This window comes from Pseudomonas sp. BIGb0164, from assembly GCF_024810135.1.
Taxonomy (GTDB): Bacteria; Pseudomonadota; Gammaproteobacteria; order Pseudomonadales; family Pseudomonadaceae; genus Aquipseudomonas.
Genome location: NZ_JANUEA010000006.1, coordinates 112,581 through 223,837, shown reverse-complemented (window position 1 = coordinate 223,837; position 111,257 = coordinate 112,581). Strand labels below are relative to the sequence as shown.

At 61.4% G+C, this 111,257-nt stretch carries 107 protein-coding genes (2 of these 107 cut by a window edge); 67 read left to right on the top strand and 40 right to left on the bottom strand.

Features of this window, described 5'->3' with window-relative positions; translation table 11 throughout:
• On the top strand, positions 1–1,205 hold the 3' portion of the coding sequence (locus M2394_RS17725; protein WP_259173302.1) for a winged helix-turn-helix domain-containing protein. It extends 28 nt beyond the left edge of the window; only the last 1,205 of its 1,233 coding nucleotides appear in the window; the start codon falls outside the window, past its left edge; it ends in the stop codon at positions 1,203–1,205.
• 113 nt (positions 1,206–1,318) lie between these two features.
• Here the strand turns inward: M2394_RS17725 and M2394_RS17720 are convergent, their stop codons facing one another.
• Entirely contained in the window at positions 1,319–2,665 is a 1,347-nt protein-coding gene (locus M2394_RS17720; protein ID WP_259173301.1) for a class II 3-deoxy-7-phosphoheptulonate synthase, read from the bottom strand.
• Between the two features lie 122 nt (positions 2,666–2,787).
• Here M2394_RS17720 and M2394_RS17715 point away from each other — a divergent pair, with 122 nt between their 5' ends.
• The gene (locus M2394_RS17715; RefSeq protein WP_178925008.1) at positions 2,788–3,543 is read left to right on the top strand and encodes a spermidine synthase; all 756 of its coding nucleotides are present in this window, start codon (positions 2,788–2,790) and stop codon (positions 3,541–3,543) included.
• Between the two features lie 119 nt (positions 3,544–3,662).
• Here the strand turns inward: M2394_RS17715 and M2394_RS17710 are convergent, their stop codons facing one another.
• Positions 3,663–4,454: a crotonase/enoyl-CoA hydratase family protein gene (locus M2394_RS17710; RefSeq protein ID WP_178925010.1), complete on the bottom strand. Its 792-nt coding sequence runs from the start codon at positions 4,452–4,454 to the stop codon at positions 3,663–3,665.
• 422 nt (positions 4,455–4,876) lie between these two features.
• Between M2394_RS17710 and M2394_RS17705 the strand changes: the two genes are divergently transcribed.
• Positions 4,877–6,550, top strand: a complete 1,674-nt coding sequence (locus M2394_RS17705) for a DEAD/DEAH box helicase (RefSeq protein ID WP_178925012.1) — start codon at positions 4,877–4,879, stop codon at positions 6,548–6,550.
• 225 nt (positions 6,551–6,775) lie between these two features.
• On the opposite strand, the gene M2394_RS17700 is transcribed toward M2394_RS17705, so the two are convergent.
• A complete protein-coding gene (locus M2394_RS17700) occupies positions 6,776–7,543 on the bottom strand; it encodes a class III extradiol ring-cleavage dioxygenase (RefSeq protein ID WP_259173300.1) in 768 nt (255 codons plus the stop codon).
• Positions 7,544–7,646: 103 nt separating this feature from the next.
• On the opposite strand from M2394_RS17700, the gene M2394_RS17695 reads away from it, so the two are divergent.
• The gene (locus tag M2394_RS17695; RefSeq protein ID WP_259173299.1) at positions 7,647–8,303 is read left to right on the top strand and encodes a thiopurine S-methyltransferase; all 657 of its coding nucleotides are present in this window, start codon (positions 7,647–7,649) and stop codon (positions 8,301–8,303) included.
• Between the two features lie 164 nt (positions 8,304–8,467).
• Here M2394_RS17695 and htpX read toward each other — a convergent pair whose 3' ends face one another.
• On the bottom strand, positions 8,468–9,355 hold the full coding sequence (htpX, locus tag M2394_RS17690) for a protease HtpX (protein ID WP_178925016.1): 888 nt from the start codon (positions 9,353–9,355) through the stop codon (positions 8,468–8,470).
• A gap of 304 nt (positions 9,356–9,659) precedes the next feature.
• Positions 9,660–10,871 carry a pyridoxal phosphate-dependent aminotransferase gene (locus M2394_RS17685; protein WP_016978462.1) on the bottom strand — a complete coding sequence of 404 codons (1,212 nt, stop codon included), beginning with the start codon at positions 10,869–10,871 and terminating at the stop codon, positions 9,660–9,662.
• A 202-nt stretch (positions 10,872–11,073) separates the two neighbouring features.
• On the opposite strand from M2394_RS17685, the gene msrB reads away from it, so the two are divergent.
• The 3 genes from msrB to M2394_RS17670 all read left to right on the top strand — a co-directional run bounded on the left by msrB (position 11,074) and on the right by M2394_RS17670 (position 12,597).
• On the top strand, positions 11,074–11,466 hold the full coding sequence (gene msrB, locus M2394_RS17680) for a peptide-methionine (R)-S-oxide reductase MsrB (protein ID WP_176998240.1): 393 nt from the start codon (positions 11,074–11,076) through the stop codon (positions 11,464–11,466).
• A gap of 184 nt (positions 11,467–11,650) precedes the next feature.
• On the top strand, positions 11,651–12,136 hold the full coding sequence (locus M2394_RS17675; protein WP_259173297.1) for a glutathione peroxidase: 486 nt from the start codon (positions 11,651–11,653) through the stop codon (positions 12,134–12,136).
• Positions 12,133–12,597, top strand: a complete 465-nt coding sequence (locus tag M2394_RS17670) for a MarR family winged helix-turn-helix transcriptional regulator (protein WP_259173296.1) — start codon at positions 12,133–12,135, stop codon at positions 12,595–12,597. Before M2394_RS17675 ends, M2394_RS17670 begins: the two co-directional genes overlap by 4 nt.
• Here the strand turns inward: M2394_RS17670 and M2394_RS17665 are convergent.
• Entirely contained in the window at positions 12,578–14,887 is a 2,310-nt protein-coding gene (locus M2394_RS17665; protein WP_259173295.1) for a response regulator, read from the bottom strand. The two genes, M2394_RS17670 and M2394_RS17665, sit on opposite strands and share 20 nt — an antisense overlap.
• Positions 14,888–15,051: 164 nt before the next feature.
• On the opposite strand from M2394_RS17665, the gene M2394_RS17660 reads away from it, so the two are divergent.
• Together M2394_RS17660 and M2394_RS17655 are read left to right on the top strand one after the other, a co-directional pair.
• Positions 15,052–15,942, top strand: a complete 891-nt coding sequence (locus M2394_RS17660) for an ATP-binding protein (RefSeq protein WP_178925022.1) — start codon at positions 15,052–15,054, stop codon at positions 15,940–15,942.
• The gene (locus M2394_RS17655; RefSeq protein WP_178925024.1) at positions 15,939–16,421 is read left to right on the top strand and encodes a GAF domain-containing protein; all 483 of its coding nucleotides are present in this window, start codon (positions 15,939–15,941) and stop codon (positions 16,419–16,421) included. Before M2394_RS17660 ends, M2394_RS17655 begins: the two co-directional genes overlap by 4 nt.
• Before the next feature lie 31 nt (positions 16,422–16,452).
• Here the strand turns inward: M2394_RS17655 and M2394_RS17650 are convergent, their stop codons facing one another.
• The 8 genes from M2394_RS17650 to M2394_RS17615 all read right to left on the bottom strand — a co-directional run bounded on the left by M2394_RS17650 (position 16,453) and on the right by M2394_RS17615 (position 25,244).
• Complete coding sequence (locus tag M2394_RS17650; protein WP_259173294.1) at positions 16,453–20,088, bottom strand: transporter substrate-binding domain-containing protein; 3,636 nt, start codon at positions 20,086–20,088, stop codon at positions 16,453–16,455.
• A gap of 8 nt (positions 20,089–20,096) precedes the next feature.
• Positions 20,097–20,723, bottom strand: a complete 627-nt coding sequence (locus M2394_RS17645; protein ID WP_178925028.1) for a response regulator transcription factor — start codon at positions 20,721–20,723, stop codon at positions 20,097–20,099.
• A gap of 249 nt (positions 20,724–20,972) precedes the next feature.
• On the bottom strand, positions 20,973–21,374 hold the full coding sequence (locus M2394_RS17640) for a response regulator (protein WP_178925071.1): 402 nt from the start codon (positions 21,372–21,374) through the stop codon (positions 20,973–20,975).
• A gap of 172 nt (positions 21,375–21,546) precedes the next feature.
• Positions 21,547–22,878: a deoxyguanosinetriphosphate triphosphohydrolase gene (locus M2394_RS17635; protein ID WP_178925030.1), complete on the bottom strand. Its 1,332-nt coding sequence runs from the start codon at positions 22,876–22,878 to the stop codon at positions 21,547–21,549.
• A gap of 72 nt (positions 22,879–22,950) precedes the next feature.
• Complete coding sequence (locus tag M2394_RS17630) at positions 22,951–24,114, bottom strand: EAL domain-containing protein (RefSeq protein WP_178925032.1); 1,164 nt, start codon at positions 24,112–24,114, stop codon at positions 22,951–22,953.
• 91 nt (positions 24,115–24,205) lie between these two features.
• Positions 24,206–24,547, bottom strand: a complete 342-nt coding sequence (locus M2394_RS17625) for a hypothetical protein (protein ID WP_178925034.1) — start codon at positions 24,545–24,547, stop codon at positions 24,206–24,208.
• Positions 24,544–24,927, bottom strand: a complete 384-nt coding sequence (locus M2394_RS17620; RefSeq protein WP_012723020.1) for a phage holin family protein — start codon at positions 24,925–24,927, stop codon at positions 24,544–24,546. Before M2394_RS17620 ends, M2394_RS17625 begins: the two co-directional genes overlap by 4 nt.
• A 2-nt stretch (positions 24,928–24,929) precedes the next feature.
• Positions 24,930–25,244 (bottom strand): YqjD family protein, encoded by a 315-nt coding sequence (locus M2394_RS17615; RefSeq protein WP_259173292.1) that lies wholly within the window; start codon positions 25,242–25,244, stop codon positions 24,930–24,932.
• A gap of 347 nt (positions 25,245–25,591) precedes the next feature.
• Between M2394_RS17615 and M2394_RS17610 the strand changes: the two genes are divergently transcribed.
• Positions 25,592–26,800, top strand: a complete 1,209-nt coding sequence (locus M2394_RS17610; RefSeq protein WP_178925037.1) for an ammonium transporter — start codon at positions 25,592–25,594, stop codon at positions 26,798–26,800.
• Here the strand turns inward: M2394_RS17610 and M2394_RS17605 are convergent.
• The gene (locus M2394_RS17605) at positions 26,787–28,511 is read right to left on the bottom strand and encodes a monovalent cation:proton antiporter-2 (CPA2) family protein (RefSeq protein WP_259173291.1); all 1,725 of its coding nucleotides are present in this window, start codon (positions 28,509–28,511) and stop codon (positions 26,787–26,789) included. The genes M2394_RS17610 and M2394_RS17605 overlap by 14 nt on opposite strands.
• A gap of 148 nt (positions 28,512–28,659) precedes the next feature.
• Here M2394_RS17605 and M2394_RS17600 point away from each other — a divergent pair, with 148 nt between their 5' ends.
• From M2394_RS17600 to M2394_RS17590, 3 genes are all read left to right on the top strand, one after another.
• Complete coding sequence (locus tag M2394_RS17600) at positions 28,660–28,896, top strand: glutaredoxin family protein (RefSeq protein WP_178925041.1); 237 nt, start codon at positions 28,660–28,662, stop codon at positions 28,894–28,896.
• A gap of 74 nt (positions 28,897–28,970) precedes the next feature.
• Positions 28,971–29,306, top strand: coding sequence for a transcriptional regulator (locus M2394_RS17595; RefSeq protein ID WP_178925044.1), 336 nt, complete (start codon positions 28,971–28,973; stop codon positions 29,304–29,306).
• A gap of 49 nt (positions 29,307–29,355) precedes the next feature.
• Positions 29,356–30,246, top strand: coding sequence for a pseudouridine synthase (locus M2394_RS17590; RefSeq protein WP_259173290.1), 891 nt, complete (start codon positions 29,356–29,358; stop codon positions 30,244–30,246).
• A gap of 55 nt (positions 30,247–30,301) precedes the next feature.
• Here M2394_RS17590 and M2394_RS17585 read toward each other — a convergent pair whose 3' ends face one another.
• Together M2394_RS17585 and mobA are read right to left on the bottom strand one after the other, a co-directional pair.
• The gene (locus tag M2394_RS17585) at positions 30,302–30,523 is read right to left on the bottom strand and encodes a YgdI/YgdR family lipoprotein (protein WP_016978480.1); all 222 of its coding nucleotides are present in this window, start codon (positions 30,521–30,523) and stop codon (positions 30,302–30,304) included.
• 80 nt (positions 30,524–30,603) lie between these two features.
• Positions 30,604–31,206, bottom strand: coding sequence for a molybdenum cofactor guanylyltransferase MobA (gene mobA, locus M2394_RS17580; protein ID WP_259173287.1), 603 nt, complete (start codon positions 31,204–31,206; stop codon positions 30,604–30,606).
• Positions 31,207–31,282: 76 nt separating this feature from the next.
• Between mobA and moaB the strand changes: the two genes are divergently transcribed.
• Together moaB and glp are read left to right on the top strand one after the other, a co-directional pair.
• Positions 31,283–31,822: a molybdenum cofactor biosynthesis protein B gene (moaB, locus tag M2394_RS17575; protein ID WP_025857889.1), complete on the top strand. Its 540-nt coding sequence runs from the start codon at positions 31,283–31,285 to the stop codon at positions 31,820–31,822.
• Positions 31,806–33,032 (top strand): gephyrin-like molybdotransferase Glp, encoded by a 1,227-nt coding sequence (gene glp / locus M2394_RS17570; RefSeq protein WP_259173286.1) that lies wholly within the window; start codon positions 31,806–31,808, stop codon positions 33,030–33,032. Before moaB ends, glp begins: the two co-directional genes overlap by 17 nt.
• Positions 33,033–33,176: 144 nt before the next feature.
• Here glp and M2394_RS17565 read toward each other — a convergent pair whose 3' ends face one another.
• Positions 33,177–33,506, bottom strand: coding sequence for an EscU/YscU/HrcU family type III secretion system export apparatus switch protein (locus M2394_RS17565; RefSeq protein WP_259173285.1), 330 nt, complete (start codon positions 33,504–33,506; stop codon positions 33,177–33,179).
• Entirely contained in the window at positions 33,503–35,080 is a 1,578-nt protein-coding gene (locus M2394_RS17560) for a flagellar hook-length control protein FliK (RefSeq protein ID WP_259173284.1), read from the bottom strand. Before M2394_RS17560 ends, M2394_RS17565 begins: the two co-directional genes overlap by 4 nt.
• A gap of 200 nt (positions 35,081–35,280) precedes the next feature.
• On the opposite strand from M2394_RS17560, the gene ccmA reads away from it, so the two are divergent.
• From ccmA to M2394_RS17510, 10 genes are all read left to right on the top strand, one after another.
• A complete protein-coding gene (ccmA, locus tag M2394_RS17555; RefSeq protein WP_259173283.1) occupies positions 35,281–35,916 on the top strand; it encodes a cytochrome c biogenesis heme-transporting ATPase CcmA in 636 nt (211 codons plus the stop codon).
• Positions 35,913–36,581, top strand: coding sequence for a heme exporter protein CcmB (gene ccmB / locus M2394_RS17550; protein ID WP_014717701.1), 669 nt, complete (start codon positions 35,913–35,915; stop codon positions 36,579–36,581). The genes ccmA and ccmB overlap by 4 nt, the downstream gene beginning before the upstream one ends.
• An 85-nt stretch (positions 36,582–36,666) precedes the next feature.
• Positions 36,667–37,422, top strand: a complete 756-nt coding sequence (locus M2394_RS17545; RefSeq protein WP_259173279.1) for a heme ABC transporter permease — start codon at positions 36,667–36,669, stop codon at positions 37,420–37,422.
• Positions 37,419–37,595: a heme exporter protein CcmD gene (ccmD, locus tag M2394_RS17540; RefSeq protein WP_003172771.1), complete on the top strand. Its 177-nt coding sequence runs from the start codon at positions 37,419–37,421 to the stop codon at positions 37,593–37,595. The genes M2394_RS17545 and ccmD overlap by 4 nt, the downstream gene beginning before the upstream one ends.
• A complete protein-coding gene (gene ccmE / locus M2394_RS17535) occupies positions 37,592–38,047 on the top strand; it encodes a cytochrome c maturation protein CcmE (protein WP_178925059.1) in 456 nt (151 codons plus the stop codon). Before ccmD ends, ccmE begins: the two co-directional genes overlap by 4 nt.
• Positions 38,048–38,050: 3 nt before the next feature.
• Positions 38,051–40,039, top strand: a complete 1,989-nt coding sequence (locus tag M2394_RS17530) for a heme lyase CcmF/NrfE family subunit (RefSeq protein ID WP_178925061.1) — start codon at positions 38,051–38,053, stop codon at positions 40,037–40,039.
• Positions 40,036–40,572: a DsbE family thiol:disulfide interchange protein gene (locus M2394_RS17525; protein WP_178925063.1), complete on the top strand. Its 537-nt coding sequence runs from the start codon at positions 40,036–40,038 to the stop codon at positions 40,570–40,572. Before M2394_RS17530 ends, M2394_RS17525 begins: the two co-directional genes overlap by 4 nt.
• Positions 40,569–41,042, top strand: a complete 474-nt coding sequence (locus M2394_RS17520; RefSeq protein WP_176998214.1) for a cytochrome c-type biogenesis protein — start codon at positions 40,569–40,571, stop codon at positions 41,040–41,042. Before M2394_RS17525 ends, M2394_RS17520 begins: the two co-directional genes overlap by 4 nt.
• On the top strand, positions 41,035–42,219 hold the full coding sequence (gene ccmI / locus M2394_RS17515) for a c-type cytochrome biogenesis protein CcmI (protein WP_176998213.1): 1,185 nt from the start codon (positions 41,035–41,037) through the stop codon (positions 42,217–42,219). The genes M2394_RS17520 and ccmI overlap by 8 nt, the downstream gene beginning before the upstream one ends.
• 16 nt (positions 42,220–42,235) lie before the next feature.
• Positions 42,236–42,628 (top strand): hypothetical protein, encoded by a 393-nt coding sequence (locus M2394_RS17510; protein ID WP_178925067.1) that lies wholly within the window; start codon positions 42,236–42,238, stop codon positions 42,626–42,628.
• Positions 42,629–42,723: 95 nt separating this feature from the next.
• Here the strand turns inward: M2394_RS17510 and M2394_RS17505 are convergent, their stop codons facing one another.
• Entirely contained in the window at positions 42,724–43,911 is a 1,188-nt protein-coding gene (locus tag M2394_RS17505; protein WP_259173278.1) for an MFS transporter, read from the bottom strand.
• Positions 43,912–44,021: 110 nt separating this feature from the next.
• Here M2394_RS17505 and M2394_RS17500 point away from each other — a divergent pair, with 110 nt between their 5' ends.
• From M2394_RS17500 to phnP, 14 genes are all read left to right on the top strand, one after another.
• The gene (locus M2394_RS17500; RefSeq protein ID WP_259173277.1) at positions 44,022–44,930 is read left to right on the top strand and encodes a LysR family transcriptional regulator; all 909 of its coding nucleotides are present in this window, start codon (positions 44,022–44,024) and stop codon (positions 44,928–44,930) included.
• 233 nt (positions 44,931–45,163) lie between these two features.
• Entirely contained in the window at positions 45,164–45,997 is an 834-nt protein-coding gene (phnC, locus tag M2394_RS17495; protein WP_176998209.1) for a phosphonate ABC transporter ATP-binding protein, read from the top strand.
• A 32-nt stretch (positions 45,998–46,029) separates the two neighbouring features.
• Positions 46,030–47,031, top strand: coding sequence for a phosphonate ABC transporter substrate-binding protein (gene phnD, locus M2394_RS17490; RefSeq protein ID WP_178925557.1), 1,002 nt, complete (start codon positions 46,030–46,032; stop codon positions 47,029–47,031).
• 147 nt (positions 47,032–47,178) lie between these two features.
• Positions 47,179–47,961, top strand: a complete 783-nt coding sequence (phnE, locus tag M2394_RS17485; protein WP_017136208.1) for a phosphonate ABC transporter, permease protein PhnE — start codon at positions 47,179–47,181, stop codon at positions 47,959–47,961.
• Between the two features lie 36 nt (positions 47,962–47,997).
• On the top strand, positions 47,998–48,702 hold the full coding sequence (gene phnF, locus M2394_RS17480; protein ID WP_176998207.1) for a phosphonate metabolism transcriptional regulator PhnF: 705 nt from the start codon (positions 47,998–48,000) through the stop codon (positions 48,700–48,702).
• Positions 48,703–48,714: 12 nt separating this feature from the next.
• Positions 48,715–49,152, top strand: coding sequence for a phosphonate C-P lyase system protein PhnG (gene phnG, locus M2394_RS17475; protein ID WP_259173276.1), 438 nt, complete (start codon positions 48,715–48,717; stop codon positions 49,150–49,152).
• On the top strand, positions 49,152–49,742 hold the full coding sequence (gene phnH / locus M2394_RS17470; RefSeq protein WP_259173275.1) for a phosphonate C-P lyase system protein PhnH: 591 nt from the start codon (positions 49,152–49,154) through the stop codon (positions 49,740–49,742). The genes phnG and phnH overlap by 1 nt, the downstream gene beginning before the upstream one ends.
• Positions 49,742–50,818: a carbon-phosphorus lyase complex subunit PhnI gene (locus M2394_RS17465; protein ID WP_259173274.1), complete on the top strand. Its 1,077-nt coding sequence runs from the start codon at positions 49,742–49,744 to the stop codon at positions 50,816–50,818. Before phnH ends, M2394_RS17465 begins: the two co-directional genes overlap by 1 nt.
• Positions 50,811–51,653, top strand: a complete 843-nt coding sequence (locus M2394_RS17460; protein WP_259173273.1) for an alpha-D-ribose 1-methylphosphonate 5-phosphate C-P-lyase PhnJ — start codon at positions 50,811–50,813, stop codon at positions 51,651–51,653. Before M2394_RS17465 ends, M2394_RS17460 begins: the two co-directional genes overlap by 8 nt.
• Positions 51,650–52,450 carry a phosphonate C-P lyase system protein PhnK gene (phnK, locus tag M2394_RS17455; protein ID WP_178925551.1) on the top strand — a complete coding sequence of 267 codons (801 nt, stop codon included), beginning with the start codon at positions 51,650–51,652 and terminating at the stop codon, positions 52,448–52,450. The genes M2394_RS17460 and phnK overlap by 4 nt, the downstream gene beginning before the upstream one ends.
• Positions 52,447–53,169 (top strand): phosphonate C-P lyase system protein PhnL, encoded by a 723-nt coding sequence (gene phnL / locus M2394_RS17450; RefSeq protein WP_259173272.1) that lies wholly within the window; start codon positions 52,447–52,449, stop codon positions 53,167–53,169. The genes phnK and phnL overlap by 4 nt, the downstream gene beginning before the upstream one ends.
• Positions 53,159–54,304, top strand: coding sequence for an alpha-D-ribose 1-methylphosphonate 5-triphosphate diphosphatase (locus M2394_RS17445; RefSeq protein WP_259173271.1), 1,146 nt, complete (start codon positions 53,159–53,161; stop codon positions 54,302–54,304). The genes phnL and M2394_RS17445 overlap by 11 nt, the downstream gene beginning before the upstream one ends.
• Positions 54,304–54,876, top strand: coding sequence for a phosphonate metabolism protein/1,5-bisphosphokinase (PRPP-forming) PhnN (gene phnN, locus M2394_RS17440; RefSeq protein WP_178925548.1), 573 nt, complete (start codon positions 54,304–54,306; stop codon positions 54,874–54,876). Before M2394_RS17445 ends, phnN begins: the two co-directional genes overlap by 1 nt.
• Positions 54,867–55,616 (top strand): phosphonate metabolism protein PhnP, encoded by a 750-nt coding sequence (gene phnP, locus M2394_RS17435; RefSeq protein WP_178925547.1) that lies wholly within the window; start codon positions 54,867–54,869, stop codon positions 55,614–55,616. The genes phnN and phnP overlap by 10 nt, the downstream gene beginning before the upstream one ends.
• Before the next feature lie 130 nt (positions 55,617–55,746).
• Here phnP and M2394_RS17430 read toward each other — a convergent pair whose 3' ends face one another.
• Both M2394_RS17430 and M2394_RS17425 read right to left on the bottom strand, forming a co-directional pair.
• Complete coding sequence (locus M2394_RS17430) at positions 55,747–56,634, bottom strand: LysR family transcriptional regulator (RefSeq protein WP_178925546.1); 888 nt, start codon at positions 56,632–56,634, stop codon at positions 55,747–55,749.
• 14 nt (positions 56,635–56,648) lie between these two features.
• The gene (locus M2394_RS17425; protein WP_178925545.1) at positions 56,649–57,305 is read right to left on the bottom strand and encodes a peroxiredoxin-like family protein; all 657 of its coding nucleotides are present in this window, start codon (positions 57,303–57,305) and stop codon (positions 56,649–56,651) included.
• Positions 57,306–57,532: 227 nt separating this feature from the next.
• Here M2394_RS17425 and M2394_RS17420 point away from each other — a divergent pair, with 227 nt between their 5' ends.
• Together M2394_RS17420 and M2394_RS17415 are read left to right on the top strand one after the other, a co-directional pair.
• Positions 57,533–57,721: a type II toxin-antitoxin system HicA family toxin gene (locus tag M2394_RS17420; RefSeq protein ID WP_178925544.1), complete on the top strand. Its 189-nt coding sequence runs from the start codon at positions 57,533–57,535 to the stop codon at positions 57,719–57,721.
• Between the two features lie 11 nt (positions 57,722–57,732).
• Positions 57,733–58,137, top strand: a complete 405-nt coding sequence (locus M2394_RS17415; RefSeq protein ID WP_259173269.1) for a type II toxin-antitoxin system HicB family antitoxin — start codon at positions 57,733–57,735, stop codon at positions 58,135–58,137.
• A gap of 89 nt (positions 58,138–58,226) precedes the next feature.
• Here the strand turns inward: M2394_RS17415 and M2394_RS17410 are convergent, their stop codons facing one another.
• Complete coding sequence (locus M2394_RS17410; RefSeq protein ID WP_178925542.1) at positions 58,227–59,423, bottom strand: MFS transporter; 1,197 nt, start codon at positions 59,421–59,423, stop codon at positions 58,227–58,229.
• A 178-nt stretch (positions 59,424–59,601) separates the two neighbouring features.
• Between M2394_RS17410 and M2394_RS17405 the strand changes: the two genes are divergently transcribed.
• Entirely contained in the window at positions 59,602–60,216 is a 615-nt protein-coding gene (locus M2394_RS17405; protein ID WP_178925541.1) for a DUF5666 domain-containing protein, read from the top strand.
• A gap of 131 nt (positions 60,217–60,347) precedes the next feature.
• Here the strand turns inward: M2394_RS17405 and M2394_RS17400 are convergent, their stop codons facing one another.
• The 8 genes from M2394_RS17400 to gcl form a co-directional block, all read right to left on the bottom strand.
• Positions 60,348–61,352 (bottom strand): sulfate ABC transporter substrate-binding protein, encoded by a 1,005-nt coding sequence (locus tag M2394_RS17400; protein WP_178925540.1) that lies wholly within the window; start codon positions 61,350–61,352, stop codon positions 60,348–60,350.
• A 105-nt stretch (positions 61,353–61,457) separates the two neighbouring features.
• Positions 61,458–62,282 (bottom strand): ion transporter, encoded by an 825-nt coding sequence (locus tag M2394_RS17395; RefSeq protein WP_178925539.1) that lies wholly within the window; start codon positions 62,280–62,282, stop codon positions 61,458–61,460.
• Positions 62,283–62,313: 31 nt separating this feature from the next.
• Positions 62,314–63,189, bottom strand: a complete 876-nt coding sequence (locus M2394_RS17390) for an urea transporter (RefSeq protein WP_259173268.1) — start codon at positions 63,187–63,189, stop codon at positions 62,314–62,316.
• A 119-nt stretch (positions 63,190–63,308) separates the two neighbouring features.
• Entirely contained in the window at positions 63,309–64,724 is a 1,416-nt protein-coding gene (pyk, locus tag M2394_RS17385; RefSeq protein WP_176998190.1) for a pyruvate kinase, read from the bottom strand.
• Positions 64,714–65,994 (bottom strand): glycerate kinase, encoded by a 1,281-nt coding sequence (locus tag M2394_RS17380; protein ID WP_178925536.1) that lies wholly within the window; start codon positions 65,992–65,994, stop codon positions 64,714–64,716. Before M2394_RS17380 ends, pyk begins: the two co-directional genes overlap by 11 nt.
• Before the next feature lie 171 nt (positions 65,995–66,165).
• Complete coding sequence (locus M2394_RS17375; protein ID WP_071496242.1) at positions 66,166–67,056, bottom strand: 2-hydroxy-3-oxopropionate reductase; 891 nt, start codon at positions 67,054–67,056, stop codon at positions 66,166–66,168.
• A gap of 165 nt (positions 67,057–67,221) precedes the next feature.
• Positions 67,222–68,004 carry a hydroxypyruvate isomerase gene (gene hyi / locus M2394_RS17370; RefSeq protein WP_259173265.1) on the bottom strand — a complete coding sequence of 261 codons (783 nt, stop codon included), beginning with the start codon at positions 68,002–68,004 and terminating at the stop codon, positions 67,222–67,224.
• Between the two features lie 10 nt (positions 68,005–68,014).
• Positions 68,015–69,790 carry a glyoxylate carboligase gene (gcl, locus tag M2394_RS17365; RefSeq protein ID WP_178925534.1) on the bottom strand — a complete coding sequence of 592 codons (1,776 nt, stop codon included), beginning with the start codon at positions 69,788–69,790 and terminating at the stop codon, positions 68,015–68,017.
• A gap of 256 nt (positions 69,791–70,046) precedes the next feature.
• Here gcl and M2394_RS17360 point away from each other — a divergent pair, with 256 nt between their 5' ends.
• Entirely contained in the window at positions 70,047–70,487 is a 441-nt protein-coding gene (locus M2394_RS17360) for a heme-binding protein (RefSeq protein WP_178925533.1), read from the top strand.
• Positions 70,488–70,606: 119 nt separating this feature from the next.
• Here M2394_RS17360 and M2394_RS17355 read toward each other — a convergent pair whose 3' ends face one another.
• Both M2394_RS17355 and M2394_RS17350 read right to left on the bottom strand, forming a co-directional pair.
• Complete coding sequence (locus tag M2394_RS17355) at positions 70,607–71,065, bottom strand: REP-associated tyrosine transposase (RefSeq protein ID WP_259173264.1); 459 nt, start codon at positions 71,063–71,065, stop codon at positions 70,607–70,609.
• Positions 71,066–71,271: 206 nt separating this feature from the next.
• Positions 71,272–71,877: a TetR/AcrR family transcriptional regulator gene (locus M2394_RS17350; RefSeq protein WP_178925719.1), complete on the bottom strand. Its 606-nt coding sequence runs from the start codon at positions 71,875–71,877 to the stop codon at positions 71,272–71,274.
• Positions 71,878–72,118: 241 nt separating this feature from the next.
• On the opposite strand from M2394_RS17350, the gene M2394_RS17345 reads away from it, so the two are divergent.
• The 5 genes from M2394_RS17345 to M2394_RS17325 all read left to right on the top strand — a co-directional run bounded on the left by M2394_RS17345 (position 72,119) and on the right by M2394_RS17325 (position 82,204).
• A complete protein-coding gene (locus M2394_RS17345) occupies positions 72,119–73,246 on the top strand; it encodes an efflux RND transporter periplasmic adaptor subunit (protein ID WP_259173263.1) in 1,128 nt (375 codons plus the stop codon).
• Positions 73,247–73,259: 13 nt separating this feature from the next.
• On the top strand, positions 73,260–76,322 hold the full coding sequence (locus tag M2394_RS17340; RefSeq protein WP_259173262.1) for an efflux RND transporter permease subunit: 3,063 nt from the start codon (positions 73,260–73,262) through the stop codon (positions 76,320–76,322).
• A 4-nt stretch (positions 76,323–76,326) separates the two neighbouring features.
• A complete protein-coding gene (locus M2394_RS17335) occupies positions 76,327–79,452 on the top strand; it encodes an efflux RND transporter permease subunit (protein ID WP_259173261.1) in 3,126 nt (1,041 codons plus the stop codon).
• Entirely contained in the window at positions 79,449–80,855 is a 1,407-nt protein-coding gene (locus M2394_RS17330; protein WP_259173260.1) for an efflux transporter outer membrane subunit, read from the top strand. The genes M2394_RS17335 and M2394_RS17330 overlap by 4 nt, the downstream gene beginning before the upstream one ends.
• Positions 80,856–81,289: 434 nt before the next feature.
• Positions 81,290–82,204 (top strand): DUF808 domain-containing protein, encoded by a 915-nt coding sequence (locus tag M2394_RS17325; protein WP_259173259.1) that lies wholly within the window; start codon positions 81,290–81,292, stop codon positions 82,202–82,204.
• 89 nt (positions 82,205–82,293) lie between these two features.
• Here M2394_RS17325 and M2394_RS17320 read toward each other — a convergent pair whose 3' ends face one another.
• Together M2394_RS17320 and M2394_RS17315 are read right to left on the bottom strand one after the other, a co-directional pair.
• On the bottom strand, positions 82,294–83,082 hold the full coding sequence (locus M2394_RS17320; protein WP_178921972.1) for a VacJ family lipoprotein: 789 nt from the start codon (positions 83,080–83,082) through the stop codon (positions 82,294–82,296).
• Entirely contained in the window at positions 83,075–84,373 is a 1,299-nt protein-coding gene (locus M2394_RS17315; protein ID WP_178921970.1) for a serine/threonine protein kinase, read from the bottom strand. Before M2394_RS17315 ends, M2394_RS17320 begins: the two co-directional genes overlap by 8 nt.
• Positions 84,374–84,609: 236 nt before the next feature.
• On the opposite strand from M2394_RS17315, the gene M2394_RS17310 reads away from it, so the two are divergent.
• Entirely contained in the window at positions 84,610–84,978 is a 369-nt protein-coding gene (locus M2394_RS17310) for a hypothetical protein (RefSeq protein ID WP_178921968.1), read from the top strand.
• 111 nt (positions 84,979–85,089) lie between these two features.
• Here M2394_RS17310 and M2394_RS17305 read toward each other — a convergent pair whose 3' ends face one another.
• On the bottom strand, positions 85,090–86,643 hold the full coding sequence (locus M2394_RS17305; protein ID WP_259173258.1) for a glycosyl hydrolase family 17 protein: 1,554 nt from the start codon (positions 86,641–86,643) through the stop codon (positions 85,090–85,092).
• Between the two features lie 333 nt (positions 86,644–86,976).
• Between M2394_RS17305 and M2394_RS17300 the strand changes: the two genes are divergently transcribed.
• The 3 genes from M2394_RS17300 to M2394_RS17290 all read left to right on the top strand — a co-directional run bounded on the left by M2394_RS17300 (position 86,977) and on the right by M2394_RS17290 (position 90,077).
• Positions 86,977–87,828: a glycine betaine ABC transporter substrate-binding protein gene (locus tag M2394_RS17300; protein ID WP_016972152.1), complete on the top strand. Its 852-nt coding sequence runs from the start codon at positions 86,977–86,979 to the stop codon at positions 87,826–87,828.
• A gap of 282 nt (positions 87,829–88,110) precedes the next feature.
• Complete coding sequence (locus M2394_RS17295; protein ID WP_176996499.1) at positions 88,111–88,422, top strand: DUF485 domain-containing protein; 312 nt, start codon at positions 88,111–88,113, stop codon at positions 88,420–88,422.
• Entirely contained in the window at positions 88,419–90,077 is a 1,659-nt protein-coding gene (locus M2394_RS17290; protein WP_259173257.1) for a cation acetate symporter, read from the top strand. Before M2394_RS17295 ends, M2394_RS17290 begins: the two co-directional genes overlap by 4 nt.
• A gap of 12 nt (positions 90,078–90,089) precedes the next feature.
• Here M2394_RS17290 and M2394_RS17285 read toward each other — a convergent pair whose 3' ends face one another.
• Positions 90,090–90,371, bottom strand: a complete 282-nt coding sequence (locus M2394_RS17285; RefSeq protein WP_178921964.1) for a hypothetical protein — start codon at positions 90,369–90,371, stop codon at positions 90,090–90,092.
• 12 nt (positions 90,372–90,383) lie between these two features.
• Positions 90,384–91,673: a citrate synthase gene (gltA, locus tag M2394_RS17280; RefSeq protein WP_176996496.1), complete on the bottom strand. Its 1,290-nt coding sequence runs from the start codon at positions 91,671–91,673 to the stop codon at positions 90,384–90,386.
• Between the two features lie 364 nt (positions 91,674–92,037).
• Here gltA and sdhC point away from each other — a divergent pair, with 364 nt between their 5' ends.
• The 11 genes from sdhC to M2394_RS17225 all read left to right on the top strand — a co-directional run bounded on the left by sdhC (position 92,038) and on the right by M2394_RS17225 (position 106,156).
• Complete coding sequence (sdhC, locus tag M2394_RS17275; protein ID WP_016979564.1) at positions 92,038–92,412, top strand: succinate dehydrogenase, cytochrome b556 subunit; 375 nt, start codon at positions 92,038–92,040, stop codon at positions 92,410–92,412.
• Complete coding sequence (gene sdhD, locus M2394_RS17270) at positions 92,406–92,774, top strand: succinate dehydrogenase, hydrophobic membrane anchor protein (protein WP_016974690.1); 369 nt, start codon at positions 92,406–92,408, stop codon at positions 92,772–92,774. The genes sdhC and sdhD overlap by 7 nt, the downstream gene beginning before the upstream one ends.
• A gap of 3 nt (positions 92,775–92,777) precedes the next feature.
• Positions 92,778–94,550, top strand: coding sequence for a succinate dehydrogenase flavoprotein subunit (gene sdhA / locus M2394_RS17265; protein ID WP_176996495.1), 1,773 nt, complete (start codon positions 92,778–92,780; stop codon positions 94,548–94,550).
• A gap of 11 nt (positions 94,551–94,561) precedes the next feature.
• On the top strand, positions 94,562–95,266 hold the full coding sequence (locus tag M2394_RS17260; RefSeq protein ID WP_003172807.1) for a succinate dehydrogenase iron-sulfur subunit: 705 nt from the start codon (positions 94,562–94,564) through the stop codon (positions 95,264–95,266).
• 261 nt (positions 95,267–95,527) lie between these two features.
• Positions 95,528–98,359, top strand: coding sequence for a 2-oxoglutarate dehydrogenase E1 component (locus tag M2394_RS17255; protein WP_178921962.1), 2,832 nt, complete (start codon positions 95,528–95,530; stop codon positions 98,357–98,359).
• Positions 98,360–98,403: 44 nt separating this feature from the next.
• Entirely contained in the window at positions 98,404–99,627 is a 1,224-nt protein-coding gene (gene odhB / locus M2394_RS17250; RefSeq protein ID WP_017255679.1) for a 2-oxoglutarate dehydrogenase complex dihydrolipoyllysine-residue succinyltransferase, read from the top strand.
• Between the two features lie 99 nt (positions 99,628–99,726).
• Positions 99,727–101,163, top strand: coding sequence for a dihydrolipoyl dehydrogenase (gene lpdA, locus M2394_RS17245; protein WP_178921960.1), 1,437 nt, complete (start codon positions 99,727–99,729; stop codon positions 101,161–101,163).
• Positions 101,164–101,367: 204 nt separating this feature from the next.
• Positions 101,368–102,534, top strand: a complete 1,167-nt coding sequence (gene sucC / locus M2394_RS17240) for an ADP-forming succinate--CoA ligase subunit beta (protein WP_003233235.1) — start codon at positions 101,368–101,370, stop codon at positions 102,532–102,534.
• On the top strand, positions 102,534–103,415 hold the full coding sequence (sucD, locus tag M2394_RS17235) for a succinate--CoA ligase subunit alpha (protein ID WP_003172813.1): 882 nt from the start codon (positions 102,534–102,536) through the stop codon (positions 103,413–103,415). Before sucC ends, sucD begins: the two co-directional genes overlap by 1 nt.
• A 433-nt stretch (positions 103,416–103,848) precedes the next feature.
• The gene (gene brnQ / locus M2394_RS17230) at positions 103,849–105,162 is read left to right on the top strand and encodes a branched-chain amino acid transport system II carrier protein (RefSeq protein WP_178921958.1); all 1,314 of its coding nucleotides are present in this window, start codon (positions 103,849–103,851) and stop codon (positions 105,160–105,162) included.
• Positions 105,163–105,418: 256 nt separating this feature from the next.
• A complete protein-coding gene (locus M2394_RS17225; protein ID WP_178921956.1) occupies positions 105,419–106,156 on the top strand; it encodes a DUF599 domain-containing protein in 738 nt (245 codons plus the stop codon).
• A 104-nt stretch (positions 106,157–106,260) separates the two neighbouring features.
• On the opposite strand, the gene M2394_RS17220 is transcribed toward M2394_RS17225, so the two are convergent.
• Positions 106,261–106,512, bottom strand: coding sequence for a hypothetical protein (locus tag M2394_RS17220; protein ID WP_010211724.1), 252 nt, complete (start codon positions 106,510–106,512; stop codon positions 106,261–106,263).
• Positions 106,513–106,669: 157 nt separating this feature from the next.
• Here M2394_RS17220 and M2394_RS17215 point away from each other — a divergent pair, with 157 nt between their 5' ends.
• The 4 genes from M2394_RS17215 to M2394_RS17200 all read left to right on the top strand — a co-directional run bounded on the left by M2394_RS17215 (position 106,670) and on the right by M2394_RS17200 (position 110,378).
• Positions 106,670–107,146: a PaaI family thioesterase gene (locus M2394_RS17215; protein ID WP_178921954.1), complete on the top strand. Its 477-nt coding sequence runs from the start codon at positions 106,670–106,672 to the stop codon at positions 107,144–107,146.
• Positions 107,143–107,595 carry a PaaI family thioesterase gene (locus M2394_RS17210; protein ID WP_259173252.1) on the top strand — a complete coding sequence of 151 codons (453 nt, stop codon included), beginning with the start codon at positions 107,143–107,145 and terminating at the stop codon, positions 107,593–107,595. Before M2394_RS17215 ends, M2394_RS17210 begins: the two co-directional genes overlap by 4 nt.
• Before the next feature lie 89 nt (positions 107,596–107,684).
• Positions 107,685–109,589: a molecular chaperone HtpG gene (gene htpG, locus M2394_RS17205; protein WP_259173251.1), complete on the top strand. Its 1,905-nt coding sequence runs from the start codon at positions 107,685–107,687 to the stop codon at positions 109,587–109,589.
• Between the two features lie 66 nt (positions 109,590–109,655).
• The gene (locus tag M2394_RS17200) at positions 109,656–110,378 is read left to right on the top strand and encodes a dienelactone hydrolase family protein (protein WP_178921947.1); all 723 of its coding nucleotides are present in this window, start codon (positions 109,656–109,658) and stop codon (positions 110,376–110,378) included.
• 111 nt (positions 110,379–110,489) lie between these two features.
• Here M2394_RS17200 and M2394_RS17195 read toward each other — a convergent pair whose 3' ends face one another.
• Positions 110,490–111,257: the 3' portion of a pirin family protein gene (locus M2394_RS17195; protein ID WP_259173250.1), read on the bottom strand. The gene runs 99 nt beyond the window's last position; only the last 768 of its 867 coding nucleotides appear in the window; its start codon lies beyond the right edge, outside the window; its stop codon occupies positions 110,490–110,492.

The window sequence follows — 111,257 nt, the reverse complement described above, 5'->3', positions numbered from 1 at the left end:
AGCAAGCTCGACGCATGGCGCTGGCGGCCCAGGGATTTTCCGGGCGCCAGGCACCTGCGCTGATCAAGGCCGCGCACCTGAACCGGATGATCGATCGGTTGGGGGTGTTGCAGATCGATTCGGTGAATGCCGTCGTGCGTTCCCATTACCTGCCGCTGTTTTCCCGTTTGGGCAACTACGCCCCCTTGATGCTTGAACAGGCGGCCTGGAGCCAGGGCCGGCGACGTTCGCTGTTCGAATATTGGGGGCATGAAGCCTCATTGCTGCCCATGGCGCTGTACCCGCTGATGCGCTGGCGCATGGAGCGAGCCAAGCAAGGGCAGGGCATCTATTCGCAGATGGCGCGTTTTGGTCGTGAACAACAGGCCACTATCCAGCGCGTGCTGCGCAGCGTTGAGCAGCAAGGCGCATTGGGTGCGGGCAGCCTGTCGACCCGTGAGGAGCGGGCCGGTCCGTGGTGGGACTGGAGTGATGAGAAACATGCGTTGGAATGGCTGTTCGCGGCCGGCTTGGTCACGGTTGCAGGACGGCGCGGTTTTGAACGGCTCTATGATTTGCCGGAGCGTGTCATCCCGGACGACATCCTTCAACACCCCGCCTTGAGCGAAGCCGAGGCCCACCACGGCTTGCTGCTGCACAGCGCCACTGCGCTGGGCGTGGGCACCGAGAAAGACCTGCGTGATTATTTCCGCCTGGATCCGGCCGACAGTCGCAGCGCTTTGGCGGAACTGGTCGAGGATGGCCAGTTGGTGACGTGCCAGGTCCAGGGTTGGAAGCCGCTTGCCTATTGTCTTCCCGAACCCCGAGTGCCGCGCAAGGTTCCGGCCAGCGCCCTGTTGTCACCCTTTGATTCACTGATCTGGGAGCGCAGCCGCACCGAGCGTCTGTTTGATTTCCGGTACCGGCTGGAGATCTACACACCACAGGACAAGCGGGTGTTCGGCTATTACGTGCTGCCGTTTTTGCACAACGAACGGATTGCCGCACGCGTCGACCTGCGCGCCGAACGCGCCAATGGGCGCTTGGCCGTGCATGCGGTGCATGAAGAAGAACCGGCTTTGGACGAAGAGGGCATGCAGGCGCTGGCTTTGAACCTGCTGCAAATGGCCAACTGGTTGGGGCTGGAGCAGGTGCAGCTCAATTGCCAGCGACCGAGTGCTGATAGGTTGCGGGTGGCAATGGCTAAAATGGATTGTGGTTTTTAGGGCCTCTTCGCGAGCAAGCCCGCTCCCACACTTGACCGTATTCCAGAGGAGGTACGCGTACAAATGTGGGAGCGGGCTTGCTCGCGAAGGCGACAGCCCAGACAACTAAAATCTCAGCGCTTAACTTGCTTTAACGTCTCCGCAATCAAAAACGCCAATTCCAATGACTGATCGGCATTCATCCGTGGGTCGCAATGAGTGTGGTAGCGGTCTGATAAACCGTCCTCAGTGATCGGCCGCGCGCCCCCGATGCATTCGGTGACGTTCTGCCCGGTCATTTCGATATGGATGCCGCCCGCATACGTGCCTTCGGCCTGGTGCACCTGGAAGAACGCCTTCACTTCGCTGAGGATCTGCGCAAAGTCACGGGTCTTGTAGCCACTGCTGGCCTTGATGGTGTTGCCGTGCATCGGGTCGGAGCTCCACAGCACCTGCTTGCCTTCGCGCTGGACGGCGCGAATCAGGTTTGGCAGGTGGTCGCCGACCTTGCCGGCACCCATGCGCGCGATCAGGTTGAGGCGGCCTGGGTCGTTGTCCGGGTTGAGGATGTCGATCAGGCGGATCAGGTCGTCGGGGTTCATGCTCGGGCCGACCTTGACCCCGATCGGGTTGTTCACGCCACGCAGGAACTCGACGTGGGCGCCGTCCAACTGGCGAGTGCGATCACCGATCCAGAGCATGTGGGCCGAGCAGTCGTAGTAGTCGTTGGTCAGGCTGTCGCGGCGCACGAACGCTTGTTCGTAGTTGAGCAGCAAGGCTTCGTGGGCGGTGAAAAAGCTGGTTTCGCGCAGTTGCGGCGAATCGTCCATGCCGCAGGCGCGCATGAAGGCCAGGGTTTCGTCGATGCGGTCGGCCAACTGGCTGTACTTTTCGGCCAGGGCGGAGTTGGCGATGAAGTCCAGGTTCCACTTGTGCACCTGGTGCAGGTCGGCAAAGCCGCCCTGGGCAAAGGCGCGCAACAGGTTCAGGGTGGCGGTGGACTGATGGTACGACTGCAGCAGGCGGTCCGGGTCTGGCACGCGGCTTTTTTCGTCGAAACCGATGCCGTTGACGATGTCGCCACGGTAGGCCGGCAGAGTGATGCCGTCGATGGTCTCATCGTTGGCCGAACGCGGCTTGGCGAACTGGCCGGCCATGCGCCCGACTTTCACCACCGGGCAACCGGCGGCGAAGGTCATCACGATGGCCATCTGCAGCAGCACCTTGAAGGTGTCGCGGATCTTGGCCGCTGAGAACTCGGCAAAACTCTCTGCGCAGTCACCGCCCTGCAACAGGAACGCGCGACCCTGGGTCACTTCGGCAAACTGACGGCGCAACTCGCGGGCTTCCCCGGCAAACACCAGCGGCGGGTAGCTGGCCAGGCTCTGCTCCACCTGCAGCAAATGTGCAGCGTCCGGGTACTGGGGTTGTTGCTGGATCGGCAGGGCGCGCCAGCTGTCGGGGCTCCAGGGTTGGCTCATCATGAACTCGATTGGGTGGTTGACGGTCGGGCGCCAATGTTATCAGCAATTAGTGCGTGACCTGTTGCCGCCGGTTGGCCGACAATCGCGCCTTTGCAGTGCCCAACCCGTTAGGAGTAGTGATGACCGAGGAGCGTGTCGAGCGCCTGCTGGCCGAAGTCCATGATGATTTCGGCATGATCCGTGTGCTCGAAGTGGCCGATTACCGTTTTCTCGAGTTTGGCGATGCCATCGAGCAAAGCTGCGTGTTTACCGCCGATCCGAGCTGGCTGGAATACGACTACACCCGCGCGATGCTGATTGGTGCGCTGTGCCATGAATTGCCGGAGAGTGCGCTGTTCCTGGGGCTCGGTGCCGGTACGCTGACCCAGGCGTGCCTCAAGTTCCTGCCGCTGGAGGATGTCGAGGCCATTGAGCTGCGCCCTGACGTACCGCGCCTGGCCATCGAGTACCTGGGGCTGGATGATGATCCGCGGTTGTACATTCGCATCGGCGACGCCCTGCAACTGCTGGAGACGGCCGAGTCGGCCGACCTGATTTTCGTCGACCTGTACACCGATGTCGGCCCCGGCGTCGGGCACCTGGCCTGGACCTTCCTGGAAAACTGCCAGAAGAAACTCAACCCGGGTGGTTGGTTGGTGATCAACCAATGGGCCACGGATGATGGCAAGCCGTTGGGCGCCGCGTTGCTGCGTGGGTTGTACCACCGGCATTATTGGGAACTGCCGGTGAAGGAGGGCAATGTGATCCTGCTGGTGCCGTCAGACCTGGACCAGCCGCTGGATATGCAGGCGCTGTCGGCCCGCGCCGAAGCCTTGGCGCCGCGGTTGGGGTATTCGTTGCAGTCGCTGATCAAGGCGATCCGGCCTGCGACTTAGTTGTCTGTACCGACGCCTTCGCGAGCAAGCCCGCTCCCACATTCGACCGCATTCCAAAGGATGTACATGTACAAAGGTGGGGGCGGGCTTGCCCGCGAAGAGGCCATCACTGCCGGCGACTAAATCCCCTTGAACACCCCCGGCCGCTTCTCGACCATCGCCCGCACACCCTCCTTGGCATCCTCACTGTTCAGCAACTTATCCACCATCGGCGGCAACGCCGCGGCCGCCACCGTTTCACCTTCCATGCGCGCCAATCGCGCCGACATCAAAGTGGCCTGCACACCCAGCGGCGCCTGGCGTGCAATGCGGTTGGCCAGCTCAAGGGCGCGCGGCAGCAGGTCTTCGCTGGCCATCACTTCCTGTACCAACCCCAGGCGCAGGGCCTCGTGGGCGTCAAACTCGTCGCCGGTGAGCAGCCAGCGCATCGCGTTGCCCCAGCCGGCGATCTGATGAAAGCGCAAGGTCGCGCCGCCAAACGGAAAGATCCCACGCTGCACTTCCATTTGCGCAAAGCGCGTATTGCTGGCGCACAGGTTGATATCGGCGGCCAGCATCAGCTCAATGCCAATGGTCAGGCAGTAACCCTGGGCGGCGACGATCACCGGTTTACTCACCCGTGGACCGGCGAATACGCCCCAGGGATCGCAGCCGCCCAACGGGGGCTGCCAGCCTCCGGCCATCACGCCGCTGACATTGGCCAGGTCCAGCCCGGCGGTGAAGTGATCGCCGTGGGCAAACACCACGGCCACCCGGGCCTCCTCGTTTCGATCAAATTCGCCATAGGCCAGACTCAATTCATTGAGCAGGTCCAGGTCAAAGGCATTGCGCTTGGCGACTCGGTCTAGGCCCAACAGCAGGACATGGCCCTGTAATTCACGGCTGACGCGACTGCTGCTGGCTTGATTCATCGGGTGTGCCCTCGGGCGCAGGGAAGGTTTCAGACCAAAGGGTCCAAAGGGTTAGGTGAACCGTTTAAGCGTTGTGGCCAACAGGGCCGGGCCTTTGAAAAATAGACCCTGGCGCGCTTATCTGCAAAGACTGTGACACAGCGCGGTTTATCGGTGCTTTGCGATAAAAAAAGCTCCCTTTTTCAGGTATTTCCGGTATAGTGCGCGCCGGCCTTTAACCGGGCCGCGTTTAGGTAGCGCAATTCCCCGAAGTCAGCTTCGGCTGCACGTCCGCACAGCGGACTCTTCCTTGACGAATCTTTTTCATTCATTCGTTTTCGCAAATCCCCGCCGACAAAGCAGCCAGGGCGACTCTTGAGTCTCAACACGGCATGCGCAGCTTTGGAGCATGGGTCTTTGCGGATGCACTTAGAGGCAGACCCATGACCCAGGAAACCGGCGGCTTCGCCGCTTTTAATCTGAACCCGAATATTCTTGCAGCCGTCGCAGCGACCGGCTACGAAGAGCCTTCGGCGATTCAGCAGCAATCGATCCCGATCATCATGGCCGGCAAGGACATGATTGGCCAGGCGCAAACCGGTACCGGCAAAACCGCCGCGTTCGCTTTGCCTATCCTGCAGTGCATCGACCCTGCCAAGCGCGAACCGCAAGCCCTGATCCTGGCGCCAACCCGTGAGTTGGCGCTGCAAGTAGCAACCGCTTTTGAAACCTACGCCAAGCAAATGCCAGGCGTCACCGTTGTGGCCGTTTACGGCGGCGCGCCGATGGGCCCACAACTCAAGGCAATCCGTAATGGCGCACAGATCGTTGTCGCCACCCCGGGCCGTCTGTGCGACCACCTGCGTCGTGACGAGAAAGTGCTGTCGACCGTGAACCACCTGGTTCTGGACGAAGCTGACGAAATGTTGAAGCTGGGCTTCATGGATGACCTGGAAGTCATCTTCAAGGCACTGCCTCCGACCCGTCAGACCGTGCTGTTCTCGGCCACCCTGCCACAGTCGATCCGTGCCATTGCCGAGCGTCACCTGCGTGACCCGGAGCACGTCAAGATCCAGACCAAGACCCAGACCGTTACCGCGATCGAACAGGCTCACCTGTTGGTTCACGCTGACCAGAAGACCTCGGCTGTCTTGAGCCTGCTGGAAGTCGAAGACTTCGACGCCCTGATCATGTTCGTGCGCACCAAGCAAGCGACCCTGGACCTGGCCAGTGCCCTGGAAGCCAAAGGCTACAAAGCCGCTGCGCTGAACGGTGACATCGCCCAGAACCAGCGTGAGCGCGTGATCGACTCCCTCAAGGATGGCCGCCTGGACATCGTTGTAGCGACCGACGTTGCTGCTCGTGGTCTCGACGTTCCACGTATCACCCACGTGTTCAACGTTGACATGCCGTACGATCCAGAGTCCTACGTTCACCGTATCGGCCGTACTGGCCGTGCAGGTCGCGAAGGTCGTGCACTGTTGCTGGTGACTCCACGTGAGCGCCGCATGCTGCAAGTGATCGAGCGTGTGACTGGCCAGAAAGTTGCCGAAGTCCGCCTGCCGGACGCCCAGGCTGTCCTGGACGCGCGCATCAAGAAACTGACCAACAGCCTGTCGCCGCTGGTGGCTGATGCTGAATCGACCCACGGCGACCTGCTGGACCGCCTGACTGCCGATATCGGTTGCACCCCGCGTGCCCTGGCTGCAGCCCTGCTGCGCAAAGCAACCAACGGTCAAGCCCTGACCCTGGCTGCCATCGAAAAAGAACGCCCACTGGTTCCGAACAGCGCGCCACGCGGTGATCGTCCAGAGCGTTCCGGCGACCGTCCAGACCGTGGTGATCGTGAGCGTCGTGCTCCGGTTCCATTGGCTGAAGGCCGTGCTCGTTGCCGTACCGCGCTGGGCGCGCGTGATGGTATCGCTGCCAAGAACCTGCTGGGCGCTATCCTCAACGAGGGTGGCCTGGCACGTGAAGCCATCGGTCGTATCCAGGTCCGTGACAGCTTTTCCCTGGTGGAGTTGCCGGAAGACGGTCTGGAAAAACTGCTGACCAAGCTGAAAGACACTCGCGTTGCCGGTAAGCAGCTCAAACTGCGTCGCTACCGCGAAGATTGATCCGCCCTTGGGCTGATTGATCGCACATAAAAAAATCCCCGACTGGTTCGGGGATTTTTTTTGCCTGGCATTTCACACGACCGTGCTTCAAAAGCCTGACGCTCACCTGCAGGAGCCGGTTTGTGTGGGAGCCGGGCTTGCCCGCGATGCAGACGCCTCGGTCTGTCAGGCAGACCAGGGTGAGCCTGTCGCAGGCAAGCCAGCTCCCACACAAGCCCGTTTCGGTCAGCCGAAGCGGTAGATGTCCATGCCCAGCGCGCCCAGGGTGAAGCCTTGGTGAGCGACACTGAAGTCACCCCCCGCACCCCGCGCAAAGTACAGCGGCAACAGGTGTTCATCGCTGGGATGGCTGCGCACGGCATGGGGCGCCTGGCGGCGGTAGTCATGCAGCGCGGTTTCATCGTTGGCGGCCAGCTTGTCCACCACCCAGTCACGGAAATCCCGCGCCCAGGGTTCAATGGTTTCCGGCCCGGCATGCCAGTTAAGCTCGCCCAGGTTGTGGGTGATGCTGCCGGAGCCAATCAGCAATACGCCTTGCTCGCGCAGGCTGGCGAGGGCATGCCCCACGCGCGTCTGCAGCGCTGGGCCCATACGACTCGGCAGTGACACCTGGACCACCGGAATATCGGCAGCCGGGTACATCAGCGACAGCGGTACCCAGGTGCCGTGGTCGAAGGGGCGCCGTTCATCGATGTGGGCATTCAAACCGTCGGCGTGCAGCAACGCCACAATTTCAGCGGCCAGCTGCGGATCGCCGGGTGCGGGGTACTGCACGGCAAACAATTCGCGGGGGAAGCCCCCGAAGTCGTGCCAGGTTTCCGGGGCCTGGCTGCCGCTGACGAGTAATTCCTGGCTTTCCCAATGTGCCGATACCACCACGATCGCTTTAGGACGGGGCAATTCGGCGGCCAGGCGCTGCAGGGCCGGGCCACTGGCGCCAGGTTGCAGGGCCAGCATGGGCGAGCCATGGGAGATAAACAGGCTGGGGAACATAAGTTGGGTCCTGAGCGTTAACATGGGACCATCTTCAATCAGATCATTGATCTAAATCTAATATAAGTTTTAGCGCCTTTTGATCGAATTTTCAGGGTGATTTATGGAGCCTAAGTTTTGGCAGGAGCGCTGGGCGCGCAATCAGATCGGCTTTCACTTGCCTGAGGTCAACCCGTACTTGCAGCGACACTGGCCGCGGCTTGCACTGGCTGAAGGCTCCAAGGTACTGGTGCCACTGTGTGGCAAGAGCCTGGATTTGATGTGGCTGGCCAGTCACGGGCACCGAGTGATGGGCGTGGAGCTGTCGGAGCAGGCGGTGGAGGCCTTCTTCACAGAGCAAGGGCTCACGCCTCGGATCAGCCAGCAGGGGGCCTTCACGGTGTACCAGGCTGATCAGGTGGAGCTGTGGTGCGGTGATTTTTTCGCGCTAGGCGCGGGGGACGTGGCCGATTGCACTGCGCTTTACGACCGCGCTGCACTGATTGCCTTGCCGCCCCTGATGCGGGCGCGTTACTGCGAGCACCTCAGCAACGTGCTGGCGCCTGGTTGCCAGGGCGTTTTGATCACGCTCGATTATGACCAGACCCAGAAAGCCGGCCCACCGTTTGCGGTCACCGATGAAGAGGTGAAGGTGTTGCTGGGGGAGCGCTGGGCGTTGGCAGAGCTGGAAGAGCAGGACATTTTGGCTGAGAGCTGGAAGTTCGTGCAGGACGGTGTTGATCGCCTTGAGGAGCGTGTCTACCAGTTGGCGAAGCGTTGACCGTGCAGCCGCTATCGCAGGCAAGCCAGCTCCTACATTTGGAATGCATACCCCTGTAGGAGCTGGCTTGCCAGCGATGACGACAGAAGCCTTGGCACAGAAATCACAGGCAATAAAAAAGGGGCGATCAAATCGCCCCTTTTTTGTGTGTAATCTACTGACCGTCAGCCGCGACGACGCAACGCGTCGATTCGCTCTTCCAGCGGCGGGTGGCTCATGAACAGGCGAGCCATGCCCTGCTTGATGCCGCCGTTGATACCAAATGCCGTCAGGCTGTCCGGCATATGCACCGGCAGGCCCTGCTCGGAGCGCAGGTGCTGCAGGGCTGCGATCATTGCCCCGGTGCCGGCCAGGCGTGCGCCGGCTTCGTCTGCACGGAATTCCCGTCTGCGCGAGAACCACATGGTGATGGCGCTGGCCAGGAAGCCCAGCACCACTTCGGCGAAGATGGTCGCCACGAAGTAGGCGATACCGCGGCCTTCTTCGTTCTTGAAGATCACCTTGTCGACAAAGTTGCCGATGATCCGCGCGAAGAACATCACGAAGGTGTTCACCACGCCCTGCACCAGTGCCAGGGTGACCATGTCACCGTTGGCCACGTGGCCGATCTCGTGGGCCAGTACCGCCTTCACTTCATCGTACGAGAAGCGTTCCAGCATGCCCTGGCTGACGGCAACGAGTGCGTCGTTCTTGTTCCAGCCGGTGGCAAAGGCGTTGGCCTCGTAGGCCGGGAAGATCCCGACTTCGGGCATCTTGATCCCGGCTTCGCGGGACAGTTGCTCGACGGTCTGCAGCAACCATTGCTCATGCCGGGTACGGGGTTGGGTGATCACCTGGGTGCTGGTGCTCATCTTCGCCATCCACTTGGAGATGAACAGCGAGAACAGCGAACCGGCAAAACCAAAGACCGCACAGAAGACCAGCAGCTGATTGAGGTTCAGATCAACCCCGTTGGCCGCCATGAACCCGTTGAAGCCGAAAAGGCTCAGGGTGATGCTGGCAATCAGCACGACCGCCAGGTTAGTGGCCAAGAACAGCAGGATGCGCATCATGGTTGTAGAGTTCTCCTCATGCTTAATATGTCGCGTACTGCGGGGTATATAAGGTGCGGCCTGGGGCTATTCAACCGAGCGACTATTTCAAACTGTGTCCTACAGCCTGAATGTAGAGCCTTGAAAGGTTTTTCCGATCTGGAAAGTCGCTTTTGATCACCACATTCATGCCTTGCCGTCCCGTAATTATAGGGGGCTGGCCGATCCGTGGCGTGCCGCGATGGGGGGGGCGGTCAGGCAGGGCAGAGAAGTGTTGCCAGATAATCGCTGTGCGACCGTATGACGATCGCACAGCGCCACTTCGTTATTGGCGATAGGACTTGAGGAAGTTGCCGATGCGACCAATGGCCATGTCCAAGTCATCCACACGCGGCAAGGTCACCACGCGGAAGTGATCCGGCCACGGCCAGTTGAACGCGGTGCCTTGCACCACCAGCAGCTTTTCCGACAGCAGCAGGTCGAGTACGAACTTCTCGTCATTGAGGATCGGGCAGACCTTCGGGTCTATGCGTGGGAAGGCATACAGCGCGCCCATGGGCTTTACGCAGCTTACGCCCGGGATGGCATTGAGCAGTTCCCAGGTACGGTTGCGCTGTTCCAGCAGACGGCCCTGGGGCAGGACCAGGTCATTGATGCTCTGGTAGCCGCCGAGGGCGGTCTGGATCGCGTGCTGGCTCGGCACGTTGGCGCACAGGCGCATGTTGGCCAGCATGTCGATGCCTTCGATGTAGCTCTGGGCGTTGTGCTTGGGGCCGGAGATGGCGATCCAGCCGGAGCGGAAACCCGCCACGCGGTAGGACTTGGACAGGCCGTTGAAGGTCAGGCACAGCAGGTCCGGCGCCAGGGAGGCGGTGCACACGTGCACGGCGTCATCGTAGAGGATCTTGTCGTAGATCTCGTCGGAGAACACCACCAGGTTGTGCTGGCGCGCCAGTTCGAGCATGCCCAGCAGCACCTCCTTGGAGTACACCGCGCCGGTGGGGTTGTTCGGGTTGATGATCACCAGGGCCTTGGTGTTCGGGGTGATCTTGGCTTTGATGTCGGCCAGGTCCGGGAACCAGTCGGCGCCTTCGTCACACAGATAGTGCACCGGGTGGCCGCCGGCCAGGGTCACGGCAGCGGTCCACAGCGGGTAGTCGGGGGCCGGCACCAGCACTTCGTCGCCATTGTTGAGCAGGGCCTGCATGGACATCACGATCAGCTCGGACACGCCGTTGCCCAAGTAGATGTCTTCGATGCCGACGCCTTCCACCTGCTTTTGCTGGTAGTACTGCATCACCGCCTTGCGCGCGCTGAACAGGCCCTTGGAGTCACTGTAGCCCTGGGCGGTCGGCAGGTTGCGGATTACGTCCTGGAGGATTTCGTCCGGCGCTTCGAAACCAAAAGGCGCCGGGTTGCCAATGTTCAGCTTGAGGATGCGATGGCCTTCCTCTTCCAGGCGTTTGGCGTGCTTGAGCACTGGGCCGCGAATGTCGTAGCAGACGTTGGCGAGCTTGTTCGATTTGCTGACCTGCATGGCGATGTGATCCTGAAAATGAACGATCCAGACGGTGTGGACACGACCGTACTGCGAATCCTGCGAGGCCTGCACCCATAAATACGTTTGAATGCCGGTAGCGCGGGTGCCAGACTGGCGTTTTGAAGAGGCGCAATCATACGTGCCGCCTGATCCATGGAAAAGACACAGATCAGGGTTTTTCAGTTGCCGAGGTGTACCGATGGAAAAGTTGGATAAAACGCTGGAGGAATGGCGGGAAATGCTCGACCCCGCTCAATATCAGGTCTGCCGGCTCAAAGGCACCGAGCGGCCGTTTTCCGGCAAGTACAACGCCACCACGACCGATGGTGTGTACCACTGCATTTGCTGCAATGAGCCACTGTTCGACTCCAAGACCAAGTTCGACGCCGGTTGCGGCTGGCCGAGCTTCTACGAGCCGATTGCCCAGAGTGCGATGATCGAGATCCGTGACGTCAGCCACGGCATGATCCGCACCGAAGTCACCTGCGCCAAATGCGATGCCCACTTGGGCCATGTATTCCCGGATGGCCCGCCGCCGACTGGCCTGCGTTACTGCATCAACTCGGTGTGCCTGGACCTCGTTCCGCGCTGATTCAACACCGTACCCGTAGGAGACCGACTTGCCGGCGATGGCGATCTCACGGACGCCATCGCCGGCAAGCCGGGCTCCTACGGGGATTGGTGGTGATGGTGGGGTATCAGTTTGGTCAATTAAATTGCACGCAATTCAATTGCCTACTATGTTTGTCCCACTTCTCCTTTATCGAGGCATTGCCATGAGCAACAACCTGCTGAGCATCCCGTGCACCACCATCAAGGGTGAACAAAAGACCTTGGCCGACTTTGCCGGCAAGGCCATCCTGGTGGTCAACACCGCCAGCAAGTGTGGCTTCACCCCGCAATACAAAGGCCTTGAGCAACTGTGGCAGCAATACAAGAATCAGGGCCTGGTGGTGCTGGGCTTCCCCTGCAACCAGTTCGGCAAGCAGGAGCCAGGTAACGAAGGGGCCATTTCCGAATTTTGCGAGCTGAACTTCGGCGTCAGCTTCCCGCTGTTCAAGAAGATCGACGTGAATGGCAGCGAGGCCCACCCACTGTTCGTACAGCTCAAGAAGCAGGCACCGGGGCTGCTGGGTTCCAAGGGCATCAAGTGGAACTTCACCAAGTTCCTCATCGGTCGCGACGGCCAGGTGGTCAAGCGCTTTGCCCCGACCACCAAGCCCCAGGACCTGACCCAAGAGATCGAAGCCCTGCTCAAATGACTGCCGCCCCGACCGTGTCCCTCGCCCTGGATGACCAGCTGTGCTTCAAGCTCTATGTCGCCTCACGGGCGGTGACCCGCGCCTACAAGCCGATGCTGGATGAGCTGGGCCTGACCTACCCGCAATACGTGGCGATGCTGGTGTTGTGGGAATGGCATTCAAAAAAGCCCGCGCAGCCCACAGTCAAGGCCCTGGGGGAGCGGCTGATGCTCGACTCCGGCACCCTGACGCCACTGCTCAAGCGCCTTGAGCAGTTGGGGCTGGTCAAGCGTCAGCGCAGTGCCATGGACGAGCGCGAAGTGCACTTGGGGTTGAGCGAGGCGGGCATCGGGTTGCACGACCAAGCCCACCGCCTCAAAACCCGCTTGCTCTGTGACAGCGGCGTCGACCTGAACCAGGCCGATGCCTTGCGCCAGGGCCTGGATCAGTTGCTGGCACAGATCAGAGGGTTGTCGTCTTAGGCACCCACAGGTCCAGCAGGGCGTTGAGTTCTTCGCGCCGGAATGGCTTGGCCAGGTAGTCATCCATTCCGGCGGCCCGGCAACGTTCGCGCTCTTCCGACAGGGCGTTGGCGGTCAGGGCGACGATGGGCAGGTCCGGCCAGCGCCCGCTGCGGCGGATTTGCCGGCTGGCCTCGTAGCCATCCATCACGGGCATGTTGCAATCCATCAACACCATGTCGAAGCGCTGCTCCTCAAGACGTTTGAGCGCCTCGCCGCCGTGGGCGGCCACGACCACTTCGCACCCAAGCTTGCCGAGCATGCCCTTGGCCACCAGTTGATTGACCGCGTTGTCCTCCACCAACAGGATGCGCGCCCGGTGCGCGAGCGGCGGGGACTCCATCTGGATGGGGTCGAGGATCAGCTGTGTGTCGCTGCGCAGGTTGCGTTGCAGTATCTGGTACAGCGCGTTGCGGCTCAGCGGGCGGGCCTGCTGTTGCAACGGCGCCAGGGCCGCTACTTCTTCGCTGGGCATGAAGTTGCCGTAGGCGGTGACCAGCAGGATCGGTGTGTTGCTGGTCGGGCGCAGGCGGAACAGGCATTCGGGGCAGTCCGTGATCAGCAGATCGGGGGTTTGCCCACTCAGGTCCTCATCGCGGGAATAGCAGCGAGGTGTCAGCCCCCAATGGGGCAGCAGGGTGGTGAGCAGCTCCGTGAGGCCACTGTCGGCACTGGTGATGGCAATTACCTCACCCGCCAGGGGGGCATAGCCAACCGCAGGCAGGTGGGTGGGCAATGGCAGGTCGGCACAGAACTGGCTGCCAAATCCCACTTCCGAGCTGATACTCAAGCGTCCCTTCATGGCTTCGCACAGGTTGTGGGTCAGCGCCAGGCCCAGGCCCGTGCCACCGAACTGGCGAGTGATGCCCGCGCCGGCCTGGGTGAAGGGTTGGAAGATTTTGACCTGCGCTTCCTGGGCAATGCCGATGCCGGTATCGCACACTTCAATCTTGACCTGGCCTTCATGGGCGCTCAGACGCACGTCAACGCGGCCGAAGCGCGTGAACTTCAAGGCGTTTGAAAGCAGGTTGCTGACGATCTGCCGCACACGTGTCGGGTCACCGATCACTTGGGCGGGGAATTGCGGGTCGATCAGGCACGTCAGCTCGACGCTCGGCGCCGCATTCTGCGAAAGCAGGTTGGCGGTGTCTTCCACCAGGGCGCCGAGATCGAACGGGATACGCTCAAGCTCCAGCTGCCCGGCGTCGAACTTGGACAGGTCGAGAATATCGTTGAGCAGTTCCACCAACACCTTGCCGGAGTCGTGGGCAATCGACAGTTGCTGGCGTTGCTCGGCATTCAACGGGCTGTCCAGGGACAGCGCGATCATGCCCAGCAAGCCGTTGAGGGGCGTGCGGATCTCATGGCTCATGTTGGCCAGGAACGCCGCCCGCGCCTGGGCCATGCCTAGGGCGGTCATCTTGGCCGCCTCCAGCTCGTCGTTGGACTGGCTCAAGCGTTGGTTGCTGGCCTTGAGTTCCAGGGTGCGCGCCGAGACGATGTCTTCCAGTTGCCCCAGGTACTCGGTGAGACGGTCCTCGGCATGACGGCGTTGCTGGATTTCAGTCTCCATGTTTTCGAATTGTTGGTTGGCGACATTGACCAGCACGCCGATTTCATCGTTCTCATGCCCGGGCGGGCAATCCAGGTGGGCCTGTTTGCTGGTGCTCAAGGCGCGAATGATGCGGACCAAGGGTTGGGTCAGCATCACGTAGAACAGGCCCAGCAAAATGCCCGTCAGCAGTAGGCTGCGGGCGAAGCCATTGAGCAGGGTGATTTCCGCGCGCCGCAGGAAACGGCTACCGAAGGCGTAGGTGTCCACATCCAGGCGCAGCACACCGAGGGAGTCGTTGGGCATGTGGCTGAGGAACAGGCGGTCTTCAAACTGGCGGCTGGCGCCAAACAGGAAATCGCTGATGGGACGGTAGGAGCTCTCCTTGCGTGGGCGATCAACGTCCGCCAGGACCACGCCATTGTTGTCGATCAATTGCGCGTGGGTGATCGCAGGCGAGTGCAGCAGACCCAGGGTCAGTTCCTGGGCCAGCTCGGCATCGATGTTGTAGGCAATGCGTGAGGCGGGGTTGTGGCTGATTTCGATCAGCGAACGAATTTCACGGTTGATGGATGCGTCTTCGCTGGCATAATCAATACCGATTTGGATCAGGCTGAGCAAGGTTCCCAAGACGAAACCGACCAGCACAGTCAATCTGGCTTGTTTATAAGACAAGCGGTGGGCGAACTTGATATCCATCGAGTGTTGAACCACTTCACGTTTCCCTTCGCCCGGCAAGCATAGCTGAACATCCACAGGCTCTGGCTTGGCCGGCATGAATCGTTTTTTTACGCAGCCTCGTGCGGTCTGCCGCAGGGTTGCCAATACGCCATCTTTTGCAAGAACTTGCCAGAGGAATAATCGTGGATTCTCGATTGAATGCCTTTCTTGAGCGGGCCGATGCGGTACTTGCTCGCCTGGAACCCTTGTTGCCTGCGCCACGCCAAGCCGTTGACTGGAACCAGTGCCTCGCCGCCCGTTGGCAGCGCGAAGGCCGCACCGGCTTCCTGCTGCCGCTGGACGTGAGCTTGGACATGCGCCTGTCCGACCTGATCGGCGTGGACAAACAACGCGAACAACTGGCCCGCAATACCCAACAATTCATCGACGGCCTGCCCGCCAACCACGCGCTGCTGTGGGGCTCGCGCGGTACCGGCAAATCGTCGATGGTGCGCGCCTTGCTGGCCCAGCACGCCAAGGCTGGCCTGCGCCTGATCGAAATCGAGCGCGACCACCTGGCCGACCTGCCACGGGTGGTGGAGCAACTGATCAAGCTGCCGCAGCGATTCATCCTGTTCTGCGACGACCTGTCGTTCGAGGCAGGCGAGGGCGACTACCGCGTACTCAAGAGTGTGCTGGACGGCTCCCTCGAACAGGCGCCGGAAAACGTATTGCTGTACGCCACGTCCAACCGGCGTCACCTGGTGCCGGAAAACCAGAGTGACAATGACAACTGGAAGCGGGTGGATGGTGAGTTGCACCCAAGCGAAGCGGTGGAAGACAAGATTGCCCTGTCCGACCGTTTTGGCCTGTGGCTGTCGTTCTACCCATTCACCCAGGAACACTTCCTGGACGTGGTCGAGCACTGGATCGGCGAGTTGGCGCGCAAGGCCGGTCTGCAATGGCAGCGTGACGAGGCGCTCGACATCCTTGCCGTGCGCTGGGCCACCGGCCGCGGCAACCGCAATGGCCGCTGTGCCTATCAATTCGCCCGTTATTGGGTGGGCCTCAAATTGCTGGAGCGTCAACCATGATCGACCTACAACACGCCGGCACGGGCCTGGATGGCTACGCCATGCTGTGCGCGCAGTTGGAATCGCTGCTGGCTGATGAGCGGGATTTCATTGCCAACAGCGCGCAGTTTTCCGCGTTCCTCTTCAATCAGTTGGAAGACCTGAACTGGGCCGGTTTCTACCTCAACCGCAATGAAGAACTGGTACTTGGCCCGTTCCAGGGCCAGATTGCCTGTGTGCGCATTCCGTTCGGCCGTGGCGTATGCGGCGCGGCGGCGGCGTCACGGCAAACCCAGCGAGTGGAGGACGTGCATGCGTTCCCGGGGCACATCGCCTGCGACAGCGCCTCGAACAGCGAACTGGTGGTGCCATTGGTCAAGGACGGTACGTTGATTGGTGTCCTTGACCTGGACAGCCCGTCGCTGGCGCGGTTTACCCTCCAGGACCAGGCGGGCATCGAGCAATTGGCGGCTATTTTCCTGCGTTTGACTGACTGCTGATCGGTGAGGCAGGGGCGGCAGCCCCTGCCTTTCATTGGCGGTTGAGCTCCTGAAGCTGCTGGTGCAGCATTCTTTCCAGATCCTGCATGAGTTTTTCCAGGGACTTTACCCCAGCGTCGATCAGTGAGCGGTCTTCGTCTTTGGCACAGGCTTGCTCCAGCGCTTCGCATTGCGCGGCCAGTGAGTAGGCCTGGACAATGCGTGCGGCGCCCTTGATCTTGTGGGCTTGTTCGATGATGTCCTGTGGCGGTGCCCCGCTAGCTCGTAGGGTTACCAGTTCCTGACGATCATGGCGACTGCTGCTCAACAGCTCCTCGAGTAAACGCCTGCTTAATTGCGGGTCACCATCGGTCAAGGCTTCCAAGCAGCCAAGGTCCAGCCGTTGGTTGTCGGGTTGCAGAACAATATGTGCCAGTTGCCGTTCAAGTGCCGTGAGGCTGATGGGCTTGAACAGGCAATCGTTCATGCCGGCCTCAATGCAGCGCAGTTTTTCTTCCGGCTGGGCATTGGCGGTAAAACCCAATATCACACACGGTGTCAGGTGCTCGCGTTGTTCGTATTCACGAATCGAGCGACTGAGTTCGTAGCCATTCATGATGGGCATATTGCAGTCGGCGATTATCAGGTCGAAACGGTGCTGCCGCCAGGCCTGGAAGCCAGCAGCACCGTTCTGGGCATCAGTGAACTGATGACCCAAGTAACCCAACTGCTGGCACATGAGCAATCGATTGGCCGGATGGTCGTCCACCACCAGCACGTTGAGCACCGGCGCTTTGGCACAGGGCTCGGGCTTGAGTTCATCAACTTTCACTGCTGGCTGCAAGAGAGGCATTTTCAAGGCCACATGAACCTGGGTGCCTACCATCGGCACGCTGCTCAGGCTCAACTCACCGCCCATCATCGAACACAGACTGCGACAGATCACCAGTCCCAGGCCAGCGCCGCTCCTTGCCAGGTGTCCGGAGTTGTCGGCTTGGGCAAAGGGGGCGAACAGTCGCAACTGGTCCTCACGGCTGATGCCTATGCCGGTGTCTTCGACCACCAGCTTCATCTCGATCTGCTGCGGCAATTCGGTTGCGTGCACCGTGACCTTGACTTTCACCTGGCCACACTCGGTGAACTTGATGGCATTGCTGATCAGGTTCGACAGCACCTGCTTGAAGCGCAATGGGTCGATCAGTACAGCGGTGTCATCGAGCGGCGGGATGAACTCCAACGAAAGACTGAGGGTTTTCTGTCGGGCCAGGCCGTCGAAGACCCGCACCACAGACTCGATCACCTCTCGCAAGTTGACCCGTTCTGGCGCGAGGCTCAAGCGCCCGGATTCGATACGTGCGATGTCGAGGATATCGCCGATCAGCTCCAACAGGTCCTTGGCCGAGTTGTACGCCACCTCGATGGCCGGGCGGTCGAGATGACCCTGGTCGGCCCGCTTGAGGGTCAGCTCCAGCATGCCAATCACCGCGTTCATCGGGGTGCGGATTTCGTGGCTCATGGTGGCGAGGAAGGTGCTCTTGGCGCGGTTGGCCTCGTCAGCCCGCTCCTTGGCAGCGCGTAACTCATCAAACAGCTGGCGCCGCTCGCTGATGTCGATCCAGCCGCCAATAATGCCCTGGACTTCGCCGACGGAGTCGCGATAGGGCAGGATCCAGTGATAGATCGTCAGTTTTTTGCCGTGGATATGCAGGGTGCGATCGAGGATCAACGGAGTACCCTCGGTCACCACTCGCTGGTAGTCGGCATGGTACTGCGCCGCTTCCGCCTCCTGGGCCATGTTCATCTGGATCACACTTTTGCCGATCACGTCCTCGCGATTGACCTCGAACACTTGCAAGTAGCTGTCGTTGCAGGTTTGCAGCAAGCCTTTGCGATCGCGTACGTAGATCGGATGGGGTGTTTCATTGACCAGGGCACGCATGAACTCGAACTGATCGTTGAGCGCTCGCTCGGCCATTTGTCGATGCTTGATCTGGCGGCGCATGTAGGCGTTCCAGGCCAGGGAGATCAATAGCAGCAGTCCGGTACCCACGATGATCTGGGCTATCAAGTGATGGTAGTTACGCCAGTAGCTGTCGGAGGCGGCGGTGTAGCCACGCCAGCGGCTGTTGATCACCCCCAGTTCGTCAGGGGCGATGCTCAGCAACGCCTTGTTCAGGATCGAGCTCAGCTCAACCGCATGGCGTGACGTTGCCAGGGCGAACGTGGCAGGAAGCGTGCCGATGCTGCTGCTGATCTGCAGTTTGTCCTGGAACACTTGGGAGGACAGGAAATAGTTGGCGATCACCAGCGAGTTCACGGCACCGTCAACGAGCCCTTGTGCGAGTAGCTCCGATGCCCGGAAGGTGTCACTGGCCTCTACCAGTTGTATCTGCGGGAAGTCGCGTTGCAGGCTTTTTGCCAGCGGGTTGCCCGTGGTGATCGCCAGGCGTTTGCCTGCCATCTGCTCCAGGTTCGAGGGGGCATTGGGCTCTTTGCGCGTCAGCAGCACATAGGAGTTTTCCAGGTAAGGGCGACTAAAATTGAGTTGAGCCTCCCGTTCAATACTCGGGACGATCGCGCCGATGATATCGGCTTTGCCAGTGCTCACCTCATCGATCATCGTGTTGATTTCACGGCTGCGCTGGATATGGAAACTCAACCCGGTACGCAGGCGAATCAGTTCCAGCAAGTCAGCGGTGATGCCACGAAAGTTGCCATCGGCGTCGAAGAATGTCAGTGGTGCAAACGTTTCGTTCACGATGACGTTGACGACCGGGTGGTCTTTCAACCAGCGCTCTTCGCGTGGTGTCAGCTGCAATTTCTTATCGGTCAGCAGGATGTCGCTGCCGGCACTCCAGCGTCTGGCGATGGTGTCCCGTTCATTGACAGGCACGGCAGCCAGCACCGAGTCGACGATGCCCAGGAGGATATGCTGGTCCTGGCGCAATGCGAAGCTGAAGCCGTAGGCCTCATGCTTGCCGAAATTGGCCATGTGGATGTTCTTCAGATAACCCTTGTTGATCATGTAGTGGGTGGAAATGGTATCGCCGAGAAAAACATCCGCCTGGTCAAAGGCCACTGCGTTCAGGGCGTTTTGATAGGACGGGTAGGTACGGATGTTGGCCTGCGGGTACAGCTTTTTGACTTCGCTGATCGGTAGATAGTGATAGACAAGGCTCAAGCGGAGCCCGCCCAGCCCATTGCTCAAGCTGCGAGTTTCCCCCTCCCGGGTCACCAGTACCGGTTGATCCACCGCGTACGGCTGCGACAGGGTGAGGTTCGGATTAGCGGCTTCAAAGCCATTCGAGGAGCCCAGCAAATCGATTTCGCCGGCCTCAAGGGCGCGGATCGACGCCTCCCGGTCAGGGTAGCGCAAGACCTTGACGGGCAAGGCCAAGGCCTTGGACAGCAGCCCTGCGTAGTCGGCGGTGAGGCCTTCGTAGTCGTGGCCGCTGGACGTCAGATCGAAAGGAGGGTAATCAGGTGCGGCGGTGCCGACCACCAGTTCGCGTTTGTTCTGCAACCACTGGCGCTGTGCCTTGTCCAGCTGAGTGTCGAGTTGAACGGCACCCGCGCGGCTCAACAGGGTGAAGTGTTCCGGGCCGGTTTGAGGGGCCGCGGGCACGGCGGTGCTGAAGCACAAGCCGGTACTCAATATAATGAGATAGTCCTTTATACGGCTGGGCATCCGTTTTCTCACACTAACGCGTTTCGTTTTGCCATCTCGATAAGTTCTACCAAAGATTTGGCTTTCAGTTTTTGCATAAGTCTCTTTTTGTAAGTGCTGACTGTCTTGTTGCTTAAAAACATACCTTTGGCAATTTCTTTGTTGGTTCTTCCCTGTGCAAAAAGTTGCAATACCATCAGTTCTCGATCGTTGACTGTTTTGAATAGTTCAAGTTCATAGGTGTCGGCGCCCTCAGCACCGTTGCCGCTCAATGCCTGGCTTGGGAAATAGTTGTAACCTGACAATACGGCACGGATGGCGCTCAGCAGTTCGCTCAAGTCGCCTTCTTTGCAGACATAGCCGTCAGCACCCGAGCGCATGCAGCGCGTTGCAAACAGTGTGGGGCACTGGGCTGTAAGGATCAGGGTTTTCATTGGCGTGTTCATTGCGTTGAATCGGCAGAGCACTTCGAGGCCGTCAAGCTTTGGAATACTGATATCCAAGATAATAAGGTCTGGCAGGCATTCCCTGACCATTTGTATCGCATCACACCCGTTGTCCGTTTCTCCTACGACTTTATAACCCTCATGTTCCAATAACATTCGGATGGCAAGCCGTATGACGGGGTGGTCATCGATAATAAAAACTGAGTTCATGGTCATATCCCAGGCAAGTGCAAATAAAGACGGCACATTAGCTCAGAAGCTCAGGGGGGAGCATGAGCCAGAGGGGGAGGGGATATAAAACAGGAAAAATCCTACGCAAAAAAAGGTGTTGACCTACTTGTTGGTAAGGCATTGTGAAGCGAAATGTAAATATTTGAGAAATATAAGGTGCGGTGAGTACGCTGGAGCGCGGGTGTAGATCGTGAGGCGACTTTTTGTGGTGTTGCTATGTTTAAGTTCCTACACGTTGGCGGTCGGCAATCGACTCACCAACTCGATAAGTTTCTCTTTACTCAGTGGCTTCGATAAATAACCCAGCAGCGGCAGGTTTCTTTGCCGAGCCTGGTCGCTAAGTTCGGATAACTCCGACACAGGCAACCCGCTGAGAAGGATGGCGGCAAGGATGAAGTGGCGGCGATTGGCGATGTCAATCAACTCAAGCCCGGGCAGATCCGGCAGGCACTGGTCGCACAGCATGAGATCGAAAGGCGTACCGGCCTGCGTCATCAGGAGGATCGCCTGTTCGGCATTTTCTGCAAGGGTCAGGTTGTCGAAGTCGAAACTTTTGAGCAGGCATTGGGTGGCCAGAAGTTGAAAGGGATGATCCTCCACTAACAGGATACGAAGGCGATGTCTGGGCATAGTGAGCATACGTAGGGGTCAGGCTTTGATAGCGTGACGTAGGAAATCATCGTCAGGTCCGCCAAAAGCGTGCGTGATTATTCTTCGGGTACGTGTGCGAATTCGATCAGGCTGCTCTGTTCCCTGTGTAGGCATATTCCTTTCAGGGAACAGGCAAGCTTGATCCATGGTGCTATTGAGGGCTGGAACGCCCCGTCATCTCCCGCGCCATTTCGGTGGCGTAGCTGTCGGTCATACCCGCGATGAAGTCGATCATGCGCAGGAATGACGCGTGCAACGGCCACGCCGGGTTTGGCGCGCTGTTGCCCAGCAAGTCGAGGATGCGGCGGTTCTTGAAGGAGGGCGTGCGCCCGCCATGTTGTTCCAATGCCGCCCCGCAAAAAGCGTTCAGCAGGATTTCCAGAGTGGTGTAGGCACCGATTTCGTGCAGTGTCTTGCGCTTGTCCTGGAAGATTTTCTTGCGGGCCATGTCCTTGGCGTCCAGCACGCAGCGTTTGGCGGGACCGTGCATGTGCTCCACCAGGTCACCCGGCAGCAGGCCTGCCAGCAAAGCGTCCTGCTGTTCGACAAACGCGCGTGCCGCCGCATTGGTCAGGTGTTCGATGGCCTTGCCCCGCAGGATCGCCAGCTTGCGCCGGCGCGAGTCCTGCGCGCCCAATTGCCGGTAGGTCTGGGGCAAGTCGTCGCCCACCAGATCGAGCAGCAAGGACTCGACCTCGGCGTATTCCAGCAACTCCATTTCCAGGCCGTCTTCAAGGTCGATCAACGCGTAGCAGATGTCGTCCGCCGCTTCCATCAGGTAGACCAGCGGGTGGCGGGCCCAACGCTGTTCTTCCAGCTGTGGCAGGCCGAGTTTGTGGGCGATCTGTTCAAGGATCGGCAGCTCGCTCTGATAGCAACCGAACTTATGTTTCTTGTAGCCCAGGGAGTCCGCATGGCGGGCGGTCCAGGGGTACTTCAGGTAAGTACCCAGGGTGGCATAGGTCAGCCGTGTGCCTCCATCGAACTGGTGATACTCAAGCTGGGTCAACACGCGAAAGCCCTGGGCGTTGCCTTCGAAGTTGAGGAAGTCATTGCGCTCGGCGCTGCTCATGTCATCCAGCCAGCCACGGCCGGCCGCCTGCTGGAACCAGTGACGGATGGCATCTTCGCCCGAATGCCCGAACGGTGGGTTGCCGATGTCGTGGGCCAGGCAGGCCGATTGCACCACCATGCCCAGGTCGCTCGGGTCGCACCAGTCGGGCAGGGCGCTGCGCAGGGTCTCGCCCACGCGCATGCCCAGGGAGCGGCCCACGCAACTGACTTCCAGGGAGTGGGTCAGCCGCGTGTGGATATGGTCATTGCTGGACACCGGGTGTACTTGGGTCTTGCGGCCCAGGCGGCGGAATGCGCCCGAGAAAATGATGCGGTCATGGTCCTTGTGAAACGGGCTGCGGCCCAGTTCTTCCGGGCTGTGCAACGGTTTTCCAAGGCGTTCGCGAGTCAGCAGGGTGGGCCAATCCAAGGCGGGTACTCTCCGTGCGGTGAATGACGTCCCCCAGCTTCCCGGTTCCGCCGTGGCGGGGCAAGCGAAAATCTACAGCCCGGCCGCGTCGATATCGATTAACAGCAAACGCTGACCGTTATCGAAGAATTGTCCTGCGGTCAGGCAGTAGCTATTAGTGGTGGCGTCGCGATAGGTCGACGACAGGGTCAGGCGCCGTTCCTCCCAGCCTTCCGCGAGCAGGTGATAGAAGTAGGGGCGCCACGACCAGTTGTGGCCCAGGTAGCGGCTGTCGGCCTGCCAGGCGTCCTGGCGCCATTCGAAGTTGGGCGTCAGCTGGGTGCCATGCCGGTCGCATTGGTAAAAGCGCAGCAGCCAGGGAAAGTTCGGCAATTGGGGCAGTTGAGCCAGGGGGGCCTGACCCTGTGCCCAGGCCTGCAGGATTTTCATCAGCTCGGCCAATTGCAGGCGCAACTGCATTACGCGTCCCCGCTCTGCGAGCTTCTGCTGGACGTAGGCCGTCCGTAATTGGGCAAAGCGCGGCACAAAGGCGTCTGTGGCGAACCAGTCCAGCTGCGCCTGGGCGAACAGGTAGCCCTGCACGTAGCGCGAGCCGCATTCCAAGGCGAAGCTCAACTGCGCCTCGGTTTCCACGCCTTCGGCAATGATCCAGCAGCCGGTTTTCTCGGCCATCTGCGCCAGGGCCCGTACCACTTCACTGCTCGGGCCGCCTCGGGCGGCTTCCTGGAACAGGCGCATGTCCAGCTTGAGAATGTCCGGCTGCAACGCCAGCACGCGGTCGAGTTGGGAGTAGCCGGCACCAAAGTCATCAATGGCGATGCGTGCGCCGGCCTCGCGATAGCGCGCTACCACCTCGGCCAGGCGCTGGATGTTACCCCCCAGCTCGGTGATCTCGTACACGATGCGCTGTGGATCGACGCCATGGGCTTGCACTTGCCTCAAGCTGGGCAGCGCCTGGCCGGGGCGCAGGCGGTTGATCCAGCGGGGCGAGATGTTCAGGCTCAGAAACCAGTCGTCGGGGGCCTCATGCAAGCGGCTCAGGGCATTGTCGCGAATCTGCCGGTCAAGGCGTCGCAAGGTGGCCCCCGGCGTGCGTGGGTCGGCGAACAAGGGGCCCACAGACTGCAAGCGGCCATCGGCCTGGCGCAGGCGGCCGAGGGCCTCAACGCCAGCAATGCGCCCGGTGGCGGTGTCGATGAACGGCTGGAAGCAGGCGAGCGGTTGCCCGTCAATCACGGGGCCTCCTTAAAGAGTCGGCGAAAAAAGGCCCAGCCCTCAGTAACGAGGGCCGGGCCGATTCTGTGTGCAAGAATGCAGCCAGCAGGCCTCAACCTTTACGAGACGCGCCCTGCATAGCCAGCTTGATCAGCGGGATCAACCCGGCTCCCAGTCGCACCAGGCGTGTCAGGCTGCTGATACTGCCGCCCTTGGCACCTTTGCCGGTAAAGAAACCCAACAGTGTGACCGCAGCCACGCCCCACAGCGGCGCGTGCTTGATGCCCAGGCTGTCCTGCCAGTTACTGCCCATATTGCGCACCTTGTTCAGGGGCAGCATCAATTGCTGGGACTCGTGGCGGATCTCCTGGCGGTGCATTTCCATGCGCAGGCGGATCAACGCCTTGCGCATTTCTCGGCGGGAGGTGGTTTGGGGGATTTCAGTGATGCTCATGGCAGCAGGCGCTCCCGGTCATTGGCCAGCTCTTCGAGGGTGGCGTGGAACGGTGTGGATTCATCGAACACCGCCGCTTTCAGGCGCACCCCGCAGAAGGCGGCGGCCAGGCTGTAGAACACACAGAGGCAGATGATCCCCGTCAGGCGATAGCCGGTGTCCCATACCAGGATCATGACCAGTGTCGACAACCCCACCAGCAACAGCAGCGCAAACACCAGCGCCAGGCCGGCAAACAGCAGCAGGCTGACAGTGCGGGCTTTCTGTTCCTGCAATTCGATGCCAAACAATTCGACGTGGCTGTGCAGCAAGCCCAGCACGGCCGCGCCCAGACGTCTTGAAGTGGTGCCCGTGGACGAGCCCGTTTCGCCGATAGACATGGTTAGCGCCTTGTAGCCAGCAGGCCGATCAGAAAGCCCACGCCGGCGGCAATGCCCACCGACTGCCAAGGGTTTGCCTGCACGTAATCTTCGGTCGCGGTGACGGCCGCCTGGCCGCGTTCACGCAGGGAGTCCTCGGTCAGTTGCAGGGTTTCACGGGCCTTGAGCAGGCTCTCGTGGATCTTGCTGCGCAGCTCGTCAGCCTGGTCACCGGCGAGCACCTTGGTGCCATCGAGCAACTTTTCGGTGTCGCTGACCAGGGTTTGAAAATCCGCCATCAGTATTTCTTGAGCAGTCTTTGCAGTTCTTCTGGCCATGGGTATCTCCGTGATTGGCTGAACGGTACTTAGTGGTTTCGAGTCACCGGCTTCGGTGAAGGTTCAGTGCATTTGTCTGGTACAGCTTTTGCTTTGCCTTGGTGCGCACGCCCCGGGGCCTGCGCTGAATCTGGGCGGAATGAGGCAATGCCTTCAAAAACCTTACCCTAAATAACTGAAACTCGCGGAAAAACCCTGTCGGCAACAGCCTGTTGAGTTGATCGCTGCGCTAAAGCGGTTCACGCCCTCTGAAGAGGGGCGAGGCCGGTGGTGCCAATTTAGTGCGTGCAACCCTGGCTTGAACCGCTTTGGTGCTTTTTGCCTTTAATGCAGGCCTGCCAACCTCCATGGAAAATTTGCAAAGTGCGGTGGACACCCTCGTCCATAGCTCCAATACCCTGTTCATCCTGATCGGCGCGGTCATGGTCCTGGCCATGCACGCCGGCTTCGCGTTCCTGGAAGTGGGCACGGTCCGCCAGAAAAACCAAGTCAACGCCTTGTCGAAGATCCTCAGCGACTTCGCCATCTCCACCCTGGCTTATTTCTTTATAGGCTATTGGATCTCCTACGGCGTGAGCTTCCTGCAACCGGCTGCGGTGATCAGCGCCGACCACGGCTATGGCCTGGTGAAGTTCTTCTTCCTGTTGACCTTTGCGGCGGCGATCCCGGCGATCATTTCCGGGGGTATTGCCGAGCGTGCACGTTTTGTTCCGCAGTTGTGCGCCACCGCGTTGATCGTGGCGTTTATCTACCCGTTTTTCGAAGGCATGGTGTGGAACGGCAACTTCGGCCTGCAAGCCTGGCTGCTGGCGACGTTCGGCGCCAGCTTCCATGACTTCGCCGGTTCGGTGGTGGTGCACGCCATGGGCGGCTGGCTGGCGCTGGCAGCGGTGTTGCTGCTGGGCCCGCGTAACGGGCGTTATCGTGAAGGGCGACTGGTGGCGTTCGCGCCGTCGAGCATTCCGTTCCTGGCCCTGGGTTCGTGGATCCTGATTGTCGGCTGGTTCGGCTTCAACGTGATGAGCGCGCAAACCCTCAACGGCGTGAGTGGCCTGGTGGCGGTCAACTCGCTGATGGCGATGGTGGGCGGCACTGTCGCGGCGCTGATCATTGGGCGCAACGACCCGGGCTTCCTGCACAACGGCCCATTGGCCGGGTTGGTGGCAATTTGTGCCGGCTCCGACCTGATGCACCCGGTGGGCGCGCTGGTCACTGGCGCGGTCGCGGGCGGGCTGTTCGTGTGGTGCTTCATTGCGGCCCAGGATCGCTGGAAGATCGACGACGTGCTGGGGGTGTGGCCGCTGCACGGCCTGTGTGGCGTGTGGGGTGGCATCGCCTGCGGTATCTTCGGCCAGACCGCACTGGGTGGCCTCGGCGGCGTCAGCCTGATCAGCCAGCTGATCGGTACTGCCCTCGGCGTGGTGGTGGCGCTGGGCGGCGGCCTGTTGGTGTACGGCGTGATCAAGCGCGTGCACGGGCTGCGCCTGAGCCAGGAGGAGGAGTACTACGGCGCGGACCTGTCGATCCATAAAATCGGTGCGGTCAGTCAGGATTGATCGGCGGTTCGGCCGATGGATTAAAGCCGTGCAGCAGGCGGTAGCGGTTATGCCGTACTTCGTCGACCCGCGCCTGCACCTGTTGGTCCGGCAGGCCCAGCAGGATCAAGGCGTGGGAGGCGAGCATCAAGCTGGATTCCAACAGTTCGGGCACCACTTCGCTGGCGCCCGCGGCTTTCAGCTCGGCCAACTGGCTGTCATCACGGGTGCGCACCAGGATCGGCACGTCAGGGTTGATGCGCCGCGCTTCCTTGAGCACCACCAACGCCACATCGCTGTTGTCCACGGCGATGACCACCAATCGCGCGCGCTCCAGGCCCACCGCGCTGAGCAGGGCGCCACGCCGGCAATCCCCGTAATGCACGCTGCTGTCTTCAGTGGCAGCTTCCTGTACCCGTTCAGGGTCGTCATCCAGTGCGATAAAGGCTTGCTGTTCGCGCCGTAGAAAACGCCCGATGGATTGCCCGACGCGGCCATAGCCACAGATCACCGCATGCCCGTGCAGCTCGGCGTTGAGCGCGGTGATTTCGTCCAGCTGGACCTGCTGATTGGGCGTGCGGTGCAGGCGCAGGGCCAGGCTCGGAGCGGCGCGCAATAACAGGGGAGTGAGCAGCATCGAGCAGAAGGTCGCGGCGAGTAGCAAGCCGTTGAATTCGTCGGGGATCAAGCGGCTTTGCTGCATCTGCGCCATCAAGGCAAAACAGAACTCGCCGCCCTGGGCCAGGGCCAGGCCGCTGCGCCAGGCGGTTTCACTGTCGCTGCCGCGTAGCTTGACCAGCGCGGCCACCACGCCGCCCTTGACCAGCATCAAGGTGAGGGTCAGGCCAAGGATCAGCAGGCTGTGGCTGACGAACAGCTGCAGGTCGATGAGCATGCCGATACTGACGAAAAACAGCCCCAGCAGGATGTCGCGAAAGGGCCGGATGTCCGCTTCGATCTGGTGGCGATAGTGGCTCTCCCCCAGCAGCATGCCGGCCAGGAAGGCGCCGAGGGCAGGGGACAAGCCCAGCAAGTGGGTAAGCCACGCCGTCAGCAAGACAATCACCAGGGCCAGCAGCACAAACAATTCGGCCGAGTGGGACGCGGCCACTTCGTGGAACAACCGTGGCAACAACCAGCGGCTGGCAAACAGAAGGCCCACAAACAGCACCACAGTCTTGCCCAAGGTCAAGGGCAGTGCCAGGTACCAGGCCTGCTCACCGGTGCCGGCGAACACCGGCACCAGGGTCAGCAGCAAGACAGCCACTACGTCCTGGAACAGCAACACGCCAATCGCGTTCTGGCCATGGCTGCTGAAAATCTCCCCGAGGCTGCCGAGCTCCTTGCTCACGATGGCGGTGGACGACAAGGCCAGTCCCGCCCCCAGCAGCAGGGCGATGCCGGGTGCCACGCCCAGGATCATCAACAGCACGCCCAGCAACACCCCACAGCCCACCACTTGCAGGCTGCCCAAGCCAAACACCACGCGGCGCAGGGCGAGCATCTTGCTCAGGGAAAACTCCAGCCCCAGGGAAAACAGCAGGAACACCACACCCAGTTCGGCGAGGTCGGGGAGCTCTTCACTGTCGTTCACCCAGTCCAGGGCGGTGGGCCCCACGGCCAGGCCCACGCACAGGTAGCCCAGCACGGGAGGCAATTGCAGTCGGCGAAACAGCGCAATCACTACCAGGGATGAGGCCAGGATGATCAACAGGTTGGCAAACACAGGCATCTCCGTTGCAAGGGGGCAGGCAAAAAAGCCACAAACATCGCTGAATCAGTTATAGGCCATGGTGATCTGGGTCAGGGTTTATGGGGTGGGCGTGAGGCTGCTACCGGGCTTAGAATGTGTGCCTGTTTCCTGATCAGGTCCATTCACCATGCTTCCTGAATGCCAGTTATTCGGCACCCTGGGTTGCCATCTATGTGAGATCGCAGAAGCCGAAATCATGCCGCTCGTCGAACACGGGTTGCTGGTGGAATTGGTGGATATCACCGACCCCGACGACCTGACTGAAGTCTACGGCCTGCGTATTCCGGTGCTTCGCCGGGTAGACACGGGGGCGGAACTGGATTGGCCTTTCGACACACAACAGGTTGTTGCCTTCCTTCGTTGAGTGTTATGCGATGGCAGGTTTCCAAATATTAAGTTACTGTATGTTTGTACAGCGATTGAATAGAGGGAACGCCCGTGGTGAATGTTGAACAACTGAAAAGCAGCGTCAATCGCATGTCTGCCGATGTCGTACGCGACGCGGTAAACGAGCTGCGCCTCGATGGCCTGGTCACGGAAGGCAAGACACCCTTCAACAAAGTGCATTTCAATACCTGTTTCGCCGAGATCGAGGCGCTGTTTCAGCGCGCCGGTTATCACAAGCAGCTGGATGTGGTGGGTTACCAGGGCCTGTTATACGCGCTCTACGATCCAGGCCGCTGGGAGGCGGTGGACGTACTGCGTTGGCTCAAGGAATTCACCGAGGCGGCCAGTGCTTCGCCGGCGCTGCGGGCGCAATTGGCCAAAGCCTGAACCCTGCGGGATAATGCCCGCCGGTTTTCCCAAGGCTTCGAGCATCTGCATGTCCACTTCCGCGTTTATCGCCTCCGAGCACCAAGCCAGCACCTTGTACCTGCCGCCGGGCCCTTGGGCGCTGGTGCTCGACTGCCTGTGTGAACACTTCCCGGCTATCAGCCGTGAGCTCTGGCTGGACCGCATCGCCCGTGGGCGGGTGCTGGACATCAACGGCAGCCCGATAGGACAGGACCTGGCCTACAAGGAAGGCCTGTGCATCTACTACTTTCGCGAAGTGCCGAATGAAAAAGTGATCCCGGTGCAGGAGAGCATCCTGTATGCCGACGAGCACCTGGTGGTGGCCGACAAGCCGCACTTCCTGCCCGTGACGCCCGCCGGTGAATACGTCGAGCAAACCCTGCTGCGCCGCTTGATCCGCCGTCTGGGCAACCCTTCGCTGGTGCCGCTGCACCGTATCGACCGGCATACCGCAGGGCTGGTGCTGTTCTCGGTCAACCCGGCCAGCCGCGCGGCGTATCAGCAACTGTTTCCCACGCGAAAGATCGACAAGTTCTACGAAGCCATTGCCCCGGCGTTACCGGGCCTGACGTTCCCGCTGGTGCACAAAAGCCGCCTGGTGGACGGCGAGCCGTTCTTTCGCATGCAGGAAGGCGTTGGCGCCAGCAACACCGAAACGGCGGTAGAGGTGCGCGAGAAAAATGGCGAGCTGTGGCGCTACGGCCTGTTCCCCGTGACCGGCAAAAAGCATCAGTTGCGTGTGCACATGACCGCGCTGGGGGCGAGCATCTGCAATGACCCGTTCTACCCCGACGTGATAAAGGACGCCGTGGACGACTACGCCAACCCGCTCAAGCTGCTCGCCCAGGGTGTGCGTTTTATCGACCCGGTGACCGGGCAAGAGCGCAGCTTTCGCAGTGATATCACCCTCGACTGGTAACCGCCAGAAACGACAAGGCCCGCGCGAGGCGGGCCTTGGTAGCAAACGCTGAGGTTTACAAGTCTTTAACGGTGCGGACCTGATCCTTGTTGATGCGGGTCTGCTTGCCGTCCAATTGTTCGAACTCGTAGAAACCCGAGTCCTTGTCGAATTTAGGAGTGTCGACGGCCTGGATTTCGCGACCGTCATTCAGGGTGATCACTGTTGGCGAGGCGCAACCGGCAAGGGTAGCGAGGCCCAGTGCAAGCATGAGAGCGGCGATGGTCCGTTGAGTCATGAGTGTGTCTCCGAGAGAATACTTTTTTGAGTGCTGACCTTGTGACGTATAAGACGTCGGCAAAGTTCCTTATCCGACGCTCATTCTGACACGCCAAACCCTGGGTGCAACAGCTCCGGTGTATTCAGGTTGGCCAGGCGTGGGTCATCGGCCGGGCATTCAAGCCCGATGCCACCCAGTTGCAGGAGGATCTTGCGCGGGCTGCGCTCACCGGCATCCCAGGCCGCTTCCACGGCGTCGCGCAGGTGGGTGGGGATGATGCAGATCAAGGGTTCCCAGAACTCGCCATGGCGCACCATCAACGGCAATAGCGGATTGCGCTGCACCGTCTGACGCATCTGGGTCAGCAGGTGCACATCAATATTGGGCACATCGCACGGCAAGATCAGCAGGTGCCCATGACGTGCGGCGGCCAGCCCTGCACGGATGCCGGCCAGTGGCCCAGGAAAGTCCGGGCTGTCGTCGCTCACCAGCTGATCGGCGTACGGCGCGTAAAGCGCATGGTTGCGATTGCACGAGATGATCAGGTCATCCGTCAGTGGTCGAGTCAGGTGTTGCAGATGCGCGATAAGGGGCTGGCCGTGCCATTCCAGCAGACCTTTGTCTTGCCCGCCCATTCGCTGGCCACGCCCTCCGGCCAGCAGCAAAATCGAACAGGACAGGGCTGAAGAATCTGAAGGCATGACGGTTCCGCTGCGGCAGGTAAATGGGGCCCTGTGATATAACATCGGGCTGTTCCTTCGACAACCGGACCGAGCCATGAAAGCCAAGGCTGATGCGCCCTTCGTACCCCTGAACATCGCTGTACTGACCGTCAGCGACACCCGCACCCTAGAAACCGATACCTCAGGCCAGGTCTTCGTCGACCGCCTGACCGCTGCCGGCCACAACCTGGCCGAGCGTGTATTGCTCAAGGACGACCTCTACAAGATCCGCGCCCAGGTGGCCCACTGGATCGCCGAAGACGTCGTGCAAGTGGTGCTGATCACCGGCGGCACCGGCTTCACTGGGCGCGACAGCACCCCCGAAGCCGTGAGCTGCCTGCTGGACAAACAGGTCGACGGTTTTGGCGAGCTGTTCCGCCAGATCTCCGTGGCCGATATCGGCACCTCTACTGTGCAGTCCCGCGCCCTGGCCGGCCTGGCCAATGGCACGCTGGTGTGCTGCCTGCCGGGCTCCACCAATGCCGTGCGCACCGGGTGGGACGGCATCCTCGCCGAACAGTTGGACAACCGTCATCGCCCGTGCAACTTCGTGCCGCACCTCAAGCAGGCCGAACCCTGTGAATCCCGTGGTTAAGCCCGGCAAGACCGGCGCCCTGATGCCGGTGGAACAGGCGCTGCAGCAACTGCTGGACATGGCCGACGCCGCGCCGATCCGCGAACAGCAAAGCCTGCCGCTGGCCGATTGCGATGGGCGCGTGCTGGCCCAGGACCTGGTGTCCACCCTCGACCTGCCGCCCTGGCCCAACAGCGCCATGGACGGCTACGCCCTGCGCCTGGCGGACTGGAACGGTGAGCCACTGGTGGTCAGCCAGCGCATCTTCGCTGGCCAGGCACCGCATCCCCTGGCCGCTGGCACTTGTGCGAGGATCTTCACCGGTGCCCCGGTGCCCGAAGGCGCAGACTGCGTCGAAATGCAGGAAAATGCCGTGGTCCACGCCGACGAGCGCGTGAGCTTTAGCGAGCCGTTGCAGTTGGACCAAAACATCCGCCCGCAAGGGCAGGAGACCACCGTCGGCGAGTTGGTGCTGACGGCCGGCACGCGCCTGGGCCCAGTCGAACTCGGCCTCGCGGCTTCCCTGGGGCATGATCGCCTTGACGTGGTACGCCGTCCGCGCGTGGCAGTGCTGTCTACCGGGGATGAACTGATCGAACCCGGCTTGCCGCTGGGCCCGGGCCAGATCTACAACAGCAATCGCCGCGTGTTGTGCTCGTGGCTGACGCGCATGGGCTGCGAAGTGATCGACGCCGGCATCCTGCCCGACGACCTCGAAAAGACCCGCACACGCCTTGCTGGCTTGGCTGACGTTGACCTGATCCTGTCCACGGGCGGTGTGTCGGTGGGCGAGGCGGACTTCCTCGGCATCGCCCTGCGCGAAGAGGGGGAGCTGGCGCTGTGGAAACTGGCGATCAAGCCGGGCAAGCCGCTGACCTTCGGCCACTTTCGTGGTGTGCCAGTGATCGGCCTGCCGGGCAACCCGGCGTCGACCCTGGTGACCTTTGCCTTGCTGGCGCGGCCTTACCTGCTGCGCCGTCAAGGCGTGCAGGACGTGGCGCCGCTGCGGTTCGAAGTGCCGGTAGGGTTCGAGTGGCCCAAGCCGGGCAACCGTCGCGAATACCTGCGCGGCCGCATCGAGCAGGGCAAGGCGATCATCTACCGTAACCAGAGCTCCGGCGTGCTGCGCAGCGCGGCGTGGGCAGAAGGGTTTGTGGAGGTGTTGGAAGGCACGACGCTGACGGTGGGCGATAGCGTCAATTTCATCCCGCTAAGCGAAGTCCTCAACTAAACACGCATCCTTTGGGGGATGGGCTTGTGTGGGAGCGGGCTTGCTCGCGAATGCGGTGGGTCAGTTGATGCATGTACTGGCTGATACACCGCGTTCGCGAGCAAGCCCGCTCCCACATTTGGTTTTGTGTAGCGCTTGGGTTATTCAGTAATCGTCCCCACGCGCCGTCACATCCCGCTCCACCGGCCCTGCGTCCGGGTCATACCCGACCGGGAACTTGCCTTTCAAGGTCCAGGCAAACGCGATGATCTCCGCCACCGTGCGGTACAACTCCTCCGGGATGCTGTCACCCAATTCCATGCGCGCCAGCAGCTTCACCAGCTCGGCGTTCTCATAGATCGGCACTTCATTTTCCCGCGCCAGTTTCAGGATCGCCTCGGCCAAGGCGTCGTCGCCCTTGGCGGTCAGTGTGGGGGCCTGCTGGCCGTCATACTTGAGGGCGATCGCCTGACGCGGTGGGGTGGTGTTCTTCATGCGGTTTCATCCACCCAGCGTTGCTCCAAGCCAGTTCGCGGCCCGCGTGGCGGCGTGCCGAGGTGGCAATCCAGGTCGCCGACATTGATGCCCGAGGTCACCAGGCGTTCGCGCAGGTTGCCCAAATGGCTTTCGATCAGGCTGGCGGTAAACGGCCGGGACGCCCACAACTGGCTGGAGAGCTTGCCCTGGGTCAGTTGCGCCTGAACCTGCAACGGCCCCAGCGGTTCCATGTCGAAGGCCAGCTCCACGCGCCAGAGCATCTGCTTGGGGTCCTTTTTGTCTTTGCGTTCGGGCTGGTCCTTGTCCGGCGGCGGCTCTTCGCGCTGGAACTTGACCTGCAACGGCACGATGTCCTGCAGGGTGCGCATGGGGATTTCCAACTGCCAGGTGGTCTGCACACGCCCGTCGGCGGTGGTGCCGGTTTGTTCCAGGCTCGACAGCTGGTGGCTCTGCAGGCGCGAGATGGCCCCGGCGGCCAGGCGCAGCAGGTTTTCCAGGTCGCCTTCGCCTTCCAGCTTGGCCATCAGCCGCTCCGGCAGCGGAAAGCCGGCCGGTGCCTGGCGGGCGCTGACCTGGCCCAGGGTGTTCAGCGGGTTGCGCACAAAATTGGGCAGCACCTGGGCCAGGGTGTTGGCGGCAAGGATCGCATTCAGGTTGGTGGCGGTGGGCAGGGCGGGCAACAGGTCAGCGACCAGGCGCAGCAGCGCGCCTTTCATGTCCAGCGGCGGGATTTGCGGGTTTTGCCCGGCCAGCAATTTGGCTTCGAGAAACGCGCCGCTGTTCTGGATCACCTGCGCCAGCACTTTGGGGTTGCTCACCTGCGACAGGTCGGGCAGCGCGGCGAGCAAGCGCGCGGCGGCGGCGCGCAGGTCGCTGGAGGTGGTGTCGTCGGCGGGCAGGTTCTGCAGGGCGGTGAACACCACGTCCAGCGAGCCCTGGCGGCTTTGCTGGGTGGCGAGTTGCTGCGCCACCGCCAGTTGGTCCTTGAGCCCGCTCAATGGCAAGAAATTCAACGTCTGGGTGTCTTGCACCACGGCGCTGAGCAAGCTGCCCACCCGCAGCGGCTGCGGGCTTTCCACGGTCAGGGTCGCGCCGGCCAGGGCGTTACTGAGCACGGTCACCAGCGAGCGGTAGATGGCCGGCTGCGTGGTGCCCTGGGGCAGCATCTGGGTGGTCAGCACCTTGGCCTGCAACAGCGTGCCCACCGGCATTTGCGTGGTGTCGATACGGGTGAGGGCGGCCACATTGGCGCTCAAGGCTTGCTGCAAGGTGATGGTCAGGTTGCCCGTCGGCGTCTGGCTCACGGCCACGTTGCTTCCCAGCGGCAACGGCTGGGCGCTGCTGGCTTGCACCAGGGTCTGGCGGCCGCCTTCCAAGGTCAACTTGAGCAGCAACTGAAACGCATCACCGCCCTGTTTAAGCGCGAGTACCTCGGCGTTCACGGTTTTTCCGGGGTCGATCAAGCCGATCTGCGGTTCCAGCAGTTTCAGCAGCTCACCGGTCGGGGGCAGCGGGGCGGGCCCGGCCACGGGTGCTGGCGGCAGCGTAGGAAGGTTGATCTCACCGGTCATCGTGCGCGTCGTCTCGAAGGAAATTGCCCTCTTTAGAGTAGGGCATCGCATGTATAATGCCGCCCGTCTGCAAAGAGAGCGGTAAAAACCTCACAACTATTTGATCCAGCTCTCTAAAATCGGTCGCCAAAGCCGTTATTGTGCATTTCTCTTTAACGGCCGCTGCACCGCCGACTTGAACCGTAAAGGCCCGCGATCTTTTGACCAGCCCTCTTCTTGAAGCCGTAGCGCTTTCCTGTGAACGCGACCTGCGCCTGTTGTTCGAGCACCTCGAACTGCGGCTGACGGGTGGTGACATGGTGCAGGTCAGCGGCCCCAACGGCAGCGGCAAGACCAGTTTGCTGCGCCTGCTGGCCGGGTTGATGCAGCCGACGGCAGGTGTTGTGCGGCTCAATGGCAAGCCGCTCAACGAACAACGCACTGAGTTGGCGCGCAACCTCGTCTGGATCGGCCACGCCGCGGGCATCAAGGACGTGCTCACCGCCGAAGAAAACCTCAGCTGGCTGAGCGCCCTGCATCATCCCGCGTCCCGCGACGCTATTTGGCAAGCCCTGGCCGCTGTCGGTCTCAAGGGCTTCGAAGACGTTCCCTGCCACACCCTGTCTGCCGGCCAACAGCGCCGCGTGGCCCTGGCGCGTTTGTACCTGCCGGGCCCGCCGCTGTGGATCCTCGACGAACCCTTCACCGCCCTGGATAAGCAAGGCGTGGCCCAGCTCGAAGAACACCTGACCCAGCATTGCGAAAAGGGCGGGCTGGTGCTGCTCACCACCCATCACACCCTCAATCGCACGCCTGCCGGTTACCGTGACCTGGACCTGGGAAGGTGGTCGGCATGAGCGTATTCGCCCTGTTGGTCGCCCGCGAAGCGCGGCTGTTGTGTCGCCGCCCGGCCGAACTGGCCAACCCATTGGTGTTCTTCGCGATTGTCATCGCCCTGTTCCCGCTGGCGGTGGGCCCCGAGACTAAACTGTTGCAAACCTTGTCCCCGGGACTGGTGTGGGTGGCGGCGCTTTTATCGGTTCTGCTCTCGCTGGACGGGCTGTTTCGCAGTGATTTCGAAGACGGTTCCCTTGAACAGTGGGTCCTTTCGTCGCACCCCTTGCCACTTCTGGTGCTGGCCAAGGTGCTGGCACACTGGGTTTTTTCCGGCTTGGCGCTAGTCTTGCTTTCGCCACTGTTGGCGATGATGCTGGGCTTGCCCGTCGAGTGCTTGCCGGTGTTGCTTCTATCCTTGTTGCTCGGTACGCCGGTGCTCAGCCTGTTGGGGGCGGTGGGCGCAGCGTTGACCGTCGGTTTGAAGCGGGGCGGCCTGTTGCTGGCCCTGCTGATTCTGCCTTTGTATATCCCGGTGTTGATCCTGGGCAGCGGCGCCTTGCAGGCCGCGCTCATGGGCATGCCGGCGACCGGTTACCTCCTGTGGCTTGGTAGCCTGACCGCCCTGGCGGTAACCCTGACACCCTTTGCTATAGCGGCCGGCCTGAAGATCAGCGTCGGTGAATAATGAGGTCTGACCAAGCGTTATGTCTTAGTCAGTAAAGACCCTGAGTTTCCTGCAATGACAGGAAGCCACCGTGATGGAAACAGCAATGAACTGGACCTGGTTTCACAAGCTCGGCTCGCCCAAATGGTTTTATGGCATCAGCGGCACGCTACTGCCGTGGCTGAGCATCACTGCCGCAGTGTTGATTGGCATCGGCCTGGTCTGGGGCCTGGCCTTCGCGCCACCGGACTACCAGCAAGGCAACAGTTTTCGCATCATCTATATCCACGTTCCCGCCGCGATGCTGGCCCAGTCCTGCTACGTGATGCTGGCCGTGTGCGGCATCGTCGGCCTGGTGTGGAAGATGAAGCTCGCCGACGTGGCCCTGCAATGCGCCGCGCCCATCGGTGCCTGGATGACCGCCGTGGCGCTGGTCACCGGCGCGATCTGGGGCAAACCCACCTGGGGTTCGTGGTGGGTGTGGGACGCGCGGCTCACGTCCATGTTGATCCTGCTGTTCCTGTACTTCGGCCTGATCGCCCTGGGCAACGCCATCAGCAATCGCGACAGCGCCGCCAAGGCTTGCGCCGTGCTGGCCATCGTCGGCGTGATCAACATCCCGATCATCAAGTACTCGGTGGAGTGGTGGAACACCCTGCACCAGGGCGCCACCTTCACCCTCACCGAAAAACCGGCCATGCCCGTGGAAATGTGGGCGCCGTTGCTGCTGATGGTGCTGGGGTTCTACTGCTTCTTCGGCGCCGTACTGCTGATGCGCATGCGCCTTGAAGTGCTCAAGCGTGAAGCCCGCGCCAGTTGGGTCAAGGCCGAAGTGCAAACCTGCCTGGGAGCCCGTGGATGAGCTTTGCGTCTTTCAGTGATTTTCTCGCCATGGGCCATCATGGCCTGTACGTCTGGACGGCCTATGGCATCTGCCTGGCGGTGCTGGCCCTCAACGTGGCCGCGCCGATCCTGGCCCGCAAGCGTTACCTGCAACAAGAGGCGCGTCGTCTGCGCCGGGAGACCGAAAAGTGAATCCGCTGCGTAGAAAGCGTCTGTTGATCATCCTTGCCATCCTGGCCGGCGTCGGCATTGCCGTGGCCCTGGCCTTGAGCGCCCTGCAGCAGAACATCAACCTGTTCTACACCCCGACCCAGATCGCCAATGGCGAAGCCCCACTGGACACACGCATCCGCGCCGGTGGCATGGTGGAGAAGGGCTCGCTCAAACGCTCCCCCGACTCACTCGACGTGACCTTCGTGGTCACCGACTTCAACAAGGCTGTGACCATCACCTACCGCGGCATCCTCCCGGACCTGTTCCGCGAAGGCCAGGGCATCGTCGCCCTGGGCAAGCTCAACGCCGACGGCGTGGTGGTGGCCGACGAAGTGCTGGCCAAGCACGATGAGAAATACATGCCGCCGGAAGTGACCAAGGCCCTCAAAGACAGCGGCCAATCCGCGCCAACGCCCGCCAAGGAGGGCTAAGCCATGACGTCCGCATTGTTTATTCCAGAACTTGGCCAGTTGGCGATGATCCTCGCCCTGTGCTTTGCCATTGTGCAGGCCGTGGTGCCGTTGCTTGGCGCCTGGCGCGGTGACCGCTTGTGGATGAGCCTGGCGCAACCGGCTGCCTGGGGCCAGTTTGCGTTCCTGTTGTTCGCCTTCGGCTGCCTCACCTACGCCTTCATGACCGACGATTTTTCCGTCGCCTATGTGGCCAATAACTCCAACAGCGCACTGCCCTGGTACTACAAGTTCAGCGCCGTGTGGGGTGCTCACGAAGGTTCGTTGCTGCTGTGGGCGTTGATCCTCGGCGGCTGGACCTTCGCCGTGTCGGTGTTCTCGCGCCAACTGCCACAAGTGATGCTGGCACGGGTGCTGGCGGTGATGGGCATGATCAGCATCGGCTTCCTGCTGTTCCTGATCATGACCTCCAACCCGTTCAGCCGCATCCTGCCGCAGATCCCGGCGGACGGGCACGACCTCAACCCGTTGCTGCAAGACATCGGCCTGATTGTGCACCCGCCGATGCTCTACATGGGCTACGTCGGTTTCTCCGTGGCCTTTGCCTTCGCCATCGCCGCCTTGCTCGGCGGGCGTCTTGACGCTGCTTGGGCGCGCTGGTCACGACCGTGGACCATCGTCGCCTGGGCGTTCCTCGGCATTGGTATCACTTTGGGCTCGTGGTGGGCCTACTACGAACTCGGCTGGGGCGGCTGGTGGTTCTGGGACCCGGTGGAAAACGCCTCCTTCATGCCCTGGCTGGTGGGCACGGCGCTGATTCACTCGCTGGCCGTCACCGAAAAACGCGGCGTGTTCAAGAGCTGGACCGTATTGTTGGCCATCGCGGCGTTTTCCCTCAGCCTGCTCGGTACCTTCCTCGTGCGTTCGGGTGTATTGACGTCGGTGCACGCGTTCGCGTCCGACCCGGAGCGCGGCATTTTCATCCTGATCTTCCTGCTGTTTGTGGTCGGCGGCTCGCTCACGCTGTTCGCCCTGCGCGCGCCGGTGGTCAAGAGCCAGGTCGGCTTCAACCTGTGGTCGCGGGAAACGCTGCTGCTGGGCAATAACCTGGTGCTGGTGGTGGCCGCGTCGATGATCCTGCTCGGCACCCTGTACCCGTTGGTGCTGGATGCCTTGAGCGGCGCCAAGCTGTCCGTCGGCCCGCCGTACTTCAACGCATTGTTTATCCCGCTGATGGGGCTGTTGATGGTGGTGATGGCCATCGGCGTGCTGGTGCGCTGGAAAGACACCCCGGTGAAATGGCTGGCAGGCATGTTGATGCCGGTGCTGCTGGGCAGCGTGGCATTGGCGGTGATCGCCGGTGTGGCTTACGGCGACTTCAACTGGGCGGTGCTCGCTACCTTCCTGCTGGCGGCGTGGGTGTTGCTGGCCGGCGTGCGCGACATCGTCGACAAGACCCGGCACAAAGGCCTGATCAAAGGCCTGCCAAGCCTGACCCGCAGCTATTGGGGCATGCAGGTCGCCCACATCGGCATCGCCGTGTGCGCCCTGGGCGTGGTGCTCTCCAGCCAGAACAGCGCTGAGCGTGACCTGCGCCTGGCGCCGGGCGAGTCCATGGACTTGGCCGGTTACCACTTCATCTTTGAAGGCGCCAAGCACTTCGAGGGCCCTAACTTCACCTCCGACAAAGGCACCGTGCGCGTCGTACGCAACGGCAAGGAAGTGGCGGTGCTGCACCCGGAAAAACGCCTGTACACCGTGCAGAGTTCGATGATGACCGAGGCCGGTATCGACGCCGGTTTCACCCGGGACCTCTATGTGGCACTGGGTGAACCGCTGGGCGACGGTGCCTGGGCTGTGCGCGTACATGTGAAGCCGTTTGTACGCTGGATCTGGTTCGGTGGTTTGCTCACCGGTTTTGGCGGTTTGCTCGCCGCGCTGGACCGGCGTTATCGGGTCAAGGTCAAGAGCCGGGTGCGTGAAGCCCTCGGCCTGCAGGGAGCGGCGGTATGAAGCGTTGGTTGATGGTTGTGCCGCTGGCGATGTTTCTGGTGGTGGCGGTGTTCCTGTATCGCGGTCTGTACCTGGACCCGGCCGAGTTGCCCTCGGCAATGATCGGCAAACCCTTCCCGCCCTTCAGCCTGCCAACGGTGCAGGGCGACAAGACCCTGACCCAGGCCGACCTGCTGGGCAAGCCGGCGCTGGTCAACGTGTGGGGCACCTGGTGCATCTCCTGCCGCGTCGAACACCCGGTGCTGAACAAGCTGGCCGAGAAGGGCGTGGTGATCTACGGCATCAACTACAAGGACGACAACGCTGCCGCGTTGAAGTGGCTGGCCGAATTCCACAACCCGTACCAGCTGGATATTCGCGATGAAGACGGCAACCTCGGCCTGAACCTCGGCGTGTACGGTGCCCCGGAAACCTTCTTCATCGACGCCAAAGGCGTGATCCGCGACAAGTACGTGGGCGTGATCGACGAAGTGGTGTGGCGCGAGCAACTGGCCGCCAAGTACCAGGCCCTGGTCGATGAGGCCAAGCCATGAAGCGCCTGTTAGCCGCTGCCGTGCTGGCGTTGGGTTTGGCGGGCGTGGCCCACGCCGCCATCGACACCTATGAATTCGCCAACGATGCCGAGCGCGAACGTTTCCGCGACCTGACCAAGGAACTGCGCTGCCCCAAGTGCCAGAACCAGGACATCGCCGACTCCAACGCGCCCATCGCCGCCGACTTGCGCAAAGAGATCTTCCGCATGCTGGGGGAGGGCAAGGACAACCAGCAGATCATCGACTTCATGGTCGACCGCTACGGTGATTTCGTGCGCTACAAACCGGCCCTCACCGGCAAGACCGCGCTGCTCTGGTTCGGCCCGGCCGGGTTGTTGCTGGCCGGTGTGGGGGTGATGGCCGTGATCGTACGCCGCCGCCGCGCCGCGCCGACTGATGGTTCCGACGCGCTCTCCCTCGATGAACGCAAACGCCTCGACCAACTGCTGGACACCAAGACTGATGATTGATTTTTGGCTTGCAGCAGGGTTGCTGCTCCTGATTGCCCTGAGTTTCCTGTTGATCCCTGTACTGCGCGACCGCCGCGCCCAACGTGAAGAGGACCGCACGGCGCTGAACGTGGCGCTGTACCAGGAGCGTGTGGCCGAGCTGCAAGTGCAGCAGGACGAAGGCGTGCTCAACGCCGCGCAACTCGACACCGGCCGCGCCGAAGCCGCCCGCGAACTGTTGGCCGACACCGAAGGCGTGGAAAAACCCCGTGAATCGCGTCTGGGCAAGCCGTTGCCACTGTTGGCGGCGTTTCTGGTGCCGGTGCTTGGCGTTGCGCTGTACCTGCATTACGGGGCGAGCGACAAGGTCGAGCTGACCCGCGAATTCTCCCAGCCGCCGGTGTCCATGCAAGACATGACCCAGCGCCTGGAGCGCGCCGCCGCGGCCCAGCCGGACTCGGCCGAAGGCTTGTACTTCCTCGGTCGCGCCTACATGGCCCAGGACCGTTCCGCCGATGCCGCCAAAGTCTTCGAGCGCACCGTGGCCCTGGCCGGTCGCCAGCCGGAACTGCTCGGCCAGTGGGCCCAGGCCCAGTACTTCGCCGACAACAAACAGTGGTCGCCCAAGGTTCAGGCGCTGACCGACGAGGCGTTGAAGCTGGACCCGAAAGAAGTCACCAGCCTGGGCCTGTTGGGCATCGCGGCCTTTGAGGGCCAGCGTTACCAGGAAGCCATCGACTACTGGAACCGCCTGCTGGCCCAACTGCCACCCGAAGACAATTCTCGTGCAGCGCTGCAAGGCGGTATCGACCGGGCTGCCGAAAAGCTCAAGGAAAGCGGCGGCACTGTCGCTCAAAAAGCGCTGATGAAAGTGCGTGTGGATTTATCCGCCGACGTGAAGGCCAAGGCCCTGCCCACCGACAGCGTGTTCATCTTTGCCCGCGCCGTGAGCGGCCCGCCCGCGCCATTGGCCGCCAAACGTGTCACCGTCGCCGAACTGCCGATCACCGTCGAACTGGGGGATGCCGACGCGATGATGCCGCAGTTGAAACTGTCGAACTTCCCCGAAGTCCAACTGGTTGCACGCCTATCCCGGGCAGGTCTTCCGACCGCCGGCGAGTGGATCGGCCGCAGCCAACCCTTGGCCAGCAGCACCACTGCTTTGCAGCAGCTGACCATCGACAGTCCGGACCAGTAATTTCGAGGAAACGCCTATGACCGCACTTGCACGCCTTACCCTGCTCAGCCTGATCGTGGGCCTGAGCGCTTGTGCGGTCCACCGGCCTCCGTCGCCTACCGGCCCGACCATCCCGCCGTCAGGGCCGTCGACCCAACCGAGCACCAAGCCTTCCGGCCCGGTCACGCCAGCACCGAAGCCGGTGCCCACCTCGTCACCGACCTTCGCGCCGCCCCCGGGCGCCGCCAGCCACTGGGACGGCAAGATGCAGGTGTATGTGCTCGACGACCAGCCCGACACCTTCTACCGCCAACGCACCTACTACCGCTGGAGCAACGGCTGGAGCCGCTCCATCAGCCCGAACGGGCCGTGGGAAGAGACCAGCGTACAGGGCGTGCCGCCCGGGTTGAGCAAGCAGTACGCGCAATAAAAAAAGGCGACCTATTACAGGTCGCCTTTTTTGCGCTTTGAAATCCAATCTCTCAAACACTGGAGATCAAATATGGGAGCCTTTTGATCCGGGATTTATGCCAGCTCTTGAGCCCTGCGTGGCGCACCCAGCCCATGGATACATCCCGCAAGTACCCCCAGCACAACGCCAAACTCCACCACCCCGATCCAGCCAAACTGCGCCATCAACCCACCACTCACCGTCGCGCCAATCGCCCCACCGACAAAAGTGGCGGTCATGTACAAACTGTTGATCCGCCCCTGAGCCTTCGGGTCCACCGCAAATGCCCGGCTCTGGTTCGCCACCAACCCCGCCTGCACGCCGATATCCAGCACAATTACCCCGATTACCAGCAAGATCAGCGACGCTTGCGCCCCCGCCAGCAACAAAAAGGCCAATGTCACGATGCCGACGCTGGCCCCGATTACCCTGCGGCAACCCAGCCTGTCCGCCGCCCGCCCCCCATACGATGCCGCAAACGCCCCCACCGCGCCGATAATCCCGAACGCCCCGGCCCACGCACTGCCCAAGTGCCACGGCCCGTTGGCCAGCAACCCCGCCAGGTTCACCCAGAACGCGTTGAAGCACGCCCACAAGAGCGACTGCACCATCATCGACTGGCGGATCGGGCTGTTGTCGCGCATCAACGGCCACAGTGAAGCCAGCAGGCGAGGGTAGGACAGGTTGCTGCTCGGCACGCCCGGTGGCAGCAACCTGGCCGCGATACACCACACCGGGATCATGAACGCCGCTTCCATCGCGTACACCGCGCGCCAGCCATAGACCTCGCCCACCACGCCGCTGATCGTGCGACCCAGCAGAATCCCCAGCATGATCCCGCTGACCACCGTGCCTACATTGCGCCCGCGTTCGTGGGGCTGGGACATCACCGCCGCGAACGGCACCAGGTGTTGTGGCACGCAGCTCACCATTCCTAAACCAAACGACGCGCCAATCAACGCCCCGATACTTGGCGCAAACGCCGCCGCCAGGGCAAAACAGAACGCCAGCGCGATCTGGCCCAGCACCAGCTTGCGCCGGTCAAAACGGTCGCCTATCGGCAGCAGTAGCGCTAGCCCGGTGGCAAAGCCCAGCAAGGCTGCGCCCGCCACCAGATTGACCGTCGACACCGCCACGGCCATGTCCGAAGCAATCAGCGGCAACACGGGTTGAGTGCAATAAATGTTGGTGACCACCGCGCCGGCGATCACCGCCATCATGATGATCTTGCCTCGCGGCGGGGGACTCTCGGCTGTGCTCATGGCGTGCTCCATAGGGTTGCAGGGGATGAGTAGCCAACCTTACGCAGTCGCATTTATGTCGATAATCCCCTAGGATCGAGAATCATCCTTCCATAATTTGATAGAGCGCCATGAACCGTCTTGAGTCGATGTCCGTGTTTGTCGCAGTGGTGGAAGCGGGCAGCTTGTCGGCGGCGGCGCGCCAGCTCGACATGCCCCTGGCTACCGTCAGCCGCAAGGTGGCAGAGCTGGAGGCCCATCTGAAATCCCGCCTGTTGCACCGCACCACACGGCAACTGTCGTTGACCGACGTAGGGGCTTCCTACCTGACGGCCTGCCGGCGCATTCTCGAAGACATCGGCGAAGCCGAACGCGCGGCCACCGGCGAATACGCGCAGCCCAAAGGCGAGTTGGTGGTGACCGCGCCCATCGTCTTCGGGCGCCTGCACATCGTGCCGGTGGTGGCGGAATTTCTCGCGCAGTACCCCGAGATCAGCGTCAACCTGATGCTCACCGACCGCGTGGTGCATTTGATGGAAGAGCAGTGCGACGTGGCTGTGCGCATTGGTGAATTACCCGACAGCTCGCTCAAGGCGGTGCCCGTGGGCACGGTGCGGCGCGTGGTGTGCGCCAGCCCCCGCTACCTGAAAACTCACGGCGAACCGGCCAGGCCACAGGATCTGGCGGATCACAGTTGCATCACCTTCGACGTGCTCGCCTCGGTGGGCGCCTGGGTATTTGGAAGTGGCAAATCGGAACAGGCCGTGCCCGTGCGTTCTCGGCTGTCGGTGAACACGGCGCAAGCGGCGATTGCGGCGGCGACGCTGGGCGTTGGCATGATTCGGGTGTTGTCGTATCAAGTGGCGGATGCGCTGCAAAAGGGCGAGTTGCAGGTGCTGCTGCAGCCCTATGAGTCGGCTGCACTGCCCATCAGCCTGGTGCACAAAGGCCAGGCCCCGCTGCCATTAAAAGTGCGCGCATTCCTGGACTTCGTCACTCCGCGACTGCGCGCCCGCGAAGCCAACGCACACTCCCGGTAGGAGCCGGCTTGCCGGCGATGGCGGAATATCAACCACCTATTCGTCAACTGACCCACCTCTATCGCCGGCAAGCCAGCTCAAGGCTGCAGTGACCTTTCAACCTTTCACAAAACCTTCATCGAACCGACCCCCTGCAGTCATGTGCAAGTCATAGGGCTGACACAGCCCGCGCCTACTGTCGTTTGAACTCAACCGCAGCCACCTTTGGCTGTTCAAACAAGACAGAGAAGCCCATGACTCACGCTATCCATGTCGATCACTTGAACAAGACCTTTGCGAAGAAGTCCGCACTGGTCGACCTCGAACTCACCATTGATGCCGGTGAGATGGTCGCGCTGATCGGCGCTTCCGGTTCCGGCAAGTCCACGCTGCTGCGCCACTTGGCGGGCCTGGCGTGCTGCGACAAGAGCAATGGTGGCAGCGTCAAGGTGCTGGGCCGGGAGGTGCAGGCCAGCGGACGGTTGAACGGCAAGGTACGGCGGTTGCGCGCAGACATCGGCTACATCTTCCAGCAGTTCAACCTGGTCAACCGCCTGAGCGTGCTCGACAACGTGCTGCTCGGCTGCCTGGGGCGCATGCCGCGCTGGCGCGGCAACCTCGGCCTGTTCAATGCCGAAGAGAAGGCCTTTGCCCTCGAATCCCTGGCCCGCGTGGGCCTGGCCGACCTGGCCGAGCAACGTGCCTCCACGTTGTCTGGCGGCCAGCAGCAGCGCGTGGCGATTGCCCGTGCGCTGACCCAGCGCGCCGAAGTGATCCTCGCCGACGAGCCGATCGCCTCCCTGGACCCGGAGTCGGCGCGCAAGGTCATGGAGATCCTCGCCGACATCAACCGCCGCGATGGCAAGACCGTGGTGGTGACCCTGCATCAAGTCGATTACGCCGTGCGTTATTGCCCGCGTGCCGTGGCGCTCAAGGGCGGGCGCATTCATTTCGACGGGCAGGGCAGCGCCATGAGCAGCCACTTCCTCAATGATTTGTACGGTGCCGATGTCGACACCAGCCTGATGTTTTCCGACCAGTCCCGCGCCACCGCCGCCACGCCTCGGCTGGCCCTGGCACGCGCTTGAAACCCTACTCACGACCCACAGGAATACCTTCCATGTTCAACCGTATCGGCCAAGTATTTTTGTCTGCCGCCTTGTTGGCCAGCGTCGCGATGGGCAATGCCTATGCGGCGGACAAGGCCATCAACTTCGGCATCATGTCCACCGAGTCTTCGCAGAACCTCAAGAGCATCTGGCAGCCGTTCCTGGATGACATGCACAAGAAGACCGGCCTGACCATCAACGCCACCTTCGCCTCCGACTACGCCGGCCTGATCCAGGGCATGCGCTTCAACAAGGTCGACGTGGCCTGGCTGGGCAACAAGGCGGCGATGGAAGCGGTGGACCGCTCCAACGGCGAGATCTTCGCCCAGACCGCCGCCGCCAACGGCGCTGCCGGCTACTGGAGCGTGCTGATCGTGCGCAAGGACAGCCCGATCAACAACGTCGACGACATGCTCAAGAACGCCAAGAACCTGACCTTCGGCAACGGTGACCCGAACTCCACCTCGGGCTACCTGGTACCGGGCTACTACGTGTTCGCCAAGAACAACGTCGATGCCGCCACCGCCTTCAAGCGCACCCTCAACTCCAGCCATGAAGTGAATGCCTTGAGCGTGGCCAAGGGGCAGTTGGACGTGGCCACCTTCAACACCGAAAGCTGGGACCGCCTGGAAGTCACCCAGCCGGACAAGGCCGCCATGCTCAAAGTGATCTGGAAATCACCGCTGATCCCGGCTGACCCGATGGTGTGGAGCAAAGCCCTGAGCGACAGCGAGAAGACCAAGATCCGCGACTTCTTCGCCCACTACGGCGACACCGATGAAGAGAAGGCGGTGCTCAAGAACATGCAGCTGGGCAAGTTCCTGCCGTCGAGCGATGACCAGTTGCTGCCGATCCGCCAGCTGGAGCTGTTCAAGCAGCGCACGATCATCAGCGCCGATGACCACCTCGAAGCTGCCGACAAAGCCAAGAAGCTCGCCGACATCGACGCTGACCTGGCCAAGCTGCAACAGCGCATCACTGAGCTCGACAAAAAGACCGCAGCCAACGGCTAACCCCCTGTAGGAACCGGGCTTTATGTGGGAGCGGGCTTGCTCGCGAATACGGTGTGTCATTCAACGCATCCAGCGACTGATACACCGCATTCGCGAGCAAGCCCGCTCCCACAGAGATCCAGTTCCCCCAGTTACCGAGAGTGATCCATGACAACTTTGCATGCAGAAGCAGTGGGCAAACGGACTTGGCCGCAATACCTCGGCTGGGGCCTGTTCCTGGTCCTGCTGGCCTGGGCCTGGCACGGCGCGGAAATGAACCCGCTGGCGCTGTACCGCGATTCCGGAAACATGGCGACCTTCGCCGCCGACTTCTTCCCGCCGGACTTCCACGAATGGCGCTCCTACCTCAAGGAGATGATCGTCACCGTGCAGATCGCCCTCTGGGGCACGGTGCTGGCGATTGTCTGCTCGGTGCCGCTGGGCATTCTCTGCGCCGACAACATCACCCCCTGGTGGGTCCACCAACCGCTGCGCCGGGTGATGGATGCCTTCCGCTCCATCAACGAAATGGTGTTCGCCATGTTGTTCGTGGTCGCCGTCGGCCTCGGTCCTTTTGCGGGTGTCTTGGCCTTGTGGATCAGCACCACCGGCGTGCTCGCCAAGCTGTTTGCCGAAGCCGTCGAGGCCATCGACCCAGGCCCGGTGGAAGGCGTGCGTGCCACTGGCGCGAGTGCCTTGCAGGAAGTGATCTACGGCGTGATCCCCCAAGTGATGCCGTTGTGGGTGAGCTACGCGCTGTACCGCTTCGAGGCCAATGTGCGTTCGGCCACGGTGGTGGGCATGGTCGGGGCGGGCGGGATCGGCGTGATCCTCTGGGAAAACATCCGCGCCTTCCAGTTTGTACAAACCTGCGCGGTGCTGCTGGTGATCATCGTGGTGGTGAGCTGTATCGACGTGCTGTCCCAACGCCTGCGCAAGCAGTTCATCTGACGTCGGAGGGGTGCCCGCGCGGCGCTTTTTTTAAGCATGCAGTTGTCTAGACAAGAAGAGCCGGTGTACCGCGAACTCGCGGATATCCTGCGCCGTGAACTGAGCAGCTACAGCGCCGGCGATTTCCTGCCCGGCGAGGTGCACATGGCCGAGCGGTTTGGCGTCAATCGCCACACCCTGCGCCGTGCCATCGACGAGCTGGTGTTCGAAGGCAGCCTGTTGCGCCGCCAGGGCAAGGGCACCCAGGTGCTCGACCGCCCGCTGATCTACCCGATGGGCGCCGAGACGTCCTACAGCCAGTCGTTGTCGGCCCAGGGCGTGGGCGTGCAGGCGGTGTTGCTCAAGCGCCGCTACTGCTACGCCAGCCGTGATGAAGCGCTGCAATTGGGCATTGCCGAAATGGCACCGATGATCGAACTGCAGACCTTGCGCAAGCTCGACCACCAGCCTGTCAGCCTGATCCGCCATCGCTACTGCGCCAGCCGTGCGCCGTTGCTGGCGGACTACAACGGCGGCTCCCTGCGCCAATACCTGCGTGAGCGTGACTTGCCGCTGACCCGCACCCAAAGCCTGATCGGTGCGCGTTTGCCCAACCGTGATGAAGCCGCGCTGCTGATGATGCCTCGGCACTTGCCGGCCCTCACCGTTTTTACCCTTTCCCGCGATCGCGACGGCCGCCCGGTGGAGCTGGCGCAGTCCACCAGCCGCTCGGATCGCTTCCAGTACCAAGTGGTGACCTGAATGGAGACCGTGATGAGTTTGTCCCCGCGTCAGCATTGGATCGGCGTGTTAGCCCGCGCCCGGCTCAGTGAACTGCAACCCCATGAAGCGGCGTTGAAAGACGTCGAGTACCACCTGATCCGCGCCCCCGAAGTCGGCATGACCCTGGTGCGCGGCCGCATGGGCGGCGACGGTGCGCCGTTCAACGTCGGTGAGATGAGCGTGACCCGCTGCGTGGTGCGCCTGGCCGATGGCCGTACCGGCTACAGCTACCTCGCCGGGCGCGACAAGGTGCATGCCGAACTGGCGGCCCTGGCCGACGCCCACCTGCAAGGCAGCCAGCCGAGCATCTGGCTCAGCGACCTGATCACCGCGCTGGCCAATGCCCAGGCCAGTCGCCGTGCGCAAAAGGAAGCCGATACCGCTGCCACCAAGGTCGAGTTCTTCACCCTCGTGCGAGGAGAAAACTGATGAATGCGCAACTGTTGCAACCGGCCTTCGTCGACCCGGTGCTGGACGCCCAGCGCGGTTTTCGCGCGGCCCTCAAGGCCCTGGCCGAACCCGGCCTGATCCAGCACCTGGCGTGTGCGCCACAGCTCGATGGCCTGGCGCCCGCCACCTACGCCCTGTGCCTGGCCTTGCTGGATGTGGACACGCCGCTGTGGCTGGCGCCGAGCTTCGACACACCGCTGATCCGCGCCAACCTGGCGTTCCACTGCGGCTGCCCGTTCACGGCAAACCGCGAAGAGGCGGTGTTCGCCTTGCTTGGTGAGCACGACCTGCTCGACCTCGGTGGCTTCGACCACGGCAACGACCGCTACCCCGACCAGTCCTGCACCGTGCTTGTGCAGCTCACTGACCTGGAGTCCGGGCGCGGCTTGCTGTGGCGTGGCCCGGGCATCAAGGCCCAGCGCCAGGTGCATCTGCCGGTGCCCCAGGCGTTCTGGCTGGAACGCCAGCGTCGCGAAGCCTTCCCCCGTGGCCTGGACGTGCTGTTTGCCGCTGGCCACCACTTGATCGGCCTGCCGCGCAGCAGCCGTGTCGCAGAGGAGCGCACCTGATGTACGTAGCCGTCAAAGGTGGCGAACAGGCCATCGACAATGCCCACCGCCTGCTCGCTAAAAAACGCCGGGGCGACACCGCGATTCCCGAACTGAGCGTGAGCCAGATCCGCGAGCAGCTGCCGTTGGCCGTGGCGCGGGTGATGACCGAAGGTTCGCTGTTCGACGAAGAACTCGCCGCGCTGGCGATCAAGCAAGCGGCGGGCGACCTGGTGGAAGCGATCTTCCTGCTGCGCGCCTACCGCACCACGCTGCCGCGTTTCAGCCCGAGCCTGCCGATCGACACCTCGAAGATGCTGTTGAGCCGGCGGTTGTCGGCCACCTTCAAGGATGTGCCGGGCGGCCAACTGCTCGGCCCCACGTTCGACTACACCCACCGCCTGCTGGATTTTGCGCTGTTAGCCGAAGGCGAATACCCCGGCCCGCAGACCACGCCCGAAGCGCGCATCGACGCCTGCCCACGGGTGCTCGGGTTGCTCGCCAAAGAAGGCCTGATCAAGCAAGAAACCGACGACAACGCCAGCGTCGCCGACATCACCCGCGACCCGCTGGAATACCCGGCCAGCCGTGCCGAGCGCCTGCAAGCGCTGGCCCGTGGCGACGAAGGGTTCCTGTTGGCGCTGGGGTATTCGACCCAACGTGGCTACGGCCGCAACCACCCGTTTGCCGGTGAGATTCGCATCGGTGACGTGGAGGTGTGGATCGACCCGCAAGAGCTGGGTTTTCCCATCTGCCTGGGCAGCATCGAAGTGACCGAGTGCGAGATGGTCAACCAGTTCGTCGGTTCGGCCACGGAGCTGGCGCAGTTCACGCGTGGCTACGGGTTGGCGTTCGGACATGCCGAGCGCAAGGCCATGGGCATGGCGCTGGTGGACCGCTCGCTGCGTGCCGGCGAATACAACGAAGAAGTGGTGTCGCCGGCCCAGCGTGAAGAGTTCGTGCTGGCCCACTGCGACAACGTCGAGGCGGCCGGTTTTGTGTCGCACCTCAAATTACCGCACTACGTGGACTTCCAGTCCGAACTGGAACTGATCCGCAAACTGCGCCAACCGGCCGAGGGTTCGAGCCATGAATGACGCCGCCTACAACTTCGCCTACCTCGACGAACAGACCAAGCGCATGATCCGTCGCGCCTTGCTCAAGGCCGTGGCGATCCCCGGTTATCAGGTGCCGTTCGGTGGCCGCGAGATGCCCTTGCCTTACGGCTGGGGCACGGGCGGCATGCAACTGACAGCCGCAATCCTCGGTGAGGATGACGTGCTCAAGGTCATCGACCAGGGCGCCGACGACACCACCAACGCCGTGTCGATCCGCCGCTTTTTTGCGCGCACGGCCGGCATCGCCACCACCGAAGCCACGCCCGAGGCCACGGTGATCCAGACCCGCCATCGCGTTCCGGAAACGCCCCTGCAGGCCGGCCAGATCATGGTCTACCAGGTGCCGATTCCCGAGCCGCTGCGCTTTATCGAGCCGTCGGAAACCGAGACCCGCACCATGCATGCGCTCAACGATTACGGGGTGATGCACGTCAAGCTCTACGAAGACATCGCCACCTTCGGCCATATCGCCACCAGCTATGCGTACCCGGTGATGGTCGACGAGCGCTACGTGATGGACCCGTCGCCGATTCCCAAATTCGACAACCCCAAGCTCGACATGAGCCCGGCGCTGATGCTGTTCGGCGCGGGCCGTGAAAAGCGTTTGTACGCTGTGCCGCCTTACACCGAGGTCACCAGCCTGGACTTTGAAGACCACCCCTTCGAAGTGCAGAAGTGGCAACACAACTGCGCCATCTGCGGTAGCCATGAATCGTTTCTCGATGAGCTGATTCTCGACGATGCGGGCACCCAGAGTTTTGTGTGCTCTGACACGTGGTACTGCGCCCAGCGCGTTCTGGAGAACAACCAATGAGCCAGGTTCTTTTGAAGCAAAAAGCCGGCGCACCGCTACTGCAAGTGCGTGACCTGTCCCTGTTGTACGGCCCGGAGAAGGGCTGCCAGGGCGTGAGTTTCGATCTGTACCCCGGTGAAGTGCTGGGCATCGTCGGCGAGTCTGGCTCGGGCAAGTCCACGTTGCTCTCGCTGCTGAGCGGTCGCTTGCCACCGCAAGCGGGTTCGATTGGCTACCGCAGCAAGGACGGCGAATGGCTGGACTTGTACAGCGCCAGTGAAGCCGAACGCCGTACGTTGTTGCGCACCGAATGGGGCTTTGTCGAGCAGAACCCTCGTGACGGTTTGCGCATGGGCGTGTCGGCCGGGGCGAACATCGGCGAGCGCCTGATGGCCCAGGGCGTGCGCAATTACGAGCAACTGCGCGGTGCCGGTCTTGATTGGCTGAGCCAGGTGGAAATCGACCCGCAGCGCATCGACGACTTGCCACGCACCTTTTCGGGCGGCATGCAGCAGCGCCTGCAGATCGCTCGCAACCTGGTGTCGAGCCCGCGTCTTGTGTTCATGGACGAACCGACTGGCGGCCTGGACGTGTCGGTGCAAGCGCGCCTGCTCGACCTGCTGCGTGGCCTGGTGCGTGAGCTGGACCTGGCGGTGGTGATCGTCACCCACGATTTGGCTGTTGCACGCTTGCTGGCCGACCGCCTGATGGTGATGCGCCGTTCGCGTGTGGTGGAAACCGGGCTCACCGACCAGATCCTCGACGATCCACAGCACCCTTACTCTCAACTGCTGGTGTCTTCGGTATTGCAGCCATGACGAATGCTCTGATCGAGGTCCGTGACCTCTCGAAAACCTTCACCCTGCACCAGCAAAACGGCGTGGTGCTCAACGTGCTGCGCGGCGTCGAGTTCAGCGTGCAGGGCGGTGAATGCCTGGTGCTGCACGGCCAGTCCGGCGCCGGCAAAAGCACCTTGTTGCGCACGCTGTACGCTAACTACCTGCCGGCCGGTGGCAGCATTCGTGTACGCCATGCCGGTGAGTGGCTGGAGCTGGTGGGCGCCGAGCCGCGTGACATTTTGCAGGTGCGCCAGCAGACCCTGGGTTACGTCAGCCAATTTCTGCGGGTGATCCCACGGGTGGCTTGCCTGGACGTGGTGATGGAGCCGGCCCTGGCGCGCGGCTGGTCCAAGGCCAATGCGCAGTCACGCGCCGAACACCTGCTGACTCGCCTCAACATTCCGCAACGCCTGTGGCAACTGGCGCCCGGCACTTTCTCCGGGGGCGAGCAACAGCGCGTCAACATCGCCCGCGGCTTCATGGTGGCCTGGCCGGTAATGCTGCTCGACGAACCCACCGCATCCCTGGACGACAACAACCGCCAGGTGGTGCTGGAACTGATGAACGAAGCCAGGGCTGCCGGCGCGGCGCTGATCGGCATCTTCCACGACCGCGCCGCCCGTGAGGCGGTTGCCGACCGCCATTTCGACATGACCCCAACGCCTGTTGCCCAAGAGGAATACGCCCATGCCCGCTGAACAGATCCTCAGTAATGCCCAGATCGTGACGGCTGATCGCATGTTCCTGGGTTCGGTGGTGCTGCGTGGCGGCAAGATCGTCGATGTCGCCGAAGGCCGCAGCCAGTTGCCCCAGGCCCAGGACCTGGAGGGTGATTTCCTGTTGCCGGGGCTGGTGGAGTTGCACACCGACAACCTGGAAAAACACATGACCCCGCGCCCCGGTGTGGATTGGCCGTCGATCTCGGCCGTGCTCAGCCATGACGCACAGATCATCGCGGCGGGGATCACCACGGTGTTCGACGCGGTGTCCATTGGCGATGTGAACCCCAAGGGCAACCGCATGAAGAAACTGCCGGCGATGCTCGATGCCATCGCGTCGGCGGAAGACGCCGGCTTGACCCGCGCCGAGCACCACCTGCACCTGCGTTGCGAGCTGTGCCACCCGGACACCCTCAGCGTGTTCCGCGACCTGGTGGAAAACCCGCTGGTGCGCCTGGTCTCGGTGATGGACCACTCGCCGGGCCAGCGCCAGTTCGTGCTCGAATCCAAGTACCGTGAGTACTACATGGGCAAGTACCACCTGAACGATGAAACCATGGACGCGTTCATCGTGTTGCAGATGGCCAACTCTCGGGAGTACAGCGACCGTTATCGTGCCGCGATTGTTGCGCATTGCCTGGAACGCGGCCTGTCGGTGGCCAGCCATGACGATGCGACGCTGGCCCATGTCGAGGAGTCGGCAGGCTATGGCATGACCATCGCCGAATTCCCGACCACGCTGGAGGCGGCCAAGGGTTGCCAGGCGCTGAACATGAAAGTCTTGATGGGCGCGCCGAACGTGGTGCGCGGTGGGTCGCACTCGGGTAATGTGGCCGCCGCTGGCCTGGCGGCTGAGGGATTGCTGGATATACTTTCCAGCGACTATTACCCGGCCAGCCTGTTGCAGGCGGCGTTTGTGCTGGCCGACCAGCAGGACGGCGGCGACCTGCCGCGGGCGGTCAAGATGATCAGCCTGGCACCGGCGCAAGCGGCGGGCCTGGCGGATCGCGGTGAAATTGCCATCGGCCTGCGCGCCGACCTGGTCCAGGCCCGCAGCCGTGAAGGGCTGCCGGTGGTGCAACAAGTGTGGCGGCAAGCGAAGAGGGTGTTTTGATGGCAGGCAGGTTGATCTATCTCATCGGGCCATCCGGTTCGGGCAAGGACAGCCTGCTGGATGCCGCCCGCCCGCGCTTGGCCGAGCGCGGTTGCCGCATTGTGCGCCGCGTGATCACCCGCTCGGCGGAAGCGGTGGGCGAAGCGGCGCAGGGTGTGAGCCCGGAGCAGTTTGCCGCGATGGAGGCTGAGGGCGCGTTTGCCCTCAGCTGGCACGCCAATGGGTTGTCCTACGGCATCCCCCGTGAGATCGACGATTGGCTGGCGGCGGGGGAAGACGTGCTGGTCAACGGCTCGCGGGCGCACCTGGGGCAGACCCGCGCGCGCTACCCGACGTCGCTCGTGCTGCTGCTGACGGTTGACCAGGCGGTGTTGCGCCAGCGCTTGATCGCGCGTGGGCGTGAGTCGCTGGCGGATATCGAAGCGCGCCTGGCGCGCAATGCCCGTTTCACTGCCGAGCTGATTGCCGGCCATGGCGCGGGTTTGTTTGTGCTGGACAACTCCGGGCCGCTGGAACACAGCGTCGAGCGTCTGCTGTGCTGCCTGAACCACGGACATTCGGCATGCGCCTGACCTTGTTGGGTACCGGCGATGCGCGGCAAGTCCCGGTGTATGGCTGCGAATGCGTGGCCTGCGCCATGGCCCGCCAGGATGCCAGCCTGCGCCGCCGACCGTGCAGCGCGCTGATCGAGTGTGGTGACCAGCGCTGGTTGATCGACAGCGGCTTGCCTGACCTTACCGAACGTTTCCCGCCGCGCAGTTTCAACGGGATTTTCCAGACCCACTACCACGCCGATCACGCCCAGGGCCTGCTGCATTTGCGCTGGGGGCAAGGGCTGGTGATTCCGGTGCACGGGCCGGCGGACCCGGAGGGCTTATCCGACCTCTACAAACACCCGGGCATCCTGGATTTCAGCCAACCTTTTGCCGCGTTCGAAACGCGGCAGTTGGGTGAGCTGACGGTGACGGCGTTGCCGCTGGAGCATTCCAAGTTGACCCTGGGTTACCTGCTGGAGGGGCAAGGGCGACGCATTGCCTACCTCACCGACACGGTCGGCCTGCCGCCAGACACGCTCGCCTGGTTGCAACGCGAACCGCTGGACGTGCTGGTGCTGGACTGCTCCATGCCGCCCCAGCCGCAAGCGCCGCGTAACCATAATGACCTGACGCTGGCGCTGCAGAGCATCGAGCAGACCGGTGCGAAACTCGGCGTGCTGACCCATGTGGGGCACACGCTGGATGCGTGGTTGGTGCAGCACCGCTCAACGCTGCCGCGCCACGTCACCGTCGGTTGGGATGGCCGTATCCTCTAGGGCAGGTCCACCGCCATCGCCGGCAAGCCGGCTCCTACCGTTCAAAGGCGCTGCGAAACCTGTGTAGGCGCTGGCTTGCCAGCGATAGCGGTAGACCAGGCAGCACCTCCCGCACAGACCACCGGCGGATTCATTTGGACGACGCCAGCAAGCCTTCGACATAGTCCACAAACGCCCGCGCCTTGGCACTCGCCAACCGGCCGGTAGGCAGTACCGCCCATAAATCCCGGGGTGGCAATTCCCAGTCCGTCAGCACGGCCCTGACTTCGCCGCTGGCAATCTCCGGGGTGAACATCCATTCCGCTGTCATTGCCAGGCCGTGGTGGGCGAGCACGCCGGCGCGTATGCCTTCGGAGGAGGTCACGCGCAGGCGGCCGTGCGCGACGACGGGGTGTTCGTGTTCACCTTGTTTGAACGGCCAGCACGCACTTTGCCCCAGGCTGTAGATCACCGCCTGGTGGTTGAGGAGGTCGGCGGGGCTTTGGGGTTCGCCGTAACGCTCGAAATACGCCGGCGTACCGAAGATCCTTGCGGGGCTCTGGCTGATGCGCCGCGCCGTAAGGCTGGAGTCGTTCAGGTTGCCGATGCGCAGGGCGACGTCGATGCCTTCCTCCACAAGGTTGAGCATGCGGTCATCGAGCATCACGTCGATGTTCAGGCCGGGGTGCTGCTCCAGGAACGGCGCCAGGTGGGGAATGATGTGCAGGCGCGAGAGCGTCACGCCAGCACTCACACGCAAGTTACCCGATAGCCCGGCGCCCACACTGCGGGCAATGTCCTCGGTGTGGTTGATCTCATCGATCGCGCGTTTGGCGCGCTCGAAGTAGGCCCGCCCGGCTTCGGTGGGCGTCAGGCCCCGGGTGGAGCGCAACAGCAACCGCACCGCCAGGCGCGCCTCCAACTGCGCAATGCTCTTGGAGACGGCCGGTTGACCGATGCCCAGGCGTTTGGCGGCCGCCGAGAACGAGCCGGTTTCGACCACGTGGACAAAGGTTTCCATGGCGGTGAGGCGGTCCATCGGGTGTCCTCTGGTTACCGGTTGAGGGCGTCGAGCATGTCCGACGGTTCTGGGCGTTGAGTGTAATCCGGGTTGACCTCGGCGTAACGGATCACGCTGTCCTGGCCGATCACAAAGCGCGCGGGCATGGGCAAGGTCCAGGAGGGATCGTCATTGATCAGCGGCAGGTTGTTGCCAAAACCTTTGTAGAGCTCGATCAAGTAGTCCGGCAGTTCAAAGCGCAGACCGAAGGCCGCGGCGACATCGTTGTGGGGATCGCTGAGGATCGGGAATTCCAGTTCGGTGATGCGCGTGGACTTGCGGCTGTTGGCTGCCGTCTGCGGCGACACCGCCACCAGTTGCGCCCCGGTGGCTTTGAGCGTTGGCAAGAAGGCCTGGAGTGCCTCCAATTCCATGTTGCAGTAAGGGCACCACACGCCCCGGTAGAACGTCAGCACCAGCGGCCCTTTTGCCAGCAGTTGTGCTGAAGACACCAGCTCGCCGTCGGCGTTCTTGAGGCTGAACAGCGGCGCCTTGTCCCCCACCTTGAGTGCCCGTTGTGCGGCGCCGGAAGCGATCAGCTCGGCGGTGGCGCGTTCCATGATCGGGTGAATATGCGCAGGCGCGTTGAACGGTGGTTTGCCGGCTTTGAAGTCGGCACGGAAGGCATCCAGTGTGGCTTGAAGTGTCATGGAGATATTCCCTCGGGAGATGAGCCGGTTGGCTGGAGAGAATGATGGGCGCGGCAGGAGAGGCGCGGAAGCGGGGTGGGGGGCATAGGCTCTATGCCAGGTTGGAATAACCGTTGGGGTAGGTTCAACATTCGGCAAAACAACCGTCAGTCCGCTTGGGCAAATCTGTGCTTGAGTAAATATAACTCTAGGGTTACTTTTGTTCGAGCCAAGCCAAGGAGGCTGCGGTGCAAAGCAGGTTATTGATCAAGGAACTGCAAGAGGCAGGTTGGGTGTTGGATCGGGTCACGGGCAGCCATCATATTTTTATCCATCGCTATAACCCGTACACGATCCCGGTGCCCCATCCAAAGAAAGACCTGCCTCTGGGCACCGTCAGAAGCATCAGGAAACGTGCCGGCTTGTTTGAGTTTTAAGGAGAGCATTCATGCAATACCCAATCTGTATCGAATGGGGCGATGACTTCACCGCCACCGGCATTCAGATCCCCGATATTCCAGGCGCTGTCACCGCCGGGGACAGTTTCGAAGAGGCCTACAACGCTGCGGTGGAAGTCGCGCACATCCTGTTGCAAGAGATGGCGGCAGAAGGTGGGCCGATTCCGCTGCCAACGTCGGTGGCGGCTCATCACACCCACGAAGACTATGCCGGGATGGGGTGGGGGATGTTAGAGCTGGATATCTCGCCCTATCTTGGCAAGACCGAGAAGGTCAATGTGACCTTGCCCGGTTATGTCATCCAGCGTATCGACAGGTATGTACGCGAGCACAACGTCAAAAGCCGCTCGTCATTCCTGGCGGACGCGGCCCTGGAAAAATTGGTGCGCTCCTGACCCGGTCCCTGTAGGAGCCGGCTGCCGGCGATAGCGGTTTGACTGATATACCGCAATCGCAGGCAAGCCCGCTCCCACACGTCCTGCGTTTACGCGGCTACCGGCGCCGCTTCGCGGGAGGCACTCAAAAAGCGCAACAACGCCACCAGTGGGAACGCACTGCCCACCAGCATCACGCCCAGCCAGCCACCGTGTTCATACACGCTGCTGGCAATCGCCGAGCCGAAGGCGCCGCCGATGAAGATACTGGTCATGTACAGCGCATTCAGGCGGCTGCGGCTGTTGGCGTCGAGGGCGTAGATGGCGCGTTGGCCGAGCACCATGTTCATCTGCACGCAGAAGTCCAGCACCACGCCGGTGACGGCCAGGCCGATCACGCTGTACAGCGGGTGCACGAAGGCCGGCAGGAAGCTCAACGCGGCAAACAGCATCGCCAGCAAGGAGGCGCGGTGAGTGTGGCCGGCATCGGCCAGGCGGCCGGCGATGGGCGCGGCAATGGCGCCCAGGGCACCGACCAGGGCAAACAGTGCGATTTCGCTTTGGCTCAGGCCATGGTTACGCGCCAATTCCAAGGGGGCGGCGGTCCAGAACAGGCTAAACGTAGCGAACATGCAGCCCTGGTAGAACGCCCGTTGACGCAACAGCGGTTGGCGCACCAGCAGGGTGCCCAGCGAACGCAAGAGTTGCGCGTAGCTGGCGCTGTGGTCGGGCTGGCGCTTGGGGATGGTGAGCAGCAAGACAACACTGATAAACGCCATCAGGGCGGCGGCCGCCATGAACATCGCACGCCAGCCAAAATGATCCGCCACCACGCTGGACACCGGCCGTGCCAGCAGGATGCCGAGCAACAGGCCACCCATGATGCTGCCGACCACCCGGCCACGGGATTCGGCGGGCGCCAGGTGCGCGGCCAACGGGATGAGGATCTGCACCGACACCGAACTGAAACCGATCAGCAACGACACCAGCAGGAACAGGTTCGGCTGCTCGGTGAACGCAGCCCCCAACAGGCTGGCGATGGCCACCACGGTGGTGGTGATCATCAGCTTGCGGTTTTCCAGCAAGTCACCCAGCGGTACCAGGAAAAACAGGCCCAGGGCGTAGCCGATCTGGGTGAGCGACACGATCAGGCTGGCCATCGCCGGGGTCAGGCCGATGTCCGGCGCGATCAGCTCGATGATCGGTTGCGCGTAGTAGATGTTGGCAACGATGGCGCCGCAGCAGAACGCAAACAGCATGACCATCCCGCGGGTCATGGTGGTTGTAGCGTGTGAGGTAGCGTTCATGGTGTTCTCATAAAAGCGAAGGAAGAGGGCGTGGAAGAGTAAAGACATCGCCCTGTGGGCAGTAGGCCGCTGGCAGTGATAACACTCATGCCGCAAATTAATGACTGAATCGTTAACGTTCGGGTCGAACGGCAATGATACATTCAGTCACAACTGCCGAAACAGGAAATCCACCTTCATGAAAATCACGCTGAACAAGATGATCCTGGCCTCAACCCTTGCCGCCGCCATGGCGATTGGCCTGGCCAACGCCGCCGAAGCCCCGCGTGTGGGCGTGCGCGGCGCCATCACGGCGGTCGACGGCGACGCGATCCACGTCAAGGTCAACAGTGGCGAAGATGTCACCGTGCACCTCACCAAAGACACCCAAGTACGCGCCGTTACGCTGGCCAAGATCGACGAGATCAAGCCCGGCAGCTACATCGGCTCCGCTGCCATGCCCAATGCCGACGGCACCCTTACCGCGTTGGAAGTGCACGTGTTCCCACCGGCCATGGCCGGCACCGGCGACGGGCATCGTGCGTTCGATTTGAAAGAAGGCAGCAGCATGACCAACGGCACCGTCGGTGACCTGGTGGTGAGCAACGGCCGCACGCTGACCGTGAAGTACAAGGGCGGTGAGCAAAAGATCGTGGTGCCGGAGGACGTGCCGATCGTGAACCTGGAGCCGGGGGATCGCAGCTTGCTCAAGGTGGGGGTGAAGGTGGTGTTGTTTGCCGCGAAAGGGGCGGATGGCACGGTGACTGCCCAGGCCATCTCGGCGGGCAAGGACGGCGTAACCCCGCCGATGTAACTGCCAAACACAGAGCCAAATGTGGGAGCGGGCTTGCTCGCGAAAGCGGAGTGTCAGTCACCGAATCAATCGACTGAACCACCGCTTTCGCGAGCAAGCCCGCTCCCACAGTTTTAACCGCGTTTATTCAGTTATTGACCGTTGTAGATCTGGTCAAACACCCCACCGTCATTGAAGTGGGTTTTCTGCACGGTGCGCCAGTCGCCAAAGGTCTTCTCGACCGACAAGAACTCGACTTTCGGGAAGCGGTCGGTGTACTTGGCCAGCACCTTCGCGTCACGTGGGCGCAGGTAGTTGTTGGCGGCGATTTCCTGGCCTTCCGGCGACCACAGGTACTTCAGGTAGTCCTCGGCGGCAGCGCGGGTGCCTTTCTTCTCGACCACTTTGTCGACCACCGACACCGGCGGCTCCGCTTCGGCAGACACGCTTGGGTAGATCACTTCGAACTGATCACGGCCGAATTCACGGGCGATCATTTCGGCTTCGTTCTCGAAGGTCACCAGCACGTCGCCGATCTGGTTGGTCATGAACGTGGTGGTGGCGGCGCGGCCACCGGTGTCCAGCACAGGCGCTTGCTTGAACAGCTTGCCGACGAAGGCCTTGGCCTTGTTTTCGTCGCCGCCGTTCTTGAGCACGTAGCCCCACGCCGACAGGTAGGTGTAGCGGCCGTTACCCGAGGTCTTCGGGTTAGGCACGATCACCTGCACGCCGTCTTTCAACAAGTCCGGCCAGTCTTTCAGGGCCTTGGGGTTGCCCTTGCGCACGATGAACACGGTGGCGGAGGTGAACGGCGCGCTGTTGTTCGGCAGGCGGGTGACCCAGTTGTCCGGCACCAGCTTGCCGTTGTCGGCCAGGGCGTTGATGTCGGTGGCCATGTTCATGGTGATCACGTCAGCCGGCAGGCCGTCGATCACCGAACGCGCTTGTTTGCTGGAGCCGCCGAAGGACATCTGCAGGGTCAGCTTGTCGTTCGGGTGCTCGGCTTCCCAGTGCTTCTGGAAGGCGGTGTTGTAGTCCTTGTAGAAGTCGCGCATCACGTCGTAGGAGACGTTGAGCAGTGTGACGGGGGCGGCCTGGACGGCGCCCGCCAGGGCAAGGCCGGCGGCCAGGAGAGAGGCGCTAACGAGTTTTTTCACTGCTCATTCCTTGTTGTTCGAGAAGGGTGTTGATTGAGTGGGGGCAATTTGCCATCGACTATAACGGGCACCGCATAGACGTTTAAAGATTAAAACGCTCTTTGCTTATTCCAGTTTCTTGAAAAGATTATTCCCACAGCGCGAACAGAACGCGGCGTTCGGCTCGTGGCTGTTTTTCTTGCACACCGGGCAGTCATGTTGCAGCTGTTCACCGCGCATGGCACTCGCCAGTTCAGCGGTAAAAATCCCGGTGGGTACGGCAATGATCGAGTAACCGGTGATCATCACCAACGATGAAATCACCTGGCCCAGCGGCGTCTTCGGCACGATGTCGCCAAAGCCCACGGTGGTGAGGGTCACGATGGCCCAGTAGATGCCTTTGGGAATACTGGTAAACCCGTGCTCCGGGCCTTCGATCACGTACATCAGGGTGCCGAACACCGTCACCAGGGTGCACACGCTGACCAGGAACACCACGATCTTCTGCTTGCTGCCGCGCAGCGCCGCCATCAGGTAGTTGGCCTGCTTGAGGTACGGGCTGAGCTTGAGCACGCGGAAGATGCGCAGCATGCGGATGATGCGGATGATCAGCAGGTACTGCGCGTCGCTGTAATACAACGCGAGGATGCCGGGCACGATGGCCAGCAAGTCCACCAACCCATAAAAACTGAAGGCATAGCGCAACGGCTTGGGCGAGCAGTACAGCCGCAGCCCGTATTCGATCAGGAAGACGAGGGTAAAGCCCCACTCGATGTAGGCCAGCACATCGGCGTAGTTCTGGTGGATCTGGTCGATGCTGTCGAGCATCACGATCACCAGGCTGGCGAGGATGATCAGCAACAGAATGCCGTCAAAGCGCCGCCCGGCAGTGGTGTCACTCTGGAAAATCATGACGTAGAGCCGCTGGCGCCAGTCGTTGCTGCTGTCCATAAATCCCGCCTGAATCGAATATCGAGCAAGCCTAGGGGGATTCGAAGGGGCTGTCCATGCGGGGTTTGCGCAGCACCCGGGCGCCTGCGCGCACCAGCCAGCAGGCGAGGATGAACGGCGCGGTCAAGGCGGGCAGGTGCAGGGCGGCAAAGCCGGGGGTGAGGATGATCGCCAGCAGGATGCCCAGCAACGGCAGCCAGGGCTGACGCCGTACCTGGCTCAACGCCACGCCAGCCAATGCGGGGTTGTAGCTGTGCAGGCCGAGGAGGGCGCTGGCGGGTTCGTCCAGCCACAGGGCGACCAGCACGCCGATGCTGGCCCCGGCCAAGGCCCATAAGGCGGCTCGCCGATTGGCGAGGAACAGGCCGAGTGCAATCAGGGCGCCGGCCAAGGGTTGGTCCAGCAACATGACTTGCGCAAGCCCGATGAAGGGCGCGGCAAGCACCGCCAGGGTGTCGGGTTCGGTGAGGGCGAATGCGCTGGGCGCGGCGGGCCCCAGCAACAGCCAGCCCAGCCCGACAAAGGGCGCGGTGTAGGCAGGCAGGTCATCCGGCTGGGTCGCATGCTTCAACCATTGCCGCGTCAGCATCGCCGAAAGCCCGCCGCACGCCAGGATCAGCGGCGGCAACAGCGCCGACCAAGCGAAGTGCTGGCTGATCAACAAGCCCAGCAGCACACCGTTATAGCTATACAGCCCGGCCTGGCGTTCGACCTTGGGGTAACCCCGGCGCTGGGCCGTGAGCAAACCGGCCACACCGCCCAGCAGCGCGCCGCCGAACAACGCCGGGGCGCCGATCAGGATGGCCAGCAGGCACAGCAGGCCGCACAACGGCTGGCGCTGCAGGAATATCTGGCTGAAGCCATTGAGCAGGGCTTCGGCCCAGTCTGGGCAGGTTGGATTATGCATTTGGGTAAGTCAGGTAGACCGAGTTGCCCTTATCGCAGGCAAGCCAGCTCCCACCTTTTGATGTGTGAATACAGTCAAATGTGGGAGCGGGCTTGCCCGCGAAGAGGCCCGAACAGGCGCTAAATCAACGTCTCGATGCGCAGCGAATTGGTCGACCCCGGCTGCCCAAACGGCACCCCCGCCGTGATCACCAACGTATCCCCGCGCTGCGCCATCCCTTGGGCCTGGGCGATTTCCAGCGCCGTGGAGCACACCTCATCCACCTGGCGCAGCCGGTCGTTGACCACCGAATGCACGCCCCACGCCACGCTCAAGCGCCGCGCCGTCGACAGGTTCGGCGTGAGGTTGAGGATCGGCGCCACCGGCCGTTCCCGGGCGGCACGCAGGCTGGAGCTGCCCGACTCGCTGTAGTTCACCAGCACCGCCACCGGCAGGATGCTGCTGATACGCCGGATCGCGCAGCTGATCGCGTCCGACACCGTGGCCTCGGCCTTGGGCCGGCTCACGTCCAGTTGGGTTTGGTAGTCCGGGCCGTTTTCCACCTGGCGGATGATCTTGCTCATCATCTGCACGGCTTCCAGCGGGTACTCCCCCGAGGCGGTTTCCGCCGACAACATCACCGCGTCGGCGCCTTCGGCCACGGCGTTGGCCACATCGGTGACCTCGGCACGGGTCGGGGCCGGTGAGAAGCGCATGGACTCGAGCATCTGCGTCGCCACCACCACCGGTTTGCCCAACTGGCGGCAGGTGCTGATGATGTCTTTCTGGATCTGCGGCACGCTCTCGGCGGGTACTTCCACGCCCAGGTCGCCTCTGGCCACCATGATCGCGTCGCTCAGCTCGGCAATTTCCTGCAGGCGTTGCACGGCCGAAGGCTTCTCGATCTTGGCCATCAGGAAGGCCTTGTCGCCGATCAGCTCACGGGCCTCGCGGATGTCTTCCGGGCGTTGCACGAACGACAGCGCCACCCAGTCCACACCCAGTTCCAGGCCGAAGCTCAGGTCGCGTCGGTCCTTGGCGGTCAGTGGGCTGAGTTCCAGCAGCGCCTGGGGCACATTCACGCCTTTGCGGTCCGACAGTTCGCCGCCATTGAGCACGGTGGTGTCGATGGCGTCGGCATGCTTGGTAATCACCCGCAGGCGCAGCTTGCCGTCATCCAGCAGCAGGTCCATGCCGGGTTCCAGTGCCGCGATGATTTCCGGGTGGGGCAGGTTGACCCGGCACTGGTCGCCCGGCGTCGGGTCCAGGTCCAGGCGCAATGCCTGGCCGCGCACCAGTTGCACCTTGCCTTCGGCAAAACGCCCGACGCGCAGTTTCGGCCCTTGCAGGTCCATCAGGATGCCCAGCGGGTAATTGAGCTGGCGCTCCACCTGGCGGATCCACTGGTAGCGCTGCGCGTGGTCGGCGTGGTCGCCGTGGCTGAAGTTGAGGCGGAAGATGTTCACCCCGGCTTCCACCAGCTCGCGGATGTCATCGATGCCGTCGGTGGCCGGGCCGAGGGTGGCGAGGATCTTGACCTTCTTGTCAGGCGTCATGTGTCGGGTTCCCAAGGATCAGAATGGCGCGGAAGTCGTTGACGTTGGTGCGCGTCGGCTCGGTGACGATCAACCCGTCGAGGGCGGCGAAGTAGCCGTAGCCATTGTTGTTGTCCAGCTCGTCACTGGCCGACAGGCCGAGGGCTTCGGCGCGCGAATAGCTGCACGGCGTCATGATCGCGCCGGCGTTGTCTTCTGAGCCGTCGATGCCGTCGGTGTCACCGGCCAGGGCGTACACGCCCGGCAAGCCCTTGAGGCTGTCGGTGAGGCTCAACAGGAACTCGGCGTTGCGCCCGCCACGGCCATTGCCGCGCACGGTGACGGTGGTTTCACCGCCCGACAGAATCACGCACGGCGCCGCCAGTGGCTGGCCGTGCTGCACGATCTGCCGCGCAATGCCGGCATGCACCTTGGCCACGTCGCGGGCTTCGCCCTCCAGGTCGCCGAGGATCAGCGGGCTGAAGCCGGCCTGGCGGACTTTGACCGCCACGGCCTCCAGCGATTGCTGCGGGCGGGCGATCAACTGGAAGTGGCTGCGCGCGAGCACCGGGTCGCCGGGCTTGACGGTTTCCGAGGCCGGGTTCTGCAGCCAGCTGCGCACCGAGGCGGGGGCGTCGATGCTGTAGCGTTTGAGGATCGCCAAGGCCTGGGCCGAGGTGCTCGGGTCGCCGACGGTGGGGCCGGAGGCAATCACCGTGGCCTGGTCGCCCGGCACATCGGAAATCGCATAGGTGTACACCGTGGCCGGCCACGCGGCCTTGGCCAGTCGGCCACCCTTGATCGCCGAGAGGTGCTTGCGCACGCAATTCATCTCGCCAATGGTCGCGCCGGATTTGAGCAGGGCTTTGTTGATGGCTTGCTTGTCGGCCAGGGTGATGCCTTCTGCGGGCAGGGCAAGCAATGCCGAGCCGCCGCCGGAGAGCAGGAAAATCACCCGGTCGTCTTCGGTGAGGTTGCTGATCAGTTCCAGCACGCGCTTGGCCACGGCCAGGCCGGCCGCATCGGGCACTGGGTGCGCGGCTTCGACCACTTCGATTTTTTTGCAGGGTGCGCCGTGCCCGTAGCGGGTGACGACAAGGCCGCTGACTTCGCCCTGCCAGCAGTTTTCCACGACGAGGGCCATGGCCGCGGCAGCCTTGCCGGCGCCGATCACGATCACACGGCCGCTGCGGTCGGCAGGCAGATAAGGTTCAAGGACTTGCCGGGGGTGGGCGGCGTCGATGGCTGTGGCAAACAGCTCGCGAAGCAGGTGTTGCGGATCGACCGACATAAGCGGGCTCCCGGGGGATTCTTGTTATTAGAGTTGAGGCTTGGAACAGGGACCAAAATGTGGGAGCTGGCTTGCCTGCGATAGCGGTGTATCAGGCAATGAATGTCTAGCTGCAAGACCGCTATCGCAGGCAAGCCAGCTCCCACACTGGATTGCATTTCAAGTCAGGACTTACTTATCGCGAATCGAGAAATTCGCCATATGCTCCAGCCCCTTGATCAGCGCCGAGTGGTCCCAGTTGCCGCCGCCAATCGCGGTGCAGGTGCTGAACACTTGCTGGGTGCCGGCGGTGTTTGGCAGGTTGATCCCCAGCTCCTTGGCGCCGGCCAGGGCCAGGTTCAAATCCTTCTGGTGCAGATTGATGCGGAAGCCCGGGTCGAAGGTGCCTTTGATCATGCGCTCGCCGTGCACTTCGAGGATTTTCGACGAAGCAAATCCGCCCATCAGCGCTTCACGCACCTTGGCTGGGTCGGCGCCGTTCTTGGAGGCGAACAGCAGTGCTTCGGCCACCGCCTGGATGTTCAGCGCGACGATGATCTGGTTGGCGACCTTGGCGGTCTGGCCGTCACCGTTGCCGCCGACCAGGGTGATGTTCTTGCCCATGGCCTGGAACAGCGGCAGGGCGCGTTCGAAGGTTTGCGGCTCGCCGCCGATCATAATGCTCAGGGTGCCGGCCTTGGCGCCCACTTCACCGCCGGACACGGGCGCGTCGAGGTACTGCGCGCCGGTTTCGTTGATCTTGGCGGCAAACGCCTTGGTGGCGGTGGGCGAGATCGAGCTCATATCGATCACGACTTTGTTTGGCGACAGGCCTGCGGCCACGCCGTCTTTGCGGAACAACACGTCGTCAACCTGCGGGGTGTCGGGCACCATCACGATGATGAACTCGGCTTCCTGGGCGACTTGCTGCGGGTTGGCCAGGGCCACGGCGCCGGCGTCGATCAAGGCTTGCGGCGCCTTGCCGTGGTGCTCGGAAAGAAACAGTTGGTGACCTGCTTTCTGCAGGTTGGCGGCCATGGGTTGGCCCATGATGCCGGTGCCGATGAATCCGATTTTAGCCATGATCAAAATCCTCTTGTTATTCGGTATGTCGAGACCTGCCAAACGCCTCAGGCCCAATGTGGGAGCTGGCTTGCCTGCGATGGCATCAACTGGCTATGCCTGAAACACCGCGGTGCCTGCATCGCAGGCAAGCCAGCTCCCACATTTTGTTTTGCGTTTGTTCTGCTAGATCGCGTTGTGGCTCTTGAGCCAGCCCAAACCGGCTTCGGTCGTGGTCAGCGGCTTGTATTCACAGCCGACCCAGCCGGTGTAGCCGATGCGGTCCAGGTGTTCGAACAGGAAGCGGTAGTTGATCTCACCGGTGCCCGGCTCGTTGCGCCCTGGGTTGTCCGCCAGCTGGATGTGGTTGATGTCATCCAGGTGGTTGGCCATGGTGCGGGCCAGGTCGCCTTCCATGATTTGCATGTGATAGATGTCGTACTGCAGGAACAGGTTGGCGCTGCCCACCTGCTCGCGAATCGACAGGGCCTGCGCCGTGTTGTTCAAGTAGAAACCTGGAATGTCGCGGGTGTTGATCATCTCCATCACCAGCTTGATCCCCGCCGCCTGCAGCTTCTCGGCGGCGTACTTGAGGTTGGCGACGAAGGTCTTTTCGACGGTTTCATCGTCAACGCCTTGCGGCCGGATACCTGCCAGGCAGTTGACCTGGGTGTTGCCCAGCACCTGGGCGTAGGCGATGGCCAGCTTGACTCCGGCGCGGAACTCCTCGACCCGGTCCGGGTGGCAGGCCAGGCCGCGTTCGCCCTTGGCCCAGTCACCGGCCGGCAGGTTGAACAGCACTTGGGTCAGGCCGTTGGCGTCCAACTGTGCTTTGATCTCGGCAGAGCTGAACTCGTAGGGGAACAGGTATTCCACACCCTGGAAGCCCGCATCGGCGGCCGCTTTGAAACGGGCGAGAAAGTCCTGCTCGGTAAACAGCATGGACAGGTTGGCAGCAAAGCGCGGCATAGGGTTCTCCTTAATCGAGCAGGGAAATGGCAGTCGGCGCATCGTTGCCGACCAGTGCCAGATCTTCGAATTCGTTGACGGCGTTGATCTCGGTGCCCATGGAAATGTTGGTCACACGTTCCAGAATAATCTCAACGATCACCGGAACCTTGAATTCTTCGATCATTTCCTCAGCCTTGCGCAACGCAGGTGCAATCTGCCCCGGCTCGAACACGCGCAGGGCCTTGCAACCCAGGCCTTCGGCGACGGCCACGTGGTCCACGCCATAGCCATTGAGTTCCGGCGCGTTGAGGTTGTCGAAGGACAGCTGCACGCAGTAGTCCATCTCGAAACCGCGCTGGGCCTGGCGGATCAAACCCAAGTAGGAGTTGTTCACCACCACGTGGATGTACGGCAGCTTGAACTGCGCGCCCACGGCCAGTTCTTCGATCATGAATTGGAAGTCGTAGTCGCCGGACAGCGCCACCACTTTGCGGCTCGGATCCGCCTTGACCACGCCCAGCGCGGCCGGAATGGTCCAGCCCAATGGGCCGGCCTGGCCGCAGTTGATCCAGTGACGTGGCTTGTACACGTGCAGGAATTGCGCGCCGGCAATTTGCGACAGGCCGATGGTGCTGACGTAGCAAGTGTCTTTGCCGAACACCTGGTTCATCTCTTCGTACACGCGCTGCGGCTTGACCGGCACGTTGTCGAAGTGGGTCTTGCGGTGGAGGGTGGCCTTGCGCTGCTGGCAGTCGTTCAACCAGGCGCTGCGGTCCTTGAGCTTGCCGGCGGCTTTCCACTCGCGGGCCACTTCAATGAACATCGTCAGGGCGGAACCGGCGTCGGAGACGATGCCCAGGTCCGGGGTGAACACGCGGCCAATCTGCGTCGGCTCGATGTCGACGTGAATGAATTTGCGGCCTTCGGTGTACACCTCGACCGAACCGGTGTGGCGGTTGGCCCAACGGTTGCCGATGCCGAGCACCACGTCCGACTTGAGCATCGTCGCGTTGCCGTAACGGTGGGAGGTTTGCAGGCCGACCATGCCCACCATTTGCGGGTGATCGTCCGGGATGGTGCCCCAGCCCATCAGGGTCGGGATGACCGGAATGCCGGTGAGTTCAGCAAATTCAACCAGCAGTTCGCTGGCGTCGGCGTTGATCACGCCGCCACCGCTGACCAGCAGTGGGCGTTCAGCCTGGTCCAGCAGCGCCAGGGCTTTTTCCACCTGCACGCGGGTCGCCAGTGGTTTGGCCAGGGGCAGCGGCTGGTAGGCGTCGATATCGAATTCGATCTCGGCCATCTGCACGTCGAACGGCAGGTCGATCAGCACCGGACCCGGGCGGCCGGAGCGCATTTCATAGAAGGCTTTCTGGAACGCGTAAGGCACTTGGCCCGGTTCCAGCACAGTGGTGGCCCACTTGGTCACCGGCTTGACGATGCTGGTGATGTCCACGGCCTGGAAGTCTTCCTTGTGCATGCGGGCACGTGGCGCTTGGCCGGTGATGCACAGGATCGGGATCGAGTCGGCCGAGGCGCTGTACAAGCCGGTGACCATGTCGGTGCCCGCCGGGCCCGAAGTGCCGATGCACACGCCGATATTGCCGGCCTTGGTGCGGGTGTAGCCCTCGGCCATGTGGGAGGCGCCTTCAACGTGGCGAGCAAGGACGTGATCGATGCCACCCACTTTCTGCAAGGCCGAGTACAGCGGGTTGATTGCGGCGCCTGGGATACCGAAGGCGGTGTCCACACCTTCACGGCGCATCACCAGAACGGCGGCTTCGATTGCTCTCATTTTGCTCATGGTTTTGGTGCCTCTTGCGTTTTGTAATTGTATACAAGTGGTGTCTGTTCAAAGTGTATTCACGGCGAGCAGCGCAGGTCAATTCATTTTATTCGGTGGCCTTTGCGTTCGTCGGAAGGCATTTTTTCGACGTATGGAAGCTTTGTGCGAAAATATTGTATACAAAAACAAATTTCATTGTGTTCTATTTGTTTGATCGAGCATCTGATCAAACAGACCTCCACCGCTTTCCCAATAACAAAAGAAGGACGGCACCATGAGCGCTTTAACCTTGAAAATTGCCACCCAACTGGCCAGCCAGGCTTTGAACGCCGGTCGCACCATTTCGGCAGCGCCGCTGACCATTGCGGTGCTCGACAGCGGCGGCCACCTGATCACTCTGCAACGCGAAGACGGCGCCAGCCTGCTACGCCCGCAGATCGCCATCGGCAAGGCCTGGGGCGCGATCGCCCTGGGCAAAGGCTCACGCCTGCTGGCGCTGGACGCGCAACAGCGGCCGGCGTTTATCGCCGCGCTGAACAGCCTGGGGCAGGGCAGCGTCGTGCCGGCCCCGGGGGGGGTGTTGATTCGCAATGGGGAAGGGGTGGTACTGGGGGCAATCGGGATCAGCGGGGATACATCGGACATTGATGAGCAGTGTGCGATTACGGCGATTGAGGGAGTGGGGTTGTTGGCGGATGCGGGGGTGTCGGCTTGATCTTTGGGTGACCTGGCGGGCCTCATCGCAGGCAAGCCAGCTCCCACATTGGCCGGTGTTAACACCACCAATCCCTGTGGGAGCGGGCTTGCCCGCGATGCAGGCGACTCGGTCTCAAGTTAAAGCCAGATGGCATCCCACAGCGGGTAGTCGCCAAATTTCTTTACCAGCCCGGCTCTCAATGGATTGGCCACAATATATCGAGCGATGCCTTCAAGACTTTCTTCACGGCGCACCGCATGGTCGTGAAAGCCGGGTTGCCAGAGTCGACCTTGGCGCCCGGCGACTGCATTCACCACACGAGTACTGTTGGACTTCACTTGACGCATCAAATCAGCAAGTGAGCCTTTCTCCAGCGAGATGAGCCAGTGGAAATGATCCGGCATGACGACCCACGCCAAGGAGGTCGCCAGGCCCTGGTTCTGGGCAATCCTGAATTGTTGAACCACCCGGCGACCGAGTTTGAAGTCCTGGAAAATGGGTTCGCGATCCAGGGTGTTGGTCGTCAGTAAATAGATGCGGTTGGGTTCGTCATAGCGGCCGATGCGCAGGCGCTTTGAAGCGGGGAGATCAGGCATTCCTTGGCCTCTCTTCAGTGGGGGTTCTGAGAGGCTAGATCTCGGTGTGTGGTGCTGATTGGCGGGCTTTTGGCAGGATGTGTCTGCACTGGCGCTATCGCGGGCAAGCCCGCTCCCACAGGGGGCTCGCAGTGTTCATACAATGTGTGTTTGGCGCGGATCAAGTGTGGGAGCTGGCTTGCCTGCGATCGCCACACCTCGATCTCTCAGTCCGGCTCACACCCCTTCAACACCAACCGAATGATCGTTTGCGCCGCCGCTTCATAATCCGCCTCATCCAGCTTGGCCTTTCCCGTCACCGCCGAAATCTGCCAGTCGAAATCCGCATAGGTCTGCGTCGCCGCCCAGATGCTGAACATCAGGTGGTTGGGGTCGATGGCGGCGATCAGGCCGCGGTCGACCCAGTTCTGGATGCAGTCGATGTTGTGCTTGGCCTGGGCGTTGAGTTGCTCGACTTGATCGGCGCTCAGGTGCGGCGCGCCGTGCATGATTTCGCTGGCGAAGACCTTGGAGGCAAACGGCAGGTCGCGGGAGATGCGGATCTTCGAGCGGATGTAGTTGCTCAGCACGACCGATGGCTCGCCCTCGGGGTTGAAGGGCGTGGAGGCGGCCAGGATCGGCTCGATGATGCTTTCGAGCACCTCGCGGTAGAGGTTGTCCTTGGACTTGAAGTAGTAATAGACGTTGGGCTTGGGCAGCCCGGCCTTGGCGGCGATGTCGCTGGTTTTGGTCGCGGCGAAGCCTTTGTCGGCAAACTCCTCGCTGGCCGCCCGCAGGATTTTTTCTTTGTTGCGCTCGCGAATGCTGCTCATAAACCTGGAGTTTCCTTGCCAAGACTGGCGGTTGCGCATGGTAGCACCGGCTTTGCGCAGCGCTCAAGAATCCCGCCGTAGCCCACGTATCACGGGCGTTACACTGACATTGTCTGTCTTGAGGCTGAACGCATTCAAGGTAGTACAGGCAGGCGAAGGGCAGGCTGCTAGAGTTCAGGGCAACGACGCGACCTTTGCCGGTTGCCGTTCTGTCCTGTATTCGGCGTTCGAGTGAGAAACCGTGGAGAAAAGCAGACGACGTACGTTCGCCTGGGGTGTTGGCGCGTTGTTGGTGATCGCGCTGGTGGTCGGCCTGGGCATGCACCTGATGGGCGGCGCCCATAAAGGCAAGCCACCGTCTCCCGGCGAGCCCGTCGCGGTGGTGCCGGTGGTGTTGCAGGATATGCCGGTGTACATCGACGCGCTGGGCACCGTGACACCGACGCGCAGCGTCACTGTGGTAAGCCAGGTCGACGGGATTCTCAGCAGCGTGGAGTTCAAGGAAGGCCAGCACGTGAGCAAGGGCCAGGTCATCGCCCGCATCGACGACCGCGCGCTCAAGGCGCAGCTGGCCGTGGCCAAGGGCACGCTCGCCCATGACCAGGCGGTGTTGAGCAACGCCCAGCGCGACCTCGCCCGTTACCGCGACCTGGTCAAGGCCGGCTCCACCAGCCAGCAAACCCTCGACACCCAAGCCTCCCTGGTCCAGCAGCAACAAGGCACCGTGGCCGCCGACCAAGGCAATGTGCAAAACCTCGAAGTGCAACTGAGCTACTGCACCATCACCTCACCCGTGGATGGCGTGGTCGGTCTGCGGCTGGTCGACCCCGGCAACTATGTCACCACCGCCAGCACCACCGGCATTGTGGTGATCACCCAGATGAACCCGGCCACCGTGGTGTTTGCCGTGCCCGAGGATGACCTGGCTGCAATCGACCAGGCCCTGGCCCGTGGCGCCGTGCCCGTGCTGGCTTACGACCGCAACAAGAAGTCCTTGCTGGCCACCGGCAGCCTGTTGGCCCTGGATAACCAGGTGGACACCAGCACCGGCACGATCAAGGTCAAGGCGCAGTTCGACGATTCGGGCGATGCCCTGTTCCCCAATCAGTTCGTCAACGCACGGCTCAAAGCCGACACCTTGAGCCAGATCGCCGTGGTGCCGACCCGCGCGATCCAGCACGGCAGCAAAGGCGATTTCGTGTTTGTGGTGAATGGCAACAAGGCCAGCCTGCGCACGATCAAGACCGGCCCGTCCACCGGCGACGTGTCGGCGGTGCTCGACAACGGCGTCAAGGCCGGTGAGCAGGTGGTCACCGAGGGCGCCGACAAACTGGACGATGGCTCCGTGGTGAAGGTCGTCGCCCAGTGAGGAGCTGCCGAGCATGAACATTTCGCGGCCCTTTATCGAACGCCCGGTCGCCACCACCTTGATGATGGTGGCGGTGCTGCTGCTCGGCCTGTTGGGGTATCACTTGCTGTCGGTGTCGGCGCTGCCCGAGGTGGATTACCCGACCATCCAAGTCTTCACCCAATACCCTGGCGCCAGCCCGGATGTGGTCAGTTCCTCGATCACCGCGCCGCTGGAGCGCCAGCTCGGTGAAATGCCCGGGCTCAAGTCGATGAACTCCACCAGCTCCGACGGCGCCTCGGTAGTGACCCTGCAGTTCGACCTGTCGCTGTCCCTGGACGTGGCCGAACAAGAAGTGCAGGCAGCGATCAACGCGGCGGGCACGTTCCTGCCGGCGAACCTGCCGTACCCGCCGGTGTACAGCAAGGTCAATCCGGCCGATGCGCCGGTACTGACGCTGTCGCTGACCTCCGACGTGCTGCCGCTGACCAAGGTCGAAGACCTGGCCGACACGCGCCTGGCGCAGAAGATCTCGCAGATCACCGGCGTCGGCCTGGTGACCATCAGCGGCGGCCAGCGCCCGGCCGTGCGGGTGGAGGCCAACACCTCGGCGCTGAACAGCCTCGGCCTGTCCCTGGATGATTTGCGCACCTCGCTGGGCACGGCCAACGTCAACCAGGCCAAGGGCAATATCGATGGCAAGTTCCAGGCGTATTCCATCGGCGCCAACGACCAACTGCAATCGGCCGAGGAATACCGCGACCTGGTGATCGCCTACAAGCATGGCGCGCCGATCCGCCTGTCGCAGATCGCCAGTTCCACCCAAGGGCCGGAAAACCCGCGCCAAGCGGCCTGGACCAATGACACGCCGTCCATCGTGCTGAATATCCAGCGTCAACCCGGTGCCAATGTGATCGAGGTGGTCGACCGCGTGCAGCAACTGCTGCCCAAGTTGCGCGCCAGCCTGCCGGGCACCTTGAAGGTGACGGTGCTGACCGACCGCACCCAGACCATCCGCGCCTCGGTCACCGATGTGCAGTACGAGCTGGGGCTGGCGATCCTGCTGGTGGTGATCGTGATCTTCCTGTTCCTGCGCAATATCCCGGCGACGATCATCCCCGCCGTCACCATCCCGCTGACGCTGATCGGCACCTTGGCAGTGGCCTACGCCCTGGGTTTTTCGCTGAACAACCTGACGCTGATGGCGCTGACCATTGCCATCGGGTTTGTGGTGGATGACGCCATCGTCATGATCGAAAACATCACCCGTTACCTGGAGGCGGGCGACACGCCGTTGCAGGCCGCGCTCAAGGGCGCCGAGCAGATCGGCTTCACCATCATTTCGCTGTCCATCGCACTGATTGCGGTGATGATCCCGCTGCTGTTCATGGGCGATGTGGTGGGGCGGTTATTCCGCGAATTCGCCATGACCGTGGCGGTGACCATCGTGATTTCGGCGGTGATTTCCCTGACGCTCACACCGATGATGTGCGCGCGCATGCTCAAGTCCAAGCACGAGGCGCGCCGGCCGGATTTCTTCGACCGGATCAACCGCCATTACGTGCGCGGCCTGGACTGGGTGCTGGCGCACCGCACCCTCACGCTGATCTCGGTGGTGCTCACGGCTGCGCTCACGTTGTTCACCTTGGTGATCATGCCCAAGGGGTTTTTCCCGGACCAGGACACCGGCCTGATCCAGGGTATTTCCCAGGCGTCGCCGACCGTTTCGTTCCAGCAGATGCAGGTTGAGCAGCAACGTTTGGCCGCGCGTATTCTCAAGGATCCGGCCGTGCAGAGCCTGTCCTCGTTCGTGGGGATCGACCAGACCAACCCGACCATCAACCAAGGCAACCTGCTGATCAACCTCAAGCCCCGTGGCGAGCGTGACAGCAGCACCGCCGTGATCCGCCGCCTCGCGGACGCCAATGCCGATGACGCCGGCATCCGCCTGTACCTGCACTCGGTGCAAGACCTGACCCTGGACGCCACGGTGTCCACCACCAGCTACCGCCTCGGCCTGCAAGCCACCGACCCGGATGAGCTGGAACAGTGGACTACCAAACTGCTCGCCGCGATCAAGAAAGACCCGATGTTCACCGATGTGCAAAGCCAGGCCATGCAGTTCGGCAACCAGATCAAGCTGACCTTCGACCGCGCCACCGCCTCGCGCCTGGGCATCACCCCGCAAGCCATCGACGATGTGCTGTACGACGCCTTTGGCCAGCGCCAGGTATCGACCCTCTACACCCAGCTCAACCAGTACCACGTGGTGATCGCCACCGACCACCCGCCGCGTAACCTGCCGGACTTGCTCACCGGTTTGTACGTGGACATTCCCGCAGGCGGGGTGGCGCCGCTGTCGAGCATGGCGACCCTGGAAGTGGTGCGTACGCCGGTCACCATCAACCGCCTGGGGCAGTTTCCCTATGCGGACGTGTCGTTCAACCTCGCGCCCGGCCAAACGTTGGGCGCGGCGGTCACGCGTTTGCAGGACATCGAAGCCCAGGTCGGCCTGCCGCTGTCGGTGCAAGCCAACCTGGAGGGCGCGGCGGCGACGTTCCAGGCGTCGTTGTCCAACCAGGTGTTCCTGGTGTTGGCGGCGATTGTGGTGGTGTACCTGATGCTCGGCATTCTGTACGAGAGCTTCGTGCACCCGGTGACCATCCTCTCGACCTTGCTCTCGGCGGCCCTCGGTGCGTTGCTGGCGCTGCTGCTGACCGGCACGCAGTTCGACATCATTGGCTTGATCGGCATCGTGTTGCTGATCGGCATTGTGATGAAGAACGGCATCATGATGGTCGACTTCGCCCTGGAGCTGTTGCGCGAAGGCGGCTTGAGCCCGGTGGCTGCGATTCGCCAGGCGGCGGAGTTGCGGTTCCGGCCGATCCTGATGACCAGCATGGCCTCGCTGTTCGGTGCGGTGCCGTTGGCGCTGGGCACGGGGATTGGTTCGGAGTTGCGTCACCCGCTGGGCATCGCAATCATCGGCGGCCTGTTGCTGAGCCAGTTGCTCACGCTGTTTTCCACCCCGGTGATCTTCCTCGCCATGCACGGCCTGGGCGAGCGTTTCAGCCGTCGTCCGGTTGCCGTGGATTGATGCGATGAACCTCAGCGCGCCGTTTATCCATCGCCCCATTGCCACCACGCTGCTGGCGGCCGGGCTCGCGCTGTTTGGCGTGCTGGCGTTCAACCTGCTGCCGGTGGCGCCGCTGCCGGAAGTCGACTTCCCAACCATCAGCGTCAGCGCCTCGTTGCCCGGCGCCGACCCGACCACCGTCGCCAGCTCCGTGGCCACGCCGCTGGAGCGTCAGTTCGGCCAGATCGCCGGGGTCACGCAAATGACCTCCGCCAGCAGCCTGGGCTCGACGCGCATCACCATGCAGTTTGATTTGAACCGCGATATCGACGGCGCGGCGCGGGACGTGCAGGCGGCCATCAACGCCGCGCGCAGCACCTTGCCGAGCGACCTATCGGGCAACCCGACGTACCGCAAGGTCAACCCGGCTGACTCGCCGATCCTGATCATCAGCTTGACCTCCGACAGCGCCACGCCGGGGCAGATGTACGACGCCGCTTCGACAGTGTTGGAACAACGCCTGTTGCAGACCACGGGCGTGGGCGATGTGACGGTGGGCGGCGGTGCGTTGCCGGCGGTGCGTATCGAGCTGAATCCGGATCGCCTTAATCAATACGGGGTGAGCCTTGAGCAGGTGCGCCAGGTGATCGGCGCGTCCAATGCCAACCTGCCCAAGGGCAATGTGGCGGTGGGCGACCGCTCCTACGGCATCGGTGCCAACGACCAATTGCTTAACCCTGACGATTACGGGCCGCTGGTGGTCAAGGAGCACAACGGCGACCTGATCCACATCTCGGACCTTGGCTACGTGCGCGAAGACGTTCAGGACCTGCGCAACTTCGGCCTGTCCAACGGCAAGCCGGCCGTGCTGCTGGTGGTGTTCAAGCAGCCGGGCGCGAACGTGATCGACACGGTGGATGCGGTGAAGGCGTCGCTGCCGTTTCTGCAAAGCTCAATCCCGGCCTCGATCAAACTCAACCTGCTGATGGACCGCACCACCACCATTCGGGCGTCGCTGCATGACGTGGAAGTGACCTTGCTGGCGTCGATCCTGCTGGTGACGCTGGTGACCTTTGGTTTCTTCCGCGACTGGCGCAGCACCCTGGTGCCGGCGATCGTGGTGCCACTGTCGTTGCTCGGCACCTTTGGCGCCATGTATTTCCTTGGCTACAGCCTGAATAACCTGTCACTGATGGCGCTGACCATTTCCACCGGCTTTGTGGTGGACGACGCCATCGTGGTGGTGGAAAACATCATGCGTCATCTGGAGCGCGGCAAGACCCGGGTGGAAGCGGCCCTGGCCGGGGCGCGGGAAGTGGGGTTCACGGTGCTGACCATCAGCGTGTCGCTGGTGGCGGTGTTTATTCCGCTGCTGTTGATGGGCGGGATTGTCGGGCGGCTGTTTCGCGAGTTCTCGGTGTCGTTGTCGGTGGCCATCGTGATCTCGATGCTGATCTCGCTGACGGTCACGCCGATGCTCGCCAGCGTGCTGTTGCGCGCGCCCACAGAGGTGCATGAAGGCAACGAACACCCGGACTCACGCTTTCATCGCTTCTATGATCGCACCCTTGGCTGGGTGATCGACCATTCGATCCTGATGGGCCTGGTGACGGTGCTGGTGATCGTGCTCGCGGGCGTGTTGTACGTGCTGGTGCCCAAGGGCTTTTTCCCCCAGGAAGACACCGGGCGCTTGCAGGGCAGCATCATTGCGGCGCAGAGCATTTCGTACGGGGCGATGCAAAAGGACTTCACCGCGATCAACCACAAGGTCATGCAGAACCCCAACGTGGAAACCGCTGCCGGGTTTGTGGGCGGCGGAGGCGGTGGCGGGGGGGCGGTCAACAGCGCGCAGTTGTTTGTGCTGCTCAAGCCCATCGATCAGCGCAAGGACAGCGCCACCGAAGTGATTGGCCAGATCCGCCACACCCTGGGCGATATGCCGGGCACCAAGCTGTTTTTGCAGGCGGCCCAAGACATCACCGTGGGCGGCCGGCAAAGTGGCGCGCAGTACCAATACACCCTGACCGCCGATGACCAGCAGTCCCTGGATGAATGGGTGCCCAAGGTGGTGGCGGTGTTGCACACGCTGCCGCAATTGACCGACCTGAATACCGACCAGCAAGACAACAGCCTGTTGGCCAATGTGCAGATCAACCGCGACACGGCGGCGCGGCTTGGGGTGGGCATGTCGGCGGTGGACCAGACGCTGTACGACGCGTTTGGCCAGCGCCAGGTCTCGACCCTTTACCGCGCCGCCAACCAGTACCATGTGGTGATGGAAATCGCCCCCGAGTATTGGAACGACCCGACGGCGCTCAAAAGCATTTATGTGCCCACCGGCAGCGCGGCGGTGGCGGCCAAGGGCACCACGGCCACGCCGAACCTGGCCAACCCGGCAACGTTGGTGCCGCTGTCGGCCTTGGCGGATAACACGGTTTCGCGCACGGCCATTTCCATCAGTCACCAGGGTACATTCCCGGCGGTGACGGTCTCGTTCAACCTGGCCCCGGGCACGTCGATCGGCCAGGCCACGGCACTGGTGGATGACGCGGTGAAGCAACTGCGCATGCCGGCCAGCGTCACCGGCCAGTTTGCCGGCACGGCCCAGGTGTTCCAATCGTCGGTGGCCAGCGAGCCGCTGCTGATCGTCGCGGCGCTGCTGTCGGTGTACATCGTGTTGGGCATTCTGTACGAAAACCTGATGCACCCATTGACCATTCTGTCCACGTTGCCGTCGGCGGGTGTCGGTGCGTTGATTGCGTTGCTGCTGACCGGCACTGAGCTGTCGATCATCGCGCTGGTGGGGGTGATTTTGTTGATCGGTATCGTGAAGAAGAACGCGATCATGATGATCGATTTTGCGATCACCGAGCGGCGCGAGTTCGGGCTCACGGCCAAGGAAGCGATTCGCCGCGCGTGCCTGATCCGTTTCCGGCCGATCATGATGACCACCCTGGCGGCTATCCTCGGGGCATTGCCGCTGGTGCTGGGGCATGGCTACGGCTCCGAGCTGCGCCGGCCCTTGGGGATCTCGATTATTGGTGGCCTGTTGCTCAGCCAGGTGCTGACGCTCTACACCACCCCGGTGATTTACCTCTGGCTCGATCGGGCGTCCCAACGCCTGGGGCGGCACAAGGAAGCAAGGTCATGAAATTCAAATACAGCGTGCTGTTCCTCAGCCTGGTGCTTGGCGGTTGCATGGTCGGGCCCGACTACCAGAAACCCGCGATGCAATTGCCGCAGACGTTCAAGGAAGGCGCGCAGTGGCAGCGTGCGGTGTCCAACCCCCGGGGCGCTTTGGACAGCCAGTGGTGGCTGGCCTATCAGGACCCGGTGCTGAACGACCTGGTGGCGCGCTCGGCCAAGGCCAACCAGTCGATCATCGCGGCGGAGGCGGCGTACCGGCTGGCCCAGGCGCAGGTGGCGTCGAGCCGTGCCGGGTTGTGGCCGACGGTCGGCGTGGGGCTGTCGGGATCGCGGGGGGAGGGCGGTGACGGCACCACCTCCACCGCCACGACGTCCACTGGGGTGAAAAACAGCGTGAGTGCCACCCTCACCGCCAGTTGGGAGCCGGACCTGTGGGGCCAGGTGCGCCGGGGGATCGAGTCGAGCCAGGCCACGGCGCAGCAATCCGACGCGTTGCTGGCCGGGGTGCGGTTGTCCATCAGTTCCAGCGTGGCGAGCAACTACCTGGCGTTGCGGCAGATGGACATCGATGTGCGCCTGCTGCAGCAACAACAAACCATCAATCAGCAATTGCTGGACATGATCCAGGCCCAGTTCACCCAGGGCGTGGCGACCAACGACCAGTTGCTGGTGGCCCAGGACCAACTGACCACCTCGATTGCCGACCTGCAAACCTCGTTGCGCGACCGTGAGCAGTATGAGCATGCCCTGGCGGTGCTGGTGGGCATGGCACCCAGTGAGTTCAGCGTGGCACCGCGTACTGACTTCAGCTTCGTGGTGCCCCGGCCGCCGTTGACCTTGCCGTCGACTTTGCTGCAACGCCGGCCCGATGTGGTGGCGGCCGAGCGTTCGGCGGCGGCGGCCAACGCCAAGATTGGTGTGGCCGAGGCGGCGTTTTTCCCAACCCTGGACCTGACCGCTTCGTTGGGTTATCGCGGTAGCGCGTTGGGCGGCCTGTTTTCGCTGCCTAACCGCATCTGGACGTTGGGGCCGGCGTTGGCGGAGACGATCTTTGATGGCGGCGCCCGAGAAGCGGCGGTCAAGCAGGCTGAGGCGAGTTATGACCAGATTGCAGCCAACTACCGTGGCACGGTGCTCAGTGCGTTGCAGAACGTCGAGGACAACTTGTCGGCGATCAATCATCTGCAGGCGCAGGCGGATGCGTTCCAGCAGGTGTTTGCGCGTAATCAGCAACTGTTTGGCAGCCAGGAGGCGCAATTGCGTGCGGGCACGGTGAGCCGTGAGGCGGTGTTGACCCAGCAATTGGTGTTGCTGCAGGCCGAGCAGAATCTGCGGGATACGCAGGGGCAGTTGAGCCAGGGGAGTGTGGCGTTGATCCAGAGTTTGGGGGGCGGTTGGCAGCCCTGATGGCTCACTATGTTGCTGATGGACCCACACTCAAATGTGGGAGCTGGCTTGCCAGCGATAGCGGTCTATTGATTGTTCACTGACTTACTGACGCCACTCGATCCAACTGTGGGAGCGGGCTTGCTCGCGAAGGCTATCTGGCAGGCTCTAGGGATCTTTGGTCGGAGTACATATCCATTGCTGCGGTAACGGCGGCTTAGGGTTCCGCTCTTACAGCGGCTCACTTTTGGAGAGACCCAAAAGTAAGCAAAAGGTCTTCGCCCCAACACTCGGCACCTCGCTTAGGCTCGGTGTGCCCGTAATTCGACAGTGATTTGGGGGGGCGCCTAAGATCAAAATCAAAAGCAAGAGCACAGTGGCCTGACCGGATATCTATGTTCCGTCACCGTGCTCGCGGTATATTCGCGGCACTTTAAACGCAGGAAGCCCGAATCATGGCAGGAAGCAGCTTGTTGGTATTGATCGATGACATCGCCGCCGTGCTCGACGATGTGGCGTTGATGACCAAAATGGCGGCCAAGAAAACCGCTGGGGTGTTGGGCGATGACTTGGCGCTCAATGCCCAGCAGGTCTCCGGCGTACGCGCCGAGCGGGAGATTCCCGTGGTGTGGGCGGTGGCCAAGGGCTCGTTTGTCAACAAGCTGATCCTGGTGCCGGCCGCCTTGCTGATCAGTGCGTTTGCACCCTGGGCGGTCACGCCGTTGTTGATGCTGGGCGGGGCGTACCTGTGTTTTGAAGGCTTTGAGAAGCTCGCGCATAAATTTCTGCACAGCCAGAGCGAAGACAAGGCTGACCATGCCCAGTTGGTCGACGCCGTGGCCGATCCGGCGACCGATCTGGTGGCGTTTGAAAAGGACAAGATCAAAGGCGCGATTCGCACGGACTTCATTCTCTCTGCCGAAATCATTGCCATCACCCTGGGCACGGTGGCGGACGCGCCGTTGATGCAGCAGGTGGTTGTGCTGTCGGGCATCGCCATTGTCATGACCATCGGCGTCTATGGGCTGGTGGCCGGCATCGTCAAGTTGGACGATCTGGGCCTGTGGCTTACGCAGAAGCCTGGCGAGATGGCGCGCCGTATCGGCGGCGGGATTCTGCGTGCGGCCCCGTACATGATGAAGAGCCTGTCGGTGATTGGTACGGCGGCGATGTTCCTGGTGGGCGGTGGCATCCTTACCCATGGTGTGCCGGTGGTGCATCACTGGATCGAGTCGGTCAGCCAAGGCGCGGGTGGGGTGGCCTGGTTGATGCCGACGCTGCTCAATGGCGTGGCGGGAGTGATTGCAGGGGCGGCGGTATTGGTCGTCGTTCAAGTAATTGGCAAGGTATGGCAAGTCGCGAAGGGCTGATGTTGATCGTTGCCACGCCACGCGCGGGAACGATCCACGCCGCAATAAAAAAGGCCATTCAATCGAATGGCCTTTTTTGTGGGCGTTGTTTACTCGGCAATCTGCAACTTGCGCGACTCGGTATAGATGTACCGCACTTTTTCATACTCAAACGGCGAGTTCATCTGCCCATAGCGGAAGCTGGTCTGGTAGCGCTTGTCCACGGCGCGCAGGGCCCAGATTTCCGGGTGGTTTTCGCTGACCTTGGACACGTTGAGGAAGTTGATCTCGGTTTCTGCGCCGTAGTCGACGACCAGCCCGGTGGTGTCGCGCAGGTTCGACGGGCCGAAGATCGGCAGCACCAGGTAGGCGCCGCCGGGGACGCCGTAGAAGCCCAGGGTCTGGCCGAAGTCTTCGCTCTGGCGCGGCAGGCCCATGGCGGTGGCAGGGTCCCACAGGCCGGCGATGCCGATGGTGGTGTTGAGCAGCAGGCGCCCGGTGGTTTCCAGGGAGCGGTGGCCCTTGAGCTGCAGCAGGCTGTTCAACAGGTTGGGCACGTCGCCCAAGTTATTGAAGAAGTTGCTCACGCCCGTGCGCAGGAAGCTCGGCGTGACGTAGCGGTAACCGTCCACCACCGGCAGGAAGACCCATTGGTCGAAGCGGTAATTGAAGTGGTACACGCGGCGGTTCCACGACTCCAGCGGGTCGTAGACGTTAAGCGCAGTCAGCGAGGAACGTTCGAACTCACGTTGGTCCAGGCCCGGGTTGAACTTGAGCTTGGACAGCGGCTCCTTGAAGCCATCGGCGTCGACCTTGACCGGTTCATGGGCCTTGCTGTTGTCGGCATTGGCCACGCCTGCGCACATCAGGGCGGCGAGCAGCAGAAGATATTTAGCCACGGAAGAACTCCAGCATGGCGTCGGCGTTGACGCGGTAATTGAGGTTGCCGCAGTGGCCGCCCAGCGGGTAGACGGTCAAGCGATCGCCGAAGGTTTTACGCAGGAAGCCGAGGTCGCCAGGGCCCAGGATCACGTCGTCGGCGTTGTGCATGACGGCGATTTTCGGGCTGTTGTGCAGGTAGTCCTTAAGGGCGTACAGGCTGACCTGATCGACCAGTTGCAACAGGCTGCCGCCATCGGAGCGGGCGCGCCACATCGGGATCACTTGCTCGGTGAGGTAGCAGTCGAAGTCACATTGCAGCGCACGCTTGAGGAATGGCGTGAGGCTGGTGCCTTCGGTGATCGGGTATTTGGGCGGGATGATCAGGCCGCGACGGTTGATCAGGTCCGAAGTAAAGGCGATGTCGGCCGCCGAGAAGCGGAACGAGGTACCGATCAGCATGGCCATCTGTTCGTTGGTCAGGTGCTGCTTGGATTGCTGGAAGTCGTAGAGCAGGGCGTCGTTGAGGTCGATGTAGCCCTTCTGCTGGAAGTAGCGGGTCAGCTTGTTCAGCACCAGCTCATAAAAGGTGGTGGTGTTGTTGATGCCCTTGACCTCGGTCTGCACCAGCTTGTCGAGGTTGGTGATCGAGGTGTAGAGGTTGACCGGCGGGTTCAGCAGCAGCACTTTCTTGAAGTTGAAACTGCGGCGGGTTTCGTCCAGCTTGCTGACAAACGCCGCATCCAGGCCGCCCAGGCTGTAGCCGGTGAGGTAGAAGTCGGTGATCGGCAGCGAGGCGTTCTGTGCACGCACGGCTTGCATCACGCGGTACATGTCTTCGGCGTCTTCCTGGGTGATACCCGGGGTGGCGAAGCGCGAGGCGGCGCTGATGAAGTCAAAGCTGGTGGGCGACGAGAGCTGCACCACGTGGTAGCCGGCCTGGTAATACAGCTTTTTCAGGTATTCGTTGATGCTGCTGTCAAAGCGCGCACCGGTGCCGGCGATCAGGAAGATCAGCGGCGCGGCGTGATCCTGCTTGGCGATGCGGTAGGTGAGTTTCTTCACCGCCCAGAAGTTGTCCGGCAGGCTGAACTCGCGCTCGGGGCGCATCGTCAGGCTGTAGTCGGACTGGTTGATCTCGTCGTCACTCGGCAGCTTGGGCCGCAAGTCCGGCGGGGTGGTGGCGATGGTCGCTTCGAACGGGTTGGTCAAAGGGAAGCCATAGGTGGCTTGGTCGACGTCGACCGCCAGTGCTGACGCACTCAGAAAAAGGCTGCCCAGCAGGGCAGCACAGCGCAAGGAACGGAGCATGACTTAATCCCTAAGAGGAAACGTGCTGAAAGATGTTCGCAGGCTATGACCACCGCGCTGTCGCCGAAGTGCCAGCACTCGGCACGAAAAGTCGGAAAAAACGTCGGATTCAGGGTAATAGTAGCCAGACGATACACTTTGCCACGCGTTGGTGAACACTAATTGTGTGTATGCGCCTTGCCAACGGCCACCGGGGCATTAAGCTGAGCGCCGTTTTTGCCTATCGGAGTGCCCCAATGTCCCGTCGTTTACCCTGGATCCTGCTGCTGATTGCCCTGCCTTTATGGCTGGCCGCCAGTTATGGCGCACGTTATGGCTTCATGGAGGACGGTCAATGGGTCGGCATCTGCGCCGATGAGGCCAGCCGCTGGGAATGCCAACTGCGCTCGAACCTGGGCCTGATGATCCACTTCAAGGTAATGGGCTGGGCGGCGCTGGTCACGGCGGTGCTGGCGTTCTTCGTGCCGGGCCGTGCGGGCTGGGGGCTGGCGGTGCTGGGGATGTTGTTCGGCCTGCCGGCGCTGGCGTTGTACAACACCACGTTTGCGGTGTTTGCGGTGGTGATTGCGGGGTTGCGGTTGGTCAGGAAGCCACGGGCAGCCTGATTATCCCTATGTGGCGAGGGAGCTTGCTCCCGCTGGGCTGCGCAGCGGCCCCAAAATCTTGGGAGCGCTTCGCACTCCAGCGGGAGCAAGCTCCCTCGCCACAGGTCAGGTTTAAGCCTTGCGCACTCGCAAGCAACGCCACAACGCTGCAACCATCAACACGCTGACCACCGCCCACCCCCACGCCTGCTGGTTCAACAGGCCTTCTCGGTACAACTGCGGCGCAATGCCGGCACCGATGATAAAGGCCAGCAGCGCAATTTCCCGACGCGGCCCGGTTACCGGACGCACCAGGTACACCAGCGCCGGTAATACCAAGGCCGCACTCGGAAAGCTGCGGTAGCGCGGGTCAAACACCAACGCCAGCATCATCACCGCACCGGCAAACCCGGCGATCGCCACCAGCCAACCGGCGCGCTGTTCCAGCCAGTTGAATGCGCGTCCACGCCAACCTTCCCGGGCACTCAGGGACAAGGCAGCGTGAGCGAGTACCAGCAGGTTCAACAGCACCAGCAAGCCTGCCCACACCCATTCGTCATTGAAGCGTGCGGTCACACGGGTCAGTTCCGCCCAGGTGCCGATGGAGCAGGCCGCAACGGCGCCGAGCAGCGGCAGCAGGATTGCCGAGCGCTTGCTGCGCACGCAACCGCCGAGCGCCAGCGCGCCGAGCAGGATGAGCCCGCCCACCCCGAGCCACAGCGGCCAGTACGGCACATTGCTCACCGGGCCGGCGAGGATGCCTTTGTCCTGGCGATCAGCATCGAACAGGCCCCAGTAACCACCGACGGCACCTTCGCTGGCGCGCTTCCAGGGTTGGTCGAAGGCTTCGATCAGGTTGTAGTGCCAGCCGTTGGCTTCGGCCATGGCCACGAAACCGCGCATGAACTTGGCCTCGTTGACGCGGCTCGGCACGGCGGTTTCACGCTGGCGGCCTTCGCTGGGCCAGCCGGTTTCGCCGATCAGCACGTCCTTGGGTGCGAACTTGTTGCCGAAGGTTTGGCGCACATCGCCCACATGCTTGAGGGCCTGGTCGATGCCCGACGGGTCATCCTCCCAATACGGCAGCAGGTGGATGGTGAGGAAGTCTACGGCCGGAGCGATTTCCGGGTGTTGCAGCCAGAACTCCCACACGTCGGCGTAGGTCACCGGTTGCTGGATGTGGCTTTTGACTTTATGAATCAGGGTCACCAGCTGCTTGGCGGTGACTTCCTTGCGCAGCAAGGCTTCGTTGCCGACGATCACGGCGGTCACCACATCTGGGTTGGCGTTGGCAGAGGTGATCAGTTCGTCGATTTCTTTCTCGGTGGCTACCGGGTCGCTGCTCACCCAGGCGCCGGCCATCAGTTTCAATCCATGCTTGCGTGCCATTTCGGGCAGGGCTTCCAGGCCGGTCATGGAATAGGTGCGAATGCATTCGAAGCGGGTGGCCAGCAAGGCCAGGTCGGCGTCCATGCGCTCGGGGCGCAGCTTGAATGGCTGGTCGAATGGCGATTGGTCTTTGTCGAAGGGCGTGTAGGACGCGCATTGCATCTTGTGGCTGGCGCTGGCGACGTCCGGCAGCACCACGGGCCGGCCGAGGCCGTACCAGTAACCGACGAGGGCCAGCAGGCCGAGGGCAAAGGCGAGGAAATAGGGCAGGGCGGGGAAGCGGGCAGTCGCGGGCATGGTCGGCTTATCTGGAAGAGCAAAGGCGCGCATCTTACCCGGATTTGCCCCGTCCCAGTGGGGCAGCATAATTTTGACATGCAAAGTTCGGGCGGGATTTTGACGCCATATCCTACAAAACGTCCTGCTGGCGTTGTGATGTCGTTTCTTGCTTACCTGAGGTCGCAGGCAGAGCAGGTTCCAAGCCCCGTCAGGTTGATGATCAAAGGGTCAGCACTCCACTGATGTGGCAGCAGCCGGATCGATGCGCGTGAAGGGGGCGCGGTGCACCACATAACAACTAGGTTGACGTCGCTCGGCATCCGTCGGGCGCAGCACTTTCGGGGAAGTACTATGAAGATGCGACGACTCTTGGGCGCAGCTGCCACTCTGGTAGTTGCGATGAGCTCCACACTGGCCAGCGCCGACAGCAAAACCCTGAGCATCGGCTATGTGGATGGCTGGTCCGACAGCGTGGCCACCACCCACGTGGCGGCGGAAGTGATCAAGGAAAAGCTCGGTTATGACGTGAAGCTGCAGGCAGTCGCCACCGGGATCATGTGGCAAGGCGTGGCCACCGGCAAACTCGATGCCATGCTCTCCGCCTGGCTGCCAGTGACCCACGGTGAGTACTGGGCCAAGAACAAGGACAAGGTGGTCGACTACGGCCCCAACTTCAAGGATGCGAAAATCGGCCTGATCGTGCCGGAGTACGTCAAGGCCAAGTCCATTGAAGACCTCAAGACCGACACCACCTTCAAGAACAAGATTGTCGGCATCGACGCCGGTTCAGGCGTGATGCTCAAGACCGACGAAGCCATCAAGCAGTACGGCCTCGACTATAAACTGCAAGCCAGTTCGGGCGCGGCGATGATCGCCGAACTGACCCGTGCCGAAGACAAGCAGGAATCCATCGCGGTCACCGGTTGGGTGCCACACTGGATGTTCGCCAAGTGGAAACTGCGTTTCCTCGACGACCCGAAAGGCGTTTACGGTGCAGCGGAAACCGTCAACAGCATCGGCAGCAAGGGCCTGGAGAAGAAAGCGCCGGAAGTCGCAGCCTTCCTGAAAAAATTCCAGTGGGCCTCCAAGGATGAAATCGGCGAAGTCATGCTGGCGATCCAGGAAGGCGCCAAGCCTGATGCCGCAGCCAAGGATTGGGTGGCCAAGCACCCTGAGCGTGTAGCGGAGTGGACCGGTAAGTAACCGTTAATCTGTAGACATTACGCCGCAAACCTAATGTGGGAGCGGGCTTGCCCGCGAATGCAGTGTGTCAGTCGATGCATAAGTCGACTGACACACTGCATTTGCGGGCAAGCCCGCTCCCACATTTTTGTCTGTATTCCGGCTGTTGTTTATTTGTTGGCCGCAAAACTTGCGAAGTGGCTATCTCCATCTACTACTAAGGTCGTCTGGAACCTCTACGGCAGCCGCATACAGTGGATACGTTCCAAAATAATAAAAAGCTGTGCTGCGAGGATAAAAACAATGAACGACAGCATTTACCTCTCGATTCAAAACAGCCCGCGTTTCAAGGAGCTGGTGAGAAAAAGGGAACGATTCGCCTGGATACTCTCGGCAATCATGCTAGGGCTTTACTCCGCTTTCATCCTGTTGATCGCCTACGGGCCACAAATACTGGGGGCCAAGCTCAGCCCTGGTTCCTCGATTACCTGGGGCATTCCCCTGGGCGTCGGACTGATTGTGTCCGCCTTCATCCTGACCGGCATCTATGTGCGCCGGGCCAATGGCGAATTTGACGACCTGAACAATGCGATTCTCAAGGAGGCTGCGCAATGATCCGGCGTCTATTGGCTGTATTCGGCGCTTCGCTGTTTGCTCCGGCCGTTTGGGCGGCGGACGCATTGACCGGTGAAGTGCACAAGCAACCGCTGAACGTCTCCGCCATCGTGATGTTCATCGCGTTTGTCGGTGCCACTCTGTGCATCACCTACTGGGCGTCCAAGCGCAACAAGTCGGCGGCCGACTATTACGCGGCCGGCGGCAAGATCACCGGTTTCCAGAATGGCCTGGCGATTGCCGGTGACTACATGTCGGCGGCGTCCTTCCTGGGGATTTCCGCGCTGGTGTATACCTCCGGTTATGACGGCCTGATCTACTCGATCGGCTTCCTGGTGGGTTGGCCGATCATCCTGTTCCTGATCGCCGAGCGCCTGCGTAACCTGGGCAAGTACACCTTTGCCGACGTGGCGTCCTACCGCCTCGGGCAAACCCAGATCCGCAGCCTCTCGGCCTGTGGTTCGCTGGTGGTGGTGGCGTTCTACCTGATCGCGCAGATGGTGGGGGCGGGCAAGCTGATCCAGCTGCTGTTCGGCCTGGACTACCATGTGGCGGTGATCCTGGTGGGCATCCTGATGGTGCTCTATGTGTTGTTCGGCGGCATGCTGGCAACCACCTGGGTACAGATCATCAAGGCGGTGCTGCTGTTGTCCGGCGCGTCGTTCATGGCGTTGATGGTGATGAAGCACGTCAACTTCGATTTCAACGTCCTGTTCTCCGAGGCGATCAAGGTTCACCCTAAAGGTGAAGCGATCATGAGCCCTGGCGGCCTGGTAAAAGACCCGATCTCGGCGTTCTCCCTCGGGCTTGCGCTGATGTTTGGTACCGCTGGCCTGCCGCACATCCTGATGCGCTTCTTCACCGTCAGCGACGCTAAAGAAGCCCGCAAGAGCGTGTTCTATGCCACTGGCTTCATTGGTTACTTCTACATCCTGACCTTCATCATCGGCTTCGGCGCGATCCTGCTGGTCAGCACCAACCCGGCGTTCAAGGACGCGGCAGGCGCGTTGCTGGGCGGTAACAACATGGCGGCGGTGCACCTGGCCAACGCGGTGGGTGGCAGCATTTTCCTGGGCTTCATCTCGGCCGTGGCCTTCGCCACCATCCTGGCAGTGGTTGCCGGCTTGACCCTGGCCGGTGCGTCGGCGGTGTCCCATGACCTGTATGCCAGCGTGATCAAGAAAGGCAAGGCCAACGACAAGGATGAGATTCGCGTCTCGAAGATCACCACCATCGCCCTGGGCGTGCTGGCTATCGGCCTGGGCATCCTGTTCGAAAGCCAGAACATCGCGTTCATGGTCGGCCTGGCGTTCTCCATTGCGGCCAGCTGTAACTTCCCGGTGTTGCTGCTTTCCATGTACTGGAAGAACCTCACCACCCGTGGCGCCATGATCGGCGGCTGGTTGGGCCTGGTCAGCGCGGTAGGCCTGATGATCCTGGGCCCGACCATCTGGGTCTCGATCCTGCACCATGAAAAAGCCATCTTCCCTTATGAGTACCCGGCGCTGTTCTCGATGATCATTGCGTTCATCGGCATCTGGTTCTTCTCCATCACCGACAAGTCGGCGGCGGCAGACAAGGAACGTGCGCTCTACTTCCCGCAGTTTGTGCGTTCGCAGACTGGCCTGGGGGCGAGCGGGGCGGTTAACCACTAATCGCGCTGGCTGTTACAAAAAAATGCCCCGGTCGCGAGATCGGGGCATTTTTTTGCTTTTATTGGTAACAGATACGACAAAACTGTTTCTCAGATCCTGCACCAATAAAAGGTGTAGGTGGGCGGTGCGCAATCCGTTGTAGGGGCCCGGCTTGCCGGCGATGGCGTCCTTGAGCCTGGCGCTGACCTTGCGGGCCTCATCGCCGGCAAGCCGGCCACCTACAGAGGGGGTGGTGTTGTTGGGAGGGCGGAAACGAATAAGGCCTCCAGAGGAGGCCTTATTCAGTGCAATCAAGCCGTTAGCGGCTTACTTGCGATCTTCCAACTGGGTGATGTCACGCGACTCGTAGCCGGTGTACAGCTGGCGCGGGCGGCCAATCTTGTACGGGCTGGAGAGCATTTCTTTCCAGTGGGAGATCCAGCCTACGGTCCGCGCCAGGGCGAAGATCACGGTGAACATGCTGGTTGGAATGCCGATCGCCTTGAGGATGATCCCCGAGTAGAAGTCGACGTTCGGGTACAGCGAGCGTTCGATGAAGTACGGGTCGGTCAGGGCGATCTCTTCCAGGCGCATGGCCAGTTCGAGTTGCGGATCGTTCTTGATGCCCAGTTCCTTCAACACTTCGTCGCAGGTCTGCTTCATCACGGTGGCACGCGGGTCGCGGTTCTTGTAGACCCGGTGACCGAAGCCCATCAACTTGAATGGATCGTTCTTGTCCTTGGCCTTGGCGATGAACTTGTCGATGTTGGACACATCGCCGATTTCATCGAGCATGGTCAAGACGGCTTCGTTCGCACCGCCGTGGGCAGGGCCCCACAGTGCGGCGATACCGGCGGCGATACAGGCGAACGGGTTGGCACCCGAAGAGCCGGCCAGGCGCACGGTGGAGGTCGATGCGTTCTGCTCGTGGTCGGCGTGGAGGATGAAGATCCGGTCCATGGCCTTGGCGAGTGTCGGGCTGATCGGTTTGATCTCGCACGGGGTGTTGAACATCATGTGCAGGAAGTTTTCCGCGTACGACAGGTCGTTGCGCGGGTACATCATGGGTTGGCCCATGGAGTACTTGTACACCATCGCGGCCAGGGTCGGCATCTTGGCAACCAGGCGGATCGCGGAGATTTCGCGATGCTGCGGGTTATTGATGTCGAGGGAGTCGTGATAGAAGGCCGACAGGGCGCCGACCACGCCGCACATGACCGCCATCGGGTGGGCGTCGCGACGGAAGCCGTTGAAGAAGGTCTTCAACTGCTCGTGAACCATGGTGTGGTTCTTCACATTACTGACAAACTTGGCTTTCTGCTCAGCGGTTGGCAATTCGCCATTTAGCAGCAGGTAGCAGGTTTCCAGGTAGTCCGACTTCTCGGCCAACTGCTCGATCGGGTAGCCCCGGTGCAGCAGGATGCCATTGTCGCCATCGATATAGGTGATCTTCGACTCGCAAGAGGCGGTCGACATGAAGCCTGGGTCGAAAGTGAAACGGCCCGTGGCCGTCAGGCCCCGTACATCGATAACATCGGGACCAACGGTGCCGGTTAAAATGGGCAGCTCGACGGGGGCTGCGCCCTCGATGATCAACTGCGCTTTTTTGTCAGCCATGTGGCCTCCTATTTATGCTTCAAATCATCAGACAGACCCCCCACGCAGGGCCCGCACCACTATATTGATATAAATCCAGATGTCAATTTGCCTAAAGTCTTGCAGCAGAAGGCTTTAACCGTACTTTTTCCTCGAAATTGACTGCCATTTACGCCTTTTATACCGCCAGCGCAATCAGCTATTAGGGTGAGGACAGCGCGTTGTCATTAGTAACCTAACTGTCTATACTCGGCCACCGACCGCCAAGGGCTTTTGGGCTTGCTTTCATTGGGGGTCGCACTCCCTGGGTGGTGCTTACCTGACCAGTGCACTCCCCAACAACTTTGCCCTGATTGTTAGGGGCTCTTCAGTGTGAAAAAAAGCCGTGAATAGCCAACGACCTGTAAACCTAGACCTAAGGACCATCAAACTCCCCATCACCGGCGTTACGTCGTTCCTGCACCGTGTTTCCGGCATCATCCTGTTCCTGGGCTTGGGCATCATGCTTTACGCATTGAGCAAATCCCTGGGTTCCGAGGAAGGTTACGCCGAGGTGAAGGCATGCTTGACCAGCCCGCTGGCCAAGTTCGTAGCATGGGGCCTCCTGTCCGCTCTGCTGTATCACCTGGTTGCCGGTGTGCGCCACTTGATCATGGATGCGGGTATCGGTGAGACGCTGGAAGGCGGCCGCCTGGGCTCGAAAATCATCATCGCCATTTCCGTGGTGCTGATCGTTCTGGCAGGAGTTTGGATATGGTAACCAGCGTTACGAACCTTTCGCGTTCGGGCCTCTATGACTGGATGGCACAGCGTGTGTCTGCGGTCGTTCTCGCGGCTTATTTCATTTTCCTGATCGGATACCTCGTCGCAAATCCAGGCATCAGCTATGAGCAATGGCATGGCCTGTTTTCCCACAATGCGATGCGAATCTTCAGTCTGCTGGCCCTTGTAGCCCTGGGCGCTCACGCCTGGGTCGGCATGTGGACCATCGCGACCGACTACCTGACGCCAATGGCGCTGGGCAAGTCCGCGACCGCAGTACGTTTCCTCTTCCAGGCAGTCTGCGGCGTTGCAATGTTCGCTTACTTCGTCTGGGGTGTGCAGATTCTTTGGGGTATCTGATTCATGGCTAACATTCCAACTATTTCCTTCGACGCCATCATCATTGGTGGCGGCGGTGCTGGCATGCGCGCAGCGCTGCAGCTGGCTCAGGGTGGTCACAAGACTGCCGTGATCACCAAGGTGTTCCCAACGCGTTCCCACACCGTATCGGCCCAGGGTGGCATCACCTGCGCCATCGCGTCCGCCGACCCGAACGATGACTGGCGCTGGCACATGTACGATACCGTCAAGGGTTCCGACTACATCGGTGACCAGGACGCTATCGAATACATGTGTCAGGAAGGCCCGGCTGCGGTGTTCGAGCTGGACCACATGGGTCTGCCGTTCTCCCGTACCGAGCAAGGTCGTATCTACCAGCGTCCATTCGGCGGCCAGTCGAAGGATTACGGTAAAGGCGGCCAGGCTGCCCGTACCTGCGCGGCATCCGACCGTACCGGTCACGCACTGCTGCACACCCTTTATCAAGGCAACCTGAAAGCCGGTACCACGTTCCTGAACGAGTACTACGCGGTAGACCTGGTGAAGAATGCCGACGGTGCATTTGTTGGCGTGATCGCCATCTGCATCGAAACCGGTGAAACCACCTACATCCGCGCCAACGCTACCGTTCTGGCGACGGGTGGTGCTGGTCGTATCTACGCCTCGACCACCAATGCCCTTATCAACACCGGCGACGGCGTCGGCATGGCACTGCGTGCTGGCGTACCGGTACAAGACATCGAAATGTGGCAGTTCCACCCGACCGGCATCGCCGGCGCCGGTGTACTGGTGACAGAAGGCTGCCGTGGTGAAGGTGGTTACCTGATCAACAAGCACGGTGAGCGTTTCATGGAGCGTTACGCTCCGAACGCGAAAGACCTGGCGGGTCGTGACGTTGTAGCCCGTTCGATGGTTAAAGAGATCATCGCCGGCAACGGCTGTGGCCCGAACGGCGACCACGTACTGCTCAAGCTCGATCACCTGGGCGAAGAAGTACTGCACAGCCGCCTGCCAGGCATCTGCGAACTGTCCAAGACGTTCGCACACGTTGACCCGGTCGTTGCTCCGGTTCCGGTTGTTCCGACTTGCCACTATATGATGGGCGGCGTTGCCACCAACATTCATGGCCAGGCGATCACCCAGGACAGCGAAGGTAAAGACGCCATCATCCCTGGCCTGTTCGCAGTGGGTGAAGTGGCTTGCGTATCGGTTCACGGTGCCAACCGTCTGGGCGGCAACTCGTTGCTCGACCTGGTGGTATTCGGCCGTGCTGCCGGCCTGCACCTGGAAAAGGCGCTGACCGACGGTATCCATTACGACGACGCTACCGAAGCCAACATCAACGCGGCCATGGCCCGTCTGAACGCGCTGAACGAGCGCACCGATGGCGAAGACGTAGCCACCCTGCGTCGCGAGCTGCAAAGCTGCATGCAGAACTACTTCGGTGTATTCCGTACCGGCGAATACATGCAGAAGGGTATTGCCCAGCTGGCGGATCTGCGCAAGCGCATCGCCAACGTCAAGATCAACGATAAGAGCCAGGCGTTCAACACCGCTCGTATCGAAGCCCTTGAGCTGCAAAACCTGCTGGAAGTGGCCGAAGCGACTGCAATCGCGGCCGAGGTTCGTAAAGAATCCCGTGGTGCCCACGCCCGTGAAGACTTTGAAGATCGCGACGACGAAAACTGGTTGTGCCACACCCTGTACTTCCCGGGTGACAAGCGCGTAACCAAGCGTGCCGTGAACTTCTCGCCGAAGACGGTTCCGACGTTTGAACCGAAGATTCGGACTTACTAAGGGTGGCTGCCATGTTGAAAGTCAGTGTTTATCGCTACAACCCTGATCAGGACGCCGCGCCGTTCATGCAGGAATTCCAGGTCGATACCGGTGGTAAAGACCTGATGGTGCTGGATGTACTGGCACTGATCAAAGAGCAGGACGAAGGTTTCTCCTATCGTCGCTCTTGCCGTGAAGGTGTATGCGGTTCCGACGGCATGAACATCAACGGCAAAAACGGCCTGGCGTGCATCACGCCGCTGTCGGCCGTGGTCAAAGGCAACAAGCTGATCGTTCGTCCTCTGCCAGGTTTGCCGGTTATCCGTGACCTGGTCGTCGATATGAGCATCTTCTACAAGCAATACGAGAAAGTTAAGCCGTTCCTGCAGAACGACACGCCGGCTCCGGCCATCGAGCGTCTGCAGTCCCCTGAAGAGCGTGAAAAGCTCGACGGTCTGTACGAGTGCATCCTGTGCGCTTGCTGCTCGACCTCGTGCCCGTCCTTCTGGTGGAACCCGGACAAGTTCCTGGGTCCAGCTGCGCTGCTGCAAGCCTACCGCTTCCTGGCAGACAGCCGTGACACCAAGACGTCCGAGCGTCTGGCTTCACTGGATGACCCGTTCAGCGTATTCCGCTGCCGCGGGATCATGAACTGCGTCAACGTATGTCCCAAAGGCCTGAACCCGACTAAGGCCATTGGTCACATCCGTAACATGCTGCTGCAAAGCGGCGTGTAACTGACGTTGTAGCAAAGCAGGACCGTTGTGCCCGTAAATGCTACGGCGCAGGCTTCAACCGGCGCCGTAGTTTTAACTTGAGCAGCGACTTACAAAGCCGCGGCTCTTATTTTGAAGAAATGAGACAAGCAGGGGCATTCGGGTTGGTACCCGAACTATCAGCGTGATCCTAAGTGGCTTGTTTTGGTCGCTGCACTTGGCCTTTTGCAAGCAAACTCGGTGTTTTCGCCGGTGGTGTCCCCAAATCGAGGGTGACCAAGCATGCAAGAAAGCGTGATGCAGCGCATGTGGAACAGCGGCTATCTTTCAGGTGGTAACGCTGCCTATGTGGAAGAGCTTTATGAGCTCTACCTGCACGACCCTAACGCTGTGCCAGAAGAATGGCGCACCAAATTTCAGACGTTGTCTTCAGACGGCAACGCTGCCACCGATGTATCGCATGCAACAATTCGCGATCAATTTGTGCTGCTGGCAAAGAACCAGCGCCGCGCCCAGCCGGTTTCCGCCGCAAGCGTGAGCAGCGAGCACGAGAAGAAGCAAGTTGAAGTACTGCGACTGATCCAGGCCTACCGGATGCGTGGCCACCAGGCGGCCCAGCTTGACCCGCTGGGGCTCTGGAAGCGTCCTGCACCTGCAGACCTGTCGATCAATCATTACGGCTTGACCAATGCCGATCTTGATACGACCTTCCGTGCCGGCGACCTGTTCATCGGCAAAGAGGAAGCGAGCCTACGCGAAATTCACGAAGCGTTGCAGCAGACATATTGCCGCACCATCGGCGCTGAATTTACGCACATCACCGATTCCGAGCAGCGCCACTGGTTCCAGCATCGCCTGGAAGGCGTGCGTGGCCGTCCGGTTCTGTCCGCCGACGTTCGCAGCCACCTGCTTGAGCGCGTGACCGCAGCTGAAGGCCTGGAAAAATACCTGGGTACCAAATACCCGGGCACCAAGCGTTTCGGTCTGGAAGGCGGCGAAAGCCTGATCCCGATGCTCGACGAGCTGATCCAGCGTTCCGGTTCCTACGGCACCAAGGAAATCGTGATCGGCATGGCCCACCGTGGTCGCCTGAACGTGTTGGTCAACACCTTCGGCAAGAACCCGCGTGAGCTGTTCGACGAGTTCGAAGGCAAGAAGAAGGTCGAGCTGGGTTCCGGTGACGTTAAATACCACCAGGGCTTCTCGTCCAACGTGATGACCACCGGCGGTGAAGTTCACCTGGCCATGGCCTTCAACCCATCCCACCTGGAAATCGTTTCCCCGGTGGTCGAGGGTTCGGTCCGTGCGCGTCAGGATCGTCGCAACGACGCCACCGGTGAGAAGGTTCTGCCGATTTCCATCCACGGTGACGCGGCATTCGCCGGTCAGGGCGTGGTCCTGGAAACGTTCCAGATGTCGCAGACCCGCGGCTTCAAGACCGGCGGTACCGTTCACATCGTCATCAACAACCAGGTGGGCTTCACCATCAGCAACCCGCTGGACGCACGCTCTACCGAGTACGCGACCGACGTTGCCAAGATGATCCAGGCGCCGATCCTCCATGTGAATGGTGATGATCCGGAAGCCGTGTTGTTCGTGACCCAGCTGGCTGTCGACTACCGCATGCAGTTCAAGCGTGACGTGGTCATCGACCTGGTTTGCTACCGCCGTCGCGGTCACAACGAAGCGGATGAGCCTAGCGGCACCCAACCGTTGATGTACCAGCAGATCACCAAGCAGCGCACCACCCGTGAGCTGTACGCCGAAAGCCTGACCAAGGCCGGCGTGGTTGACGATGCGCGTGTTCAGGCGAAAGTCGATGAATACCGCAACGCGCTGGACAACGGCCTGCACGTTGTGAAAAGCCTGGTCAAAGAGCCGAACAAAGAGCTGTTCGTGGACTGGCGCCCGTACCTGGGCCACGGCTGGACTGCCCGTCACGACACGTCGTTCGATCTGAAAACCCTGCAGGAACTGTCTGCCAAGCTGCTGGAAATCCCGGAAGGCTTCGTCGTACAGCGCCAGGTTGCGAAGATCTACGAAGACCGTCAGAAGATGCAAGCCGGCGGCCTGCCGATCAACTGGGGTTACGCCGAAACCATGGCGTACGCGACCCTGGCGTTCGAAGGTCACCCGATCCGCATGACCGGCCAGGACATCGGCCGTGGTACGTTCTCGCACCGTCACGCGGTTCTGCACAACCAGAAAGACGCAACCACCTACGTACCACTGCAACACCTGTACGAAGGCCAGCCACGTTTCGACCTGTACGATTCGTTCCTGTCCGAAGAAGCCGTACTGGCGTTCGAATACGGTTACTCGACCACCACGCCAAACGCGCTGGTGATCTGGGAAGCCCAGTTCGGCGACTTCGCCAACGGTGCCCAAGTGGTGATCGACCAGTTCATCACCAGCGGCGAGCACAAGTGGGGCCGCCTGTGCGGTCTGACCATGTTGCTGCCACACGGTTATGAAGGTCAGGGTCCTGAGCACTCCTCGGCCCGTCTGGAGCGTTACCTGCAGCTGTGCGCCGAGCACAACATCCAGGTGTGCGTACCGACGACCCCGGCCCAGATCTACCACTTGCTGCGTCGCCAGGTGATCCGCCCGCTGCGCAAGCCGCTGGTAGTGCTGACCCCGAAATCGCTGCTGCGTCACAAATTGGCCATCTCGACCCTGGAAGATCTGGCGGATGGTTCGTTCCAGACCGTGATCCCGGAAATCGACACGCTGGACGCGGCCAAAGTGACTCGCCTGATCCTGTGCAGCGGCAAGGTCTACTACGACTTGCTGGAAAAACGCCGTGCCGAAGGCCGCGAAGACATCGCCATCGTGCGTATCGAGCAGCTTTACCCGTTCCCGGAAGACGACCTGATGGAGGCCATTGCGCCTTACACCAACCTCACTAACGTGGTGTGGTGCCAGGAAGAGCCGATGAACCAGGGCGCGTGGTACAGCAGCCAGCATCACCTGCGTCGCAGCATGGGTAACCACAACAAGGCGCTGAACCTGGAGTACGCCGGTCGCGATGCTTCTGCTGCACCTGCATGTGGTTATGCGTCGATGCACGCCGAGCAGCAGGAAAAACTGCTGCAAGATGCTTTCACTGTTTAACGCCTTCGCGCTGACTGAAACCGAATTTTAAGGACCCACAGATAATGGCTATCGAAATCAAAGCCCCGTCATTCCCGGAATCGGTTGCCGATGGCACCGTTGCCACCTGGCACAAGAAACCAGGCGACGCTGTAAAGCGTGACGACCTGATCGTCGACATCGAGACCGACAAAGTCGTTCTGGAAGTGTTGGCTGAAGCTGACGGCGTACTGGGCGCAATCGTTGCCGAAGAAGGCGCTACCGTTCTGTCGAACCAGGTTCTGGGTTCGATCGAGGAGGGCAGCGCTGCTGCCGCTGCTCCTGCCGCTGCTGCACCGGCCGCCGCGGCTGCTCCAGCTGCCGCTCCTGCTGCTGGCGCTGAAGACCCGATCGCTGCACCGGCTGCCCGTCAGCTGGCTGAAGAGAACGGCATCAACCTGGCTTCCGTAAAAGGCACCGGCAAAGACGGTCGCATCACCAAGGAAGACGTGGTTGCTGCTGTTGAAGCCAAGAAGAACGCTCCAGCTGCTGCACCTGCCAAGGCGGCTGCCCCGGCTGCCGCTGCGCCGGTGTTCGCTGCTGGCGACCGCACCGAGAAGCGCGTTCCGATGACCCGTGTACGTGCCACCGTGGCCAAGCGCCTGGTTGAAGCACAATCGAACATGGCGATGCTGACCACCTTCAACGAAGTCGACATGACCGAAGTCATGGCGTTGCGTTCGAAGTACAAGGATCTCTTTGAGAAGAGCCATAACGGCGTGCGTTTGGGCTTCATGTCGTTCTTCGTGAAAGCGGCCACCGAAGCGCTGAAACGCTTCCCGGCAGTCAACGCTTCGATCGACGGCAACGACATCGTTTACCACGGCTATGCAGACATCGGCGTTGCCGTGTCCAGCGACCGCGGCCTGGTGGTTCCGGTTCTGCGTAACGCCGAACTGATGAGCCTGGCTGAAATCGAAGGCGGCATCGCCACCTTCGGCAAGAAAGCCCGTGACGGCAAGCTGACCATCGACGAGATGACCGGCGGTACCTTCACCATCACCAACGGTGGTACCTTCGGTTCGATGATGTCGACGCCGATCGTCAACCCACCACAAGCTGCGATCCTGGGCATGCACAACATCATCCAGCGTCCTATGGCCATCAACGGCCAGGTCGTGATCCGTCCGATGATGTACCTGGCGCTGTCCTACGATCACCGCCTGATCGATGGTAAAGAAGCCGTGACTTTCCTGGTGACCATCAAGAACCTGCTGGAAGACCCGGCTCGTCTGCTGCTGGATATCTGATAGAAGCAGCTGCAGGCCCTGGGGCAAACTGCCAGTCAAGGCAGCTTGACCCTGGGCTTGCGGCTTGAAAGCTTGCTGCTAAATAGAGGAACTATTTTCATGTCGCAGAAATTTGACGTTGTAGTGATTGGTGCAGGTCCTGGCGGCTATGTTGCCGCCATCAAGGCCGCACAACTGGGCCTCTCGACTGCTTGCATCGAAAAATACACCGACAAGGAAGGCAAACTGGCACTGGGCGGTACCTGCCTGAACGTCGGTTGCATTCCTTCCAAGGCGCTGCTGGACAGCTCCTGGAAATTCCACGAAGCCCAAGACGGCTTCGCGATCCACGGCATCAACCACGCTGGCGTGACCATGGACGTGCCAGCAATGGTCGGCCGTAAAGCCAACATCGTTAAGGGCCTGACTTCCGGCGTTGCGACCTTGTTCAAGGCCAACGGTGTGACTTCCCTGCAAGGCCACGGCAAGCTGCTGGCCGGCAAGAAGATCGAAATCACCAAGCCAGACGGTTCGGTTGAAGTCATCGAAGCTGAAAACGTGATCCTGGCGCCAGGTTCGCGCCCAATCGACATTCCACCAGCTCCAGTCGACAACAACGTGATCGTTGATTCGACCGGCGCCCTGGAATTCCAGGCTGTGCCTAAGCGCCTGGGCGTGATCGGTGCTGGCGTGATCGGCCTGGAACTGGGTTCCGTATGGTCCCGCCTGGGTGCCGAAGTGACTGTCCTGGAAGCCCTGGACACGTTCCTGCTGGCCGCCGATACCGCTGTGTCCAAAGAAGCCTTGAAAACCCTGACCAAACAAGGTCTGGACATCAAGCTGGGCGCGCGCGTAACCGGCTCCAAAGTGAATGGCGAAGAAGTCGTTGTTAACTACACCGACAAAGATGGCGAAAAAACCATCACTTTCGACAAGCTGATCGTAGCCGTTGGTCGCCGTCCAGTGACCACCGACCTGCTGGCAGCCGACAGCGGCGTGACCCTCGACGAGCGCGGCTACGTGCACGTTGACGATCACTGCGCGACCACCGTGCCTGGCGTGTACGCCATCGGCGACGTGGTGCGCGGCATGATGCTGGCACACAAGGCTTCCGAAGAAGGCATCATGGTTGTCGAGCGCATCAAGGGCCATAAAACCCAGATGAACTACGACCTGATCCCATCGGTTATCTACACCCACCCGGAAATTGCATGGGTCGGCAAGAACGAACAGCAGTTGAAAGCTGAAGGCGTTGAAGTTAACGTCGGCACCTTCCCGTTTGCCGCTTCTGGCCGTGCCATGGCAGCCAACGACACCGGTGGTTTTGTCAAAGTCATCGCTGATGCCAAGACTGACCGCGTATTGGGCGTCCACGTGATTGGCCCAAGCGCTGCAGAACTGGTTCAGCAAGGCGCTATCGGTATGGAATTCGGCACCAGCGCCGAAGACCTGGGCATGATGGTCTTCTCCCATCCGACCCTGTCCGAAGCGTTGCACGAAGCTGCGTTGGCAGTGAATGGCGGCGCCATCCACATCGCCAACCGCAAGAAGCGCTAAGCGAGATAATAAGAAACCACGGCGGAGTTGCCCGTCGTGAGCCTTGCGCGCAAGACTCACCGCGGAATATCCGCTGGACGCAGTCTTTCGCAGCTTTACGGGCGTTAAGCCCCGCAAGTTGCGCAAGCAGCAGTCACAGGTGGCGCGGCACTCATAATGAGCGCAGCGCCGAATGCGCAGTACCTAACGAAGACGGTAAAAAGCATGAATCTTCACGAGTATCAGGGTAAGCAGCTGTTCGCTGAATACGGCCTGCCAGTATCCAAGGGCTACGCAGTAGACACCCCGGAAGCAGCAGCAGAAGCTTGCGACAAAATCGGCGGCACTGAATGGGTTGTCAAAGCCCAGGTTCACGCCGGTGGTCGCGGTAAAGCGGGCGGCGTTAAGCTGGTTCGCAGCAAAGAAGACGCCAAGGCCTTCGCACAGCAGTGGCTGGGCAAGCGTCTGGTGACTTACCAGACTGATGCCAATGGCCAACCAGTCACCAAGATCCTGGTTGAATCGTGCACTGATATCGCTAAAGAGCTGTACCTGGGCGCTGTCGTTGACCGTTCGAGCCGTCGCATCGTGTTCATGGCTTCCACCGAAGGTGGCGTGGACATCGAGAAGATCGCTCACGAAACCCCAGAAAAAATTCTGAAAGCCACCATCGATCCACTGGTTGGCGCTCAGCCATTCCAGGGTCGCGAGCTGGCTTTCCAGCTGGGCCTGGAAGGCAAGCAAGTTGCCCAGTTCGCCAAGATCTTCGTAGGTCTGGCCAAACTGTTCCAGGATCACGATCTGGCCCTGCTGGAAGTGAACCCGCTGGTGATCAAGGCTGACGGCGATCTGCACTGCCTGGACGCCAAGATCAACATCGACGCCAACGCCATGTACCGTCAGCCTAAGCTGAAGACTTTCCACGATCCGTCGCAAGACGATCCGCGCGAAGCGCACGCTGCCAAGTTCGAACTGAACTACGTAGCCCTGGAAGGTAACATCGGTTGCATGGTCAACGGTGCTGGCCTGGCCATGGGTACCATGGACATCGTCAACCTGCATGGCGGCAAACCAGCCAACTTCCTCGACGTAGGCGGTGGTGCTACCAAAGAACGCGTGACCGAAGCCTTCAAGATCATCCTGTCCGACTCCAACGTCGCTGCAGTATTGGTCAACATCTTCGGCGGCATCGTTCGTTGCGACATGATTGCCGAAGGCATCATCGGTGCAGTGAAAGAAGTCGGCGTTAAAATCCCGGTTGTTGTTCGCCTTGAAGGTAACAATGCTGAACTGGGCGCTAAAGTACTGGCAGAAAGCGGTTTGAACATCATCGCGGCTACCAGCCTGACCGACGCTGCTCAACAAGTTGTTAAAGCTGCGGAGGGCAAATAATGAGCGTCCTGATCAATAAAGACACCAAAGTTATCTGCCAGGGTATTACCGGTTCGCAAGGTAGTTTCCACACCCAGCAAGCCATCGAATACGGCACCAAGATGGTTGGCGGCGTAACTCCGGGCAAAGGCGGCACCGAGCACCTGGGCCTGCCAGTGTTCAACACCGTGAAAGACGCTGTAGCTGCCACTGGCGCCACCGCCAGCGTGATCTACGTTCCAGCTCCTTTCTGCAAGGACTCGATCCTGGAAGCGGCATTCGGCGGCATCAAGCTGATCGTCTGCATCACCGAAGGCATTCCTACCCTGGACATGCTGGACGCTAAAGTTAAGTGCGACGAGCTGGGCGTAGTCCTGATCGGCCCTAACTGCCCAGGCGTGATCACTCCAGGCGAATGCAAGATCGGCATCATGCCAGGTCACATTCACTTGCCAGGCAAAGTCGGTATCGTTTCCCGTTCCGGCACCCTGACCTACGAAGCTGTTAAGCAGACCACTGACGCCGGTTTCGGTCAGTCGACTTGCGTCGGCATCGGCGGTGACCCGATCCCAGGTTCGAACTTCATCGACATCCTGAAGCTGTTCCAGGAAGACCCGAAGACCGAAGCGATCGTGATGATCGGTGAGATCGGCGGTTCGGCTGAAGAAGAAGCGGCTGCCTACATCAAGGCACACGTGACCAAGCCGGTTGTTTCCTACATCGCTGGTGTGACTGCCCCTGCTGGCAAGCGCATGGGCCATGCTGGCGCAATCATCTCTGGCGGCAAAGGCACTGCAGACGAGAAATTCGCTGCTCTGCAAGACGCAGGCGTTAAAACCGTGCGTTCGCTGGCAGACATCGGCAAGGCCCTGGCCGAGCTGACCGGTTGGGCTGTCAAGTAAGCCTCGCGCTTAGCTGACGCTTTACCAACACAAAGGCCACCTTCGGGTGGCCTTTGTGTTTTCCGCGTTTGCCCATTTGTTGGACGTCTACTCGGTCAACTGTGGGAGCTGGCTTGCCTGCGATAGCGGTGCGTCAGCCACCGAAAATGCTGGATGACACACCGCTATCGCAGGCAAGCCAGCTCCCACACGGGGTCGGGTTGTCAAATAAGGTATGAAAACGCGACATGAAGATGTCGCTTATCGGACAGTTCGCCCCGCAACAGTGCGTTCGTCAGCCAATTTCTGTAACCTAGCCGCCTCTTTATGCGTTCGCATCCCAAAAGGAAGCCACGCGCTAGACCGGTCGGCCGCCATAAGGGCCGGCAGCATTTCCCTCATCCATAGGGAATCCCTCTCTAAATTCCGATTCAGTAGTGTGGTATTTCCTCAAATGAAAGTGTTGAAAAGCCAGGATATCCTGGCGTTGGGCTTTATGACGTTTGCCCTGTTCGTGGGCGCCGGCAACATCATCTTCCCGCCTATCGTTGGTTTGCAGTCCGGGCCTCACGTCTGGATGGCAGCGCTGGGTTTCTTGATCACGGCAGTGGGCCTGCCGGTGGTCACCGTGATCGCCCTGGCCAAGGTCGGTGGCGGCATGGACGCGTTGAGTAGCCCGATCGGCAAGATCGCCGGTGGCCTGCTCGCGGCGGCGGCGTATCTGGCGGTAGGGCCGCTGTTCGCTACCCCGCGTACTGCGACCGTGTCCTTTGAAGTGGGCCTGGCGCCACTGACCGGCGAAAGCCCGCTGGCGCTGTTCCTCTACAGCTCGGTGTACTTCCTGGTGGTGTTCTTTGTGTCCCTGTACCCGGGCCGACTGCTGGACACCGTGGGTCGCTTCCTTGCACCGCTGAAGATCATCGCTCTGGCCATCCTGGGTATCGCCGCATTTGCCTTGCCGGCCGGTGAAGTGGGTGTGGCAACGCCGGAATACGTAGCTGCACCGTTCTCCCAAGGCTTCATCAATGGTTACCTGACCATGGATACCCTGGGCGCGCTGGTGTTCGGCATCGTGATCGTCAACGCGATCCGCTCCCGGGGCGTCGAGTCGCCAAAACTGATTACTCGCTACGCCATCATCGCTGGCCTGATCGCCGGTGTCGGTCTGGCACTGGTGTATATCAGCCTGTTCCGCCTCGGTTCGGGCAGCCATGCGGTTGCCGCCGGGGCCAGCAATGGCGCAGCGGTGCTGCACGCCTATGTGCAACACACCTTTGGTTCCCTGGGCAGCGGCTTCCTGGCCGTGCTGATCTCCCTGGCGTGCCTGGTGACGGCGGTGGGCCTGACCTGCGCCTGCGCCGAGTACTTCAGCCGTATCCTGCCGTTGTCCTACAAGGCGCTGGTGGTGATCCTGGCGCTGTTCTCGCTGTTCGTGTCCAACCTGGGCCTGACCAAGCTGATTGCGTTCTCGATCCCGGTGCTCACCGCGATCTACCCGCCATGTATCGTGCTGGTGGCCCTGAGCTTCTGCAAAGACTTCTGGCAGGAGCAGGGCCGTATCGTGGGCCCGGTGATGCTGGTGTCGTTCATCTTTGGTTGCATCGATGCGCTTAAGGGCGCAGGCCTGGCGGATTGGATGCCATCGCAACTGGCGCACCTGCCGCTGAGCGAGCAGGGCTTGGCGTGGCTGGTGCCTTCGGTGATGACCCTGGCTGTCGCGGTAGTGGTTGACCGTATGCTGGGCAAGCGCAGCGAAGCGATCGCTTAAACGCTTTTGACGCTGTACAGAAATGCCCCGTATCAATCGATACGGGGCATTTTTTATGGGGATCAGGCAGTGTCTTTTCGCCTGAGCTGGCGTCGAAACAGCATTCCAAAATTGAAATGTGGTCAGTGTGGGAGCTGGCTTGCCTGCGATAGCGGGGTATCAGCCAGTCTGTTCAGTGGCTGACACACCGCTATCGCAGGCAAGCCCGCTCCCACAAGGGCTGTGCTCGTCATTCCTGTAACGCACAAGGACCCGCATGTCGTTCATCGAAACCAATCAGATCCACCTGCTCGCCGCCTTCTGGTTTGCCCTGTGCTGGGGCGGTTACACCCGTTATGCCACCTGGAAAGCCCGGGACACGGCCTGCCTGGCCAGCGTGCTGCACCTGTATCGCGAGGACTGGATGCGCCGCATGCTGCTGCGCGACAACCGTATCGCCGATGCCAGTGTGATCGGCAATCTGGAGCGCAACGCGTCGTTCTTTGCGTCCAGCACCTTGATCATCCTGGCCGGCATTCTCACCGTCCTCGGCGCTTCCGAGCGGGCGGTGTCGTTGTTGGCGGATATTCCCATGGTGCAGCAGGCGTCCCAGGGCATGTCGGAAATCAAGCTGCTGTGCCTGGCGCTGGTGTTTGTCTACGCGTTCTTCACGTTCAGCTGGTGCATGCGTCAATACAACTTTGCGGCGGTGTTGGTCGGCTCGGCGCCCATGATCGGAGAGCGCCATGTGTCGGAGCAGGAGCGCAATGCATTTGCCCTGCGCGCAGCGCGGGTGATCTCCATGGCGGCCAACCAGTTCAACTTTGGCCTGCGCTCTTATTACTTCGGCATGACCATGCTGGCGTGGTTTGTCAGCCCTTGGTTGTTCATGTTGATGAGCAGCGGGGTGGTACTGGTGCTGTACCGCCGTGAGTTTCACTCTGATGTACTGCAGGTGATGGTCTATACCCCCACGGATACACCGTTACCCGAGCCCGCCAAAGAGCCTGCTTAATCCATTCAGTGTATTAACGCTCGGACTAAAAACGGCAGACAAAGAAAAGCCCGCTATCTAAGCGGGCTTTCTTTATTGCAACAAAGCTATTTCGAGCCGCGGTCTCAAGAACCGGTGGCAGGGGTAGCAGGTGCTGCTTCTTTTGCGGCGGCTTCGTTCGATTCAGCCTGAGCTTTGGCAGCATCGGCGTTTTCTTTCGCAGCGTCGTTCACTTTATCCTGAGCCTTCGCCATGTCTTTCTGAGCTTGCTCAGAGTGTGCGGCGGCGTCTTGGGCTTTGTCTTCGGATTTCTTGTCGCAGGCAGCGAGACCGAGGGCAGCGGCGAGCATCATGGAAATAGCTAAAGTCTTGCGCATGGGGTGTTTCTCCTTATTGAAGATATCTACTGGCCTTTCGAGCATGGCGGTTCGGCATTAGTTCCTTTTGTTTCATAGATATATAAATCGCTGACTGGCAGGAACTTTTGCCTGTGCCCCTCATTCGCGGATCAACACTAATAAGAGTCTGAAAAGAATGACCGAAAATCCCCTGTTAGAGCGTGCGACGCGTTTTGTATCGGCCTTGCGCCATTGCCAGGTATTGGGCATTACCGTTCATCAGGCCAGCGAGGAGGGCATCACACTGCTGTTGCCCTACAGCCCCCCTATCATCGGTGACCCCCAGACCGGAGTGATCCACGGCGGCGCGCTGACCTCTTTGATGGACACCGCCTGCGGCATGGCCACCCTGTGCGTGCTGCCGGAGTTCGAGGTATGCCCGACCCTCGACCTGCGTGTCGACTACATGCACCCCGCCGAACCCCACAAGCCGGTCTACGGCTTCGCGCAATGTTACCGAGTCACCACCGATGTGATCTTTACCCGTGGCTTCGCCTACCAGGATGACCCGCAGCAGCCCATCGCCCATGTCGTGGGCACGTTCATGCGCATGGGCAAACGTCTCAAGGGCACCCAAGGGCTGGGCAACGCCATCAAGGGAGCGCAGGCATGACACACCGGTTCAAGACCCGCCTCGAGCAGGCCCATGAGCGTGGTGATTACGCGGCGCTGCTCAACCTGATCCCCTACGCCAAGCTGATCGGCATTGAATGCACCCGTCAAGGGGATGAGTTGTTGTTCCGCCTGCCAGCCAACAAGGACAATATTGGTAACCCCATATTGCCGGCCCTGCACGGTGGCGTGATTGCCGGCTTCATGGAGCTGTCGGCGGCTTTGCACCTGCTGGTCTTCACCGGCTCGCCTGGCTTGCCGAAAATCATCGACTTCTCCCTGGATTATCTGCGCGCCGGGCAGGCCCGCGACACCTACGCCAAATGCCAGGTATGGCGACAGGGGCGGCGCGTGGCGAACGTGGCGATTACCGCCTGGCAGAGCACCCCGGCCGAACCGATTGCCACTGCCCGTGCACATTTCAAGATCGAGGAACCGGCTCGCCCTTGAAATCCCTGTCTTAGCCCCCAACTTTGATGACAACCCGCCGCTCACCCTCGAGGGGGCGGCCACTGCCATCCAATTGGAGTTTGATGACCATGAGTGTGGAAACTCAAAAGGAAACCCTGGGCTTCCAGACCGAGGTGAAGCAACTGCTGCACCTCATGATCCATTCGCTGTATTCCAACAAGGAAATCTTCCTTCGCGAATTGATCTCGAACGCCTCTGACGCTGTCGACAAATTACGTTTCGAAGCCCTGTCCAAGCCTGAGTTGCTGGAAGGTGGCGCCGAACTGAAAATCCGTGTGAGCTTCGACAAGGACGCCAAGACCGTCACCCTCGAAGACAACGGTATCGGCATGAGCCGTGACGATGCGATCACCCACCTGGGGACCATCGCCAAGTCCGGCACCGCCGATTTCATGAAGAACCTCTCGGGCGACCAGAAGAAAGATTCGCACCTGATCGGCCAGTTCGGCGTGGGCTTCTACTCGGCCTTCATCGTGGCCGACAAGGTTGAAGTGTTCAGCCGTCGTGCCGGCCTCGCGGCCAGCGAAGGTGTGCACTGGGCTTCCAAAGGCGAGGGCGAGTTCGAAATCGCCACTATCGACAAGGCTGACCGTGGCACCCGCATCGTACTGCACCTTAAATCCGGCGAAGACGAGTTCGCCGACGGCTGGCGCCTGCGCAACATCATCAAGAAGTACTCCGACCACATCGCACTGCCGATCGAGCTGCCTAAAGAACAGGCTGCCGCCGAAGGTGAAGACAAGCCTGCCCTGGAATGGGAAGTGGTCAACCGCGCCAGCGCCTTGTGGACCCGTCCGCGTACCGAAGTCAAGGACGAGGAATACCAGGAGTTCTACAAGCACATCGCCCACGACTACGAAAACCCGCTGAGCTGGAGCCACAACAAGGTCGAAGGCAAGCTGGAATACAGCTCGCTGCTGTACGTGCCGGCCCGCGCGCCGTTCGACCTGTACCAGCGTGAAGCGCCGAAGGGCCTGAAGCTCTACGTGCAGCGCGTGTTCGTGATGGACCAGGCGGAATCCTTCCTGCCGCTGTACCTGCGCTTCATCAAGGGTGTGGTCGACTCCAACGACCTGTCGCTGAACGTGTCGCGGGAAATCCTGCAGAAAGACCCGATCATCGACTCCATGAAGTCGGCGCTGACCAAGCGCGTACTCGACATGCTGGAAAAACTGGCGAAGAACGAGCCTGAGCAATACAAGGGCTTCTGGAAAAACTTCGGCCAGGTGATGAAAGAAGGCCCGGCTGAAGATTTCGCCAACAAGGAAAAAATCGCTGGCCTGCTGCGCTTCGCTTCCACTCAGGAAGAAGGTGGCGAGCAAGTGGTGTCCCTGGCCGAGTACCTGGCACGCGCCAAGGAAGGTCAGGACAAGATCTACTACCTGACCGGCGAAACCTACGCTCAGGTCAAGAACAGCCCGCACCTGGAAGTCTTCCGCAAGAAAGGCATCGAAGTGCTGCTGCTGACCGACCGTATCGATGAGTGGCTGATGAGCTACCTCAGCGAGTTCGACGGCAAGACCTTCGTCGACGTGGCCCGTGGTGACCTGGACCTGGGTAACCTGGACTCCGAAGAAGAGAAGAAGGAGGCCGAAGAAGTCGCCAAGGCCAAAGAAGGTTTGGTGGAGCGCATCAAGACCGCCTTGGGCGAGGCCGTCAGCGAAGTGCGGGTATCGCACCGCCTGACCGACTCCCCGGCGATCCTGGCCATTGGCGAGCAGGACCTGGGCATGCAGATGCGCCAGATCCTCGAAGCCAGCGGGCAGAAGGTGCCGGATTCCAAGCCGATCTTCGAATTCAACCCGGCTCACCCGCTGATCGAGAAGCTCGACGGCGAGCAGAGCGAAGAGCGTTTTGGCGACCTGTCGCACATCCTCTTCGACCAGGCGGCCCTGGCCGCTGGCGACAGCCTGAAAGACCCGGCGGCCTACGTGCGCCGACTGAACAAGCTGTTGGTTGAACTGTCGGTTTAACACCGTTGTAGAAAAACCCGCTTCGGCGGGTTTTTTCGTTCTAGCGCACCTCAACTGGAGTAAATGATGAGCCAAGTCACTGTACGTTCCGTGGTCTATCAGATTGATGGCCAGTCTTATGAAAGCCGTCTGGCGTTCGATGCCAGCCACAAAGGGGCGCTGCCAGGCCTGTTGATGGCGCCGAACTGGATGGGTGTGAGTGCAGGTGCTGAAGAGATCGCCAAGAGCGTGGCCAGCAAGGGCTACGTGGTGCTGATCGCCGACCTGTATGGGCAGACCGTGCGTCCGTCGAATGGCGATGAAGCCGGCGCGGCGATGATGCCGTTGAAAAATGACAACCCGCAACTGCTCAAGCGCATGCAGGCGGCGTTCGAGCAACTCAAGGCCCAGGCCGAGGTGGATACTTCGAAACTGGCGACCTTCGGATTCTGCTTTGGCGGCTTCTGCTCGCTGGAACTGGCGCGTACCGGTGCACCCTTGAAGGCGGCCGTATCGTTCCACGGCACCATCGACACCCAGAACCCGGACGGCGCAAAACACGTCAAGGGCTCGGTGCTGGTGCTGCACGGTGCTTCCGACCCATTGGTGCCGAAAGAGCAGTTGCCGAAGTTTGAAGAAGAAATGAACGCGGCTGGCGTAGATTGGCAGCTTCTGAGCTATGGCGGTGCGGTGCATTCCTTTACCGACCCGCACGCCAACGTGCCGGGCAAGATGATGTACGACGCCAAGACGGCCAAGCGGGCATTCACCTCGATGCACAATTTGCTGGATGAAGTGTTCAAGGCCTGATTTTTTCAGCGCCTGTTCCGGCCTCTTCGCGGGCAAGCCCGCTCCCATATTCGACCGTATTTTACCTGTTGGAATGCGGTCAAAATGTGGGAGCGGGCTTGCTCGCGAATGCTATCTCACCGGCAACTCAATTCTCTCAGACTCACCCGGCACCGTCGGCCAATCCCCGGCTGCCCAGCGCTGCCTGGCCTGCTCGATCACCGCCGGATCACTCGCCACAAAATTCCAGTTGATTCGCCGTGGCCCGTCCAACGGTGCACCGCCAAACACCACCAGGTGGCAGTCGCTTTCGGCAAACAGGGTCATTTCCCGCCCGATCGGCAATACCACCAGGCTGTGCACGTCCAGTGCCTCACCGTCCAATTGCACATCACCCTCCAGCACATACACCGCCCGTTCCTCGTGCTCGTCCGGGATCAGCAAGGTGGTAGCCGTCTGCATCTGCACATCGGCGTACAACGTGGGCGAAAGCACCGGCACCGGTGATTTGAGGCAGAACCCACTGCCGGCGATCAGGCGGATCTGCACACCCAGGTTGTCGCTGACCGGCAAGCTCGCTGCCGGGTGATGGCTGTAGTGTCCCGGGCCGGTTTCGTGGTCCTTGGGGGAGGCCAGCCACACTTGCAGGCCGTGCAGGCTGAAACCGCTGGCCTTGACCGCCTCGGGTGTCCGCTCGACGTGGGCGATGGCGCTGCCAGCGGTCATCCAGCTGACATCGCCGGCCTGCACCACTTGGTCCGAGCCCAGGCTGTCCTTGTGTTGCAGCGTGCCTTCAAACAGGTAGGTGAGGGTCGACAGCCCGATATGCGGATGCTGGCGGATATTCATGCCGCTGCCCGGCGCGTAGCGGGTGAGCAACATATGGTCGAAAAACACGAA

What these genes read in the sequence shown, in the direction of transcription:
- M2394_RS17260 (WP_003172807.1), top strand. Translation starts at nt 94,562, where the DNA reads ATGTTGAAAGTCAGTGTTTATCGCTACAACCCTGATCAGGACGCCGCG.
- M2394_RS17615 (WP_259173292.1), bottom strand. Translation starts at nt 25,244, where the DNA reads ATGGCCAGAAGAACTGCAAAGACTGCTCAAGAAATACTGATGGCGGAT.
- M2394_RS17415 (WP_259173269.1), top strand. Translation starts at nt 57,733, where the DNA reads ATGCAATACCCAATCTGTATCGAATGGGGCGATGACTTCACCGCCACC.
- sdhA (WP_176996495.1), top strand. Translation starts at nt 92,778, where the DNA reads ATGGCTAACATTCCAACTATTTCCTTCGACGCCATCATCATTGGTGGC.
- M2394_RS17255 (WP_178921962.1), top strand. Translation starts at nt 95,528, where the DNA reads ATGCAAGAAAGCGTGATGCAGCGCATGTGGAACAGCGGCTATCTTTCA.
- M2394_RS17295 (WP_176996499.1), top strand. Translation starts at nt 88,111, where the DNA reads ATGAACGACAGCATTTACCTCTCGATTCAAAACAGCCCGCGTTTCAAG.
- pyk (WP_176998190.1), bottom strand. Translation starts at nt 64,724, where the DNA reads ATGACGCCTGACAAGAAGGTCAAGATCCTCGCCACCCTCGGCCCGGCC.
- M2394_RS17215 (WP_178921954.1), top strand. Translation starts at nt 106,670, where the DNA reads ATGACCGAAAATCCCCTGTTAGAGCGTGCGACGCGTTTTGTATCGGCC.
- M2394_RS17430 (WP_178925546.1), bottom strand. Translation starts at nt 56,634, where the DNA reads ATGGACCGCCTCACCGCCATGGAAACCTTTGTCCACGTGGTCGAAACC.
- M2394_RS17585 (WP_016978480.1), bottom strand. Translation starts at nt 30,523, where the DNA reads ATGACTCAACGGACCATCGCCGCTCTCATGCTTGCACTGGGCCTCGCT.
- ccmB (WP_014717701.1), top strand. Translation starts at nt 35,913, where the DNA reads ATGAGCGTATTCGCCCTGTTGGTCGCCCGCGAAGCGCGGCTGTTGTGT.
- sucD (WP_003172813.1), top strand. Translation starts at nt 102,534, where the DNA reads ATGAGCGTCCTGATCAATAAAGACACCAAAGTTATCTGCCAGGGTATT.
- M2394_RS17395 (WP_178925539.1), bottom strand. Translation starts at nt 62,282, where the DNA reads ATGGACAGCAGCAACGACTGGCGCCAGCGGCTCTACGTCATGATTTTC.
- phnF (WP_176998207.1), top strand. Translation starts at nt 47,998, where the DNA reads ATGCAGTTGTCTAGACAAGAAGAGCCGGTGTACCGCGAACTCGCGGAT.
- M2394_RS17300 (WP_016972152.1), top strand. Translation starts at nt 86,977, where the DNA reads ATGAAGATGCGACGACTCTTGGGCGCAGCTGCCACTCTGGTAGTTGCG.
- M2394_RS17360 (WP_178925533.1), top strand. Translation starts at nt 70,047, where the DNA reads ATGAGCGCTTTAACCTTGAAAATTGCCACCCAACTGGCCAGCCAGGCT.
- M2394_RS17390 (WP_259173268.1), bottom strand. Translation starts at nt 63,189, where the DNA reads ATGCATAATCCAACCTGCCCAGACTGGGCCGAAGCCCTGCTCAATGGC.
- M2394_RS17625 (WP_178925034.1), bottom strand. Translation starts at nt 24,547, where the DNA reads ATGAGCATCACTGAAATCCCCCAAACCACCTCCCGCCGAGAAATGCGC.
- phnP (WP_178925547.1), top strand. Translation starts at nt 54,867, where the DNA reads ATGCGCCTGACCTTGTTGGGTACCGGCGATGCGCGGCAAGTCCCGGTG.
- hyi (WP_259173265.1), bottom strand. Translation starts at nt 68,004, where the DNA reads ATGCCGCGCTTTGCTGCCAACCTGTCCATGCTGTTTACCGAGCAGGAC.
- M2394_RS17685 (WP_016978462.1), bottom strand. Translation starts at nt 10,871, where the DNA reads ATGCAGGTCAGCAAATCGAACAAGCTCGCCAACGTCTGCTACGACATT.
- lpdA (WP_178921960.1), top strand. Translation starts at nt 99,727, where the DNA reads ATGTCGCAGAAATTTGACGTTGTAGTGATTGGTGCAGGTCCTGGCGGC.
- phnL (WP_259173272.1), top strand. Translation starts at nt 52,447, where the DNA reads ATGACGAATGCTCTGATCGAGGTCCGTGACCTCTCGAAAACCTTCACC.
- M2394_RS17355 (WP_259173264.1), bottom strand. Translation starts at nt 71,065, where the DNA reads ATGCCTGATCTCCCCGCTTCAAAGCGCCTGCGCATCGGCCGCTATGAC.
- M2394_RS17410 (WP_178925542.1), bottom strand. Translation starts at nt 59,423, where the DNA reads ATGAACGCTACCTCACACGCTACAACCACCATGACCCGCGGGATGGTC.
- M2394_RS17405 (WP_178925541.1), top strand. Translation starts at nt 59,602, where the DNA reads ATGAAAATCACGCTGAACAAGATGATCCTGGCCTCAACCCTTGCCGCC.
- phnN (WP_178925548.1), top strand. Translation starts at nt 54,304, where the DNA reads ATGGCAGGCAGGTTGATCTATCTCATCGGGCCATCCGGTTCGGGCAAG.
- M2394_RS17720 (WP_259173301.1), bottom strand. Translation starts at nt 2,665, where the DNA reads ATGAGCCAACCCTGGAGCCCCGACAGCTGGCGCGCCCTGCCGATCCAG.
- M2394_RS17335 (WP_259173261.1), top strand. Translation starts at nt 76,327, where the DNA reads ATGAACCTCAGCGCGCCGTTTATCCATCGCCCCATTGCCACCACGCTG.
- gcl (WP_178925534.1), bottom strand. Translation starts at nt 69,790, where the DNA reads ATGAGCAAAATGAGAGCAATCGAAGCCGCCGTTCTGGTGATGCGCCGT.
- M2394_RS17325 (WP_259173259.1), top strand. Translation starts at nt 81,290, where the DNA reads ATGGCAGGAAGCAGCTTGTTGGTATTGATCGATGACATCGCCGCCGTG.
- sdhD (WP_016974690.1), top strand. Translation starts at nt 92,406, where the DNA reads ATGGTAACCAGCGTTACGAACCTTTCGCGTTCGGGCCTCTATGACTGG.
- M2394_RS17330 (WP_259173260.1), top strand. Translation starts at nt 79,449, where the DNA reads ATGAAATTCAAATACAGCGTGCTGTTCCTCAGCCTGGTGCTTGGCGGT.
- M2394_RS17375 (WP_071496242.1), bottom strand. Translation starts at nt 67,056, where the DNA reads ATGGCTAAAATCGGATTCATCGGCACCGGCATCATGGGCCAACCCATG.
- M2394_RS17590 (WP_259173290.1), top strand. Translation starts at nt 29,356, where the DNA reads ATGTCCACTTCCGCGTTTATCGCCTCCGAGCACCAAGCCAGCACCTTG.
- M2394_RS17500 (WP_259173277.1), top strand. Translation starts at nt 44,022, where the DNA reads ATGAACCGTCTTGAGTCGATGTCCGTGTTTGTCGCAGTGGTGGAAGCG.
- M2394_RS17505 (WP_259173278.1), bottom strand. Translation starts at nt 43,911, where the DNA reads ATGAGCACAGCCGAGAGTCCCCCGCCGCGAGGCAAGATCATCATGATG.
- ccmD (WP_003172771.1), top strand. Translation starts at nt 37,419, where the DNA reads ATGAGCTTTGCGTCTTTCAGTGATTTTCTCGCCATGGGCCATCATGGC.
- ccmI (WP_176998213.1), top strand. Translation starts at nt 41,035, where the DNA reads ATGATTGATTTTTGGCTTGCAGCAGGGTTGCTGCTCCTGATTGCCCTG.
- M2394_RS17675 (WP_259173297.1), top strand. Translation starts at nt 11,651, where the DNA reads ATGAGCAACAACCTGCTGAGCATCCCGTGCACCACCATCAAGGGTGAA.
- htpX (WP_178925016.1), bottom strand. Translation starts at nt 9,355, where the DNA reads ATGATGCGCATCCTGCTGTTCTTGGCCACTAACCTGGCGGTCGTGCTG.
- M2394_RS17710 (WP_178925010.1), bottom strand. Translation starts at nt 4,454, where the DNA reads ATGAATCAAGCCAGCAGCAGTCGCGTCAGCCGTGAATTACAGGGCCAT.
- M2394_RS17525 (WP_178925063.1), top strand. Translation starts at nt 40,036, where the DNA reads ATGAAGCGTTGGTTGATGGTTGTGCCGCTGGCGATGTTTCTGGTGGTG.
- M2394_RS17290 (WP_259173257.1), top strand. Translation starts at nt 88,419, where the DNA reads ATGATCCGGCGTCTATTGGCTGTATTCGGCGCTTCGCTGTTTGCTCCG.
- mobA (WP_259173287.1), bottom strand. Translation starts at nt 31,206, where the DNA reads ATGCCTTCAGATTCTTCAGCCCTGTCCTGTTCGATTTTGCTGCTGGCC.
- phnE (WP_017136208.1), top strand. Translation starts at nt 47,179, where the DNA reads ATGACAACTTTGCATGCAGAAGCAGTGGGCAAACGGACTTGGCCGCAA.
- phnH (WP_259173275.1), top strand. Translation starts at nt 49,152, where the DNA reads ATGAATGCGCAACTGTTGCAACCGGCCTTCGTCGACCCGGTGCTGGAC.
- M2394_RS17210 (WP_259173252.1), top strand. Translation starts at nt 107,143, where the DNA reads ATGACACACCGGTTCAAGACCCGCCTCGAGCAGGCCCATGAGCGTGGT.
- M2394_RS17305 (WP_259173258.1), bottom strand. Translation starts at nt 86,643, where the DNA reads ATGCCCGCGACTGCCCGCTTCCCCGCCCTGCCCTATTTCCTCGCCTTT.
- M2394_RS17425 (WP_178925545.1), bottom strand. Translation starts at nt 57,305, where the DNA reads ATGACACTTCAAGCCACACTGGATGCCTTCCGTGCCGACTTCAAAGCC.
- M2394_RS17200 (WP_178921947.1), top strand. Translation starts at nt 109,656, where the DNA reads ATGAGCCAAGTCACTGTACGTTCCGTGGTCTATCAGATTGATGGCCAG.
- M2394_RS17670 (WP_259173296.1), top strand. Translation starts at nt 12,133, where the DNA reads ATGACTGCCGCCCCGACCGTGTCCCTCGCCCTGGATGACCAGCTGTGC.
- M2394_RS17530 (WP_178925061.1), top strand. Translation starts at nt 38,051, where the DNA reads ATGACGTCCGCATTGTTTATTCCAGAACTTGGCCAGTTGGCGATGATC.
- M2394_RS17600 (WP_178925041.1), top strand. Translation starts at nt 28,660, where the DNA reads ATGCTTCCTGAATGCCAGTTATTCGGCACCCTGGGTTGCCATCTATGT.
- M2394_RS17350 (WP_178925719.1), bottom strand. Translation starts at nt 71,877, where the DNA reads ATGAGCAGCATTCGCGAGCGCAACAAAGAAAAAATCCTGCGGGCGGCC.
- phnK (WP_178925551.1), top strand. Translation starts at nt 51,650, where the DNA reads ATGAGCCAGGTTCTTTTGAAGCAAAAAGCCGGCGCACCGCTACTGCAA.
- M2394_RS17520 (WP_176998214.1), top strand. Translation starts at nt 40,569, where the DNA reads ATGAAGCGCCTGTTAGCCGCTGCCGTGCTGGCGTTGGGTTTGGCGGGC.
- M2394_RS17650 (WP_259173294.1), bottom strand. Translation starts at nt 20,088, where the DNA reads ATGCCCAGCCGTATAAAGGACTATCTCATTATATTGAGTACCGGCTTG.
- M2394_RS17695 (WP_259173299.1), top strand. Translation starts at nt 7,647, where the DNA reads ATGGAGCCTAAGTTTTGGCAGGAGCGCTGGGCGCGCAATCAGATCGGC.
- M2394_RS17705 (WP_178925012.1), top strand. Translation starts at nt 4,877, where the DNA reads ATGACCCAGGAAACCGGCGGCTTCGCCGCTTTTAATCTGAACCCGAAT.
- M2394_RS17340 (WP_259173262.1), top strand. Translation starts at nt 73,260, where the DNA reads ATGAACATTTCGCGGCCCTTTATCGAACGCCCGGTCGCCACCACCTTG.
- M2394_RS17510 (WP_178925067.1), top strand. Translation starts at nt 42,236, where the DNA reads ATGACCGCACTTGCACGCCTTACCCTGCTCAGCCTGATCGTGGGCCTG.
- odhB (WP_017255679.1), top strand. Translation starts at nt 98,404, where the DNA reads ATGGCTATCGAAATCAAAGCCCCGTCATTCCCGGAATCGGTTGCCGAT.
- htpG (WP_259173251.1), top strand. Translation starts at nt 107,685, where the DNA reads ATGAGTGTGGAAACTCAAAAGGAAACCCTGGGCTTCCAGACCGAGGTG.
- M2394_RS17565 (WP_259173285.1), bottom strand. Translation starts at nt 33,506, where the DNA reads ATGAAGAACACCACCCCACCGCGTCAGGCGATCGCCCTCAAGTATGAC.
- gltA (WP_176996496.1), bottom strand. Translation starts at nt 91,673, where the DNA reads ATGGCTGACAAAAAAGCGCAGTTGATCATCGAGGGCGCAGCCCCCGTC.
- M2394_RS17700 (WP_259173300.1), bottom strand. Translation starts at nt 7,543, where the DNA reads ATGTTCCCCAGCCTGTTTATCTCCCATGGCTCGCCCATGCTGGCCCTG.
- msrB (WP_176998240.1), top strand. Translation starts at nt 11,074, where the DNA reads ATGGAAAAGTTGGATAAAACGCTGGAGGAATGGCGGGAAATGCTCGAC.
- phnG (WP_259173276.1), top strand. Translation starts at nt 48,715, where the DNA reads ATGAGTTTGTCCCCGCGTCAGCATTGGATCGGCGTGTTAGCCCGCGCC.
- brnQ (WP_178921958.1), top strand. Translation starts at nt 103,849, where the DNA reads ATGAAAGTGTTGAAAAGCCAGGATATCCTGGCGTTGGGCTTTATGACG.
- M2394_RS17460 (WP_259173273.1), top strand. Translation starts at nt 50,811, where the DNA reads ATGAATGACGCCGCCTACAACTTCGCCTACCTCGACGAACAGACCAAG.
- sucC (WP_003233235.1), top strand. Translation starts at nt 101,368, where the DNA reads ATGAATCTTCACGAGTATCAGGGTAAGCAGCTGTTCGCTGAATACGGC.
- M2394_RS17715 (WP_178925008.1), top strand. Translation starts at nt 2,788, where the DNA reads ATGACCGAGGAGCGTGTCGAGCGCCTGCTGGCCGAAGTCCATGATGAT.
- M2394_RS17465 (WP_259173274.1), top strand. Translation starts at nt 49,742, where the DNA reads ATGTACGTAGCCGTCAAAGGTGGCGAACAGGCCATCGACAATGCCCAC.
- moaB (WP_025857889.1), top strand. Translation starts at nt 31,283, where the DNA reads ATGAAAGCCAAGGCTGATGCGCCCTTCGTACCCCTGAACATCGCTGTA.
- M2394_RS17315 (WP_178921970.1), bottom strand. Translation starts at nt 84,373, where the DNA reads ATGCTCCGTTCCTTGCGCTGTGCTGCCCTGCTGGGCAGCCTTTTTCTG.
- M2394_RS17645 (WP_178925028.1), bottom strand. Translation starts at nt 20,723, where the DNA reads ATGAACTCAGTTTTTATTATCGATGACCACCCCGTCATACGGCTTGCC.
- M2394_RS17560 (WP_259173284.1), bottom strand. Translation starts at nt 35,080, where the DNA reads ATGACCGGTGAGATCAACCTTCCTACGCTGCCGCCAGCACCCGTGGCC.
- M2394_RS17310 (WP_178921968.1), top strand. Translation starts at nt 84,610, where the DNA reads ATGTCCCGTCGTTTACCCTGGATCCTGCTGCTGATTGCCCTGCCTTTA.
- M2394_RS17220 (WP_010211724.1), bottom strand. Translation starts at nt 106,512, where the DNA reads ATGCGCAAGACTTTAGCTATTTCCATGATGCTCGCCGCTGCCCTCGGT.
- M2394_RS17655 (WP_178925024.1), top strand. Translation starts at nt 15,939, where the DNA reads ATGATCGACCTACAACACGCCGGCACGGGCCTGGATGGCTACGCCATG.
- M2394_RS17225 (WP_178921956.1), top strand. Translation starts at nt 105,419, where the DNA reads ATGTCGTTCATCGAAACCAATCAGATCCACCTGCTCGCCGCCTTCTGG.
- M2394_RS17620 (WP_012723020.1), bottom strand. Translation starts at nt 24,927, where the DNA reads ATGTCTATCGGCGAAACGGGCTCGTCCACGGGCACCACTTCAAGACGT.
- phnD (WP_178925557.1), top strand. Translation starts at nt 46,030, where the DNA reads ATGTTCAACCGTATCGGCCAAGTATTTTTGTCTGCCGCCTTGTTGGCC.
- M2394_RS17445 (WP_259173271.1), top strand. Translation starts at nt 53,159, where the DNA reads ATGCCCGCTGAACAGATCCTCAGTAATGCCCAGATCGTGACGGCTGAT.
- phnC (WP_176998209.1), top strand. Translation starts at nt 45,164, where the DNA reads ATGACTCACGCTATCCATGTCGATCACTTGAACAAGACCTTTGCGAAG.
- M2394_RS17545 (WP_259173279.1), top strand. Translation starts at nt 36,667, where the DNA reads ATGAACTGGACCTGGTTTCACAAGCTCGGCTCGCCCAAATGGTTTTAT.
- M2394_RS17610 (WP_178925037.1), top strand. Translation starts at nt 25,592, where the DNA reads ATGGAAAATTTGCAAAGTGCGGTGGACACCCTCGTCCATAGCTCCAAT.
- M2394_RS17380 (WP_178925536.1), bottom strand. Translation starts at nt 65,994, where the DNA reads ATGTCGGTCGATCCGCAACACCTGCTTCGCGAGCTGTTTGCCACAGCC.
- M2394_RS17605 (WP_259173291.1), bottom strand. Translation starts at nt 28,511, where the DNA reads ATGCCTGTGTTTGCCAACCTGTTGATCATCCTGGCCTCATCCCTGGTA.
- M2394_RS17640 (WP_178925071.1), bottom strand. Translation starts at nt 21,374, where the DNA reads ATGCCCAGACATCGCCTTCGTATCCTGTTAGTGGAGGATCATCCCTTT.
- M2394_RS17665 (WP_259173295.1), bottom strand. Translation starts at nt 14,887, where the DNA reads ATGGATATCAAGTTCGCCCACCGCTTGTCTTATAAACAAGCCAGATTG.